The sequence below is a fragment of the Methylomonas aurea genome (genome assembly GCF_024505045.1).
Taxonomy (GTDB): domain Bacteria; phylum Pseudomonadota; class Gammaproteobacteria; order Methylococcales; family Methylomonadaceae; genus Methylomonas; species Methylomonas aurea.
In genome coordinates this window covers 1-115,343 of the sequence record NZ_JANIBM010000001.1, presented here as the reverse complement: position 1 = coordinate 115,343, position 115,343 = coordinate 1, and the positions used below count along the sequence as shown (strand labels likewise).

The window sequence follows — 115,343 nt, the reverse complement described above, 5'->3', positions numbered from 1 at the left end:
GGACACAAAAAAGGCCCGGATTCAACGGGCCTTTTTGTTCAATCGAGGGGTTTAGAGCTGTACTGATGAAGTAGAGCTGGAAACTTTTTGTTTTGACGCATCAGGATTGTCCATGCATCCGCTCAAGCCGGCAATCATCAGGGTCATAGCCAGTAATGACAGTACTTTTTTCATAATTCCTCCAAATCAAAAATTTTAATTTTACGTGCTCGGCAATCGAACACGGGAAGTTTTATAACACGGCTAAAAACCGATAGGCAAATTGAGGGTTATTATCAAATTGTCAAGCCCTTAAACGAATAAGGCCCGCATTAGCGGGCCTTACATCAGGAGTCTGAAATCCTGTAACGGCTACGATTATTTTACACCGCTGCCTTGTTGGTTGGTAGAGCCGAAACCTTTTGGTTTTGGGTTGCCTTGGTCTGGATCGTCCATGCAACCGGCCAAGCTCACCATAACCATAACCATAGCCAAAACAGAAAATACTTTTTTCATAACATCCTCCAGATTTAATGGGTTTTTATAATTTTGAGTGTACTTAAACGAAGCACGCAAAATTTATAGCATGACCAATCTGCGCATGCAACACCCTTTTTCATATTGTGTCGATGTCCATGGGCAGGCTGATTTTGATTTCCTTGCCGGCCCAGCGTGCCGAGCCTATCGTTTGCCAGCTACCTGATAAATTATTGTTTCGTAGATCTTTCTCCCAGGTAAACGGCGCCCTGGTTTTCTTCATTTTGATGATGAATTGGGTGTTTTCCAGGTCCAGGCTGCTCTTGATACCCCAAAATGCCGTGACTTTCATGATGAATTTTTTCAGGCGCAATTCGTCGATATTCGGTGTGACGGCGATGTTGGCCCACATCGAATGCACGCGTCCCCAGTTGGGAGCCAGCAGCCGGCCCTGCTGGTCGACGAACGGCAGCCAGCGTTCGATGCCGTCCGCATCGAGATAGGTAATTGCCAAAATATGGTCGTAGCCTGCGAAATGGTCGTGCAGATACAAAGCATGCGGCGTGATGCCGAGAAAGGTATGCGACATCATCAACAATGCGTTGCTCATGTTGTTCAGCATGCTGGTCAACGGCGTTTGCCGGGTATCGACGTGCAAACGGTAAATTAGGCCGTAATGGATGCTACTGTTGAGCTGGAACAGAATCAATACCAGTAATACTTTGCTGATTTTGTGAACGGAGCTTCTGGCAGGTGTCGCATGCTCAGCCTCGAATATTCGATGGTAAAGGCTGTTCTCGGCTGCGCCGGCCGCCGGCACAGCGCAGTTGGCGTCGCAGACCAAGCGTTGGCGATTGTCGGCTATAGCCCGGTAACGCTTGCATATCCATCCGTAGAGCAACGGCAAGCGCATCATCCAGCCGACCAGGGCGGGGTATCCCATCGCCACTAGAATTTGCGAATAAGTGTCGACACCGGCATAGACCCGGCCTTGGCCGTCTACAGCATAAAGGTCCGTCATCAGCTGTTGCTGCCCCAAATGGGACAGGGCCGGATAGTCGGCGGCGAAGACCTGCGCCGGCTTGAAATCTACCCGGCGCAACACGTCGAAGTGGTTCAAGGTCAACACCGTGCGATTGCAGAGCGGACATTGCTGGTCGTAAAACACGGTCAAAACCGCCTGCTTGGCGCGCAACCACGCTCCGAAGTGGCGGTACCAGCCAAACGGCATCACCAGTGCGTAAAAAATCAACATACCCATTCCGAACGGATAAATATTGAACGACAGCGTGATGCCCAGATGCAGCGACAATCCCAGCAGAAAACACAACCACCGGAAACGGCGACGGGAATAGAAAAACAAGAAACTGAATTGGAAAACGATGATGGTGTAACCGATGGTCTTTTGCAGGATCTCGATGTTCAGCAGCCAGGACATATCGAGCGCAGATATGTAATACGGCATGGAAGACGGCAACCAGGCGCCGAGGCCGTTGCGCCAATGCTCGGCAAACATTTTGTGAATCGCCGAATCGAAATATAAAAAGCCAAGGCAGACGATGACTGGTAAATGGTATACCAAGGCCGAGACGGTTGCCGGTCCGTAAGCCGAGTAATGGACGAACGGGTTGCACAACTTGCGGCGCAGGCCGTCAATGGCGAACGCGCGATCGAGCGGCATGAAAATCAGGAAGAAATTGGCCCCGGTCATGAACAAATCGAAACCGCCGTCGAAATCGCGCTGCATTGGCGTGAAATTGACGAATACCAGCCAAAACAGATAGTTGGCGATGCTGCTGGCCTGGCTCCGGTAACCCACGGCCAAGCAGAAAGCGACGGCCGCCCACAGCCAGAGAAAGAATGGGATCATCGGAAATTCGACATCCAGGAACGGAATAGGATCGAAAATCAGATGGTTGAAATACAGCAGAAAAAACACTTCCTGCAACGTCACCAAACCGAACAGTAGCCGGAACAAGCCGATACCGGTAGCCGGGACCCTTTCGGAATAAAGCCTATTGATTTTTAGAACTAACGTTTTGAACATGGCGAATCGGCAGGCCAAAAGGCTACCGATTATAAGGGATTTTGCCAAAAAGCCGGGAAACAGACCAAAAAAAAAGCGGCTACGGGATCTGTCCGTAGCCGCTTTCTTCCAGAAAAGCTTTGTAAGCGCGAGCAGGAAACGTTGCTTATTCTTCGTCTTTAGGCTCAGCAAAAACCCATTTTACGAAGAAATAGCCAGCAGCGATGATTACTACCGCGCCGATCATGCCAGATGGTTCTTTCAGCATTTCTGTTAAATCTAAGATCGCTCCCATGGGTGCCTCCTACCTTAAAGTTAGTTGTTATAAAATGTGCCATTTCGTTGGCGTTCGAAGTTCATATGTTACTTTAGCCACCTTCAAAGTCAAGCAATTCGTGGCTGTTCAGTAAAGATAGCGGCGCAATTGCTATCCGGACCGAATATGGTAGTATGCCGACTCAACCTGAATTTTTAGAACAATAAAAAAGTACAAGGGGAAAAATATGATCGGTGGCATTGTAATGGTTTTGACCGCTATCTGGGTTTACCAGAGCATGATGAAGGCTAAAAAACCGAACGTTTTGATGTGGGTGGCCGCTTGCGCCGCGGTGTTTTTCGCGGTGGAGTTCATCGCCCAGATTTTTTGCATCGAGATCATCGACGCACTGGGCGGCAAAGACATCGGTGACAGTTACGACCGCGATTTGGCCAGCGTCAGCGACAGAAGAACCCAGGAAAATGCCGGGGGATTTTTCGTCAACAGCCTTTGCGAATTGTTTCCGTCCGTCGCAGGCTTCCTGGCCGTTGCCGTAATCCGTACCTTGGTCATTTTGAAAGAAGCGTTGACACCTGCCAACCTGTTCAGCGGCGTCAAAGAAATGTTCATCAGCATCAAAGACAGCTTCAAAACCTCGTCCGGCAGTTAAGTCATTGGGCCTCGGTAAGCCCAGGACAACTTGGGCTTTTACCGAGGTGACACATCAACCGCCGATGACGGCAGATACGATAGTGGCTATCGTAAAAATAAACAGCACCGTCGCAATCAAGCCGACGAACACGTAGGCCGGCAACGAGCCATGCTGAAAATCAATCTCTCTGTTCTTGTTGCTTTGTACGCCAATGGCGGCTGCGATCACGCTTTTTACGACGTGCAACAGGCTGGGTTTAGACATGATTTCCCTCAAAATTGGTTTGCCAAAACTTCCGATTAGCCGCCGTTCCAACACTTTCGATGAATTTCCGCATGAATAGCTCTCAACGTTTACACCAGCTTCTGTCACAGCGAATTTTGTTTCTGGATGGCGCCATGGGCACCATGATACAGAGCTACAAGCTGGAGGAAAAGGACTATCGCGGCGAACGCTTTGCCGACTGGCCGGTCGATCTGAAAGGCAATAATGACCTGCTGTCGATCACCCAACCCGATGTAATCAGGGCCATTCATAAGGCTTATCTGGATGCCGGCACCGACATTCTGGAAACCAACACCTTCAATTCCACCAAGGTGGCGATGGCCGATTACCGGATGGAAGATCTGGCCTACGAAATCAACGTCGCCTCGGCTCGAGTCGCTAGACAAGCCGCCGATGCGGCAACCGCGCTGACACCGGACAAACCGCGTTTCGTCGCCGGCGTCTTGGGGCCAACCAACCGTACCTCGTCCATGTCGCCCGACGTCAACGATCCCGGCTTTCGCAACATCACCTTCGACGACTTGGTCGATGCTTACAGCGAAGCCACCCGTGGCTTGATCGACGGTGGTGCCGACATTATTCTGATCGAAACCGTATTCGACACTTTGAACGCCAAGGCGGCGATTTTTGCGGTCGAATCGGTGTTCGACCAAATCGGTTACAAACTGCCGGTGATGATCTCCGGCACCATCACCGACGCCTCCGGCCGCACTCTGTCCGGCCAAACCGCCGCCGCATTCTGGACTTCGCTAAAACACGTCAAACCCATTTCGATCGGCTTCAATTGCGCGCTCGGCGCCCAGGAACTGCGTCAGTACATCGAAGAATTATCCAACATCGCCGACACCTACGTCTCCGCCCACCCCAACGCCGGCCTGCCCAACGAGTTTGGTGAATACGACGAAACTCCGGAAATGATGGCCGCCGAACTGGCCGACTGGGCCGCCAACGGCTATCTGAATATCATAGGCGGCTGCTGCGGCACTTCCCCGGATACCATTCGAGCCATCGTCGCCGCGCTAAGCAAATATCCGCCGCGACAAATTCCGGAACTGGAAAAACGCTGCCACCTGGCCGGCCTGGAAGCGATGAGCATCGGCCCGGAAACCTTGTTCGTCAACGTCGGCGAGCGGACCAACGTCACCGGTTCGGCGATCTTCAAAAAAATGATCGTCGAAGAGCGCTACGAGGATGCACTGGAAGTGGCCCGGCAACAGGTCGAAAACGGCGCCCAGATCATCGACATCAACATGGACGAAGGCATGCTCGATTCCAAAGCGGCGATGGTGCGCTTTCTGAATCTGCTGGCGGCCGAGCCGGACATCGCCAAAGTGCCGGTGATGCTGGACTCGTCGAAATGGGAAATTCTGGAAGCCGGCCTGAAATGCATTCAGGGCAAGGGCATCGTTAACTCGATTTCGATCAAGGAAGGCGAAGCACTGTTCATCGAACACGCCAAACTGGTACGCCGTTACGGCGCGGCAGTGATCGTGATGGCCTTCGACGAAGTCGGCCAGGCCGACACGATGGCACGCAAGATCGAAATCTGCAGCCGCGCCTACAAGATTTTGACCGAGCAGGTCGGCTTTCCGCCGGAAGACATCATCTTCGACCCGAATATTTTCGCGGTCGCCACCGGTATCGAGGAGCACAACAATTACGGCGTCGATTTCATCGAAGCCACCCGCGCCATCAAGCAAAATTTGCCGCATGCCTTGATTTCCGGCGGCGTATCCAACGTGTCGTTCTCGTTCCGCGGCAACAATCCGGTGCGGGAAGCGATTCACGCGGTATTTCTGTACCACGCGGTGCATGCCGGCATGGATATGGGCATCGTCAACGCCGGCCAGCTGGCGATTTACGCCGACATTCCGGAAGAGTTGCGCAACGCAGTCGAGGACGTGATTCTGAACCGCACCCCGGACGGCACCGAAAGACTGCTGGACATCGCCGAAAAATATCGCGGTAGCGGCCAGGCGGCCAAGCAGGAAACCCTGGAATGGCGCGAATGGCCAGTTACTAAACGCCTGGAACATGCTTTGGTCAAAGGTATCGCCGACTTTATCGAGGAAGATACCGAAGCCGCCCGCTTGGAAGCGGAAAAGCCGTTGCACGTCATCGAAGGCCCACTGATGGATGGCATGAACGTGGTCGGCGACCTGTTCGGCGAAGGCAAGATGTTCCTGCCTCAAGTCGTGAAGTCGGCACGGGTCATGAAAAAGGCCGTAGCCTATCTGATGCCGTTCATGGACGCCGACAAGGACGGCGCCGCCCGCGAAACCAACGGCAAGGTGCTGATGGCCACCGTCAAGGGTGACGTGCATGACATCGGCAAAAACATCGTCACCGTGGTGTTGCAATGCAACAACTACGAAGTGATCGACATGGGTGTGATGGTGCCGGCGGAAAACATTTTGAAAGCCGCTCGCGAGGAAAAGGTGGACGTGATCGGCCTCAGCGGCTTGATCACGCCGTCGCTGGACGAAATGGTGCATGTCGCCAAGGAAATGCAGCGCCAGGGCTTTAAAATTCCGTTATTAATAGGCGGCGCAACGACGTCGCGCGCCCACACCGCGGTCAAGATCGAACCCAACTACGAGCATCCAACTGTTTATGTCACCGACGCCTCGCGCGCTGTGGGCGTGGTCAGTTCGCTGCTCAGCGAAGATTTGCAAGCCGATTTCGTCGCCAAAACCCGCGAGGAATACGCTCAGGTCCGCGAACGCCACAAAGGCCGCCAGGCCAAGAATCCGCAGCATCCGCTTGAAGCCGCGCGGCGTAACCGTTTCGACCATGCCGGGCACCAACCGGTTAAACCCAAGTTCCTCGGCACCCAGGTCTTCGACCATTTCCCGCTGGCGACACTGGCACAATACATCGACTGGACGCCTTTCTTCCTGACTTGGGAATTGTCCGGCAGCTACCCGGCGATCCTGCATGACGCGGTCGTCGGCAAGGAAGCCGGCAAATTATTCAAAGACGCGCAGGACATGCTGCAACGCATCGTCAGCGAAAATTGGTTGACCGCCAAAGCCGTGATCGGCTTTTTCCCGGCCAATAGCGACGGCGACGACATCATCGTTTACAGCGACGATAATCGCAGCGAACAGCTTGAAGTACTGCATCACTTGCGCCAGCAGAACGTCAAGGCACCGGGGCGGCCGAATTACTGCCTGTCGGACTTCATTGCGCCAGTTGAAAGCGGCATCGCCGATTATATCGGCGGATTTGCCGTCACCGCCGGCATCGGCATCGAATCCAAATTGGCCGAATTCGAACAGGACCACGACGATTACAGCGCCATCATGCTGAAGGCGCTGGCCGACCGTCTGGCCGAAGCCTTCGCCGAGTACATGCATTTGGCGGTGCGCAAGGACTACTGGGGCTATGCCGAGGATGAAAATTACGACAACGCGGCGCTGATCGAAGAAGCCTATCGCGGCATTCGACCGGCCCCCGGTTATCCGGCCTGCCCGGACCATACCGAAAAGGCCAAGTTGTTCGAATTGCTGAACGTCACCGCGACCACCTCGATTGCCTTGACCGAAAATTTTGCGATGTATCCGGCGGCGGCGGTTAGCGGTTGGTATTTCTCGCACCCCGAGTCGCAATATTTCAACGTCGGCAAAATCGATCGGGACCAATTGGAAGATTACGCGCGGCGCAAAGGCATAAAATTGGAAGTGGCGGAACGCTGGTTGGCGGCGCATCTGAACCACTGATCGCTCGGCCTTACGCTTAGATCAGGCTAATATCGATGGCGGATTTCATTTTGTACGGCACCGAAGGCTGCCATTTATGCGAGGAAGCCGAACAGATCGTGCATCTGGTCGGCCTCAGCTTCGACATTCGGGACATTATCGAAGACGAGAACTTGCAACAGCGTTATGGCCTAAAAATACCGGTGCTGGCGCACCCCGGCCGCGGGCTCGAACTGCACTGGCCGTTCGGTCCGGAACAGGTGCTCTGGCTTGCCGCCCAAGCCCGGACCTGATCCGGGCGGCGAACTGTCAATGCTTGGCGAAGATCAAATCCCAAACCCCGTGGCCTAAACCCAGGCCGCGGTTCTCGAATTTGGTCAACGGCCGGTAATCCGGGCGCGGGCAAAAATCTCCGCTCGGGCTGGTATTCTTCAATCCCTTACCTGCCGACAAAATACTCAACATATCCTTGGCGTAATGCTCCCAATCGGTCGCGGCATGAAAATAACCTTCGACCGCTAATTTCTTATCCAGTAATTCGACAAAGCTCGGACGGACGATGCGGCGCTTATGGTGGCGGCGTTTTTGCCACGGATCCGGAAAAAACAAATGAACGCCGGCCAGGCTGTGATCGGCGATTTTTCGTTCCAAGATTTCGATCGCATCGTGGTGGTAGATGCGAACATTGTTTATCCCAAACTGCTCCAGCAACATCATCAAGTGGCCGACGCCGGGCCTATGCACTTCGATACCCAGGTAATTCAAATGCGGATTGGCTGCCGCCATCGCCGCCAGACTGTCACCGTTACCGAAACCGATCTCGACAATCAGCGGCGCCTGCCGACCGAAGGCCTGTACCGGATCGAAGACCTGCTCGGGCGCCAGACAGTATTTCTGCCAATGGTGCTCAAGCGCGAACTTCTGGCCGGCGGTGGCGCGGCCTTGGCGGCGGATGAAACTGCGGATTTTGGAAGGGTCGATGCGTTGCGGTTCGGTCATTTAGAAAACAAAAGCTGATTGGATGCAAATAGCCGAAAGCCTTAACGCGATAACAAGCCGAGCCAATCCCCGCAGCCGGGTTGATAGCCCGACTCCGATCAGTCGTCCAGGTCCACTTTCGACATCGCGATAGCGCTTTCCATAACAATTTTAAGCGCAATGCACGGGTCGATCACGGATTTTCCGCTATGAATCGCCTCCTGGATGGCCAATCCGAGCAAAATTGGCCAATGCGCCTGAATCGGACACAGCAAGCGCATAGTCGGCATAAGATTAGGCCACAAGGCTTTCAAGTAGTTTAAAGGCCGATCGGCCGGCGATTGCCTTAGCGGCAGGCGCAGCAAGCCGAACTCGCTACTGCCCAGGCTTTTGATGCTATGGCGAAATATTTCGTTAACGTCCAGCAAGTCTTGGCAGCCGGATTTTTGCGCCGCCGCCGCCGCCAGCCCCCATACCGAATACTGCGATTCGGCCAGCGGAGCGTTTATCGCATCGCCGTAAAAATACTTGTTGCCGTCGGTAGCTTCAATGGTCGCCAAACCGGCATCTTCCGCCAGCCCTCGCGCCACGTTCCGTTGTCTGACGCTAACTTGACAGGCATAACCCGCCAGTGCACCCAGCGCACATAGCAGGGATTCGGCGTGCACGCCTTTATCGTTTTGCATTGCAGAAGTCAGCCGATGATATACCTCCTGTGCGGCGATCCTCGCGCCGGCCAAGGGATCCTCTTTACTGCGCTCGCGAACCGCGGCCACTAGCGAGTCGATAGCTGGCGGTTTACTCTTGGCATTTTGTGCGTGACGCCGCTGGATTTCCCGGAGAAACTCGGCAAACTCGCCTTCTGCCGCAAACCACGCGGAACTGACGCGGGATTCGCCGAAAGCCGAAGCCACGACCGCCACGCTATGATTCGACACTTCAAGCACACTGATCTGCTTGATGGCCGTGTAAGGCATACCGATAAACGTTAATGCCAAAGACGCCCTCGGTAACAAAGCTTCCTCCGCCCGCAATTCGATGAAAGACGGTTTGGCCAAAGCTCTGCCGACAAGCCATAGCGGCAAAATAGCCCATAAAGCGCTCGCGGCCGCCAACCAGCCGAGTAAATCGGCATAGTTTGGCAAAACGCCGCTGGCGGCCAGATAAGCCAAGCCGCCGGTTGGTGCGATCGCCAAAAACAGTAGCGATGCCACGAAGCGGGGTGGCAGCCGGTAGCGGTAGCGGATTACGCCGCACATGGCCCTAGCGGCGATGCTTGAGTGAAAGTCGGCTGCATGATCATTAACCCTCCGCAAGGCGTGGATGGCCGCGGGGGCTGCCTCGCCGCTAACTCACGCGTTATGTCGCCTGGTCGCGGCGCTTTCCGCTCCGCGAATCTTAAAACAATCGGATGTCTAATTCGGTAGGGTTGCCGATTGCTTCATTGGCAAACCTGCACCTCGAACACGGTGCCCTTGATCGCGACAACCTTGACCTTTGCGCCTAGCGGCGTGTCCGGGCCGTGAACCTTCCAAATGGTGTCGTCGACCTTGATTTTGCCTTGGCCGTTCTCGATGGGTGCGATCAAATTAAACGTCCGGCCAATGTATTGGGCGCCGCGCCGATTCAGCAAAGGATGATCGCTGACTTCCGTGGCTCGGGTGCGGGCGTATTTGCGCCAGGCCAGCACCGACGACACCGCCAATAACGAAAACAGCAAGACTTGGACGTTGAACGTGGTCGCTTCGATCAACAACACGACCGAGCCGACGATGAAGGCCGAAACCGCCAGCCACAGGAAGAAAAAGCCGCTGGCCAGGATTTCCAGAGCCAGAAAACCGACCGCCAGCACCCACCAGTACCAAAATACGATGTCTTGTTCCATCATGTTCAGCCCTTTTTCTGTAACGCTTCTTTGGCCAACTCGCCGATGCCGCCCAACGCGCCGATGACGCTGGAGGCCTCCAACGGCATCATGATCAATTTGCTGTTATCGGCTGAGGCGATCGCCTTGACCGACTCGATATATTTCTGGGCGACGAAATAGTTGATGGCCTGCACGTCGCCCTTGGAGATGGCCTCGGACACCATCAACGTGGCGCGGGCTTCGGCTTCGGCCAAGCGTTCGCGGGCCTCGGCTTCGCGGAATGCGGCCTCCTTGCGGCCCTCGGCTTCCAGAATCGCGCTTTGTTTCAAGCCTTCGGCTTTTAAAATTTCTGCTTGGCGCAAGCCTTCCGCTTCCAGAATTTGAGCGCGCTTTTCCCGTTCGGCTTTCATCTGCCGCGCCATCGAGTCGACCAAGTCTTTGGGCGGCGCGATGTCCTTGATCTCGATGCGGGTGACTTTAATCCCCCATGGCGAAGTGGCATCGTCGACGACGGTCAACAGGCGAGCGTTGATTTCGTCGCGGCGGGACAACAATTCGTCCAAATCCATCGAGCCCATCACGGTGCGGATGTTGGTCATCACCAGATTGATGATCGCCACATCCAGATAGTTCACTTCATAGGCGGCTTTGGCGGCATCAAGAATTTGGTAGAACACGACGCCATCGACCCTGACCATCGCGTTGTCCTTGGTGATGACTTCCTGCGACGGCACGTCCAACACTTGCTCCATCATGTTCAGCTTGCGGCCGATCTGGTCGATGATCGGCACGATAATATTCAGGCCGGGCGTCAAAGTCGCGGTATATTTACCGAAGCGTTCGACGGTGTATTCCATGCCCTGCGGCACGGATTTGACGCTCATAAAAACCATTAAAATGGCAAACACCAATAATACTGTTACAAATAAACCAAAGCCGCCCATAGCGCCTCCTCAAGGTGATGATTAATTTTGATTATTGCCAAGCGTAACGCGGCTAATAATAATGTATGTCTTATTAACTTGCTGGAAACAGGACCCGGTTACATGAATACCTTGATCTACTACAGTTTTAACGTAATGATTCTCGCCGCCGTGATTTTGCTCGTCGGGATGATCAAACCCAAGTGGATACTGTTGTGGATGGATAAGCCCGGCCGCTTGCCGATTATTGCGATCGCCGGCGCGATTTTCATGGCCGGAGCGGTAATGTTCGGCGAGGGTAACAAGCAATTACAAGCCGAAAAAGCCAAGCAAACTCAATCGCAGCCGCAGCAAAAAGCTAAGGAAGAAGTGCCGGATCTTCACTAGGTTCCCGCTCAAACCCGCAAGCCGCGAACCAGCGTTTTCAGGGTGCGCAAGTCGCCGGTCTCCGCGCCAGGTTCATAACGCAGGCGGATAAAAACCGCCGCAATCCGGTCTATAGCGTCGGCCAAGTCGGGCCGCACGGTCTTGGCGCGTTGCGCCAACGTCTGCGGGCCGTCGCCGGGACCGAAGTCGACGCCCGCTTTCCGCAGTTTGTCGCAAAACTGGCGGTAGGTCAGCAATACCGGGTCGCGCCGTCGCCGATTCGGCCGCAGCAAGCGCCAGGCCAGTAAGCCACTCAACCCGCCCACGCTGAGCAACAGCCAATAACCGAGCTTGACGAAGTCGTCGATACCCAGGCTTTGCAACAAAGCCTTTTGATTGTCGGTATCGTAATTGATAACCCAGCGCTGCCATTGGTAATCGACGTTCTGCCACAGTTGCCGGCCGCGTTGCAGCCAGGTCAAGGTCTTGGCATCCAGTTGAATCGGGCTGAAATTGGCTGCTCCGCTGGCGATCTGCAAATCAACGTTCACACTTTGTTCGATCCGTTCCGGCGCAATCGCGGCGGTGGGGTCGAAACGCACCCAGCCCTTACCGTCCAGCCAGACTTCAGCCCAAGCGTGCGCATCGGCCTGGCGGACCTCCAGAAAACCGCCCACCGTGTTAAATCGGCCGCCTTGGTAGCCGCCGACCACCCGCGCCGGAATTTCGGCGGCCCGCAGCAGATAAACGAAAGCCGTGGCGTAATGGCTGCAAAAACCGGCGCGGCGTTCGAACAGAAAAGTTTCGACCTGGCGTTCCGGCATCGGCTCCGGATTCAAGGTGTAACGAAAATTTTCGCGGTGGAAGTGCTGCAACAGATTGGCGATCAACACCTCCGGCGATGCCTCGGTGCCGCGTAACTGGGCGATCAGATTGCGTATGCGTTCGGAAGGTTTGCCCGGCAATTGCAGATTTTCCCGCCGTTCCGCCGGACTGATACCGCCGGTGTTGTAGGCCGGCGTCGATGAAATCCGATATTCGGCGCGGTCGCCGGGATTTTTGTTGGTGGTTAATTGGTACAACTCGTTGCGGCGCAGGCCGGCGGGAAATGCGCTGGGCAATTCCAGCGCAAACACCCAATTTTGTTTTTGCGGCTCCATCATCAGCGTGTAATCGTAAGCCCTGCCGCCGAACGCCGGCTGATCGGGATTGGCCGCACGGAACAAGGCCGGCGCCGCCTTCCAAGCCGAACCATCGAAAAGGCTATAAACCGGTCCACGCCAATAGCGCTGCGCCGGCGGCGGCAGATCGCCGTCGAACTTGACCCGAAATACCAATTCCGCCGACAAGCTCAATTCGGCGATCGAACCGGGCTCCAGCGTATCGCTCAAGCCGCTTTTGGCTTGATTGTCGGCATCCAGCCAACTCCAGCGTGGGGCTTCCAGCCTTGGGAACAGCACAAACAACACCATGGCAATCGGTAGAGCTTGTACGATCAGCGTCGCTGCGGTTTTCAGCGCCGGAACGGTTTGCGGCGAAACGCTGTTTTGGGTGACCAGCGTCGCTAACAGCACGGTACAAACCAGCAGAATGTAAAGTGCCATCAAAATGCTTTCTTCGTACAAAAACTGCGTTGCGGCGACGACGAAGGCCAGATAAACGATGACGTAGACGTCGCGTTTGCCGCGAATCTCCAGTAATTTCAATCCCAAAGCCACGACAAACAAACCGGTGCCGGCATCGCGGCCGAACACTCCCCGGTGTTGGCTGAAGGCCAGACCAATACCGGCTAGTGTCAACGCAAATAACCCCCACCGGTTCGGCAACCAGGCCGGCCGAGCTATCGCCAGCAGTCGCCATAGCCACATCAATCCGAAAAAGCCGATCAGCAGCGGCGGAACATGCCAGGCATGCGGCAGTGCGATCAGCCCTATCGATCCCGACATGAACCATAACAGGCGTGACGACGGCAGCGCATTCATGGTCAAAACAGCGCCAGTGCTTGCAGGCATTGCCGGTAATGGGTCGTCCCGGTATCCGGCGGAAGACGCAGATTGGGCAGCAGCAGGCCGTAACGCAATCCGGCTTTTTCCGCATCGACGACCCAGCGGCAAAGTTGGCTCAGGCGTTCCTCGCTGTTGTGCCCCGGTGCCTGTTGATAATCCAGCCACAGTTCGCTGGAGCCTGCGCCGGCGTATTGCTTACTGAATACGCCCTGGCCTTTGGCGAAGGTTTTCCAATGGATTTGGCGGATCGCATCGCCGCGTTGGTATGGGCGCAGGCCGTAAAACTCGTCACCCTGGCGCCGGCTCAGGCCCTCTGATAGCTGTCCATCACCGCTTTCCGGAAACGGCAATTGTCGCTTGGCCGGTTTGGGATAGACCAGTAACGGGCTGTCGAAACGCAGCGGTGCCCAGGCTCGAAACAACCCCAACGGATACAAGCTGGAAACGGTCAACGTCCGCGGTTGTAACCAGCCGCGCCGCTCGGTCGCCTGGTATAAGGTGGCGATTCGCGTTTCCGCCGGCGCCAAACTGATGGCCATCTCGCTTTGCAAGGCCAATTGGACGGCGTAACGCCCCTGTCGACCGGGATTGCCGATCTGAAAATTAAAGGCGCCGGCTTGCCCGGCGAACACGGCCGGTTGGCGACCGGCCCTGACGCTCAAGCCGGCCAAGGCTTTGAAGCTGTGCAAAATCGCGACAAAGAAAATGCTGGCCAATAAAAAACCCAATAAATAGGCCAAATTATTGCTGTAGACGAAGCCGACCAGTAATAGCAACACGATCAACAGTACGAATGCCAAGCCGCGTTGGGTCGGCAAGATGAAGATGCGGCGGTGGCCCAACACGATGGGTGCCGAGGTGGGTGCCTCGCCTCGAAAAAAGCGCGACAGCCGAAAGCGGTCTGTTAACGATAGCGGCGCCGAGTTCAATGGACCGATACTTGCGCCAGTATCGGCGCAACGATGCCGACCGAATCGCTGGAACCGGCATTCAAGCGGTGGCCGGCCACGGCCGGCAATACGGCTTGCAGATCTTCCGGCAACACCGCCTGGCGCTTGTCGATGAAGGCCCAGGCCTTGGCCGCAGCCAGTAAACCCAAACCGGCACGCGGCGACAGGCCGTTTACGAAATCCGGTGATTGCCGAGTGTAGGCCAATATGGCTTGCAGATAATCCAGCAAGGCGGGCGAGGCATAAACGCTGGCTGCCGCCTGTTGCAGCTCGACCAGTTGCGCCGGGCTCAAGGCTTCCGCCAGAGCGTTGATCAACAGATGGCGAGGTTGACCCGCTAATAACTCGCGTTCGGCCTGGCGGCTGGGGTAGCCCAGCTCTATCCGCATCAAAAAGCGGTCGACTTGCGATTCCGGCAGCGGAAAGGTACCGATTTGGTTGGTCGGATTTTGGGTAGCGATCACGAAAAACGGCTGCGGCAAAGCGTAGGTCTGGCCTTCCACGGTCACTTGCCGCTCCTCCATCGCTTCCAGTAGCGCGCTTTGCGCCTTAGGCGTGGCGCGGTTGATTTCGTCGGCCAAAATCATTTGTTTGAAGATCGGTCCGGGATGGAACTTGAATTGCTGCTTATGGGTATCGAACACTGTCGAGCCGACGATGTCGGCCGGCAGGATATCGCTGGTGAATTGGATGCGTTGGTATTCCATGCCGAACAAGCGCGCCAAGGTATGCGACAGCGTGGTTTTGCCGACGCCGGGAATGTCTTCGATCAGTAAATGGCCTTTGGCCAGTAGGCAGCAAACGGCAAGCTGAATTTGCCGTTCCTTGCCGAGAATGATCTGGTTGGCGGCGGCGATTAGCCGGTCGAGAGCAACGTCCATCGTGCGAAATACCGTAAGTAGCGATGGATCGAGTATAGACCAGCTTGGTTGCGCCGGCAGGAGCTTCGTTGTATAAACCGGAAGCGGCCGGAATGGGTCGGCCTATCGCCATGCAGCATGCTGCGGAGACTGAAATGAAAGAATATCAAGACGTGCGCGACCAACTGCTGAACATGCTGGAAGAACTCGACGACCGGCTGGGTAAGATAACTGCTGATGTAAAGCATGCCGACCATCCGCTGGACAAGGATTTCTCCGAACAAGCCGTCGAAACCGAAAACGACCAAGTGCTGGACGCCTTGGGGAATGCCGCCCGCGACGAAGTCGAAAAAATCAAGCAGGCCATTTTCAGAATCGATGCCGGCACTTACGGGGTATGCGCTACCTGCGGCGAGCCGATACGCAAGGAGCGGCTGGCGGCGCTGCCGTTCGCCAACCAGTGCCTGCGCTGTGCGGAACGGAGCCAAGGCCGATAAACGACCGTTCGTTTCAAGGTCGCCCCGATTTTAGGCGGGCTGGCCGAATCTACAGCCGTACATCGGCTCAGGGCAATCTTAAACTAGATCAGGGCGGCGTACCGGCGGTAAAAATCAGACTGCTGCTTCGGCTTCGGAAAACCCGAACCACTCGTCGAGTATCTGGTGCACGTCGTCGACTCCGACTTTGTCCAGGGCCGAAAACAATTGTAGGGTCACAACGATATCCACCCGGCTCAAGTCCCGTTGAACTTGCAATAACGTGGTTTTCGCCGCGCCGAATTTGAGCTTGTCGGCCTTGGTCAACAGAATGTGCAGCGGCAATTTGCGGTGCTCGCACCATTCGACCATCTGCCAGTCGAAGTCGGTCAGCGGGTGGCGGATATCCATCACCAACACGATGCCGCACAACGCCTGGCGCTGGTTCAGATAGGTTTCCATCATTTTTTGCCATTCCAGCTTCATCGCTTCCGGAACTTTGGCGTAGCCGTAGCCGGGCAAATCGACCAGTTTGCGCTCCGGATCGACTTGGAAGAAATTCAGCAATTGAGTGCGGCCGGGGGTTTTGCTGACCCGAGCCAACGCATTTTGTCTGACCAGCGTGTTGATTGCGCTGGATTTCCCGGCATTGGAGCGGCCGGCGAACGCAATTTCCTTTCCTTGATCAGGCGGCGCATCCTTCAGTTTAGGGGCGCTGCTGATGAATTTGGCCTGGTGGTAGATCGGATTCATCCAGTCTCGCTTACAGTCATTAAATCGGTTAGAATCCGGGCATTATAGCGCTTGGCGGCAGACGCCCGCGCGCTTTATATCGATCAACTTTTCCTGAACAGGGGCCCATAATGACAAGAAAATTGCTGACTGTTTCCATCTCCTTGGCGTTGGCATCCGCTAGCGGCTACGTCCATGCTCAAGGCAACGCCAGTGCCGGCAAGGCCAAAGCGGCTAGCTGCGCGGGCTGCCACGGTGAGGACGGTAACAGCACCATGCCCAGCTTCCCGAAGTTGGCCGGCCAACATCAAGGGTATCTGGCCAAGCAATTGCACGCTTTTAAAAACGGTTCCCGTAACTCGCCGATGATGGCGCCGTTGGCGGCCGGCCTAGACGACCAGGCCATTCAGGAAATCGCCGCCTACTATGCCGGCAACAAGATTTCTGCCAATCCGGCCCCAACACTGCCCGCCGGCGATGACGACGACGCTCCGGCCAAAACCGAGGAACAGAAAAAAGCCGAACTGGCGGCGTTGATTGCTCAGGGCAGCGACCTGTACCGCAACGGCAACCTGAGCCGCGAAGTCTCGGCCTGCGTCGCCTGCCACGGCCCTTATGCCGAAGGCAACAAGCCGGCCTCGTTCCCGTCGCTGCACTCGCAACATGCCGATTATCTGATCAAAACCCTGACCGATTTCAAAACCGGCGCTCGCAGCAACAACCGCGAAAACATGATGCACATGATCGCTACCAAAATGACCGACGAAGACATCAAGGCGGTGTCTTACTACATCTCGACGATGAAGTAAGCCCCCAGGCGCTGCTCTCCGGCCAGCGGTATAGTCCCTGGTGGAGGATGTAATGTAAAAAGCCGGTCGCGCTGGGCTCTGCGGCAAGTGCTGTTACAGGATGGTTATTCGGTTCCGGTCTACAGCGGCCGGATTTACAAGCCGATAGCCGCTTCGGCGCGGAGCCATCTTTGTCGGAATTACTTTTACGGAGAACTTTGATGTTAAAAATTATTGCGTTGCTCGGGCTGTTGGGATTATCCACGTTGGCGAATGCGGAGGGCGGCTACGATCCGGTCTCGCCGGCGCAACCGGTGCAAAATCCTGCTAAAGTCGAAGTGATCGAATTTTTTTGGTACGGCTGCCCGCATTGCTACAGCCTGGAGCCGGCAATGGTCGAATGGCTGAAAACCAAGCCGGCCAACGTAGAGTTCATCCGCCAACCGGCGGTATTCAGCGAGTTGTGGGGCAAGCACGCTAAAGCTTATTACACCGCAGAAGCCCTGGGTGTACTGGATAAGGTGCATGCCGACCTATTCAACACCATCCAAGAAGCTCTTCGAGACAAAAAGCCGGCTCTAACAGACGAAAGCGACTTGGCGAAGTTTTTTGCCGAACACGGCGTGAAGGACGAAGATTTCCGCGCGGCATATAACTCGTTCCTGGTCGACGCCAAATTGCGCCAAGCCGAATCGATCGGGCCGCGCTACGGCATTACCGGCGTACCTTCGCTGGTGGTCAACGGCAAATACAAAGTGACCGCACAATCGGCCAAATCGCAGGCCAACATGCTGAATGTGGTCAACCAGCTAATCGCGCAGGAAAGTCCCAAGAAATAATGCCCCAATTACCTCGCGCATCTCACAGGGATGTGGGCAATCGCGCCGGAATCGTAGGCTTCGCAATTTCGGCGATAGTCTATAATTCAACCGGTAAAAGTTTCGATATTGAGGCGTGATTCATGGTTTTTTTCAAGAACAAGGAAGAAGGGCCGGAAAAGTGGAAGGAGAAATATCTCCGGCTATTGGATGACCAGGAACAAAGCGAAAAGCAGTTCAAAGCCAACGAAGAATTGCTCTGCAAGACCATCGTTCGTTTCGCATTGGCGGTGAAAGGCCTTAACCGGCAACTGGACCCGCACTTGAATCGGATCCGTAACCTGCTGAAAGGCGGCCTGCAGAGCCAACAACTGCAAAAAGAACTGACCGCATTTTCCGCTGCGCTGGCGAAACTGGAAGACTCGGCGGAAACCAATCTCGCCGATGCCGCACTGCTATTCGAATTTCTGGGTAAGCAGTACCCGTTCCTGCAAGACCGTCTCGACGAAATCCGAGATGGCTACGAAAACCGCAAGTTTGCCAATAACCAAGGTTTATTTTTGGCGTTGCTGGAACTGATCGAAGCCGAAAGCAAACCGCAATTGCCGCAAACACTCGGCATCGAACTGGCGCCAGGCGATACCGACGTCAACGCCATTCACATTCAGCTGATCCGGTTGCTGGACAATGCCGAGATCCCGCAATTTTTTGCCGCCGACGCCGAGCAGTTGAAACAGCGGATCCAAAGCGAACGGCAACCGTTGAGCCGCGTGTTCGACGACACCATCAGTTTGCTGCTGTCGATAAAAAAGCATCTGGAAGCCGAACAACGCGAAATGGCGATGTTCCTGGCTGCATTGACCGAACAGTTGACCGAACTCGGCATCAAAGCCACCGGCGTCAACTCCGCCACCGAAAACAGCCTGAAAAAGCGTAACCTGCTGGACCGTTCGGTCTCCGAGCAGATCCAGGAATTGAAGGAAAGAACCGAAAGCGCCACCCAACTGGAGCCGCTGAAGCAAGTCGTCAGCAGTCGGCTTAGCGCCATCAGCGAACAAATTCAGCAACATAACCAACGTGAGCAGCAGGAACGCGATCGGGTCCGACAGGAGATGCGGGCCTTGACGGCCAAATTGAAGGAAATGGAATCCGAATCCGGCGAATTGCGCTCACGGCTGGACGCCGCGCAGCAGCGGGCGACCCGCGACCCCTTAACCGGCTTGCCGAATCGTTTGGCGCTCGAGGACCGGCTCGCCGACGAAATCGCGCGTTGCAAACGGTATAAATCGGCGTTAACCATGATCGTTTGGGACGTGGATTTGTTCAAGACCATCAACGACACTTACGGCCATAAATCAGGCGATAAGGCCTTAGCGATCATTGGCAAGTTACTGTCCGAGCATTGCCGACAGACCGACTTCGTCTCCCGCTTCGGCGGCGAGGAGTTCGTGATGCTGTTACCGGATACCGACGCCGCGGCCGGTTTACAAGTTGCGGAGAAACTGCGCGGCACGGTTGAAAACTGCAGTTTCAACGCCAACGGCAACAAAGTGAATATCACACTGTCCTGCGGCCTGAGCCAATACCGCGACGGCGACACTACCGAATCGTTATTCGAGCGCGCCGATGCTGGCTTGTACAAGGCCAAGCAATCCGGTCGCAATTGCTGCATCGTGGTTTAAGGCGCTAGCGCGATGGCAATCCATTCCCCCTATTCGGCTCCGGCCGATATCGAAAAATTCCTGTACAAACTGGTCATCCAGCTTTTGATATTCAGTCAAGGCAGCCACAAATTACTGGAACCGCACTTGGTGACGATAGGCGCCAAATTACGCGGCGGCGCAAACCTGCACGACTTGTTGCAGGAATTGCAGTCGGTCTCGAAAACGCTGTTGCAGATTTCCAAGCAAAGCAAGGAAGAGTACGAAGCAGACAGCACGGTTTCCGGCCATACCCAGCAAGAATATGTACTGCAGCGCCTGGACGAATTGTTGGCCGAAGCCGAGGTCCCGCTACGCTTCGAGCAGCAAACCACGATACTGAAACAGCGAATCCGCGCCCGGCAAACCGGACATGCCTACAAAAGAGTGATCGATTCGGCGATCGAATTGCTACTGAACATCAAAGACTACGGCGCGGCGGAACGAAAAGATCTCGACTTGTTTCTGACGGATTTGACCGGCCAGCTCAACGAAATCGAACAACACGCCGAAAGCGCAGGTGAGGCCAACAAACTGTCGATCGACAATCGGCATATGTTGAGCCACGAGATTTCCCGCCAGGTCGGCGATTTGAAGGATTCCGCGCAATCGGCGGAAGAACTGGCCGAATTGAAAACCCAGACTAGCGAGCATCTCGATCGCCTGCTGGAGCAATTGCTCGAACACAAACAAATGGAAGACGAGCGCCAACTCGAAGCGCAAAAGAAAATCGAGATGATGACGCAAAAACTCCAGGCCTTGGAAACCGAGACCGAAACTCTGCGCACCAAACTGAAAATCGAACACGACAAAGCCTTGTGCGATTCGCTGACCGGTCTGCCCAACCGCTTGGCCTACAACAACCGGGTGGAAATGGAGGCCAATCGCTGGAAACGCTACCAGGCGCCGCTGGCTTTGGTGATTTGGGATATCGACCACTTCAAGCAAATTAACGACAACTATGGCCATAAAGCCGGCGACAAAACCCTGGCATTGGTCGGCCAGTTGTTGTCGAGCAACTGCCGTGAAACCGATTTCGTTGCACGTTACGGCGGCGAAGAATTTGTGATGCTGATGCCGAATACTCGCGAAGATCAGGCCCTGGAAGTCGCGGAAACCATCCGCGACATCATCCAGCACTCAGGCTTTCATTCCAACGGCGAAGACATCAATCTGACGTTGAGTTGCGGCGTCAGCGGATTCAAGGAAGGCGATCTGCACGATGACGTATTCGTACGAGCAGATCAAGCGCTGTACCGCTCCAAACAACTGGGACGCAACCGTTGCACTTTATTTACCGACGACCTCGGCTAATACTGGGAAAGCGCTACCTGAGCTATCTAACGTAATTGCCGGGCGGCGAAATGGAGTTAATTGAAGAAGAAAGGATAGCGCGCGGAACGGTAAGGCCGGGTAGCAGCGAGGCAACGATCGAATACGGTAATGGCCTGGTCGCAGGAAATGACCTCTTGTTGGCTATCCAGAATGTAGTGCGCCAGATTCAGAATGCACTTCCAATGTCGGCGGTCGTCGATAAAGCGGAAAGCTTCGGCCAGCAAATCCTGCATTTTCTTCTCGCGTTCGGTACGGCAGGAAATGAAGCACTCCAAATAGCTCGAAGCTTTTTCCAGGTCGCTGTATCCCCCGTAGTTGTGCAAGGCATTGAAATTGACCAGATTGAGGTTGAAAACCTCATCGTCGCGTATCGCCACGTATTTGGCTTCGGCCAAGGGTCCGGCCAGCAGATTCACCACATCGGCTTCATAAGCCCGCTGGCAACTATGCTGTGGCTGCTCGGCAAACGTCGAAAAACTCTCGACTACGGCGATCGGCAAATTTTGGATCAGATTGCCGTCCACGACTTTGGCAAAAAATTGATGTCTATCATCGCCGGGCCGCCGGACATGGATTTCGAAAAATACCGGCGGTAATTGCTTTTGCCGGTTGCTGAGATAAATGGCCGCGGCGTGGCCGGCCTCGTGAAAAGCGGTGCGTAAATCCAATTCGGCTGGATGCACGAAAGTAGACAGCGAAGACTGGTAGTTTCTTTCCATAATGACGACCTCATCCAAAAAAAGATGCGGCGCAGAGGCCGCATTGAGGAAGGATATTAAAACTCTTTACCCTTTAGGAGAGGGAGCGCATACATAAGAGTTATACATAGTCTAATGGCCGGCTCGGCGTTTGAGAATGTGACAAATTGCCGCGCGGCAAACTGTCGCTTAACGCCGTCGGGTTTTGAAACGCCGCACTCCAGGGCGCATCGCCTTGCCAGGCAGAACACTAGCATTAAACATTAGCGTTCTTCGATTTTCCGATCCAAAATGGCAAAGACAACGCCGCCAGGTACGCCAACCATGTCACTAATTGCTGGTTATGAAAGGTATAACTCAGTGCGACCGGCAAACCTTCGGCAATACCGGGATGAGCCTGAATAAAATCCCGGCCAACCATAAATGCTAAACTCTCTCCGATCACCATGCCGACTATCGCGAAACTCAGCAGGTAAGCGAGTAGATAGTCGCGTTTGGAACTAAATTCCCAACCGATCAAGTCGTCGAACGCCAATAAGCCGCTGGTCGCTTTACCTAGATTTAGCCGCCGGCATGCAATCAGCGCGACCAAACCAATAACCGGAATCGAAAACTGCTCGATCGGGAAGCTCAAATAACGGCCATTGACCGCCAATCCGTAAGTTTTGTAGAGCGCCAAGCCGATAAAAATCAGATACGCAGAACGCAACGCCTTCGCCAGCGGCAGAGTGCCGGACTGTCCCCCCAGAATTTGCCGCGCCCGGCACAGCAATAAGCCGGCGATTAGCGCGTTAGCCACGACCATGAATGCGGTGTACAACCTTTGCCAATCGCTGTAGCTGGTATACCAAAGAAAATCGGCCAGCGTGACCAGACAGGCACTAAAAGTCTGAACCATCGCCAACACCAGCAATAATCTCGGCCAGGGCAAGGCCTGCAGATTTTTAAAATAAATGCCGACCACCGCCAGACCGAGCAAAATGGCCGCCGCCAAACGCCATGGCCAGTTCGGCGTTTCCAACACCGGCCCGGTCAACGGAAACACCGGTTTGCGGGAAGCGGAGAACAAGCCCCAGTTGGCGCCGACCACGCCTTCCAGTTCGCTTTTCCAGGGCTGGTTGAAGGCCTCGACGATGTTGTAATCGAAATTATGGCGCTTGGCGACCTGAATCATGCCGCGGATGAACTTGGCCTCGTTGACCACGCTCGGCACGGCCAAACCGCGTTGGCGGCCGGCACTGGGCCAACCGGACTCGCCGATCAGAATCGGTTTGCCGGGTGCGATGCCGCGCGCTTCGTCTTCGACTTGCTTGACGATTTTCTCCAAATGTTGCGTCGCATTTTCGACTGAAATCGGCTCGTCTTCCCAATAGGGCAGAATATGAATGGTGATGAAATCGACCTCATTAATCAGTTGCGGATGCTTCATGTACATCGACCAGACGTCGGCATAAGACACCGGCTGCTTGACTGCCTGCTTTACGGCGCGGATGTAACCGATCAGACGATCGACGTCCATTTCGCCGCGTAACAAGACTTCGTTACCGACGATGACCCGCTTCACCACATCCGGATTCGCATTCGCCGATTTGATCAACGCTTCCATTTCCCGTTGGTTGTCCAGATAAATCGCGTCGATCCAGCAGCCTTGAATCATCTGCAAACCGTATTTTCGCGCCAATTCAGGAGTGGGTTGCATGCCGCCCAGGCTGGAATAGGTGCGGATGGTTTCGGTTTTATCCGCCAGCAGGCGCAAATCTTCGTCGACGTGCTCGGGCAACGGAAATTTTTCCAGCAACGGACTAAAGCCTTCGCGGAACGGGGCAAACGACAGGCTCATCAGCTTGCCGGCGGGAACGTCGGTGCCGGCATCCTGCGGACGGTTGTCCAACCAGGCGTAGCCGGCGTGAACTGATAAAATTAAGATCAAACAAAGCAGGAATCGAATGCTGGGCATAATTTTCGCGGGCTGAATTAACTGACAAAAATGTTGTCCACCGATTAGCAAAAATCGCCGGATATGGAATTATAAAGTATTAGCCAACCGGTCCGGTTGCAACCTTGGTTCGGCTATGGCAGCCGGGCGAGGAGCCGGTAAATTTGTTAAATAATTTCTGTACTTTACCCATGGGTTCTGGTTACAGTATCGCGCTTTTTCTGATGTTCGGATGCCTTGTCGAGCTATCCGCTAATTTGTCTGTTTTATGAGGTTTTGTATGCATAAAAAGGTTATCCCCATGCTGTGTGGCGCCATGTTGCTGTCCGGTTCGCAGTGGGTTTTGGCGGCGGCGGACAAGCTACCGGCGAGCACTAACGTCAAATTGGGGGCAGCGGAAGAATTTTGTTCTGAATTTACCGATCCGAAGTGGCGCGAAGCGCAAGTGATCGACGGTGTGGACATTCAGGAATCGCGGATGTGCAATCCGGACAACCCTGCGGAAATCGCGGCGTTCGTCAAGGGCACCAACAATATTTCCATGGCGACGCTGATGGAGACCCAATTGGCTGCCGACGCCATCACCGTCAGTAACGACATGGACGGCGACGGCGATCCGGACCATTACATTATCAAATTGGAAATCGCCGAACTGAACGGCCATTCGCCGGACATGAAGGAGCCGACCACGACTTTCGACATTGCTCCCGGCATCCAGCCCACGTTCTGGGTTTATGCCCCCAAAACCCGCGACATGTCGACGCTGAGCCTGTACGAACCGGTGGCCAACCCACTGTTGCGGGCACCGTCGCCGGTGATCCGGGTCGAGCAAGGCGATATCGTCTGGATTGTGCTGGAAAACAGTCACTATTTCCCGCATTCGATTCACTTGCACGGTATTGACCATCCTTACATGGACCATAGCGGCGAAGGCAACGACGGCGTCGGCCAAACCGGGCAAATGGACGTGATGCCAGGCCAAAGCAAAACCTATGTGATCAAACCGCGCCAACCGGGCACGATGTACTACCATTGCCACGTACAGCCGCACACGCACATTCCGATGGGCCTGCAAGGTATATTTGTGGTTGAGGAAAACCGGCCCAATAACTGGGTCCAGGTGTTCAACGTCGGTGCCGGCCATGTCCGCCACCCGTCGGTAGCGGTCAAGGAAAAATACGCGGCCGAATATGACCTGCACTACCAATCTGCGGACAAGGAACTACACGAAATGGTGCGTTCCGCCAACGACCCGCGCATCATCGCCCGCCGCATGAATCAGGAATTCGATATTACCGAAGCCAAGCCGGATTACTTCATGCTGAACGGTCGTTCCTTCCCGTATACCTTGCGCGAGTCGTTGATCCTGATGGAAGAGAACAAGAAGGTCAAAATCCGCGTTCTGAACGGCCACGAGGAAGAGTTCGCGTTGCACATCCACGGCCATAAACCGATGGTGACGCATTACGACGGCGTCGATAACGGCCCTTCCTCTTACATCAAACGCGACGTGCACGGTATGGTGCCGGCACAGCGACTCGATCTGGAACTTAGCGGCGTCGACGATGGCTTGAACAGTTTCGGCCAAGGCGTCTGGATGTTTCACGACCACGTCGAAAAATCGTTCACCACCAACGGCGTTGGCGAAGGCGGCGACATCAGCTTGGTGGTTTACAAAGGCTACATGGATGAGCGCGGCATTCCCAAAGTCCACGGCATGAGTCTGGCGCCGTATTTCACCAAGGAATTCTGGCAAGGCAAATACCCGGCCTGGCAGGATTACGACGCTTGGAAAAGCCTGGGCTTGCCGGACATTTCCAACAAAAAACAAGCAGCGTTCGTGCCGCCGCCGCCCGCACCGGCTAAAGCCGATGCCGCAACCCAAACTGCCGCGGCCGAACAATCCTCATTCTTCGGGCAGTTGTTTAGCGGCCTGATTTTGGGCGGCTTGGCGTATGCCGGTTTTGCCAATCGGCAACGCATCATGGCGCTGTTCGGAAAAAAGTAAAGCGAACCAGCCGATAAAAACGCGCCGGTGTCAGGTCCGTCTCGGCACCGGCGTTTTGTTTTCAGCCGATATAGTATTGGCGCATCATGCCCAAATCCTCGTGCTCCAGATTGTGGCAGTGGTACAAGAACAACCCCTTGTAATCCTGGAACGGCTTGATGATGCTCACTTCCTCGCCCGGCATCACCAATACCGTGTCTTTCCAGCCCGAATCGATAAAACCGTCTTTCACCGTCGCATAATCTGCAGCTTTGGTGTTGGCGCCGTTGCGGGACAGGATCTGGTACTGTTGGCCATGCAGGTGTATCGGGTGGGCCATGTCCATCATCATGCCCCCCATTCCCTGACCGCCAGGCTCTTCCCCGTCGTGACTGCGGCCGCCGCGGCGCATGCCGCCCATCCTGCCCATGCCCATACCGCCGCCGTGTTCCCCTTCAGATCCGTCGTGGTCGTGGAAAATCCTGATTTTCTTGATCGAGCCGAGCGCCACCCTCTCGTAATCCATGACCCTATCCATCGAGAACGACAGGCCGTTCAATAGCGGCCGCATATGGCGAATGGACAAGGCAATCGGGATCGGGTTGTCCCGGTTGTCGACGTCAGCTTCGCTCAGGCGCTGAAACGGCACCAGGGTTTTCGGTAACTTCGGCGAGTCGGCAACTCTTTCGTTGACCTTGAAAACTGCGATCGGAAATTTCGCGCCTTGCGCCAACTTGCCATGCATCATGCCCATGCCGCCATGCATCCCCGGCAAGGCGCCGGAATAGGGCAAGCTGTATAAGGTCAAGCGCGAACCGACGGCTCTGCCGCTGAAATCCAGCCACAAATCGACTCGCTCGCCCGGCGCCAACATGATGTAAGGTCGAGTTTCCGGCTGTGCCAGCAATCCGGCATCGGTGCCGATCGCAGTCAATGGCGTGCCGTCGTCCCAGCCCAGTTTGTAGATCCTGGAATTGGATCCGTTAACGGCGCGAAACCGGTATGCACGGGATTTGACGTTGAATTCAGCCTGCGGCTTACCGTTGACCAATATCATGTCGCCTAGAAAGCCCATCATCCGCTCCGGCATCGCATGCAGATATTGCAATTGGTTGTGCTGGTCGAAACGCCGGTCTTGAATGACTAGCGGCAGATCGAATTCGCCGCGCGGCAAATCGAGTTTCGCTTCGTCGGCGTCGTTGACCACGATCAAGCCGGCCAAGCCGCGATAGACCTGTTCAGCCGTCAAGTCGTGGGCGTGTGAATGGTACAAACTGGTACCCGCCCGGTTAAGGACTTCGAATTCGTACACATATTGCTCGCCGGGCTGTATCGAATACATTGGGTGGCCGTCGCTGTGCTGCGGCACATGCAGGCCGTGCCAATGAATGATGGAGGGTTCCTGCAGGCGGTTGTTGAAAAATATCCGCACCTTCTGACCTTGCTGCAAATTCAGGATCGGACCGAGATAATTGTCCGGCAGTGCCCGCAATGTGCTGGTCGGCCCCTTCAATAGCGAGGCGCTGTAGGTTTGCACCCGGGTCGCCGGGCCACCTTCAAACACGCGTGCTTGCGACGCTTGTGCCGAAAACTCGATTTCGACATCGGCAACAAATCCCGGCGTGGCTTTACGCAGCAAACTGCTGCCGGTTGCCGCCGACAGCCGCGGCAATGCCGCGAGGGCGGCACCGGCTGCTGAAACTTGCAAAAATCGCCGTCTGTTGTAGTTGGTTTGATGCGACATAGCTACTCCCCTCCCCGTGTTGGCCCGTTAAATAAGCTCATTGTTATAGGGCTTCAACATACTCCAAATTCCAGTGCCCAACAACTTGCCTTTACTGGCGACCGGTGGCCCGAGCCAAGCCGATCACAATCCGGAATTGGGTGTTAGAATGCTCGGCGATCGATACGCAATCGCCCCAACCGGGCCAAATTCAATCCGGCCGGGGCCACGGCGGCCAATCGGAAACCCAAGAAAAGAGGACATTATGCGTAACTGGAAACTGTTGCCGGCGCTGATGGCGGCAACCCTGGTAGTAGCTGTCGTTTTGTACGTGGCATTCTACTTCGTGTTTCTCGATTTTTTCGTCGACTTGTGGTGGTTCCGCTCGTTGGAATTCGAAACTTACTTTTGGTTGAAACTGCTCTACCGCTTTATCTTCTCCGGCGCGGTTACCGCATTCTTCTTCGCGGTCTTCCTGTTCCATTTCTGGATTGCATCCCGTTACCTGGGCTTGAATCCCCCCGACGAAATCTTGATAGACGACGGCAAGCGCCGTAATTTCCAGCGTTTTGCCGACATATTCATGACCGGATCGGCGAGAATCTACACACCGATATCGCTGGTATTGGGCATCATCATCGCAATTCCGTTTTACCTGCAGTGGGAGCAGGCTCTATTGTTCTTCTTCGGCGAAGCCGCCGGGATCAGCGACCCGGTGTACGGCAACGATGTAAGTTTTTACATGTTTTCCTATCCGATTTACATGCTGATTCAAAAGGAATTGCTGACCACGGCCGCGCTGGTATTGTTGGCAACCGGCGTATTGTATTGGCTGGAGCATGTATTCGTTCCGAACCAGAGCAAGGAGTTTCCGGTTGGCGCCAAAATCCATCTGGCGGTTCTGTTCGGCTTTGTCGTGCTGTTCGTGATCTGGGGCTTTCTGCTCGAGCGGTTTTCGTTGCTATATTCCGACCAGAACGAACCGGTGTTTTTCGGCCCCGGTTTTGTCGAATTGCACTACCAGTTACCGTTGCTTTGGCTGCAAATATTTTTCATCGCCGCGATCGCGGTCTCGATCGTGTTTTACGCGTTCTCGGAACGGCACCGCAGCAAAACCCCGACTGTCGTCGCCGTGTTGGGATATCTGGCGGTCTGGGGGCTGAGCGGCTCGCATACCCTTCCGGAAATGATCGAAAAGTTTATCGTCAAGCCTAATTTCACCCGGACCGAAGGTGATTCGATGCTGCACAACATCGATGCGACGATGGCCGCTTACGACCTGAACAACATCAAAATCGTCGATTTCAAAGTCAATCTAGACGCGACCAAAGATATCGAAGCCTGGTCCAACGTCAAACATTTCGAAAACATTCCGGTCTGGGATCGCGAATTTTTGATCGACAGCTACATGCAATTGCAGGGCTTAAGACCTTACTATGTGTTTCCGACTGTCGACGAAGATCGCTATTTCATCAACGGCCACCACCAACAGGTCAATCTGGCGGCGCGGGAGGTCAACATCGAGCGCATGCCGAAGGAAGCCCAAAATTGGGAAAACGCCCATCTGCGCTTTACTCACGGTTACGGTGCGGTGGTTTCTCCCGCAGCGCAAGACGCCGGCATCCCGATCGTTTGGTATCTGCGCGATCTGAACATGACCTCCGATGTCGGCTTTTCGGTCAAATATCCTGATATCTACTACGGGCTGGAAAAATACCGCTATGCGATTGTGCCGAATAAATTGGCGGTATCCGACATATCCAGCTCAGCGCCGGACGAAGGCAAGGATTACCGCGGCAATACCGGCATCCCGATCCCATCGTTGTTTAGAAAACTGCTGTTTGCTTTTTACTTGAAAGACGAAAAAATCTTTTTCTCGCCCAATATTTCCAGCGACAGCAAGCTGTTGCTGCGCCGCAATATCGACGAACGGATCAGCGCGCTGACTCCGTTCCTGCACCTGGACAAAGATCCTTATTTGGTCATCGACAAAGACCGGTTTTACTGGATTCAGGATGCCTACACGCTATCGAAATACTATCCGGTCTCGAAACCGGCCGCCGACGATTATCTGGACGGCAGCCACGAGTTCAATTACATCCGCAACTCGGTCAAGGTCGTGGTCGATGCTTACGACGGCAGCGTGGACTATTACATCTCCAATCCGGACGATCCCATCATCAAAGCATACAGCAGAGCCTATCCCGGACTCTTAAAAGACCTGAAAGAGATGCCGGACCACCTGTTGCAACATTTGCGTTACCCGCGCGATTTGTACTTCATGCAGATGAAAATTTACGCCAAGTACCACCAAAACACGCCGGAATTGTTCTACGAACAGGCTGAGACTTGGCAATACGCCACGGTGGACGGCCAATCGGTTTTACCCTATTTCATTACGATGGATTTCGGCCGCTGCAACGACACCGAGGAATTCGTCATGATCAACCCGATGACGCCGATCCGCCGCGATAACCTGAGCATGGTCGGCCTGGCCGGTACCTTGGACGAAGCCAACTGCGGCCATAGTTACAAGCCCGGCATCACCATTTTCAAGTTCCCGAAAGACGTGCAGGTTAACGGCCCGTCGCAGGTCAATGCTTTGATCGATCAAAATCCGGAAATCGCCGCCCAATTCACGCTGTGGAACCAACAGGGCTCGGAAGTCAAAAAGGGGCGGATGGTGATTTTACCGATGGGTAATTCGATTTTATACGTGCAGCCGATTTACATGCTGGCGACCAAGACCAAAATGCCGGAGTTGGCCCGGGTGATCGTCTCGATCGGCAACCAAGTGGTGATGGATAAAACTTTGCAGGCGGCGTTCGATCACCTGAAGGCGCAGTTCATCAGGGGCGCTAACGGTCCGACCTCGGGCATTTCCGCCACCGAAAGCAAATAAGCCTGCGGTGGCCCGCCGTAACCGTCAATGCAACAGCATGGAGCAAAGCCGGTCTTCCAACTCCATGCGTTCGGCTAAGTGTTCGCCGAGTAGCGATAAATCCTGGGCTAAATTGTCGGTCCTGAATTTGCGCCGGCCTTCATCATAGGTATCGCTGAACGACACAGCCGACGCCGTGATCTTCGCGAATGCCGGATAGATCCGCTCGGCGTAGCTCAGCGCCGAAGATTGCTCCGGCCGATCGGTTAATAGATGCTCGTAGATACCGAAATGCCCGAGCGAAATGTAATCGATCAGCAACTGCGAGAATTCGGACAGTACCGAGCGCAGATTGCCGTCGCCGTTGAACGGCACCATGTTGCCGATCTTGCAGTATAAAGACCAAACTGCAGAACGTTCTTCCAATAAGGTTGCAACCCAATGCTGGGCGCTTGCGTTTTTCTCGCTATGGCAGATAGTAGACTCGATCACAACGGCTCTCCCTTTGAAAAAATGAGGTGGCCTAAATTTATGTCACTTCTCAAGAATATTCAACAAGGTATTAAAATTTAACAATTTTCGCTCAAAAAATGTGATCGATTTGGCACCTGTTAATTTCATATTCGTGGCGTTGCCGTGCGAAGCCGGGCCGCTGATCAAGGCGTGGAACCTTAAAAAAACAGCGCAAAAACAGGCGTTTGCAACTTACAGCAACGAACGCTTCGTGTTAACGGTCAGCGGTATCGGCAAAGTAGCGATGGCGGGGGCGGTAGCTTATACGCTGGCTCAATATCCCGCTATTGCAGAACCCGTCATGTTAAATATCGGCGTGGCCGGGCATAAACATCTGCCGGTGGGCAGTTGCTTGCTGGTCGATCGAATCGTCGACGTCGACAGCGGCCGGCGGTTTTATCCGCAATTACCATTCGCAACGCCTTGCCCGACAAACGGCTTAAGCACGTTGGCGAAAGCGGACTCGAGATACTGCGACGATTTTTTGCGGGATATGGAAGCATCGGCGTTCTATGAGACCGCCGTCAAATTCAGTTCCAGCGAATTGATCCATTGCGTAAAGGTCGTATCCGACAACGCCGAGTCGCCGTTGACCAACGTCACGGAAGATGCGGTGGCAGACTGGATCGGCGCGGGCCTTTCGGTGGTGGAAACCTTGTTGGCGCGATTGGCTGAATTGAAAAATGCGCAGCCCCAGCCCGACCAGCAAACGTATCGGGAAGCCTTGGACCGGTTTCATTTTACGGCCAGCAATGCCGCAAAATTACAAGTAGTATTAAACCGTTGGCACTTGGTGTACGGGCTGCCTGCCGATCTGAGCCGGATCGACGCGAAAAACGCAAAGGACCTGCTCACACAAATGGAAGCGTTATTGGCAGAAAAGCAGTTTTATTTGTAACGGGAAAGGGAGTCTGGAAACGGGCGATCGGGCGGGATAAAAAACAGGGCGCCGAGGCGCCCTGCCGCAAAGCAATTACAGCAATTTTTTCAAACCTTCGATACCAGCTTTTGCTTTTGCCAAATGCTCTTTGGACTCTTGCAAGTTAGCAGCTTTAGCAGAAGTGATGGCGGCTTTCAGGTGCGATCTGACTTTTGAATTCTCTCTGGCAACTTTGTCGTTGGCATTGATTTCTTCTGAAAAATCAGCGGCTTTTTTGATCAGAGCTGCAACTTCAGCGTCTTCAGCGCCGTTGTTAATCGCAGTTTCGGCAGCATTGATACGTTCCAGAACGCCATTGATCGCATCAATAGGTTTGTAACTGGTTCTGCCGGCTTCGGCAACCGCAGCAGTCGAAAAAGAACCCATAGCGGCAGCTAAAGAGAACGCGATAACAGCACTTTTTAAAATTTTCATGTATTGAACCTCACAGTTATTTTTATAAGAACATATAGCTGCTAACCCAACCGTTTTAGCCACCACATGTTGGGCCGGGATAATAGCATAGTTCATGCGCTTTGCTAGCGAGTTTATTGACCAAAATCAGGGTTTTTACGGCGCGTTTCGCCTCATTCGACACTGGCCAGCAACTTATCCATCCAGGCCGTCGGCAGCAGACGTTTCAGCCATGCGAATAGATGGGTCGGCACGGTCACCCGATAGCGTAATCCCGGCCGCGCCGACTCCAACGCCAACGCGACTTTTTCGGCCACCGCGCTGGCAGGCAAGGTAAACGGCGCCGCCGGGCCCTGTTTTTGCAAACGGGCTTCCATGGCCCGGTAGGTTTCTCGATGGACGCTATGTTCCGGGTCGATGTTTTGCTGGTACAGCTTAAACGCATTCTGCCGGAATCGGCTTTCGATCGGTCCAGGCTCTATCAATACTACGTAAACGCCGCTGCCGCGCAATTCCAGGCGCAAGGTGTCGACCAAGCCTTCCAGGGCGAATTTGCTGGCGTTATAGGCACCGCGGAATTTCATCGCCACAAAGCCGAGCACCGAGCTGTTGTAAATGATCCGGCCGTGGCCTTGTTCGCGCATTACCGGCAATAACAGATTGGTCAATTCGTGGACGCCGAACAAATTGGTTTCGAACTGGTTGCGCAGCACGTCCCGGCTCAGATCCTCCACAGCGCCGGGTTGGCCGAACGCGCCGTTATTGAATAACGCATCGAGCTTGCCGCCGGTCATCGCCAACAATTCGGCAACTGCGGCGCGAATGCTGTTGGAGTCGGCCAGATCCAGTTGCAGACATTCGTAACCCTCGCCACGCAGCCGTTCGACATCCTCCGCCTTACGTGCCGAGCAGATCACCCGGTGGCCGCGCAATTTCAGATACAGCGCGGTGCTGTAACCGATGCCCGACGAGCAACCGGTAATGAAAATGGTTTTGCCTCGGGTCATGGCTGGCTCAATTCGCTTTCGCTGAAGGTATAGGCTTTACCGCTGCTGCAGTTGATCGAGAACACCAACTGGTCCAATTTGCTTTTGCCGCTGAGCTCGTCGGCCTCGACCCGCTGGCACTCGCCGCCCGACAACGCCTTCTGCGCGGCCAATCGCCGAAACTTCTCAATGTCCGGCAATCGGGTTTCGAACGGCTTGATTTGCGCCGGCAATTTGTCCGGATCGTACGGTGGCACGGCAAAGGCGGAAAATTGCAAAGGATTCTGCTTGATCAAGTTTTGGGTTTGTTCGCTCTGGGCTCTAGCCGCCTGCTTGGTTTGGGCGATCAGATCCAACTTGGCCTGCTGTTCCGCGCGCTCCTGTTCGGATTGCATTTTCTTCAACTCGGCTTCCTCGGCCTGTTTCTTTTCCTGCGCAGTGATATCGACGCTGCTGCCGGTCTTGGGATTCATTTGCACCGCTTTATGTTGCTCGGTGCACGGTGACGACTGGTAGTTGGTGTGGCCGCTCGCATCGGTGCATTTATAAACGCCCGCCCAGCTGTCGCAAGACAAGCACAGGGCAAAAACAAAGAACAGATTTTTCATTGTATTCCTGTCGGTTAAACGCTACTGTAAAACTATCACTTAGCTTGCCGTTACTGTAAACAGATTTTTCAATCCGCCGATGTTCGTCCTGCACAGCTCCAACAAAACCGAAAACCTGCTGGAGCACTTGGTAACGGTCGTTACGGCCGCACCGCTATCGTCGCCGTTCGCCGCCGAATTATTTTTGATCCAAAGCCAGGGCATGGAACGCTGGTTGTCGCAGCAACTGGCAGTGCGGCTGAAAGTCTGGGGCCATTTCAGCTATCTGTTCCCGGCCAAATTCTTTGCCGAAATCGCCGCGGCGCTGCACGACGAACTCTACGACCCGGCCTTCGACCGCCATTGGATGCTATGGCGCTTCGAAGGCTTGTTGCGCGACCTCGACGGCGAAGTGTATCAGGCTTTGCGGCAATATCTAGTCGGCGAAAACGCCGAGCTTAAACGTTACCAATTGGCGCAACAATTGGCGCGGGTCTACGACCAATACCAGATGCTGCGGCCGGACCTACTCGAGGCCTGGCAAGCGCGGCGCCTGTTGTACGGTAGCCCGGCGGAAGCCTGGCAAGCCCAGTTGTGGCGCGCCGTAGTCGCCGAAATCGGCCAGCGCCACCGCGGCGCGCACTGGCTGCAAGCGATCGCCAAACTACAGCAAGCGGAACCCGGTGCGTTCGCCGGGCAATTGCCGGAACGGGTTTCGGTATTCGGCGTCAACAGCTTGCCGCCGCTGATGCTGACCTACCTGCAGGCCTTGTCCCGCCATTGCGACGTCCACCTGTATTTGCTGAATCCGGTCCAGGGCTACTGGGCCGACCTGCCGCCGAAGCGGCTGTTGGCCGAATTGCAACATTTCGACGGCCATCCCTTACTGGTCCGGCTTGGCCAGCAAGGCCGCGAATTCCAGCAGATGTTGCTGGAGCAGGCCGAATTCGCCTTCGAACCCAGCAGCTTCGAGCCCGCTGAGCCCGAGACCGTGCTGCAATGTCTGCAGAACGACGTCCTCGCCAACCGAGTACCGCAGCAAATCCGGCTGGCGGCCGACGCTTCGATCGGTATTCACGCCTGCCACTCGCGCCTGCGCGAAGTGCAAGTGTTGAAAGACCAGCTATTGCAAACCCTGGAACACAACCCCGATCTGGAACTACGCGACATTGTCGTGATGGCGCCGGACATCCAGGCCTACGCGCCGTTCATCAGCGCGGTATTCGACGACATCCAGCATGCCGTTGCCGACCGCAGCCTGAAAATCAGCGATCCGCTGCTGGACGCTTTCGTCCGTTTTCTGAAACTGTCGCAAAGTCGGCTGGGCTGGCGCGCGGTCATGGATTTACTCGAGCAACCGCTGATTCACACAAGCTTCGGTTTGGCGACCGCCGATCTGGAATTGATCGCCTATTGGCTGCAGGAACTTTACGTGCGCTGGGGGCGATCCGGCGAGGCCAAGCAGGCGCAGGGCCTGCCGCCGACGCCGCAGAATACCTGGCAGGCCGGCCTGGAGCGGCTGTTTATGGGTTATGCCTTGGCCGCGGACGAATTCGTCGACGACATTCTGCCTTACCCGGATATCGAAGGCTCCACGGCGCAGGCGCTGGGCGGCCTGAACGCCTTCCTGCAACTGCTGTTCCGGGCCGGCGACGAGTTGGCGACCGCGAAAACCTTGAGCGAATGGCAAACCTGCTTGAGCCGTTACGCCGACAGCCTGTTGGCCGGCGCCGACACGGCGCAACGCCAAGCGCTGAATGAGCTGCTGGCCGAAATGGCGGAGATGGCCGCGATTCACGACCGGCCGCTGGCTTTGGCCGTCATCGTCGCCTGGCTGCAAGGCCGGATGGACGAAACCAAATCCGGCGCCGGCTTTCTGCGCGGTCAATTGACTTTTTGCTCGATGCTGCCGATGCGGTCGATCCCGTTTCAGATCATCGCCTTGTTGGGTATGAACGACGGCGAATTCCCGAAAATCGAACGCCAGCCGACCTTCGACCTGCTGGCGGCGCATCCGCGCTTGGGCGACCGCTCGCGCCGCGCCGACGACCGCTACCAATTTCTGGAAATACTGCTGTCCGCCCGCCGGCAATTGATCGTTACCTATCTGGGCCAATCGCTGCGCGACAATAGCGAAATTCCGCCGTCGCCTATCGTCAGCGAATTGCTCGAGGTACTGCGCGACGGTTACGGCCTGGACGGCATCGTGGTTCGCCACCCGTTGCACCCGTTCAGCCAGCGTTATTTCCTAGGCCACGATCCCAACCTGTTCAGCTACGCCCGCCACGATTGCGACACCGCCCGCCGCCTGCGCGGCGAGAAACCGGCGCCGCAGCCCTGGTGGTCCGGCGCATTGCCGGCCGAAACCGACACCGTGATCGAAATCGACCGCTTACGCCAGTTTTTCCACCACCCGCAACGTTATTTTTTCCGCCACTGCCTGGAACTGCAGCTTCCCAGCTTAATAGTCGACGCCGAAGAGCGCGAACCGTTTGCCTTGAACAGCCTGGAAGATTATTTGTTAGCCCAGGAGTGGCTCGATGCCGAACTGCAGGGCAAAGTATTTTCGCTGGCAAAATTGCAAGCCCGCGGTTTGTGGCCGGCCGGCGCCGCCGGCGAAATTGCCTGGCGCCGCCGCCAGCCGGCGATCGCCGAATTCGCCGCGATTATCGCCGGCAAACAACTGGGGGAACCGCTACCGCCCGAGGCTATCGATCTGGCTATCGGCGATTATCGATTGGTCGGCAAACTGGGGCGTTTACACCAACACGGCGGACTGATTTACCGCTTCGGCAAACTGAAAGGCCGCGATTTTTTCGGCGCCTGGTTGCAGCATTTGATCGCCAACCGCATCGCGCCGCAAGCCACCCACTTGGTATGCGTCGATGCGGACTTACGTTTTCCGGCCAAAGCCGAACCCGACGACGCGTTGCCGCAATTACTGGCGATTTTCCGGAGCGGCCAAATCCGGCCCGACGCGTTTTTTACCGAAGCGGCGCTGGATTTCGTGCGTCATAACGACCCGGAAACGGCGCTGGCGACAGCGGCCAAACGCCTGGCCGACGCCATCGAACAGGGTTACGAAGCGGAAATTGGCCAACTGTTCGCCTACCGTGACTTGAGCGATTTGCTCGGCGATGCATTTAGCGGGTTCTGCCGGGATTGGCTGGAACCGGCCTGGAGGGCGGCGCATGCAGAGTAAGGCCTTCGACGCCACTCGCGGCGAGCTGGAAGCCGGCATCAATCTGATCGAAGCCAGTGCCGGTACCGGCAAGACTTACACCATTGCGATGCTGGTGCTGCGCTTTGTGGTCGAATGCCAGCTCGACATCAAGCAACTGCTGGTGGTGACCTTCACCAAAGCCGCCAGCGAAGAACTGAAGGACCGCATCCGCGCCCGCCTGAGCGAAGCCCGGCAAATTCTACTGAATCCGGCGCAGGGCGACGATCCGGCGATTACCGCTTGGCTGGCAGGTTTGACGCTGGATAGTGCCAGCATTCGCCAACGTTTGGAGCTGGCGCTGCTCGATATCGACCAGGCGGCGATCTTCACCATCCACGGTTTCTGCCAGCGGGTGCTGGCCGAACACGCGCTGGAAAGCGGCCAGTTGTTCGATTGCGAACTGAGCGGCGACGTTGCCGAATTGAAGTTGCAGTGTGCCGACGACTTCTGGCGCCGGCAAATCTACCAACGCCCGGCCTGGCAAGCCGCATTGCTGCTGCGCGCCCATCCCACCCCGGACGCCTTGCTGGCAAGCGTGCTGCGCATCGATCTGCAGCAAAACACCTACCCGCTGGATACCAACTTGGACGCCGATTTGGCGGCGCTGCCGGCCTTGCGCGCGGCCGCCGCTGCGCAATTGCCGACGGTAGCGGAAACCTTGATCGATGCGCTAGAAGCCGGCTACTTTAGCGCAAGCTTTGCCACCGGTTTGCCGCAACGGCTGCAAGCCCTGGCAGAGTGGTTGCAAGACCCGGAGCAGGATTTGCCGGATTTCGACTGTCTGAACCAGGCCACGCTGCTGGCCGGCCTGAACGGCATCAAATTCCGCAGCAGCAAGAACAAGCCGCTGCCGGCCGAGGAGCAGAAGCAGCAGTATTTGGCCAGTCTGGAGATCGATTGCGCGCCGTTCGAGGCTCTGGCCGATGCGGTGCGGCGGTTGCCGGTCGCATTTCGCGCCGCGTTGCTGGCCAGCTTGCGTTCGGAATTGGACCGGCGCCTGTTGCGGGAGAACGTGTTGTCCTTCGACGACCTGATCACCCGCTTGGCGGCGGCGCTGGACGGCGACAACGGCGCCTTGCTGGCGGCGGAATTGCGCGTGCGCTTCCGCGCGGCGTTGATCGACGAATTTCAGGACACCGACGCCAAGCAATGGCGGATCTTTTCCGGCGTATTCGCCAGCACGGAACATTATTTATATCTAATAGGCGATCCGAAGCAGGCGATTTACAAATTCCGCGGCGCCGATATTTTTTCCTACTTCGCCGCCCAACAACGCGCCGACCGGCATTACACGTTGCTGCACAATTGGCGCTCGCATCCGCATCTGGTACAGGCGGTGAACCGTTTGTTCCGTCGGCAAAAACCGTTTTTGTTCGATCAATTGGATTTCACGCCGGTCATGGCCGGGCGCCAGCCCGGCGACGGCAGTATCGCCGGCGCGCCGCTGGTCCTGTGGCAGCTCGATAAAAATCCCGGCAAGCAGGAGCATTGGACCGCGCGCAAAGGCAGTTCCGGCGAAGTCTCGGCGCTGATCGAGCACGCCGTCGTCGCCGAAATCAGCCGGCTACTGGCGGCCGGCCGCATCGCCGAAAAGCACGGTGCGGAACGGCCGGTGCAAGCCAGCGACATCGCGATTCTGGTGCGGAGTAATGCCGCTGCCGCCGCCTATCAACAGGCGTTGCTGGCAGCCGGCATACCGGCAGTATTGAACAGCAAGCAGTCGGTATTCGCCTCCGCCCAAGCTTGCGAGTTGTACCACGTGCTGCGGGCCGTAGCCGGCGCCGGCCAAATCGATCTGTTGAAGCAGGCTTTGGTCACGCCGTGGTTCGGATTGGACGGCCAGCAATTGTATCGGCTGAGCCAGGACGAGGCGGAGCTGGACGCTTGGGTGTCGCGCTTTCAGGACTATCTGCAATGCTGGCGCAACCAGGGCGTGCTGGCGACGCTGCAGCAACTGCTGCGGCGGGAACGGATCGAACAACACCTGTCGGCGCAACCTCAAGCCGAACGGGTGCTGACCAATATCCACCATTTAGCCGAGCGGCTGCAGCAAGCGGCGATCGACGAGCATCTGGCGATCAACAAGACGCTGGACTGGCTGCGGAGGGCGATTCAGCAAGCGGCGCAAGACAGTAGCGAAGACCGCCAATTGCGGCTGGAAAGCGACGAGGACGCGGTCAAGATCGTCACGCTGCACAGTTCCAAAGGCCTGGAGTACCCGCTGGTGTTCTGTCCCGATCTATGGCGGCGCAGCGACCGGCTGAAAACCGAAACCGCTTTGGTGCAATGCCACGAACAAGGGACGATGGTCGCCGACCTGGGTTCGGCACAATTCGCCGAACGCCGCGAACAAGCCTTGTTCGAAGAATTGGCCGAGGACCTGCGTTTGTTTTACGTCGCGTTGACTCGCGCCAAGTACCGTTGTTATCTGAATTGGGCCGACGTCCGCACCAAGGAGCGGGCCAACGATTCGGCGATGGCCTATTTATTCGAATTCGCCGACTGCGATTTCGCCGGCCAGCAGCAGGTGCTGCAACAGCTGGCAAGCGGCGAACCGGATTTATTCGAGTACCGCCTGCTACCGGCCGAAGCGGCCGGCGAGCTGGCTGAATTGCCAGCCGACCGTCGTGCTGCCGACCTGGCGTTGGCGCACCGCGTTAAAACCCGCAGTCTGCACAGCATCTGGCAAATGAGCAGCTACACCGCGTTGGCGGCGCTGAGCCTGGAGCAGACGCCGGAACTGCCGGCGGATAAAGCCGAAGAAAGCCACGGCCAACCGGCCGGCGATGAAGCCCTGCCGCGCGGCGCCCACACCGGCAACGTGATCCACAGCCTGCTGGAGACCGTGGCGTTTGCCGACTTGGCCGCGCGCTGCGACATCGGCCGCGCCAGCGCCCAAGCCTGCCTGCGCTACGGTCTGCAGTTGGCGCAACCGCAAATTTTGAGCGAGGTGCTGTACCGGGTAACGGCCACACCGCTCAGCGAAGATTCGGGGTTTTGCCTGAAAAATCTGGAGCCGGCGCAGTGCATCAAGGAAATGCCGTTTTACCTGTCGATGCCGGGCCGGGTGGATACCGCCCGCATCAACCGGATCCTGGCCGCCTGTCCGGCCTACCAGGCGCTGGACGCCAAACAAATCAGCGGCTATCTGACCGGCTTCATCGATCTGGTCTGTTGTTACGGCGGCCGCTACTTTGTGATGGATTACAAAACCAACGCCTTGGCGGACTATAGCCAGGCCAGCCTGCTGCAGGCCATGCGCGAACACAATTACGGCCTGCAATATTGGCTGTACAGTCTGGTATTGCACGCATACCTGAGCCAACGCCTGCCGGATTACGATTACGCCCGTCATTTCGGCGGCGTCAAATACTTGTTCGTACGCGGCATGGATCCCGAGCGGCCGGCAAGCGGCGTGTTCGCCGACCGCCCGGAACCAGACCGGCTCGCCGAGCTGGCCGAGGTCTTTTTTCGGGCCTAAATAGCCTGCTTCCTCTGCGAAGAGGGCGGCATCGCCGCCGTGCGGAGCCTGGCGGCCGCGTTAGCGTCTTCAGTTCCACCCGCCGTTAACCCGCCGCGAATGTCCCTCCGCGGTACGATCTCATGCCGCCGACCCGCTGCCGAAATATGTTAAATCGCCGAAGCCGATATCGGGATTTGCCGCCATCGAAAATAAAGTCGTTTTCTTACAATTACTTATCGGCAGCGATTTAGTTTGCAATTGGGTTATATCGCCGGTTTTGGATTCCCGCTTGTTTCCCGTGGCTGCCGCCGCGGCCTCCCGCCGCATCCGGCGACCGCCAACGCAACTCTCCATCCAACGCTTTGTTTGCCTATCTGCAACGCAATGCCGCTGGGCTTTGCAACGGCTCGGCGGCGGCAGCCGTGCGGTTTTCCGTCCCCTCTGTCCGGTCTGCATGCAACTGGCACGCAATCTGCACTTTCGACCGCAGTGACCGTAACGCATCCCGGCCGGCAATTGCGCCCGGATCGGCGCTTTAGCGGGCAGCACAGACAGGAAGGCATACGCCGCTCGGATTCGATCCGCTACGGCCTCAAGGAAGAGACGCTTCGCCACATCCGCCGCAAGACGGAGCCGGAAAGCCGCGGGTCTTGCTAGGCCGAGACAGCCGGGCCGCCTCTCGAACGGGAGCCATCGGCGGCTTGAATCCGCCAACTGTATCTTTCAATTTAAGGAAAAAATTATGCAACAGACTGGATCGAAATCGCTGCGGCTACGCTGCTTCCTGGCCGCCGGCGCGCTGGCATTGGCTAACGCCGCAAACGCCGGCAGCTTGCACGGCGGCGTGTTCAACATTTCCTTCGACCATCCGGACGATTTGTTGTCCGGCTTGACCTTGGGCGACGGCGCGCTCACCGGCTATTACGTTGCCAATTATTTCGACAAAGCGGTGGCGGACACCCTGAACACGTCGCAGATGATAGCCGTGCCGACCGGCAGCTACCCGGCACCGGCTACGCTGTCGTTCGAGGTCAACCCGTCCAGTTTGGCCGGCACCGGCATTCCGTTCGGTAGCGGCGGCCGTAACAATAAAGCCACCACGCTGGCCTGGGACAGCAGCCAGGATGCGTTGGCCAATGCCTCGAGCTTTACCGCCAGCGGCGTTGCCGGTTTGAACGGCGTAGTAATGACCCGCGGCAGCTTCACCGGTACCTTGCTGTCCGGCGATTACCAATTCGGCTACGTCGCGGCGCGCAACAACGGCGTCAACAGCGGCTGGGCTTTGACCAACAACGTCAGCTTCGCCTCCACCACTTTCGATACCCGCAACATCAGCGTCACGACCGCTGGCAACAAGCTGCTGTTTAGCGGCGAACTATGGTGGTCCGCCAGTACCAGTGCGTTCCTGTTCGGCGGCGACGGCGTCAGCCAAGCCGGTCGCGCCGGTAGCTTCAGCCTGGTTTCGCCGGCTCCGGCCGCGGTTCCGCTGCCGGCTGCGGTCTGGTTGTTCGGCAGCGGGCTGTTTGGCGTGATGGCATCTGTTAGGCGCAAACGTTCGGCCCTTTCCGCTTGAGCCGGTCGTCGCACCCGGGCTAATGCGGCCGGGTGCGTTTTTACCGCTTGGCCGCACCCCTTCGTAAGCTTATTCCACCCGCGAACATTATGAGCATTCAGTTAGTTAGATTATTGGCTTCCCGTTTCGGCACCGGCGCGCTGCTGGCGGCGGCAGTCTCGGCGCCGGCCGCAGCCGCCACGGTCTCCGGCGGCGCGATGACCGTAAATTTCGATCGCAACGCGCTGGCGGCAGCCATCGCGATCGACGAAACTCCGGCTCCGGCGATGTACCTGGAGGAGTTTTTCGACGCGCCGGCGTCGCGCAGCCGCAGCTATAACCAGATTCTGGAAGACCACTTGGTGCCGGGAAGCGGCGAAATCCCCGCGACCGGATTGGCTTTGGCCGTCAATCCCAGCCAAGTCGGCAATTTGACCGGCCGCCGCAGCAAACCGACCACTATCGATTTCGACCCGGCCAATTTCGCCGCCACCGTGAACGGCGCCATCGGCTTGGCCGGCGTGTTCCGCTTCCGCGTCGATACCGGTACCAACTTCAACCGCATCTTGTCCGGCGATTACACGCTGGAATACGATGCCGCCAATATCGACGCCGCCAGCGGCCGCTCGGGTTGGAGCCTGTACAACCATGTTTCCTTCCGCGCCGAATCCTTTAATTTGTTCAACGTCGTGATGGGGCTCGATTCGGACAGTTTTAGCCTTTCCGGCGATCTGGGGTTGGGCGAGGGCTACGACCATTTGAACGGCAGCCGCGGCGCTATCGTCGGCAACTTCAACCTGCAAACCGCGGTGGTACCGTTGCCGCCGGCATTCCTGCTGTTCGCGGCGGGCCTGGCCGGTCTCGGCATCGGTCGTAGCGGCGTAGGCCGCAACGCGTGAGCGGCGTTTGCTACCGCGACGGCCGGCATGACACGGAGCGTGCCGCCGCGCACCGCGCACTGGCCGCCGCGGTGCTGGCCGCTTGCTGGCCATGGGCTGCGGCCGCCGAGCAATATCGGCAGGGCGTTTACCTCAGCAACCAAGTCAATGTCGCTGCCGACGGCCGCAATATCGTCGGCGATGCGGCCAACGAACCCAGCCTGGCGCTGAATCCGCTGGACCCCGCCAATATCGTGGTGTCCTGGCGCCAATTCGATTCGGTGGCGTCGTCGTTTCGCCAAGGCGGATGGGCTTATACCGCCGACGCCGGCGGGCATTGGCATTTCGTCGGCACGATTACGCCGGGCGAGGGCCGCAGCAATCCGACGCTGGATGTCGACGCGCTGGGACATTTTTATTACCAGAGCCTGCATTTCGACCCGACCTACACCTTCGTGCAAGACATACAGGTCATCAAGTCGTTAGATGGCGGCCGCAGTTGGGAGGCGCCGGCGTTCGCGTACGGCCAGGGCGGCGACAAGGCGCAGATGGCCGTGGACCGCAGCGGAACCGCCAGCGACGGCCACGTCTATCTGGTTTGGCGCGATTGCCTGGCCGAAAAATGCTTCGTTCGCTCGACCGACCGCGGCGCCAGTTTCCAGCCGCCGCTGGCGATTCCGAGCACGCCGACCTTCGGCACGATGCGGGTCGGCAACGACGGCGAGTTGTATCTGGCCGGCCGGCTGGAGCCGCCCGAGTTCGATCCCGAACAACCGGACCGCAATCTGCATCGCCACGTGTTTTCCCGCTCGCTGAACGCCCGCGAGCCGGCGCAAATCCCGAGCTTCGACACCCGGGAAGTCGATTTGGGCGGCTTGGCGCCGCTGTTTTTGTTCAAACAAAACCCGAACCAGTACGGCCCTATCGGCGACGTCCAAGTCGGCGTGGACGCCTCTAGCGGCGCGATGCGCGGCCAGCTCTACCTGTTGGCGACGATCGATCCGCCCGGCGAGGACAATCTGGATATCAGCTTCGTCCGTAGTCTCGACGGCGGCGACAGCTGGAGCGCGCCGGTACGCATCAATGACGATGGCCGCAGCCAACATCACTGGAACTGGTTCGGCATGATGGGCGTGGCGCCGAATTCGCGCATCGACGCGGTGTGGTACGACACGCGCGACAGCGCCAGCTACAAAGTCTCTCGGCTGTATTACAGCTATTCCTGGGACGGCGGCCAAACCTGGAGCAAGAACGTGCCGGTCAGCCCGGCCTTCGATACCACGCTGGCCTATCCGCACGCATCGACCAAGATCGGCGATTATTCGACCCTGGTGTCCGACGCCAACGCCGCGCATATCGCCTACACCGCTACCTTCAACGGCGAGCAGGACGTGTATTACCTGCAGGTATTCCCCGATTGCAACCAAAACGGCCAATCCGATGTGGCCGACATCGCACAGCGCCGGGTCGGCGACACCAATGCCAACCATCTGCCCGACGTATGCGAAACGATACGGGTAGTGGGCGATATCGACGCCGACCGCGACGTCGACCAGGCCGACATCGATCGGGTCTTAGCCGGCCGCCGGGTCTTAGCCGGCCGCGGCCGCCGCGTCGCATCGGGCGATCCGCGCGACATCGACGGCAACGGCGCCATTAACCTGCTGGATGCCCGCAAGCTGGCGGCATCGTGCACCCGGCCGCGTTGCGCGAACGATTGACACGGTTTCCGGCACCGTTGCGCCATGTAAAAAAGGAGATTCGGTAAATGCACAAGCGCGTTAGCCTGGCCCTGATCGGGGCATGGTTGTTATCGACTTCGGCAGCGGCAGGCGCCGCCATCGGCTTGAACCTGGTGCCGATCGCTCAGAGCGCATCGGCACTGAGAGTCGCGATCTCGATATCGGGATTGGGCGTCGGCGCTGCGCCGTCGTTGGCGGCCTACGATTTGGACCTGTTGTTCGACGCCGGCCATTTGGCTTATGTCGGCACCGCATTCGGCGATCCGGCCTTGGCCAACCAACTGGACCCGTTCGACTTGGGCTCGAATCCGGCGACGGCGGCGCTGGCCGGTGCGGGCCGGCTGAATCTGTTCGAGTTATCGTTCGATACCACGGCGGATTTAGACGCGTTGCAGGCCGCCAGCTTCACGCTGGCCGTGGTCAATTTCGACGTGTTGGCCAACGGCAGCAGCGAATTGAGCTTGAACGTCAACGCGCTGGCCGACGCCAACGGCGACCCGCTGCCGGCGAACGTGGCGTCGGCCACGATTACATCGGTGCCGCTACCATCAAGCTTCGCGGCGATGGCGGCCGGCTTGGGTTTGTTGTTCCGCCGCCGCGCTTAACCTGGCGCCATCCATACTCCGCGCCCATATCTTCGGGCGGCAGTAATGGCCGCCAAGCCCGGGTGCCGGGGATGTTGGGCTCATTTGCATCCCTTCAGTCCGGATACCGGCAATCCATGCCGGTATTGCGACTTATCGGCATTAGAGCTACCGGCCCAAGCGGCGGCAATGGAATTAGTCGCCAAGCTTGACCCACGCCGTGCCGGCAAGCAGCCACAGCTAGGCTTCAAAAGCGCGAGCCATATCACACAAATTTTTCGTAAATCTTCTTTCTTAACATAGTTCAATTAATTTGATCCATTTAACCATTTGATAGTTAAAAGAATTTAATAAAGGCACACTAATTGTAAGAGTAATCCTGCCAATCTCCGTCATCGCGGACCTCGCTCGATGTCCGCCCGCAGCGGCGTTTCCGGGAAGATACGCGCCGATGCGGCAACACGGTAACCGGCTCAATTTTCCGTTTTACAAAGGATTAACCATGCATAACATCGATAAAAAAATTCCGCTTCTCCGCCAATCCTTACTGGCATTGGCGCTGTCGGCCGCCACTGTCTCCGGCGCACAGGCCGCCACCGTCAACGGCACCATTCACAAGGCAACCGATCCGGTGTTGGGCGCCGGCACGACCATCGACTATTGGGCGTTTACGCTGAGTGCGGCCGCCAACGTCATCATCGACGTCCGCGCCAACGAAGGCTACAGCAACGGCTGGGGTTCACATCCAGGCGCCTACGTCGACCTGAACGGCGACGGCGAAATCACGCTGGCCGACACCCAGTTCCGGCTCTATCAAGATTACGTTTCTCTGGATACCGAAGTCACCAGCGCCGACGACGGCAAGGCATACACTCCGCCCGGCAATAGCGACGGCTGGGCCGACGGCAGCCTGCTGTCCCGCGACTCCTACCTGTCGACCGCATTGGATGCCGGCCACTACGTGATTGCGTTCGGCGATTACAAACTGGACATCAACGACGCGGTTGCCGGCTTTAACACCGGCGACAACATCACTGCCGCCACCGGCACCAATCCTTTCACCGGCGCCAACGGCCAAGACCATTTCGACTACCAATTGACCTTTCTGGCTACCGACTACGACACCGGCGCCAATCTGACTCTCAATCCGATCCAAGTCACGGTCGGAGGCGAACCGGTGCAACCGGTACCGGTGCCGGGCGCGGTTTGGCTGTTCGGCAGCGCGCTGGCCGGCTTCCTGAGCCTGGGCAAACGCAAATCGGCTTGATCCGCCGGCCATTCGGACGGACCGGAGCCGGCTAATCGGCGACGGGCCTGACCTGCAAACGGATTTCCATCCCATTCGGAACCATTCCGGCGCCGCCGTACCGGCGCCCAATAAGGAGTATGTAACATGTCATTCAATAAAATTTTCAAAACCTCGATGTTGGCCTCGGCCTTGGCTCTGGCAGCCGCGCAACCGGCGGCCGCGGCTTGGACCGGCGGCGACAACAGCGTCGAGTTGGGCACCACGATCACCAACGCCGCATTCAACGGCAGCACGGTCGGCTTTTCCGGCAATCCGGCTCTGACTTACGATGCCTGGGGCATGCAAGGCGCGTTCACCAACTTCTATCTGCCGACTTCGGCGCAAAGCGTCACGATCGACGCCCGCTCTTCGGCCGGCAATTTCCCGGCGTTTTCCATTTTCAGAACCAACGTCGCTTACTCGGGCGATACCGTCGGCCAGGACACCCCGGCCGAGTTGACCGGACAAATCCATAAATTCAACTCGGTCGGCCAAGCCGGCGATCCGGGCATCATCTGGGCCACCGGCACCAACGGTATCGTTGAAACATTGGGTTACGCCAGCTCGTCGTCGAACAACTACGTCAACTCATACGGCGGCCAGGTCAATTCCGGCGCCCACGACATCAGTATCGACAACTTGTACGAAACCGGCGTCAGCGGCAGCATCGGCGTCACCGGCAATCCGGCCTTCGCCACCAGCAAACGCTTCGCTACCTTGACGCTGAACGACCTGCAAGCCGGCTGGTACGCCTTGTTCGTCGGCGGCGCGGACGCGGCCGGCACCGGCGGCGACATCACGGTCAAAGTCACCGCGTCGGCGCTGGCTTCGACCTACACTCCGCCGGCAGCCGTACCGGTACCGGGCGCGGTCTGGTTGTTCGGCAGCGCGCTGGCCGGCTTCCTGGGTATGAAACGCAAACCGTCCCTAGCCGCGTAACTCTTGGCGGAGAAGGCCTCGCCAAGCCGATTGGCGGGGCCGTCCGCGAATCGGACGCGCCGGCGGCCGCAACCCGGCCGCCTACCCCTGACAGCCAGTTCCATCCGTTTTTGCCATACCACCGAGTAACACCATGCCTAGATTCCAATTTCCCCGTTCTTTGCTGGTCGCTGCGCTGCTGTTTGCCGATGCAACGGCGTTTGCCGCCGAATTGCCGCTCGGGCCGATGCCGATCAGCCTGAAGTATTTGCCGGTGCCGCCGGTGCCGGGCCTGGTGGACGGCAGCGATCCCATCGTCGCCAATAAACAGGCGGCCATTGCTTTAGGTAAGGCCTTGTTCTGGGACAGCAACGTCGGCAGCGACGGTATGGCCTGCGCCTCGTGCCATTTTCAGGCCGGCGCTGACGGCCGCAGCAAAAACCAAATTTCCGCCGGCGGCCAGTCCAAACCGGTGGCCGAGCAAACTTTCGCCGACAGTATCGACGCTACCCCGCTGGGGCCGAACCGCACGCTGAGCCTGTCCGACTTCCCGCTGCACCAGCGCCTGGACCCGCTGGCCGATTCCGCGGTTATTTTCGACACCGACAACGTGGTCGGCTCGGCCGGGACTTTCGCCGGCGAATTCAAAGCGGTCAACCGCTTCACCAGCGGCACCGACATCTGCAACCGGACGGCGGACCCGGTATTTCGCGTCGGCGCCAACGGCACCCGCCGCGTCACGCCGCGCAATGCGCCGACCGTCATCAACGCCGTGTTCAACCACCGCAGTTTTTGGGACGGCCGCGCCAACAATGTTTTCAACGGCAGCAGCCCGTGGGGAGACCGGGATCCGGATGCCGGAGTCTGGGTCAAAACCGGTCCCAGAAGCCTGCAAAAGCAACGCCTGCATCTGATCAACTCGTCGCTGGCGTCGCTGGCTGTGGCGCCGCCGGCCAACCACACCGAAATGAGCTGTAGCAACCGCACGCTGTTGGACGTCGGCCGGAAACTGCTGTACCGCGCGCCGTTGCAAAACCAATTGGTGCACTACGCCGACAGCGTGCTCGGCCCTTACAGCAACAGCAACCCGGAAAAACTGAATCCGGGCCTGAGCCTGCCCTACGGCTCGCTGGTGCGGCAGGCATTCAACGCCAAGTATTGGGCGTATTCGGGCTCGGTGCCGCTTGCCGTGCCGGCCGGCCAAGCCCCTTACACGCAATTGGAGGCCAACTTCCCGATGTTTTTCGCCTTGGCGATCCAGTTGTACGAAAGCACGCTGATTTCCGACCAATCGCCGTTCGACAACAGCGCCCGCGACGCCAACCACCAGCCGGTCGATCTCAGCGCGGCCGAATTGAACGGCTTGAAGCAATTCCGCAAAAACCAGTGCGCGCTATGCCATCTGGGGCCCAATTTCAGCTCGGCCTCGATCGCCGCCAACGCCGCCATCGCCCAAAGCCATCCGGAAGCGTTCGGCGAGCCGACTTTCCGCATCAGCGCCAGCGCCAACGTGGTCAACCGGATTCCATTGCTGGTCGGCGGATTGCCGGTCACGGCGTTTTACGACACCGGCTTCTCGTCCAACGGCGCCAGCCGCGAAGCCAACGATATCGGTGCCGGCGGCGTCGACGATTTCGGCAATCCGCTTTCTTTCACCCAGCAATATCTGCAGTTGTTGGCCGGTAACGGCGCCGCGGTGCTGGACAACGAAGTCGGCGCCGTGCGCGCCTGCGATTTTCAGGACGCAATCGCAACCAACCTGAAATTGCCGTATTCGTTGCCCAACCTGTTCACTCAAATCGACGGGCTGATGCCGCAGCCGCAAGCCACCGCGAATTGCTTTCTGCCGCTGGTCAACGCCTTCCTGCCGACGCCGGCCGCGGCATTGGCCGAGCTGAACAAACCGGTGAACCGGAAAATGGTGGCCGCCGTTACGGCGACCTTCAAAACTCCGACGCTGCGGAACATAGAATTGACCGGCCCCTACATGCACAACGGCAGCATGGCCACCCTGGAGCAGGTGGTTGAGTTTTACAGCCGCGGCGGCAACTTCAAGAACGACAGCAAACACGTAACGCGGGTATTTCCGCAGCCGACCCTGCAAACCGATGCGCAAAACCGCGCCGACTTGGTGGCCTTTCTGAAAACGCTGACCGACGACCGGGTCCGCTACCAGCGCGCGCCGTTCGACCATCCGGAACTGAAGATCCCGCACGGGCACAGCGGCGATGAAGTCGCGACCGTCGCCGGCAATCCGCTGAACGCCAGCCTGTCCAAGGACGAGTATTTATGGGTGCCGGCCGTCGGCGCGGATGGCGCGGCCGAACCGCTGCCGGCGTTCGAACAGAGGCTAGCGCCCTGAGCCGGTCGATGCCGCATCCCCGGAACCGGCCGCGCCGTATCACTCCGGAATCGGAATCAACGGATACTCGGCGCCGCTGTGCGACCGGCGGTAGCGGCCGGGGCTGGTGCCTAGGCAGCGTTTGAAAGCGCGGCTGAACGACGATAGCGAGTCGTAGCCGCAGCGGCTGGCGACTTTCTCGACCGTCATGCCGCTTTCGCTGAGCCAGTCGGCGGCGATCTGCATCCGCCAGCGCGTCAGATACTCCATCGGCGGCAACTGGAAATGGCGGTCGAATTTTTGGATCAATGCGGTTTTCGACAAACCGACCTGCGCGCACAGCCCGTTCAAAGTCCAATCCCGCCACGGCTCCTGGTGAATCAGGGCCAAAGCCTTTTCCAGCCGGGCGTCCGCCATGGCGCCGAACACGCCGCCCTGAACCGAACCGGACTCGATGCAGTGGCGCACTGCCAACAGGAAAATGCCGTCGCACAGGCGTTCGATCACGGCAAAGCTGCCGAAGCGGCCGCTGCCGGATTCGGCCGTGATCAATTCGATCAATTGCGCCAGAATCGGCCCGGCCTGCCGCTGCCTGACCACGATCTCGGCCGGCAAGGTCCGCCAGACCGGCAACGGCGCAACCCCTGGTTCGATCAGGCCGCAGACCATGCCGCTGTCGCCTTGCGGCCAATGCGCGGTGCGGGCGCCGGGCAAATCCGGCCTCACGTCGCTCGGGCTGTAACTGAGATAGTGCTTGCGGGCGTGCGGCAAAAACAACACCAGATCGCCGGTTTCCAGCCGCAACGGCTCGGGCCAGGCCGGCGAGTGGACCCAGCCGCACCCTTTGGTCACCAAATGAAACCAGATCGCCTGTTCGGAATTATGGTCGACTACCCAAGGGCCGCACAGGCCGCCGGCAAATACCAGTCGCGCCCGCAGGCTCAGGCTGTGGAAAATTGCAGACAGGCCATCCATATCGTCAGCCTCGGTTAATCGGCCGGTCTCGGCAACGGCGCCGGCCTTTACGCCGCCGGCACATGATAGGACTGTTTCCGGACTGTGGGCAAAGGTTTGCCGGTGGGGTGCAATTCGGGTGGGATTGGAACCGAGGCGGAGAGGGATTTTGCGAAGGGCTGGGTTCTAGCGGATTTGGTTTAGGTAAAAATCTACACCGAGTATCGTTTGGAAGGCATCGTTGTGGGGAAGCCGGGGACCAATGCCGTTAAATTAAGGAATAGAACGGCTGGTTCACATCCTTTAGGAGCAGGCCATGCCTGCGACCGAAGGCTTATGATCGCGGGTAGGGCCCGCGGTTATGCATTGGCTGTTACTTGATTTCAGTTATCAACACTTGAGGATTTGCTGGGTCATAAAAGAAATAGGTGTAGAACTCTACTGGCTTTCCATTATCGAGTTTCGGTGAATACCCCTTATCAAGAATATATTTCTTGGCCGCATCTACATATTCTGGTGGAACAGACACATCAACCGGAGTTACGCCACCAGATATTGGATCAGTGACGCGGGCAACTCGCACTGAATGGACTGAACCATTGGCCTCCACCACTATACCGAAGATTACGCTATAGAGTTTCTTGGCTTTTCCCGTAACGTAACTCGGCGATATCGACGGCTCCGCAAGGGCGATCCCGGTCAGAAAGATCGCAACGATTCCCCAGAGTTTCATCCAATTCGTCGTATTTCGCGCCATTCGTGTCTCCTGTTGGCTGACTGCATAACGTGGAGGTCACCGGACGCTGCACGGCTTTATCGCGCAGCGTCCGGTGGACCGCAGGGTTAGGACTTTGCGTATGTGTCGGCATAACGTTCAATTTGTTCTTGCAGGAAATCTCGCGCGGCAATGTGAGCATTGCGAGCCGAGATATAGGACGGTTTATCGAAAACTTGCATTCCGAGAGGACGCTTGTCGTCCGGGTTGTGTAATTCGGCTGCCGCAAGACAAAGCTGTGAATATGACTCTATGTACTTCCCGGTTGACTCTCGAAGTCTCGGGAAGTAAATCATGGCCAGCAGATGCGCATGATTCCCAGATGCTTGATGCGTTAAAGCGAGAATGTCTTCGGTACTCTCCGCTGTCATTAAGGTATGTGGAAGTTTCATTGACTCAAGGAAATGAGCCCCAAGTTCTTCGTACTTGGTTCGCAAGAGCACATCGCGTTTGTGTTCGCGTTCTAGACGCGCTTGGATCATGGCTACGAGTTGCGAAACAAGGACGCCAAGCAATGCTAGAAACGCACCAACGACTAGATCTGGAAGTGGCGGCATTGCAAAGTCCTAACTAGTAATTAAAAAGTTCTGTATATCATCAATGATAGGCAGCGATGACTGGTAACGATTCAAACGCTGTCATTGAATCACGTTGGGCGATAGGCAGCAACGGGTCGATCCCCCTCATTCCCTCGCATTCCAAGCGCCATAGCTTTCCAATCCCATTCCTGCCGGCTTTGCCTTTGGTTTATTTCCGATCGATTTCAGGCCTGCATAAGGCATAGATCAAGTCAGTAAATTCGGACATAAAATGTGAAATAGCTAACATATTATTCGCTATTCCCGCGCGTTAGACTATCGCTGCCGTTTGGCCTTTACCTGCAACTTTCAGGAGGATTCCCAATGCGAAACCCTAGCGCTTATTCCCTGCTTTACGGCGGCTTGCTAGCCTGCTTCAGTTTATCCGCCCACGCCGTCTCCCAAATCGCGGCGGCCGGTTATACCGATTTGGACGGCAATTTCGTTCGCGAAAATGTGACCGCGGATGCCGAACCCAGTCCGCCCGGTACGCCGTTCGACCGGTCGGTCGTCGCGGTCCAGGCCGGCGATCCGAACGGCGCCTTCTATTACAGTGCCTCGGCCGATATCGGCCTGCTGGAGTTGAAGGTGTTCGGCCAAATCGACAATACCGCGCAAGACGCTAAAGCCAACGGTGAAATCGGCGTACTCAGCGCTCGCGCCGAATTGGACGACGTGATTTCCCTGCACTCCGACCTGGCTACGCCTTACGAGGTGACTTTCGAACTGCAAGTGGACGGCATCTTGAGCATCGTAGGCGGCAGCGCCAACGGCTTCGCTTCGATCAATTTCGGACCGACCAGCGGCGCCGATGCCTTCGACTCCAGCTTTTATAGTAGCGACGGCGCCTTCAGCGATACCTTGTCGGTGACCAAAACTTTTACCGGCAACGTCGACGCCGATATCGGCGCCTTGTTGAGCTTCACGATATTCGCGGTCGATCCGAACGCCATCATCACCGGCGCCTTGAACAACACCGCGACACTGAATCTGATTCTGCCGCAAGGGGTGGAGATCGCCGCCTCCGAGTCCGGCACGTTCGGCGTTCCGATTCAACCGGTGCCGTTGCCGGCGGTGTTGCCGTTGTTTTTGACCGGCGCAGCAGTAACATTGGCCGGCGGTTTCCGCCGAAAAAGCTTGGCGCCGACCAATCGGTCAGCCGCTTGAGGCCAAGGTATCGATGATCGGGCAATCCGGCATGGCATCGCCGCTACAGTTCTGAGTCAATTGCGCGAGGATATCGCGCATCTCGCTCAACTCGGCGATGCGGCGATTCAAGTCGGCGATGTGAGCCCGGGCGATCGCTTTGACGTCGGCGCTGGCCCGGGCCGGATCTTGCCACAGCGAGACCAATTCCCGAATCTGTTCCAGCGAGAAGCCCAAATGGCGGGCGCGTTTGATCATGCGTAACACCTGCAGGTCATCCTCCCGATAGATCCGGTAGCCGGAAACGCTGCGCGCGCTTTTTCTGATCAGGCCGATGCTTTCATAATGGCGGATCATTTTGGCCGAGACGCCGGTCAAACTTGCCGCTTGGCTAATGTTCATCGCTTGTTCCCCCAAAATCCAATGCCGTCAAATGCGGATCGGCGCGTTGCCGCAATACTCAGTGCCGGGGCATCGTTGATGCCGTCGCCGTCGCCGACGTCGCGGATGCCCAGGGCCTGGCCGACGGCTCTGGCGCTGCCGCGATTATCTCCGCTCAACAGCACCGCGTGCAGATTCAAAGCTTGCAACTGTTTGATTGCCGGATATGCATTCGGCCTGAGTTTGTCGCCGAACGCCATCATGCCCAGCACGATTGTCTGCGGCGCGGACGTCGCCAGCCAGGAAATACTGTAACCTTGATTTTCCAGATTTTTCGCATGCGCGGCCAGTCCCGCCAAGTCGGCGCCGAATTCGCTCACCCAGCGACTGCTGCCCAGCACCAGGTCAAGATTGTCGACGCGTCCGGACAGGCCGCGATCCGGGATGGCCTTGACCGCTAGCGCCGGCAGCGGGTCGATCTTCAGCCGGCCCGCCTTTTCGAGCACGGCTTTCGCCAACGGATGCACGCTGCCTTGCTGTAGCGAGGCGGCCAACTGCAATATCCGGTTCCGGTCGATACCGACGGCGACGGTTTCCACCAGATTGGCTTTGCCCTCGGTCAAGGTTCCGGTTTTATCGAAGATCACGGTGGAGATCCGGTGCGCAAGCGCCAATACCTCCGCATTTTTGATCAAAATCCCGTGGGGGGCGGCGATTCCGGTGCCGGCCATCAATGCTGCCGGACCGCAAGGCCTTCCAGCCCGACCGGTAAAACCCTCCACCCAAGCCGAATTGAACCGTGCTGGCAAAACACAGCTGTAGCCAGCCCGGCAGCATCGGATGCAAACCGAAGGGTTCCAACAGCATCGGCGGCGCCAATGGCAACGATAATACGGCCGACAACATTACTGATATGCCGGGTTGGCGTTCCGAATCGGACTTAGCTCGATACTGTCCGGGCAGGGCCCGATAACCGGCTTTGGCGACGGCTTGCTGCAACCGCTCGAGGTCCAGCGCATCGCCGCTGACGATGGCGATCTCGCCGGCCAGATTGACTCGGGCCTGGCGCACCCCGGCGACTTTAGCCAGGGCTTGTTCGACCCGCCCGGCACAGGAGGCGCAGGTCATGCCGGCTATCGCCAGCGTCAGCGTATGATCGGTAGGGTGTTCGGTATGGTGTTCGGTATGGGGTGTCGACATGATCGCTTCTCCAGTGTTGTTTGACTGTGCTGGCAGTGTTCGGCTTACCACCGTGGCAAGGTCAAACAATTTTTGCGGTGGCCTTTGCCGAACATCAGCGGATTGCGGGACCGTCCGGCAAGGCCCGTCGGCCTTGGGTTGGCGCCGAAGCGAAAAATCCGTCACACCCCAATCGGCGTCCCGCGCTAAAATCGCGATCCCGGCGCGGCATGTCGCCAAGCCGACCGTTTTTGCCACAACCATGCTCAATTTCAAAAACATCGCGATTCGCCGCGGCAGCCGCCAACTGTTCAGCGGGGCGTCTTTCACCATTCATAAAGGCCAGAAAATCGGCTTGACCGGCGCCAATGGTGCCGGCAAATCCAGCTTGTTCGCGCTGTTGCGCGGCGAGTTGCATGCCGACGAAGGCGAGTTCTCGCTGCCGCCGAATCTGGAAATCGCTCATGTCGCCCAGGAAACCCCGGCATTGCCGTGTTCGGCGATCGATTACGTGCTGGACGGCGATCAGGCCTTGCGCCGGCTGCAGGCCGAGTTGGCCGCGGCGGAGCAAGCGCACGACGGTTTGAAGCTGGCCGAATTGCATGCGGCACTGGAACACGCCGGTGGCTACACTGCCCAAGCACGCGCCTCGCGGCTGTTGAACGGCCTGGGTTTTACCAGCGAGCAGGAAGCCAGGCCGGTCAGTTCGTTTTCCGGCGGCTGGCGGATGCGGCTGAATCTGGCCCAGGCCCTGATGTGCCGCTCCGACGTGTTGTTGCTGGACGAACCCACCAACCACCTGGATCTGGACGCCGTGATTTATTTGCAGGACTGGCTGGTCAAATATCCCGGCACGCTGTTGCTGATTTCGCACGACCGCGACTTTCTGGATGCGATCACCGACCACATCGTTCATATCGAACAAGGCAAGGCCGAGATCTATACCGGCAACTATTCCGACTTCGAGCGGATGCGGGCCGAAAAACTGGCGCAGCAGCAATCCGCCTTCGAAAAGCAGCAGCGCGAGATTGCCCACATCCAGAGCTTCATCGACCGCTTCAAAGCCAAAGCCACCAAGGCCCGCCAGGCGCAAAGCCGGATCAAGGCGCTGGAGCGGATGGAAATCATCGCTCAGGCCCATGTCGATTCGCCCTTCGGATTCGCCTTTCCGCCGCCGAAACGGATGCCGAATCCGCTATTGAAGATCGAGGAAGCCGACATCGGTTACGCCGACAAGGTGGTGATCAAAAACGCCAGTCTGTCGATCTCGCCCGGCGACAGGATCGGCCTGCTCGGCCCCAACGGTGCCGGCAAATCCAGCCTGATCAAAGTATTGTCCGGGCAAATGCCGGCTTTGGCTGGTAAGCTGCAGACCGCCCAGGATTTGAACATCGGCTATTTCGCCCAGCACCAGCTCGAATTGCTGCGGCTGGAGGAAAGCCCGCTGTGGCATCTGCAGCAACTGGACAAACAGGCCACCGAGAAGGATTTGCGCAATTTCCTGGGCGGCTTCGATTTTCGCGGCGACAAGGTTAACGATCCGGTCGGGCCATTTTCCGGCGGCGAAAAAGCCCGGCTGGTGCTGGCGATGCTGGTCTATCAAAATCCGAATCTGCTGTTGCTGGACGAACCGACCAACCACCTGGATCTGGAAATGCGCCACGCCCTGAGTGTGGCCTTGCAGGAATACCAGGGGGCGCTGGTGGTGGTCTCCCACGACCGGCACTTGCTACGTTCGGTCACCGATCAATTGCTGTTGGTGGCCGGTTGCCGGCTGCAGCCTTTCGACGGAGATCTAGACGATTACAAGCAATGGCTGGCGGAGCAGAAGAAGGCTGCGGACGAACCTGCTGCCGGTAGCGAACCGGCCAGCAACGTATCGCGCAAAGACCAGCGCAAGCAGGATGCCGAGCGCCGGCAACGGCTGAAGCCGCTGCTGGATGCGGTCAAAAAAGCCGAAGCGGCGGTGGAAAAGTTTCACCAGCAACAACGGGATCTGGAGGAAATGCTGGCGGATCCGGCGATTTATGCCGACCAACACAAGGAACAATTAAAACAGCTGCTAAGCCGCAAAAGCCAGATCGACAGCGCGCTGGAACAAGCCGAGATGGATTGGCTGGCCGCGGAGGAAAACCTACAACAAGCGGAGTGACCATGTATCAACTGATCGTGTTGTTTTTCGAGATTACCATCCTGCGCAAAGGTCCGCAGGATGTACCGGCCGCGCCGGTGTTGTACCGGCTGGTATTCGTGCCCTATATCGGCGTGAATCTGTTGATTCTGCTGCTGGACGGTTCCTGGAGCAAAGCTATTGCCCAGATCGCGGTGGAAACGGCGTTGCTGGTCGGGTTTTGTTATCCGCTGCTGTATTTTGCCGGCAAAACCGCGCGGTTTCCGCAGACCTTTACCGCCTTGCTGGGTACCGACGCCGTGATCAGTCTATGTGCGATTCCGGCCGTGGCCAGCCTGCAGACCCAGATCGGCGACGTTGCTTTCATTGCCGTGATGGGCATGATGATCTGGCATTGGTTGGTCAACGGCCATATCTTCCGTAATGCGCTGGATCGGCCCTTGCTTTTCGGCTTGGCGTTGGCGTTTTTATATATACTGATTTCCTCGCAAGTAATGACCTTATTATTCGCCGGACCCGCCGCCGATTAACTCTGGAGCCCATATGACCTTGTACAAACACATCCTCCTGGCCGCCGATTTTTTCGAACACGGTCAGCAAGTCGCGGAAAAAGCCAAACGTCTCGCCGAGCAAAACCAGGCGCAACTCAGCCTGGTGCATGTGGTCGATAACCTACCGATTACCGATCCGGCCTACGGGCCGATGATTCCGTTCGACGTCGACTTGACCCAGGAACTGATCGAAGCCACGAAAAAACGGCTGGCCGAATTGGGCGAAAAATTGGGCGTACCCGCCGAGCGGCAATGGCTGGAGATGGGCAGCCCGAAACTGGAAATCGTTCGCGTCGCGGTGGAAAACCGAGTCGATTTGATCGTGGTCGGCTCGCACGGCCGCCACGGCCTGGCCCTGTTGTTGGGCTCCACTGCCAACGGCGTGTTGCACCACGCCAAATGCGACGTGCTGGCGGTACGCCTGGCCGATGATTGAATTGGTGCTGGGCGGCGCCCGTTCCGGCAAGAGCCGCTATGCCGAGCAGCAGGCCCTGGCCAGCGGTTTGCCGGTAGTTTATGTGGCGACGGCCGAAGCCGGCGACGCCGAAATGCGGGCGCGGATAGACCACCACCGGCAGCGGCGGCCGACCGATTGGACAACCGTCGAAGAACCGCTGGATTTGGCGCGCGTGGTTAGCGAAGCCGCCGGCCGCCGCCACTGCCTGCTGGTGGATTGCCTGACCTTGTGGCTGTGCAACGTGTTGTTCGACAAACAAGGCCATCTGCAGGCGGAGCGTTACCGCGACCATAGTGATGCGCTATGTAAGGCACTGAGCGCTGGCGGCCAGCGGGTGATTCTGGTCAGCAACGAAGTCGGCCTCGGCGTGGTCGCCGCCGATCCGATGACGCGCCGCTTCGTCGACGAAGCCGGCTTCCTCCACCAAAAACTGGCCCAAATTTGCGATCGTGTGGTACTGGTCACCGCCGGTTTGCCGCAAATTCTGAAACAGGTTTAATCCCGCCGATGAATTGGATCTACGAGCCGATCGCCGCGCCCGCGGCCGACTATTACCTGCAAGCCCAACAACGCCAGCAGCAATTGACCAAACCGCCCGGTTCGTTGGGCGTGTTGGAGGACTGCGCCGCCCGGTTGGCGGCGATGCAACGCCGCGCGGCGCCGAGCATAGACCGGATCCATATCAGCGTCTTCGCTGCCGACCACGGCGTCGCCGCCGAGGGCGTATCGGCCTTTCCCCAAGCGGTCACCGCGGAAATGGTGAAAAATTTCGCCGCCGGCGGCGCCGCGGTCAACGTGCTGGCGCGGCAAATCGGCGCTGATTTCGAAGTGGTCGATACCGGCTTACTGCAGCCGGTGGCGCTGCCGAACGTGATTGCCGACCGGGCCGGAGCCGGCACGGCCAATTTCGTCGATAGTCCGGCGATGACCGCTGCGCAACTGGAATTCGCCCTGGCGGCCGGCCGCCGTGCTTTGACGCGGGCACTGAACAATCGCGCGCAACTGTTCGTCGGCGGCGAAATGGGCATCGCCAATACCACCAGCGCCAGCGCTTTGGCCGCGGCCTGTTTGGGTTTGCCGGCCGCAGAGATTACCGGCGCCGGGACCGGTCTGCTGCCGGAACAAATCGACCGAAAGGCGGCGCTGATCGAGGCCGCGCTGCAACGCCACCGCCCGCTGTTGGACACGCCGCTTGCCATCCTGCAAACCTTGGGCGGATTCGAAATTGCCGCTTTGACCGGCGCTTATATTGCCGCCGCGCAGCAGGGATTGCCGGTTTTGGTCGACGGCTTCATCAGCAGTGTCGCCGCGTTGTTGGCCGCACAACTCAACTCCAACTGCTCGGCCTGGTTTTTCTTCGGCCATTGCTCGGCGGAAAAGGGCCATGCCCGGGTATTGCAGGCGCTGCAAGCCCGGCCGCTGTTGACGATGGACATGCGTCTGGGCGAAGGCAGCGGTGCGGCGTTGGCGGTACCGATCTTGCGGATGGCCTGCCGGCTGCATAACGAAATGGCGACTTTTGCCGAAGCCGGAGTGTCCGCAGGCTGAAATCCGCGGCGAGCGTTGCGGACGATGGCAGGCCATGGCGCTTTCCCGTATCATGGCCGGCGCTGCGCATACCCGCCCCGATTCCGGCGCGGCAGAATAATAAAAACAACTCAAACCAAACGCGGATTAGCCCATGCTAGGACATATCGAAAGCTACGATGAACGCTGCCAAACCGGCGTTATCAAATACCAAAACCAGTTTTACGAATTCCATATCGACCAATGGACCTCGCAAGAACCGCCCAAAGCCGGTGACGACGTTGATTTCGATCAGGACGACGGCAAAGTCACCGAAGTCAGTCCGGTCGGCGCTTATTTGATGGAAGCCAAACCGGTAAAGAGCCGGATGCTGGCGGCCTTGTTGGGTATTGCCTTCGGCGCCATCGGTCTGCACCGGATCTATCTCGGGTTTTATATGCTGGGCCTGTTGCAAACCCTGGTCACGTTGGGGACCGGCGGTTTCGGCGTGATGTGGGGCTTTATCGAAGGCGTGCTGATTTTTACCGGCCATATCGATAAAGACGCCAAGGGCAGGCATTTGAAATAACCGTGCAGGCATTCTGGCTGGCGTTACAGTTCTTAACCCGCATTCCGGTCGCGGACACCGGTCCGGCCGACCCGCGCCGGCTGGGCCAATCCGCACTGTATTATCCGGTGGTCGGCCTGCTGCTGGGCTTGCTGCTGGTTCTGTTGGCGGCGCTATTGGCCGGCGGTCCGCACTTGGCGAGCGCCGCTCTGGTGCTGGCCGCCTGGGTGTTGCTGACCGGCGGCCTGCATCTGGACGGTTTGGCCGATTGCGCCGATGCTTGGGTCGGCGGCTACGGCGACCGCGAGCGCAGCTTGCGGATTATGAAAGACCCCAGCTCCGGCCCGATTGCGGTGTGCGTCTTGCTACTGGTGTTGCTGCTGAAATTCGCGGCGATCGACGCGCTGCTGGACGAACAGTGCTATGCGGCGCTGGTGTTGGCGCCGGTATTGGGCCGGGCGGCGATTTTGCTGTTGATGTGCAACACTGCCTACGTCAATCCTCACGGCTTGGCAGCTAAACTGCTGGAACAGTTTCCGGCGGACGCGGCGCGCTGGCCGATCGCGACGAGCGCAGTATTGGGTTTGATGATTCTGGGCTGGCCGGCGCTATTGGCCGCGGGCCTGCTGCTGTTTTGGCTGCGCCGGGCCGCCATCGCCCGCTTGGGCGGCTGCACCGGCGACGTCTACGGTGCGGCGGTGGAGTTGGTCGAAACCGCAGTGATTGCCGCTGCCGCATTCCGATGACGCAGTCGCCTTATCGCTTTTCCGAGCCGGAATTGAACGGCGTTTACCGCGCTATCGCCGAACGCCGCGACATGCGCCATTTCCTGGATCTTCCGGTCGATCCGCAAATCCTGGCGCGCTTGCTGCAAGCCGCGCATCAGGCCGGCAGCGTCGGCCTAATGCAACCCTGGCGGTTTTTGCGCATCAGCGACCGCGAACTGCGCCGGCAAATCCATGAACTGGTTGAAGCCGAACGCCGCGCCACCGCTGAGGCGTTAGCCGAACGCCACGACGAATTCATGAAACTGAAAGTGGAAGGCATCCTCGATTGCGGCGAGCTGTTGGTTGTCGCGCTGCCGGACCGGCGCGAACGCCACATCTTCGGGCGGCGCACGCTGCCGGAAATGGATCTGGCTTCGGCGGCCTGCGCGATCCAGAACCTGTGGCTGGCGGCCCGCGCCGAAGGCTTGGGCTTGGGCTGGGTATCGTTGTTCGAGCCGCAGGCGCTGGCAACGTTATTGCACATGCCGGCCGGCAGCCGGCCGATTGCGATTCTGTGTCTGGGCCATGTCGCCGAGTTTTACCCGAAGCCGATGCTGGAATTGCAGAATTGGGCCGCGCCGCAGCCGTTGTCGGCATTCGTTTACGAAAATAGCTGGCCCGATGCAAGCTAACTCGCCGTTTCCGGCCTTGATGGTGCAGGGCACCACCTCCGATGCCGGCAAAAGTACGCTGGTCACGGCCTTATGCCGTCACTACCGGCGCCGGGGCGTCAGCGTAGCGCCATTCAAACCGCAAAACATGGCCTTGAACAGTGCCGTGACCATAGACGGCGGCGAGATCGGCCGGGCCCAGGCGGCACAGGCCGCCGCCTGCGGCTTGCCGCCGCATAGCGATATGAATCCGATATTGCTGAAGCCCAATTCCGATACCACGGCGCAAGTCATCATCCACGGCAAAGTATTGCAAAACCAGTCTGCGGCTCAGTACCACGACTATAAAAAAGTTGCGAAACAAGCCGTGCTGGAGTCGTGGCGGCGCCTGACCGAGCAATACGCGATGATCATCGTCGAAGGCGCCGGCAGCCCGGCAGAAATCAATTTGCGCGCCGGCGATATCGCCAACATGGGCTTCGCCGAAGCGGTGGATTGTCCGGTGATTTTGATCGCCGATATCGACCGCGGCGGCGTGTTCGCCCATCTGGTCGGTACGCTGGAATTGCTGTCAGACAGCGAGCGGCGGCGGGTAGTGGGATTCGTCATCAACCGCTTCCGCGGCGACATCGGTTTGTTGCAGCCCGGCCTGGACTGGCTGGAAACCAAAACCGGCAAGCCGGTGCTGGCCGTGTTGCCTTATCTGCACGACTTGTACCTCGAGGCGGAGGATGCGCTGTCCACCCGCCATGGCGCAGCCGGCGCCGGCGGTTTTCATGTCGTCGTGCCGCACCTGCCCAGTTTCAGCAACCATACCGACTTCGACCCGCTGCAATTGCATCCCGGCGTCAAAGTCAGCTTTGCCAAGCGGCCGGACCAGGTCGACGGCGCAGACTTGGTCGTGCTGCCGGGCAGCAAAGCGGTGCGTAGCGATCTGGCGCAATTGCGCGAGCGCGGCTGGGATGGCTTCATTCGCCGGCATTTGCGCTACGGCGGCAAGTTGCTGGGCATTTGCGGCGGTTTCCAGATGCTGGGCCAAACGATAGCCGATCCGCTTGGTCTGGAAGGCACCCCCGGCCAAGCCGAGGGGTTGGGATTGCTGGATATGGCGACCGAGTTGCTAGCGGAAAAATGCCTGAAACGCACCTCCGGGCGTTTTTTCGGCCGGAACACAGCCGTGGCCGGCTACGAAATCCATCTCGGTATCAGCAGCGGCCCGGCCTTGTCCCGCCCGTTGTTCGAGTTGGCTGACGGCCCGGACGGCGCGATTGCCGCCGACGGCCAAGTCGCCGGCAGCTATCTGCACGGTTTGTTCGATCTGCCGGAAGCCTGCGACGCGCTGTTGGCCTGGGCTGGTTACAGCGCCAACCAAGCCGTCGACTTCAATGCGCTGCGCGAGGCCGGCATTGAGCGTTTGGCCGACTGCCTGGCCGAGCACTGCGATTTCGCCAAGCTGGAAGCCGGCGTCCGCCGGTTCCGCTCAGAACAATAACTCGCAATGCTCCAGTAATTGGACGATCTCCAGATTCACTTCCAGTAGCTTTTTAAACTGCTCGGCGGCTTCCGCGCCGCGGCCCTCTTGCCGGCTGCGCCACATCAGTTGCGCCAGCCGGTGTTGCTGTTCCTGCGCGCGTTCCAGCCGCTCCAATAATTGCCGGTCGACGCTGCGTTCGCTTTTCTGCCGCTCCAGCCAGCGGCCCAGATGCGACTTTTTCGCCGTCGCGACCGGCCAGCGCGGTTGGGTTTTGTCCTCGCCGTGCAGACATTGCTCCAGGCGGCGCAGCCAGTATTGCTGTTGCAATTTCAGTAATTCCAACTGGCTGTGCCAGGCGCTGCGCTCGGTTTTGGCCTCGCGGCGCCAAGCCGGCGGATGGCGGTAATTGGCGACCCAGCCCGGCACCGCGTCGGCCGGCATCGGCCGGGCAATACCGTAACCCTGGGCGATACAGCAGCCCAAATCGATCAGAAACACGCCATGTTCCAGGTCCTCGACGCCCTCGGCCACCGCCTCGCGTTTGAAGGCTTTGGCGAGTGCGATCACACTCTCGACGATGGCCATGTCGTCCGGATCGTCGATCATGTCGCGGACGAAACTTTGGTCGATTTTGACGGTGTTGATGGTCAGGTGGCGCAGATGGGCCAGCGACGAGTAACCGGTGCCGAAATCGTCCAGCGCGCACGGCACGCCCAATTCGTGGTAGCACTGCTTCAACACCTCGCCGACCGAAATCAAATCCTCCAACACGCTGCTTTCCAGCACTTCCAGTTCCAGTTGCCGGGACGACAGCTGCGGGAACTCGGCCAGCAGCGTTTCCAGGGTCTTGATGAAATCCGGCCACTGCAAATGCCGCGGCGAAATATTGACGCTGACTTGCTGGTTCAACCCCTGATCCCGCCAAGTTTGCAATTGGATAAAGGCCTGGCGCAACACCCAGTTAGCGACGTCGATTTCCAGTGGCGTGTTTTCGATGATCGGCAGGAATTCGGCCGGCGGCAACAGGCCGCGCTCGGGGTGGCGCCAGCGGATCAGCGCTTCCATGCCGACGATCTCGCCCGATTTCAAATTGACCTTGGGTTGGTAATACAAGCGGAACTGGTTTTGCGCCAAGGCTTGGCCCACTTCGGCCAACGCTTGCTCCAGCCGGCTCGGGCGCTGGCTGTAGCTGCTGCTGGGTTGTGCCAGATGTTCGTACAGTTTGAAGCGGTTGCGGCCGTCGAGCTTGGCCTGGTACATGGCCTGGTCGGCGTGGCGCAGCAGAATGTCCGGGTCTTCCCGGTCCAGCGGGTAAATCGTCACGCCGCTGCTGGCGGCGATGCGGACATGGCGTTCCGCTAACTCGAACGGCTCGGCCAAAGCCTGGTGAATTCGGCTCAGCGTGTCTTCGCATTGCTGGATCGACTGCAGATTCTCGAACAGCAACGCGAATTCGTCGCCGCCCAGCCGGCATACCGTGTCGCCCTCGCGCAGATTCATCTTGATGCGTTTGGCCACTTCGACCAATAACTGGTCGCCGGTTTCGTGGCCGAAATGGTCGTTGACCTGTTTGAAGCCGTCCAGATCCAGATAACACAGCGCCAACAGCGACTCGGCGCGCTTGCTGTGGGCGATGGCCTGGGCGAAACGGTCGGCAAACAAGGCCCGATTCGGCAACTGGGTCAGCGGATCGAAATGCGCCAGCACCTCGAGTTCCTGTTGCTGCTTTTTGGTTTCGGTGATGTCGGAAAACAAGCCGATGTAGTTGATGACGGCGCCGGATTCGTCGCGCAGCGCCGAGATGGTCAACAGCTCGGCGTACAATTCGCCGCTTTTGCGCCGGTTCCAGATTTCGCCGCGCCAATGTCCGCTTTGGCTCAGGATTTGCCACATCTGTTCATAAAACTCGTTGGACTGGCGGCCGGATTTGAGAAACCGCGGATTCTGGCCGATCGCTTCGTCGCGGCTGTAGCCGGTGATTTCGCTGAATGCGGTATTGACGTCGATAATCAACGCGTCGACGCCGGTAATCATGATGCCTTCGTGGGCGTCGGAGAAGACCCGCGCCGACAGCCGCAGTTTTTCTTCGGCTTTTTTGCGCTCGCTGATATCGTGGACGATGCCGCGCATCCGCAGCGGCTTGCCGGACGCGTCGCGCTCGGCCTGGCCTACCGAGCGCATCCAGCGCCGCTCGCCGCTGGTGCTTTGCATCCGGTATTCAACCTCGTATTTGGTGCCGGTTTCGATATGGCGCCGCGTCGCCTCCAATAGTAAATGCCGGTCTTCCGGGCAAACCACGGCCAGAAAATCGGCCCAGGTAAGGATGTCTTTGGCTGGAAAACCCAATTCGGACGTGACGATCTCGGACCAGAATTGGCGGTTGGTTTGCAAATCCGACTCCCAGATGCCGATACCGCCGTAAATCTGGCTGATACGGAACCGCTCTTCGCTTTGCTTCAGTGCCAGTTCGGTCTGTTTGCGTTCGGTAATGTCCTGTACCAGCACGACGAAACGGTCGTGGCCGGCTTTGTAGCTATCGATCGCATACCAACGGTCGATTTGCGCCACATGGTTTTCGAAATGTTTCGGTTCGCCGCTGGTGTCGAGGCCGTCGAAACTGCTGATCCAGGCCGCCTCGGTCTGCGGCAACACTTGTTTGACGGTCTTGCCGATCCAGTTTTCCCGGCCAAGCCCGGTCATTTTTTCGAAAGCCGGATTGATGTCCAGATAACGGTAGTCGACGATTTTTCCGCCCGGGTCGCGGATCACCTGGTGCAGCGCAAAACCCAACGACATGTTGGTGTACAAGCGCGCCAGATCGGCTTCGCTGGATTTGCGGGCCCGAATCTCGCGGCGTAACCGGTAAACCCAGTAAACGCATAACACCAAGGCCAGCAGCAAGGCTAGCGCCGGCCTGGCCAAGGCTTTGACGTCGATACCGGCGTCGACTTGCAAACCCATCCAGCGGTTGATAATCGCGTCGCGTTGGGCCGGGTCTATCGCCGCCAATGCTTTTTCCAATATGCTCAGCAATTCGGGATGGGCTTTGGCCACCGCTATCCGGCTCTCGCTGATATAACCGGTCTGGCCGACGATACGCAGATTCGACAAACCCAGCTGTTTGATCGCGTAACTGGCGGAGGCCGCATCGCCGACGTAAGCGTCGACTTTGCCTTCGGCCAGCAATCGCAAACAATCCTGTACCGATAATGTAACCGCCAACTGCAATTGAGGGTAATCGCGGCGCAACAGTTCGTGTACGAAATAGCCTTGTTCCACGGCCACCCGCCGCCCGGCCAGCATTTGCAGAGAATTGATATAAGTGCTGGATTTATTGCCGATAATGACCGCCGGCATCGAGACCACCGGCTCGGTGAAATTCAAGTATTGTTCGCGGTCCGGCGTTTTTACCGCAGCGCCGATCATGTCCAGTTCGCCGCGCTTGGCCATATCCAGCACTTCCTGCCAGGATTTGTTTGGCACTGGGACGAATTTGACACCCAATCGCGCTTCCAGCAGTTTCAGAAAATCGGGAATCGCGCCGATGTAGTGGCCTTCGGCATCCAGCTTTTCGTAAGGCATAAAGTTCCGGTCCACGCCAAGCCGGATCGTCGGATGGGCTTTCAGCCATTGCCGCTCGGCCTCGGTTATCGGGATACCGTTCAAGCGGCCGCCGCTCTGGATGAATCCGTCCAAATCCCTGGGTTTTAGCGCACGGATCAGTTTCAGGCCGGCGTAAATTTCCGCGACCCTGTACAACCGGCCGGCCTCGATTTGGCCGAGCGGAATGGTGTCGGCCTGAATCCGCTTGCGGGTCTCCTCAGCTTCGAACCGCAATTGTTCCCGGCTGAGTTTGCTGTGGTATTTGCTGCGGATCAGCTCGATCAGCGCCTCGGGATGCTCCAGCGCATATTGCCAACCCTTCAGACTGGCGCGGCGAAACGCCTCACTGCGTCCGGGATGGTTTTCCTGCTCGGCGTTGGTGGTAAACAGGATGTCGCCGTAAAAATCGATGCCGTAATTTTGCGGAGAAATCAGATTGAATTTGACGCCTTTCTGCCGTAGCAGGAAGGGCTGGTCGGTCACGTATCCGGCCATCACGTCGACTTTGTTGCGGATCAAGTCGTCGTTGGAAAAGCTTTGCGCCACCTTCTGAAAACGGCTGTCGTCGAGATTGGCCTCGGCCAGTAGGGCGCGGACTTGGGCATTGTTTTCGCCGGCAAGATCGAACATGATGCGCTTGCCCGCCATTTCGTAGGGGCTGAGAATGCCGGAAGATTGCTTGCTGAACAACGCCAACGCGTCGTGCTGGAAGATGGCGGCCAAGGCCACGATAGGCTTGCCGTTGGCATAATGCACTATCAGGCCGGAATCGCCGATCCCGTATTCGGCCTGGCCGGAAACGACTTGGTCGACGAAATCCTGCTTAGGATCGCGTTCGCGGATCTCGACCTGCAGACCTTCTTCGGCGTAGTAACCTTGTTCGAGGGCGGCGTAGTAACCGGCGAATTGGAATTGGTGAAACCATTTCAATTGCAACACTACCGGCTCCGGCGTTGGCCCGGCATCGAAGGCGACGGCATTGAACGACACGGCAAAAACCGTTGCCAGCCGAATAAAGCTTTTTCTCATGGGGCAGCACGCCGGAACGAAAGTAGGGTTATTCTACATCCAAAAATCAAATGCCCCAGCCGGATTTAGTCGGCGCTGTAGGTTGCGGTAGTAAAGATCGCTTGAAACTTGTTCTTGCCGGTATTGGACTTACGTTGCTGGGTGCTGGCCAGGGCTAGTTTGGCCTCGTTTTGCAATTGGCTGTCGGCAAAATGCTGGTTTTTGCGTAACGGCGCCTGCGCCGCTTTGCGCAAATACTCTTCGGCTTCGGCGCTACGGTCTTGCTGCAACAAATAATCGGCGTAAAAGTAATTGGCGTCGATGCCGTCCGGGTTGATTTTCAGGCTGGTTTGCAGCATTTGCTCGGCCAATCGGTTATCGCCGAAAGAAATCGGCCAACCGGGCGCCATGTAATACAAGGTTCCCAGCGTCACGTACGCGGCTCCCTCCAGGGCGTCCGGCTGCAAGGCGATGGCTTGTTCGAGCAAGCCTTTGGCCGTCTTTAGGCTGGACAGCGCTTCCAGCGAGGACTGAAACGCGGCATTGGTGGCAATGATGGTTGCCTGCCAGATTTTCGGTTCGGCCGCACGCGGGAAACGCTTGCCCAACTCGGCGGCCTTGTCGATCAAGCCCGGATAGGCCTTCCGCTGCAGGCTCTCGTCGCTTTGGTAATAAACCTGGGCCCATTCGCTTTCCAGGCTATCGATAGCCGCGGCCAGCTCCGAAGCGAAACTCCGTGCCGAGAAAAGTATCAAAAAAACAACAACAGTGGCTCTACTCATACAGAAAATATAGAGCATTGCACTCCGCTTTTCAATACTTCTCGTAAATTATTGTTATTTATCCCAATCCTTGAAAGGATTTTTTGCCAAGTTATTGTTGTAATAGCGCAAATCATCGGTGACTTCTTGCCCCAGCCAGGCCGGTTTTGCGAAAGATTCGCCAATTTGCGACAACTCGATCTCGGCCACGATCAAGCCTTGGTTGTCGCCGAGGAATTCGTCGATCTCCCATAGATGCGGTTCGCGGCGCACGAAATGGCGGACTTTTTCGATTACCGGTTTATGGCAAAGTTCGGCCAGCAATTGCTCGGCATCGGCCAACGGAATCTCGTATTCGAATTCCAGTCGATGGCTGCCGATCGTCGCGCTTTTTATATTCAACCAGGCCTGGCTGTCGGAAATCCGTACCCGGATCGAACTGAGCGGACTACCGCTCAGATAGCCTTGTTTGTATAAGACCGAATCCTCGACTTCGTCACGCCAGGCATCGTTAGCCAATAAAAATTTGTGTTCCACTTCGAGCGCCATACTGTGTTTCCTCGCGGCAAAAGCGACATGATAATGGCTGGGAACGGACTTTTCAGGACTTCGGAGGTTGAGTCGGGCGCAGACGCCGACTCAGGGGCAGCGGATGCGGCAGGAGGGCGCGCCGCCGCATTGCCGGGCGGCGCCGATGGAACTGTTGCGGATTATGCCGGCGTATCGCCGCTACTGCGGCCGACGCCGAAGCTTTCCAGCAACATCAGGCCGACGCCGATGCAAATCGCCGAATCGGCGATATTGAACGCCGGCCAATGCCAGTTTTGGTAATAAACGTCGAGAAAATCGATCACGTAGCCGTAGGCCACCCGGTCGATCAGATTGCCGATCGCGCCGCCCAACACCAGCGACAAGGCCCAGGCCATCAGGGTTTCATGCGGTTTCAGTCGGTACAACCAGACGCCGATGATGCCGCTCATCACCACCGCCAGCCCGGCAAACAACCAACGCTGCCAGCCGCCGGCGTTGGCCAGAAAGCTGAAGGCGGCACCGGTGTTATGGGCGTAAGTCAGATTGAAATACGGCAGTAGCGGGATAGACTGGTAAAGTTGCATCGTCGCGTCGACCGCGAGTTTGCTGGCTTGGTCCAATACCAACACCAGCGCGGACAGCCATAACCACTTAAGCATACAAACGGCTCTCGCCGGCGCCGGCCACATTTTCGACGCAACGGCCGCACAACTCCGGATGCTCCGGCTGCTCGCCGATGTCGTAGCGCTGGTGCCAGCAACGCACGCATTTGGCATGTTCCGACACTCGAACTTTAAGCTTCACGCCATCCAAATCGGTCGTAACCGCATCTTCCGGGCAGAATTGCATATCGGACACCCCGGCGTTGGAAGTGATGAACACAAAATGCAGCTCTTTGCCCAGTTTGTTCAATTCGGCGGCGTAAACTTCGTCGCAATATAAATCGACTTCGGCATTCAACGACGCGCCGATCGCGCCGTCTTTACGCAAGGCTTCCAACTCCTTCGACACCGCGGCCCGTACCGCCATGACTTTGTCCCAGGTGTCGCGGTTGATCTCGGCGTCGGACTCCAGCGGGAACAGGCCTTGGTACCAGGTTTCCAGGAATACCGACTCGCTACGATTTCCGGGAATGAATTGCCAGATTTCGTCGGCGGTATAGCTGGTGATCGGAGCCAGCCAGCGCACCAGCGCTTCGACGACATGGTACATCGCGGTCTGGCCGGAGCGGCGCGCCAGGCAATCTTCCTTGGCGGTGTATTGGCGGTCCTTGACGATGTCCAGGTAAAAGCCGCCCAAGTCGATGCTGCAGAAATTCAGCACTTTTTGGTAAATCACCTGGAATTGGTACTCGTCGTAGGCAGTCTTGATTTCTTCCTGCAACTGCCAGGCCTTATCGACCACCCAACGGTCCAAAGCCAGCAGGTTGTGCTTGCCGACCAAATGTTGCGCTGGATCGAAGCCGTCCAGATTCGCCAACAAAAAGCGCGCGGTATTGCGCAGACGGCGGTAGGCGTCGGAGGTGCGTTTCAAAATTTCGTCGGATACCGACATTTCGTAGCGATAGTCGGTGCTGGCCACCCACAGCCGCAACACGTCTGCACCCAGCGATTTCATCACCGTCTGCGGCAGTACCACGTTGCCTTTGGATTTGGACATTTTCTTGCCTTCGGCATCGACGGTGAAGCCGTGGGTCAACACTTCCTTATAAGGCGCGACGTCGTTCATCGCCACCGAGGCCATCAACGACGACTGGAACCATCCGCGATGCTGGTCGGAACCTTCCAGATACAAATCGGCCGGGAAGCGCAGTTGCTCGCGCCGCTCCAGCACGGCGGCATGAGTCACGCCTGAGTCGAACCAAACGTCCAGCGTATCGGCGACTTTCTCGTAGTGCTCGGCATCGCTACCCAGCAATTCGGCCGCATCCAGCTCGAACCAGGCGTCTATGCCTTGTTGTTCGATGCGTTGCGCCACTTGCTCGATCAATTCGGCGCTGCGCGGATGCAGTTCGCCGCTTTCCTTGTGTACGAAAAACGCGATCGGCACACCCCAGGTGCGCTGGCGCGAGATGCACCAGTCCGGGCGGTTGGAAATCATCGCCTCGATCCGCGCCTGGCCCCAATCCGGCACCCAGTCGACGCGTTTGACTTCATTCAAGGCGGTGTCACGCAAACCGTTTTTTTCCATCGAAATAAACCACTGCGGCGTGGCGCGGAAAATGATCGGGGTTTTGTGGCGCCAGCAATGCGGATAACTGTGCAGCAAGGCGTGGTGGTGCAGCAATTTGCCGCGCTCGCGCAATACGTCCAGTACCTTGTCGTTGGCGCTGAATACGTGCAGACCGGCGAATAATTCGGTGCCGGGCAGGAACACGCCATTGCTGCCGACCGGGTTGTCGACCGGCAGGTCGTATTTCATCCCCACTACATAGTCTTCCTGGCCGTGGCCGGGAGCGGTATGCACGGCGCCGGTACCGGCGTCGGTGGTAACATGGTCGCCGAGGATGATCGGTACCTGGCGGTCGTAAAACGGATGTTGCAACAGGAGTCCTTCCAGCGCGTTGCCCCTGCAATAGCCGACGATATGGTGCTCGCCGATGCCGTAACGTAATACCGCATCTTTTAATAATGCTTCAGCCAGCAGCAGGCGTTCGGTCTGGCCGTCGATTTCGCATTGCACCACCGCATATTCCAGTTCCGGATTCAATGCCACCGCTTGGTTGGCCGGCAAAGTCCAGGGCGTGGTGGTCCAGATCATGACCGACAGCGGGCCTTTGCCTTCGCGGTCGCCGGCATGATGGCACTTTTCCATAAAGGCATGCTCGTCGACGACGGCAAAGCGCACGTCGATCGCCGGCGAATGCTTGTCTTCGTATTCGACTTCGGCTTCCGCGAGTGCCGAGCCGCAATCGGTACACCAATGTACCGGCTTAAAGCCCTTGCTGAGATGGCCCTTGGCGGCGATGCGGCCCAGGGCGCGGACGATGTCGGCTTCGAACGCAAAATCCATCGTCAAATAGGGATTGTCCCAATCGCCCAACACGCCGAGACGGATGAATTCTTCTTTTTGAATGCCGACCTGTTTCTTGGCGTAGGCGCGGCATTCCTTGCGGAATTCGGCCGGCGAGACCTTGACGCCGGCCTTGCCGACCGACTTTTCCACCATCAATTCGATCGGCAAGCCGTGGCAGTCCCAGCCCGGCACGTAGGGTGCATCGAAACCGGCCAGGGTTTTCGATTTGACGATGATGTCTTTCAGGACTTTATTGACGGCATGGCCGATATGAATCGCGCCGTTCGCATACGGCGGGCCGTCGTGCAGGACGAATTTGGGCCGGCCGGCGCAAACCTCGCGAATCTTTTGATATAGTTGGTTTTCGTTCCACTGTTTCAACATCTCCGGTTCGCGCTGGGCCAGATTGGCCTTCATCGCAAATTCGGTCTTGGGCAGGTTCAGAGTCTGTTTATAATCGATGGTCATGGTGTTTTCTGCGTAGCATTCCGGCGCGGGCTCGCCGGCACCGGCCGCTGAAGCCCAACGCTTGCGCCGATTTGCCGAACGGTTCAATAATAGTGAACGCGCGATTCTAGCATCAACCGGCAAGCGCTATAAAGCGCAGGCTGCGCAAAGCAGGAAACCGTAACGAAGCGGGAATCGCTTTGCAACTCCGCCGGATCGACTTTTTCGGCGGAGGATGAAGGTCGCACTCAAACGCGGTTACGCAACCAATACAGACCGTATACCGCGCCAATGAGGACGCTAACGGCACACGCCACTAGCGGATGGTCGTACACCGAAACGCTATCGGCGGAGACTGTCTCTAAAACCAGAAGATTTACCGCCCAAGAACGAGCGGGAGCGGTTGCAGCGGCCATAGTGCAAATGCTAAACAACCACCACAGGCTTTTTTTGGCATGATAAAGCTCCGACTCGAGTTATCGATATGGTTTTGACTCGCTATCATGTTAGCGCCAAAACCGGAGTGCGCAAACCTTTTTTCATTCCCAATGTAGGGTGATCTTTATGCAGAGAAAACCAGCCCAAACCTCGGTGGAAATTAGCGGCTTGATTGCCGAACGCTGGAGCCCGCGCGCGTTTGTCGCCGACAAACCGGTCAGCCGGCACGATCTGACCGCGTTGCTGGAGGCGGCGCGTTGGGCGCCCTCGTGTTTCAACGACCAACCCTGGCGATTTATCGTTTGCGATAAATTCAGCGACGGCGAGGCTTGGCAAATCGCTCTGAACGTCGTCGTCGAAAAGAACCGGTTGTGGGCGCACAATGCGCCGGTGTTGTTGCTGGCCGTAGCGATGAATAATTTCAACCACAACGACAAGCCGAACCGTTGGGCGCCTTACGATACCGGCGCCGCCGCGCTGAGCCTCTGTCTCCAGGCCGCCGCGTTGGGTTTGGCGGCCCACCAAATGGGCGGTTTCGATGCCGATTTGGCCCGGCAATGTTTCGGCCTGCCGGAAAACTGCACGCCAATGGCAATGATTGCAGTTGGCTACCCGGCGGACGCCTCGATATTGCCTGAGGACTTTCAGGCCGGTGAACGCGGCGAACGCAGTCGAGCCGCTTTGGAGCAGCGCTTCTATTGCGGACACTGGGGCAAAGCCTTCGAATAATCTTTATTCTTAACATCCAATCCGGCGGTTCGGCATGTTGGCGAAATCTGCAAAAACATCGTATGCGCGGAGCCTGATCGAGGCCAGCCTCGATCCGTTGGTGACGATCAGCGCCGACGGCAAAATCATGGACGTCAACAGCGCCACCGAAAAAGTCACCGGCGTGCCGCGCAAGGAACTGATCGGCAGCGATTTCTCCAATTATTTCACCGATCCGCAAAAAGCCCGCGACGGCTACCGCCTGGCATTTTCGCAAGGCAAGGTCACCGATTATCCGCTGGCGATCTGCCACGTCTCCGGTAAGATCACCGAAGTTCTTTACAACGCCACGGTCTATCGCGACGAAGACGGCAATATTGCCGGCATATTCGCGGCGGCTCGCGATGTCACGGCCTTGAAAAAAGCCCAGCGCGAATTGGAAGCGGCGATCCTGCACATGCAATTGATCCGGGAAATGACCGATCTGCTGCAAAGTTGCCAGAAAATGGACGAAGCCTATCCGATCATGAAGGCAGCTTTCGTCCGCCTGTTTCCGGAATCCAACGGCGGCCTATACATGCTGGACGCGGACGGCAACTCGTTGGTGCTAGAAGATTCCTGGGGTAACATCCAGTTGGAAGCGGTTTTCAACCCGGACGAATGCTGGGGCATGCGCCGCGGCCGCATCCATCTCGCCGGTTGCGGCAAGTCGATCAACCCGGTCTGCGGCCATATGCGCGCCGATGTCGGCCCCTATTTGTGCATTCCGTTGTTGGCTCACGCCCGCGGTCTGGGATTGATCTGTATCGAACCCCACTTCGCCGACCCGAACGCCGACGGCATCGAGCGCACGTTGTCGATCGCCGAAGCGGCGGCCGACAGCGCCCGCCTGGCGCTGGCCAACCTGACTTTACGCGAAGAGCTGCACGAATTGTCGATTCGCGATCCGTTGACCGGCTTGTTCAATCGCCGCTTTCTGGAGGAAGTGCTGGACCGGGAACTGCTGCGGATGCGGCGGAGCGAGCAAATGCTGGCCGTGGCGATGATCGATATCGACCATTTCAAGATATTCAACGATAACTACGGCCACGATGCCGGCGACGAGGTGTTGAAGAAAACCGGCCATTTGCTGAACGGTTTTCGCGAGGGCAGCGATATCGTCTGCCGCTACGGCGGCGAAGAATTCGTCGTAGTAACGACCGAAGTCGATCCGCAGAAAATTTTACGCCGCCTGGAGGGGCTGCGGCTGGAAGTGGAGCATCTGAGCGTCAAGTTCGGTAATCAGCAGTTACCCAACCTGAGCGTGTCGATCGGCGTAGCGATTTTTCCGGAACACGGCAGCAACCGGGTCGAGTTGCTGAACCGGGCCGATCAGGCTCTGTACGTTGCCAAGGAAGCCGGCCGCAACCGGTTGGTCGTTGCCGGCTAGGCCGGTTAAGGTTTAGGCCGGTAGGCGAAGGGTTTGGCCAACGGTTCGCCGACGAAAATGCCCTGTCCCGGCTGCTGCACGCTTTTCCAATACGCTTCGATCAAACTGCTCCCGCGCAGGTAGAAATACAGCACCACGCCCGGATTCGGAAACTTGGCCGGAAAATTACACGGCTCCACCACCGCGCCGTAGCTGGCGGTGGCCCCGGCGCGCAGCCATTCGGTGATGCTCATTTGGCCGCCGCCTGACAGTACGCCGCCGGCCGATGTCAAATGGTCGGCAATCGCCCCCGGCAGATAACGGTTTTCGTCCAGATGCGGCACATGGGTCAGGCCGGTGAAATAAAACATCACGTCCTGGCGGCCGCTGATGTAGTCCTGCTCCAGATAGTGCACCGGCCAAAAATTCTGCAGCGCCTCGGCCACTTTCGGAAAATTCTGGGCGCGGGAACTGCGCGCCTTGTCCGAGGTTTTCAGCAAATATGCCGCACCTTGCGGATGAGAATAATCGGCAGCGACGCCGGTATCGATCAATTTCTTGGCCTCTTCGAAGGTTTTGCCGGCCACAGCCATGGTCGGCCGCCAGGCGTGCGCCTTAAACGGTTTATCGGTTTCTGAGGTGAAATAGGGGCTGTTGCGCGTAGTCTGGCAGCCTTTGGCGCAAAAAGCAGGGTCGTAACCGGCCGCGAATGCCGTCGTGATCGACATGCAATCCACCCGAAACGGCAGCAGCCAGGTCAGAGCATACGCCTGCACGTGAGCGGGGGTTTGTTGGTCGACCTGCCGTTTCAGCGCCTCGAAAGTGCGTTGCGACATCACCGCCTGCCGCGGCGGAAACTGCAGATGGATGATTTGCTCGGCCGGAATTTGTCGCTGCTGGCTGTAATATTCCCCGATCTGCCGGCTCAACGGATCGGCGTCGTTGACGATCACGGCCAGATCCTGCCCGCTCAGGGCCGGCGCGGGACGGTACAACGGCGAAATCGCCTCGGCCTGCACGCTGTTGCCAGGCAAGCAGGCCAAGGCCAATATCAGCCGCAATAATTGAAACGGTTTGGCGTTGAACACTCGATTCTCCTCCAGAAAGGGCCGGCCCGGTCCGATGAGCCGGCGGCCGGCAAAACCGCGAGCATAGCCGACGCGGCTTCGATTTCAAACCTGGGTGCGGCCAATTGTCGACCCAATCGCCAATATTGCCTACGCCGCCGTTCCGGCTAGCGACAGGCAGTTATTTTTGCCGACCGGCAGCGTCGCGGTTTCAAGTACAATCCGGGCTTCATTGCCGCGGCCGCTTGTGTGCCGCATCGTTCGCAATCGGGAACGACCGCCGCCTGACGCCATAGGCGCAACGGCGATTGCCCGCCAAGCCGAGAGCCATTATGACCACGATCCGCCAAGCCGATTTCATCCAAAGCATCGCCGACGCGTTGCAGTTCATTTCCTATTACCACCCGAAGGATTTCATCGACGCCTTATACGCCGCGTATCAAAAGGAACAAAGCCCGGCGGCGAAGGATGCGATGGCGCAGATACTGATCAACTCCAGGATGTGCGCTGAAGGCCGGCGGCCGATTTGCCAGGACACCGGCATCGTCACGGTGTTTTTAAAGATTGGCATGGACCTACGCTGGGATGCCGAATTGAGCGTGACCGAAATGGTCAACGCGGGCGTGCGCCAGGCCTATCAGCATCCGGACAACGTGCTGCGCGCGTCGATTCTGGCGGATCCGGCCGGCAAGCGTATAAATACGAAGGACAACACGCCGGCGGTGGTGCATATGGAACTGGTGCCGGGCGACAAGGTAGAGGTGGAAGTCGCGGCAAAAGGCGGTGGCTCGGAAGCCAAGTCCAAATTCGTCATGTTGAACCCGGCCGACAACATCGTCGATTGGGTGTTGAAAACCGTGCCGACCATGGGCGCCGGCTGGTGTCCGCCCGGCATCCTTGGCATCGGCATCGGCGGCACTGCCGAGAAAGCGATGATTTTGGCCAAGCAGGCCTGCATGGGCTCGATCGACATACAAGATCTGATCGCGCGCGGGCCGTGCAATGCCATCGAAGAACTACGGCTGGAGCTGTACGACAAGGTCAACGCGCTGGGCATCGGCGCCCAAGGCCTGGGCGGCCTGACCACGGTGCTGGATGTCAAAATCCTCGATTACCCAACCCACGCCGCCAACAAGCCGGTGGCGATGATCCCCAACTGCGCCGCGACCCGCCACGCCCATTTCGAGCTGGACGGTTCCGGGCCGGCCATCTTGACACCGCCGAAACTATCGGACTGGCCGGCCATCACCCAATCGGCCAGCACGGCTCGCCGGGTCAATATCGACGGCCTGAGCAAGCAAGATGTTGCTGACTGGAAACCGGGCGAAACCCTGCTGCTTAGCGGCACTTTGTTGACCGGCCGCGATGCCGCGCATAAACGCATCGTCGATTTGCTGAACAAAGGCGAAGCGTTGCCGGACGGGGTCGATTTAAAGGACAAATTCATTTACTACGTCGGCCCGGTCGATCCGGTGCGCGACGAAGTGGTCGGCCCGGCCGGCCCGACCACCGCGACGCGGATGGACAGTTTTACCGACACGGTGCTGGCAAAGACCGGCCTGCTGGGCATGATCGGTAAATCCGAACGCGGCCCGCAAGCCATCGAGGCCATCGCCAGACACAAAGCGGTGTATTTGATTGCAGTCGGCGGCGCGGCCTATTTGGTATCCAAAGCCATCAAGCAAGCGCGGGTCGTCGCGTTCCCGGAATTGGGCATGGAAGCGATCCACGAATTCGTGGTCGAGGACATGCCGGTCACGGTCGCGGTAGACAGCCGCGGCGAGTCTATTCACAGCAGCGCGCCTAAGCTGTGGCAAGCGAAAATCGGCAAAATCAAGGTGGTCGCGGAGTAGGCGTGTTGCGCGCAAGCGCTTGATTTTACAAGCAGGGCTCTGAAGCCGAGGCCGGCCTGTGCTCCCTCCATAATCGGCACAAATACGGCATATGCCCTATTTTTTTGCAAGCCGGTGGGGATTTTGGATTGTGAAACGTCTTAACTGAAGAGGCCCTGCAGGCGAAGGGCCGCCTCACCGTCCAAAACCGTTCATTCATCGACGCATGCCCTTACCCCGCAAACCGGCCTCGACTTTAACGCTCTGCGCTTGGCTGGTTGCGGCGGCGTGCGCTTGCCAGCCGCTACCGCCTCGCGATCCGCAGGATCTCGCCTTCGCGACGCCGCCGCGATGGTCGGAACAGCCGACGCCGCCGGAGCAGTCGGTCACGGCGTGGCTGGATCGCTTTACCGACGCGCAATTGACGGCGTTAGTGGCCGATGGCCTGGCCGGCAATTTCGATTTGAAGGCCGCCGCGGCCCGCATCGATGTCGCTCGCGAACAAGCCGTGGTGGCTGGTGCCGGGCGTTGGCCGCAGACTTATTTCAGTCCCGGTTACCAGCGTAGCCGCGAACTCGGCAGCGAATCCGGCCGGTTTGCCGCGCTGTTTAATTTGAGTTGGGAACTGGATGTCTGGGGCCGGATCAAGGCCGGGCAACAGGCCGCGACCCTTAACGCCGAGGCGGTGACCGACGATTATCGGGCGGCCAGGCTCTCGCTGGCGGCGCGGATTGCCCAAGCTTATTTTGCCTTGGCCGAAGCCCGCTTGCAGGCACAAGTTGCGGCGCAATCGGTGCATGACCGCGGCGTGATCGTCGACCTGGTGCGTGGCCGTTTTAATAGGGGTCTGACCCGCGGCCTGGATTTGCGCCTGGCATTGACCGATCTGGCCAATGCCCAAGCCCAACTGGCGCAAGCCGACAACGATGTGCAATTGTTGGCGCGGCTACTGCAAACCCTGCTCGGCCGTTATCCGGACGGCCGGGTAGCCCAATCCGATGTAAGCAGCACATCCGCTTCCGCTCCGAACAGCTTGCCGGAGCCGCCGCCCGGCCTGGCCGCCGGCCTGCCGGCGGAACTGCTGCAGCGCCGCCCCGACATTACCGCCGCCTTCCAACGCTTGCAAGCCGCCGACTCCGGCCTGGAAAGCGCCGAAAAAGCACTATTGCCGCGGCTGACGTTGACGGCTGCCGGCGGCAGCGCCAGCCCGGCCTTGGCCGAAATTATCGATCCGCGCGCAGCGGCCTGGAATTTGGCGGCCGGCCTGGCTCAACCCTTGTTTACCGGCGACCGTTTGCAAGCCGAGATTCGCTTGAATCAGGCCCGAGTTCGCGAGGCCTACCAACAATACCAGAGCGTGGCGTTGAACGCGTTCCGCGAAGTCGAACAAGCCCTGGCCGCCGAAACCCGCTTGCGGGAGCAGGAACAGGCGCTACGCGAGGCCGTCGAGCAAACCGAAGCCAGCCGCAAGCTGGCGGTGTATTCCTACCAGCAGGGCCTGATCGAAATTCTGACCCTGCTGGACAGCTACCGCAGCACCCTGAACGCGCAAAGCGCGCATCTGGCGGTGCGGCGGCAATTACTAGCCAATCGCATCAACTTGTACTTAGCCTTGGGCGGCCCGGTGTGAACGAAAAATCCCGTTGGTTACAATTGATCTTGCCGGCTGCGGTGTTGAGCGCGGCCGTTGGTGCGGCCTGGGCCATGATCGCCTTGCGGCCGAGCAGTTTTCCGGCGCCGGCCGAGCCGCCGGTACCTCAGGTCGAAGTGGTCGAGGTGCAGCCGCAAACCTTGCAAATGAACGTGCATTCGCAAGGCGTGGTTGCCCCGCGCGAAGCGATCGACCTGATCGCCCAAGTCTCCGGCAAAGTCGAGCAGATGCACCCGGCGCTGGTGTCCGGCGGTTTTTTCAAGGCCGACGAACTGTTGGCGACGATAGACCCGCGCGACTACGATTACGCCATCGTCGCCACCCAGGCCAAGATTGCCGAAGCCAAGCGGGTGCTGATCAACGAACGCGCCCAGGCCGAACAGGCGCTGAGCGAATGGCAGGCACTGGGCCAGGGCGAAGCCAGCGATCTGGCCTTGCGCAAACCGCAACTGGCCGAAGCCGAAGCCAAATTGCAGGCCGCCGCAGCCGATCTGGCCAAAGCCAAACTCGACCGCAGCCGCTGCGAGATCCGGGCGCCGTTTTCCGGCCGGGTGTTGAGCAAGCAAGTCGGCCGCGGCCAGTTTTTGCAGGCCGGCGCGACGATTGCAAGGATTTACGCCAACGACATCGCCGAGATTCGGTTGCCGGTCGGTATCAACGAACTGGCCTTTCTGGATTTGCCGCTGGGCCAAGCCGGCCGCGCGGCGCATTGGCCGGCGGTGACCTTGAGCGCGGAGGTGGCCGGCCAGCCGCAAACCTGGCGCGGGCGCATCGTCCGCAGCGAGGCCGAGCTGGACAGCAGCAGCGGCCAGTTGTTTCTGGTCGCCCAAGTCGAGCAACCCGATCACAGCCGGGACGGCGCCGCGCCGCTGTTGAGCGGCCTGTTCGTCCAAGCCGAAATCGAGGGCGTGGCCCGCGCCGGACTGTATGCCTTGCCGCGTAGCGCGTTGAACAATCTGCAGCAGGTTAAGTTGATCGATGCCGAACAGCGCCTGATGTTCCGCGACGTCGAGATCCTGCGCAGCGAGCCGGGTCGGGTCGTCGTCAAGTCCGGCTTGCAGACCGGCGACCGGGTGGTGGTTTCGGAAATGCCGCTGCCGGTGGCCGGCATGCGGGTCGAAGCGGCGCCAAGCCAACCATGAGCGGCTCGAACGGCGCGGCCCGCCTGGGTGGGGTCTTGGCCTGGTTTGCCGGCAATCCGGTCGCGGCCAATTTATTGATGTTGCTGATCCTGGCTGGCGGCTTGATCGGCATGTTGGACGTCGACAAGGAAGTGTTTCCGCGCTTCAGTCCGCATCAGATCGAAATTACCGCCGTCTTCCCCGGCGCCGGGCCGTCCGAAGTCGAGGAAGCGGTGTGCATCCCAATCGAAGAAGCGGTGCACGACCTGCCCGGCATCAAGCATTTGCACGGCGAAATTCAGGGCGACACCTGCACCTTGGCGGTCGAGATGATGCCCGACCGTGACCGCGAGCAAATGATGGCCTTGCTGCGCGCCAGGGTGCAAGCCATTCCGCGCCTGCCCAGGCAACTGGAAAAAATCGACGTATTGCCGGCCGACCGCAAGGACGACGACGGCGTGATCTGGGTGGCGCTGCACGGCGCTACCGATGCCTTTAAGCTGCAGCAGTTCGGCGATCGGATTCAACAGCAATTGTCGACGATACCGGGCGTCAGCCGGGTGCGCAATTATGGCGAACGCAATTACGAGATCGGCATCGAAGTCGCGCCGGAGCAAATGCGCAAATACCAATTGACGCTGGACGATGTCACCCGGGCTGTGCGCGCGGCGTCGGTCGATCTCCCGGGCGGCTTGGTGCGCAATCCGGACGGCGAATTGTTGCTACGGGTGGCCGGCCGGGCCAAGGATGCCGACGCGGTCGGCGCGTTGATCGTCAAGACTTTGCCGGACGGCAATCGGCTGCAGCTGGACCAAATCGCCACGATCCACGACGGCCTGGAAGAACGCTTGTACGACTGGCGCCACAACGGCGAAACCGCGCAAGGTTGGGAGGTGCATACCGAACGCGACAGCGTGGCAGTGGCGCGCAAAGTCAAATCGGAAATCGCGGCCATGCGCGCCGGCCTGCCGGAAGGTTTGCGTTTGATTACCTGGTGGGACGATTCCCAGGCCTATGACGAACGCATCGGCACTTTGCTCGAAGACGGTTTGAGCGGCTTTTTGCTGGTGTGTTTGGTTTTGACGCTGTTCCTGCGAGTGCGGGTGGCACTATGGGCCGGCGTCGGCATTTTCACCTCGGTGTTGGGCGCATTCTGGCTGATGCCGGCGTTGGATGTTTCGCTGAACATGCTGTCCTTGTTCGGCTTTTTACTGGCGATGGGCGTGCTGGTGGACGATGCGATCATCATCGGCGAAAGCGTGCACAGCCGCCAGCTCGAAGGCGGCGAAACCCCTCTGCAAGCCGCAGTCAACGGCGTGCGCGCGGTGGCCTTGCCGGTCACGCTGTCGGTGTTGATCGTGTTGGTCGCGTTTCTGCCGGGCTTGTATTTACCGGGCTGGGCCGGGCAAATGATGCGGCCGATCTGTCTGATCATGATCCTGACGCTGGTGTTCTCGCTGGTCGAGGCCCTGTTGATCCTGCCCTCGCATCTGGTCGCGCCGGTACCGGCGCCGACCGCCGCCAACGGCTTGCACCGGTTGCGCGCCCGGCTGAACGGCGGCCTGGACAGTTTCGTCGAGCAAGTGTACCGGCCGCTGCTGGCGGGCGCGTTGCGCTGGCGCTATCTGACCGTCGCGCTGTTCGCCGCCTTGTTGATTATTTGTTGGGGGCTGGTCGCCAGCGACCGGGTGCGCCAATCGATCAATCCGGACGTGTCCAAGGACAGCTTCTGGGTGTCGATCCGGCTGCCGCAAAGCGCGCCGTACAGCGAAACCCAAGCCTTGGCCAACCGGGTCGAAAACGCCTTGTTTGAATTACGCGACGAACTGGACGGCGTGCCGCCCGGCGCCGGCAAGCGCGGCCAACACCCCGAGCACAGTGTCATCGTCGGCGTCGAAACCATCGTCTGGGAACACGGCGCCGGCCTGTGGCTGGAATTGTCGGCGGCCGGCCGCCAGCGCATCAAGGTCGAGGACTTCATCCGCGACTGGCGCCAGCGCATCGGCGACATTCAAATCGGCCAGGTCGATTTCATTTTCAAGGAAGGCGACCAACCCTACGACCTGGAACTGACGGTCGGCGCCGACAATCCGGCCCAACTCGGCCCAGCGGTCGAACAGCTCAAGCAACAGATCAAGGGCTTTCGCGGCGCCTACGACGTGATCGATTCCGGCGAACCCGGCAAGCCGGAGATTCACTTAACGCTGAAGCCCGAAGCCGAACGGCTGGGCATGCGCCTGGAACAACTGGCCGAGCAGGTCCGCAACGGCTATTACGGCGAGGAAGTGCATCGCTTCATGCGCGGCCGCAAGGAAGTCAAGGTAATGGTGCGTTTTCCGCTGCGCGAGCGCCGTTCGCTGGAGCAACTCAAGGCCCAGCCGGTGCGCCTGCCCAACGGCGCCAGCGCGCCGCTGTCTAGCTTGGCCGCCGTCGAAGTGCTGCAAGGTTACGCCCGCATCGTGCGCGAAGACCGGCAACGGGTCTTGAAAGTCCAGGCCAGGGTCGATCCGACCGTGGCCGACGCCAACGAAGTCTACGCGGTGCTGGAGCGCGACGTGTTCCCGCTACTGGAAAGCCGTTTTCCCGGCCTGAACGTCAAAATCGGCCAACAGCGCCAGGAACAGAAACAACTGCTGGCCGCATTCGGTAAAAACACGTTGATCGCGCTGTTGGTGATCTACGCGCTGATGGCAGTGCCGTTCCGCTCCTACGCCAAACCGCTAATCTTTCTGCTGGCTGCGCCGGTGGCCTGGTGCGGTGCGGTGCTGGCCCACTGGGCGGCCGGCCTGCCGTTGTCGATGGAATCCCTGGTCGGCATGATCGCCGCCAGCGGCGTCGTCGTCAACGACAGCCTGGTGTTGCTGGACTATCTGCGCCAGCACGACGGCGACGACCGCCCGGTGGACGAGCTGATCGCCGAAGCCTGCTGCTCCCGCTTTCGGCCCATCCTGCTGGCCTTCCTGACCAACTTCGCCGGCTTCCTGCCCACCCTGCTGGAAACCAGCCCGCAAGCCCAATTCCTGATCCCGATGACCTTATCGCTGTCCGCCGGCCTGCTGATCGGCATGGCGGCCAGCTTGATTTTGACCCCGGCGTGTTACGCGCTGTTGGGCGAGAAATGAGCCGAGCGGCGGGGTTAGGGAAAAGTTGCAGTTGCCGGCGAGCGCCAATTTGGCCGACCATCGCTAGGTAACCGTATTCGTCGATGCATGGCGATTCTCAAGTGGAGTGCGGTCTGGAATAGACCAATATGCCGTCTCCCCAAAATCCAGGTGCGCTTAGTGCAACGCTGTCCGTCGAGCGTTGCCGGTAACGGCGTGCTGGTTGTTCGTCAGATGTGCGTCTTAGTCTGCGGCTGCTATATTGACCGTTTTTCAAATCCAGCAAGCAGGAGCAGTAACGCATGAAGCCATTGTTCGAACCTATCCGTATCGGCGAGCTCGAATTGCCCAACCGCATCGTCATGGCGCCGTTGACCCGCTGCCGCGCCAGCGCCGGCCGCGTCCCCAATGCGTTGATGGCGGAGTACTACGCGCAGCGGGCCAGTGCCGGTCTGATTATCAGCGAAGCCACCTGCGTCAGCCCGCAGGGCGTTGGTTATCCGGACACGCCGGGGATCTGGTCGCAAGCGCAAATCGACGGCTGGCGCGGCGTCACCGCGGCCGTCCACGCCGCCGGCGGCCGTATGTTGTTGCAATTGTGGCATGTCGGCCGGATTTCCGACCCCTACTATCTGGATGGGGAATTGCCGGTCGCACCGAGTGCGATTGCCGCCCAAGGCCACGTCAGCCTGTTACGGCCGATGCGCGATTTCGTTACGCCGCGCGCGCTGGCACTGGACGAAATTCCCGCCATCGTCGAAGCCTTTCGCCAAGGTGCGGCCAACGCCAAACTGGCCGGCTTCGACGGCGTCGAAATTCACGCCGCCAACGGCTATTTGCTCGACCAGTTCTTGCAAGACAGTACTAACCGCCGCGACGACGTCTACGGCGGCCCGGTGGCAAACCGCGCCCGCTTGTTGCTGGAAGTGACCGATGCCGCGATTTCGGTCTGGGGCGCCGGTCGCGTCGGCGTGCATCTGTCGCCGCGCTGCGACATGCATAGCATGGGCGACTCCGACCCGCTGGCGACATTCGGTTACGTCGCCGAGCAACTGGGCCGACGCCAGGTCGCCTTTATCTTCACCCGCGAAGCGCAAGGCGCCGACGCGATCAGCCCGGCCTTGAAATGCCGTTTCGGCGGCGTGTTGATCGCCAATGAAAACTTCACGGCGGAGAGTGCGGCACAAGCTGTCGCCGATGGCGAGGCGGACGCGGTGTCGTTCGGCAAACATTTCATCGCCAACCCCGATCTGCCGCGTCGCCTACAAATCGGCGCACCGTTGACGCCGTTCGACGCTGCGACGTTTTATCTCTACGGCGAAGCAGGGCCGAGCAAGGGATATACCGATTATCCGTTTTTAGCCGAGTGAAAGTGGGAAGCCGGCGATCGGCCGGTCCGCCGACCTGCCACACGATAATAAATTGGTTTCGAGCGGAAGCCGAGGGCAATGCAGGCGAGTTTGCCTAGAGAATATCGTCGAATACTTGGCTACCGAGACCGGCCAATCCATCGGAAAGCTTGGCCGTCGCCTGGAATTGGAAATAAAAACGGCCCGTCGCGGCGGGCCGTTCAAGAATCAGTTGAGTGAGAGGTTTAAGCTTCGGTTCTGCGGCGCTGCCAGCCCAAAAAACCAACCAAGCCGCTCAGGAACATCCAGGCGCTTGCCGGCAGCGGCACACCGCTGATGGTTTCGGTTGGAATTCGGTTATTGATAAACGAATCGCTCGCTCCCGCTACACCGATCGATCTGACGTGTAAACCGATGCGTAAATCGCCGCTGGCCAGCGCGGAGCTGATATCGTCGAAGCCGTAGCCGTTATTCAACGACACCAGGATGCCTAACAGGTCGGAGCCGGTATTAACGCCTAGGCTCGGATTACCCGGGTCGACGTTCGCACCGAAATACGGGGTAGGTTGGAAATCCGGGTCTGCGTTATTACCGCCCGGCAACACCACGTTTTTCAAAGTACCGTTGGGTTTGGTCCAGCTCACCGGGCTGAAAGAAGTAAAGCCCTCCAAGCTGTTCAAGATCGCGGTTTGCGAAGCCAGAAAGCCGTTATCGTCGAAGTAAACTTCGGCAATATTGGCGGCGGTCTGGGCGCTGTTAGCAAAGGTAAACAGGACTTGGTTGGTCAGGGTTTGATTCAGAAACGCCGAAGCATCGGCATTGTTGTAGACATCCATTTGCAATTGGCTGCCGACGTCTTCGGCCGCATTGCTGGTGATGCGGGTGAAATTAAAGCTGGTCGGTGCGGCCGAGGCTGAAGCGGCCGATAGCATCAGAACGCCGGCCATCGCCGCGGTTTTGTAAGTAACTGTCCAATTCATTTGCGGTCTCGCTTTTAAAATAGATGGTAGCGATTTTAGCGGCCCGAAACTTAAATGAGACTGAACCAAAGGACAATCGGCTTCACTCCTGGCTGCCCTGCAAGCGCGTCACCCAGGAATCTTTGGCGTAAGGATCGATATGGAACGCCAATGCGGCCGGTTTATGCAGCAAGCCTTCTTCGCCGGACGCATTCGGGTTGAGTTGGCGCTTTTCGACGAAATCGATCAAGCGGCGCAAGTGGTAAATCGCCAGCACCCGATTGGTTTCGGCGCCTTTGTAAACCAGATAACCCACGTTGTCTTCGCCGCTTTCGCTATTGCGCGCCAGCAAGGCGGCCAAGCGCTGCTCGTCGGTACCGGCCAGACTTTTCAAGGCCGAATCGGGATGCGAGCGGATCAGGCCGAGCAAATATTCCGCCAGATTGCCGCTCAGTTGTTGCTGTTGCAAGTCTTCCAATTCGCCATCATCCATCAGAAAGCTTTCAGCCACCAGATAGTGGCGGTCGCGCTCGCCGTCGTTGGCGAACAGCGCTATTTTCGACACGGCTGCATCCTCCAGCGCATGCAAAAATTCCTGCGGCGAGCGTATGTGTTTGTCGATGGTCACCACCCACGGCAACGCCCGGCCGCTGGCCTGAAACCGGGCTTTGACACTGCCGACCACGCCGGAGCGCGACAGCTCCAACTCCCGGCCGGCCGGTTTCACCAAAAATGCATCGACGGCGGTAATCCGGGTACGGAAACCAGCGGCGCGGAATTGTTTGATGATGGCCGAGTAGCGCGGATGGTAAGGAATGCCGGTGCCGTCGTACAAAATGTTGATGCGTTGTTCGCAAGCCCGTTGCGCCACCAAGTCGCGCAGGCGGTTGGCGAAGGGTTCGATGTAGATGTAGTCGTCGCTGTGGTGGTTGGCGGCGGTCAACAAGCGGTACAAGTCGCTGAGCTTGCGGAATTCGTCCAGCGAGGCGATCACGAAATTATCGCCGCAGATCGCGCCGGCAATTTCCTCGACCGCAGTTTTACCGGCCCCGGCTCCGCCCATACTCATTAAAAATTGCGGCTCGGCCACCGCGGTTTTGCCGGCAAAAATCGCGTCGCAGGCAGCCATCAACATCGCGTTGATTTTTCCGAGCCGGGCGTAGGCGATCTCGACGGTACGCCGCAGCCGCGTCTCGCGCTGGGCGGCGGCAAGCATCTTGTCTCTGAGCGATGCGTTGTCCGCCAGCCAGAACAGATTGGCCTGCTCCCCGGCGCACTGCTTCAATAAGTCGATCAACTCGGCCTGGCTCGGCGAGCGCAAACCGGTCAGCATATTCACGTCGAGACAGAATAACGGCGCAACGCCGTCGGCGCGGATCGGAATTGCGTCGATCTCGGTCTTGCCCGGAGCTCGCAAGTCCTCGGTGCCGGGCAGATAGCCGATCACGTGTTCCGATACGCTGAGCGGATTGTCTGCAAAATGTTGGCCGGCGATCAATTGCTCGGCGGCAATGCTCGATAACGGCACCAAGCCGCCGGTCACGGTGAGCAGGCACTCGATACCGTCCGGCGTGGTGTGCGACAGAAACGGAATACCGAGTAAAAACCGTTTGTTCTCCGGCCATTTGCCGTAGCGGTTGGCCTGATTGCGCAAATATTTGCTACGGCTGCAATCGAGCGCATGTTGAAAGGCCCGGCTTAAAGCCCGGTGCTGGCTGGCATGGTCGTGCAACACTCGGGCGTCTTCGACGGTCAGCCGGCGAAAGTCGATACCCTGGTCGTAAACCGCCTTGAAGGCCGGCAGGTTGCCCAGAGCGGAGATAAAGAAATCCAGCGTAATCCGATTGCCGTAAGCGAATGGCCTGATTATGCGTAGCGAGTGGTAAAAACTGGCCAGTCTTTCCGCCATGTCGTCGCTGAAGATCACGAAGCCGTTATTGTCGAAAATCGCGCTATCGCGGTTGCTGTCGCCGTCGAGCACCAAGCGTTCGATGGCGATCCGGAATTGCTTGCGTTTGTCGGCATCCGGCATCGTGCCGGGGCGATGGGGGACGGTGGGCTGATCCTTCCAGTCGCCGAACATCTCGCGGTGGATCCGCGAATATAAACCGGTCATGTAAGTGACCCGTTTAGTCTGATCATGGGAAACCGTGGTTTCCAATTCATTTAACAGCGTGGATAACAGGCTGGTGCCCTGAGCTATCGCCAACGCGGTGCGCAAACGTTTTAACGGGCGGTAACCCGGCAGGTTCCGGCAGGGGTTTGACATGTTCTACCCTCTTTTTATTTTTCGATTGGGAGGCGGCCGTTGCCGGAGCTGAAAATTACGTGGTTTGCCGGCAGAAATCAATCGCTCGCAAACAATCGTTCCGCCCTTTGGGGGCGCCCTTCCAGTAGGGCAGAACTTGCCACGAGCGGCTGCCAACCGGGCGAGGCCAACGCGCCTGAGCTTGCAGGTTTTCTCCCGCGCCGGTCCATACCTAAAATCCGTTTAAATTTTATGCGATTAGATTGCGGACATTAATAACCTGGTTAGCATCTAACTTTGTCCGCCGAAAACACTATCCCAATAATCATTGCCTATACTTTGCCGAAATTAATCAAACAGGTTTAGTTATGGATTTTTTGATCGCTCCGGCCGTCGCTTTGATGAATAGACTAAGTTATCCGGCCAAATTCTTTTTGTTGTTCGTCATAGTCCTGATTCCGATGCTGGGAATGGGTACTATCCTGGTCAAGCAGTTCGTCGGCGAAGTCAATTACCTGGAAGGCGAGCGGCTCGGCTTGGATTACATCAAGTTGCTGCGGCTACCGATCGAGCACATTCAACAGCATCGCGGCATGACCAACGCCTATCGCAACGGCGCAGAACAATTCAAGGAACGCATCATCGGCAAACGTCAGGAGATCGATACCGATTTTGCGGAGTTGGCGCGGCTCGATCAAACGGCAACCATCCTTTTAAAAACGGCCGAGCCGCTGGCCAGACTCCGACAGCAATGGACTTCGGTACAATCCAATGCGATGGAGCAGGAACTAGGCGCGGTGATCGCCGCCCACAATGCCTTGATCGCCGATGGCCTGGATTTGATTACGCATATCGCCAATACCTCCGGCATCGTCCTCGATCCGAAGTTGGACAGTTTTCATCTGGGTTTCGCGTTGACCGTGGATTTGCCGCAACTGATCGAATTCATGGGCCAAACCCGGGCGCTGGCATCCGGAGCCGCCGCGAAAGGCCAACTCAGCCCGGAAACGAAAAACAAACTGTTGCTGCTGATGGCCAACATCGACACTTATGCCCGAAAATTGGATCGAGGGTTACGAGTAGCCGCCGCCGAAAATCCCGAGGTCGGCTCTAAACTTCAGGTTGCTATCCAGAACCACAGCCAGGCCTTGCAGGCGATGCAGGATTTGATCCGGCGCGAATTGCTGGAAAGCGATACTGTTCGCGTTGGTAGCGACAGCGTGTTCCAGATGTCCACCGACGCCATCACCCAGTCTTACCGACTCTACAACGGTCTGATTCAAGAACTGAGCGGCCTGTTCGCGGCCCGCGCCGACGCGGCGAACCAGTCTTTGCAACTGACTGTGGCCGGTTTGGCCGGGATATTGATCGCCGTGGTGCTACTGCTGGCCGGACTGACCCGCTCGGTAAACCGGAATATCACGTTGATCAATAGCGCCACCCAACGCATTGCCAGAAACGACTTGACTGTAAGGCTGCATATCGAATCCGAGGACGAAATGCGCGAAATCGGCAAGAATTTCAATGCGATGGTCGAAACCAGCTCGGCGCTGCTGCGCCAGATCATGCATACCAGCAGTGAGCTGCATGTGTCTTCGGAACAGGTCTATAACGTCGCCAGCCAGAGCGCCGCCCATATTGACCGCCAACGCCAAGAGACCGCGTCGGTGGCAACCGCGGTTACCGAGATGAGCGCAACGATCCACGATGTGGCGGCCACCACCAGTAACGCGGCGCAGGCCGCCAGCAGTGCCAACGAGCAGGCCAAAAACGGTAAAAACGTGGTCCAGAGTACCACCCAGGCCATCAGCCAGTTGGCGCGCGACGTCGAAGCGGCCGCTAACGTGATTCGAAATCTGGAAAAGAGCAGCGAATCGATCGGCGCGTTGTTGGATGTGATCAAAAGCATCGCCGAACAGACCAATCTGCTGGCGCTGAACGCTGCGATCGAAGCGGCCAGAGCCGGCGAGCACGGCCGCGGTTTCGCGGTCGTAGCCGACGAGGTGCGCAGCCTGGCCAGCCGGACCCAAGAATCCACTGCAACGATAGAAAACATGATCGCCCAATTGCAAAGCGGTACGCGCGAGGCGGTCAGGGTGATGCAACAGAGCTGTAGCCAAGCCCAGATCGGCGTCGAGCGTTCGCAAGACGCTATGGCGATGTTGGAATCGATCGGCCGTTCGGTGGCGACGATAGACGCGATGAATTTGCAGATCGCCAGCGCCGCCGAGCAGCAAAGCGCCGTGACCGAAGAAATCAACCGCAACATCATCCACATCACTAGCCTGTCCGAGCAAACCGCGACCGGTGCAGAACAAACCACGCAAGCCGCCAGCCATCTGAACCGGCTGGCGGAAAATCTGAACGGCTTGATTAACCAGTTCAAGATCGGCGCTTGACTTGCCGCGCAGCCCGGTAAACTGGCCTGCCTGGTTACAAGCGGAGAACGACTATGAAAACCTTGATGATATTGCTGAGTATCTGCGGCGTCGCGCTGCCGGCGTTCGGCGCCGAAACCTGCGCGGACCTGCTGAACTTTAAAATGGCCCGGTTGCGATCCACCGAACAAATCGACTTTTGCCAAGCCTTCCGGGGTAAACTGGTTCTGGCGGTCAACACCGCCAGTAATTGCGGCTACACCCCGCAATTCAAAGGTCTGGAAGCGCTATATCAAAAATACAAGGATCGCGGGTTGGCAGTGGTGGGCTTTCCGTCCAACGACTTCAATCAGGAATTCGACGAGGCCGAAAAAACCGCGAAAGTGTGTTACATCAATTACGGCGTGACCTTCCCGATGCTGGAGAAAAGCGCGGTGACCGGCGCCAATGCCAACCCATTCTTCCGGAAACTGGCCGAGGCCAGCGGCCAGGCGCCGCAATGGAACTTTCATAAATATCTAATCGGCCGTAATGGCGAGTTAATCTCGGCTTTCCCCAGTAACACTACGCCGGAGCAATTGGACGCTAAAATCGGCGAATTGCTGTCAGGGCGTTGATTCCGTGCGGGTCGGGAAAATTTCGTGCTGCGCTAGTCGCCGTTCTTGAAGTTTTTCCCGATTCGGCCGGTTCTTGGCTTCCGCGTAGAAATTTTCAGCAAGCGTAAAAACTTCGGGCACTCGAAATGGCTGGCCGCGTTGCAGTCGGCGGCATGAAGCAGGCCGTCGCGCATCAAGGCCAATTCCTGGATTCTGCGATCCAGCTCCAGAGCCTGCGCGCGCAACAAATCGCGGTCGATGTTCATCCCGTCGGCCGAGAACATCGTGGCAATCTGGTCCAGCGACAACCCGGCACGCCGGCCCAAAGCGATCAGCCCCAGCCTTTGCAACGTCGCAGTATCGAATTGCCGCCGCAGGCCGACCCGGCCGCTGGAGCGGATCAGGCCTTTTTCCTCGTAATACCGCAACGTCGACGCCGGCAATCCGGAAATCCGTGCGACTTCGGCAATATCCATTAGCTTTCCTTTCAAAATTAATACTTGACTTAAAGTCGACTTGAATTCGTATTCTGAGCCGGAACCCCATTCCCCGCAATGCCCGATGCAACGCGGCGGCATGGCATCGAACCCGAATCCGTGAGGAGAAAATATGGATGCAAATTTTTGGCACCAAAAATGGGAACGCCGCGAAATCGGCTTTCATCAGCAACAGGCCAACCCGTTATTGGTGGCCCATTTCGATAAATTGAAGCTGGCAGCCGGCAGCCGGGTAATGTTGCCCTTGTGCGGCAAAACCCGCGACATCGCCTGGTTGCTGGCATCCGGTTTCCGCGTCGCCGGCGCGGAACTGAGCAAGATCGCGGTCGAGGAGTTGTTCGACGAACTGGAACTGGAGCCGCAAATTCAATCAGCCGGCCCGCTATGGCACTACCGGGCGGATAACATCGACCTGTTCGTCGGCGATATTTTCGAGCTGTCGGCCGACCTGCTCGGTCCGGTGGACGCGGTATACGACCGTGCCGCTTTAGTCGCATTGCCCGCCGAAATCCGACAAAAATACGCAGCCCATCTGACCGGTTTGACAGCCGTCGCTCCGCAGTTGCTGGTGGCATACGAATACGACCAACTGTTGGCGGAAGGCCCGCCGTTTTCGGTGGCAACAGACGAAGTATGCGACCTTTACTCTGGCAACTACCGCTTGACGCTGCTGGCGCGCACCGAGGTCGAAGGCGGCTTGAAAGGCATCGTGGCGGCGGTCGAGGCGACTTGGTTGATGGAAAAAACGGGCTGAAAGCTGCGGCCGCTAGGTTGTAACGGCTACTATACTGGCGGCCCCTCCCCTCTTGGCGTTATATCAGCCAGAAAATACCATTCTGCAACACGCAAAGTTTGCGAACTCCATTTGGCAGGATGTAGCCAAATCAATGCGACTTGGACAGAGAGACACAGTCGACCGCCTGCTAATGCAGCGCAAAAATAGCATGTCTGATCTGCCGGTCTTTGTTAAAATAATTCAGAGTTACGGAGTGTAGCTCAGCTTGGTAGAGCACTGCCTTCGGGAGGCAGGGGCCGGAGGTTCGAATCCTCTCACTCCGACCAACAAATCCTTTCAAGTCAAAGAATTATCTTGTTCCGCTTTTTTGCTGGCGATATTTTGACGACTCCGCGCGACGTATCAGCGTCAACTCTGGCTTACTCGTCCCGTTCACAATAGCTCGCGCAGTCTATGAGATTGGCTATTTCCACCTTGCTGTAGTGGGTGATCTAGGCTTTTTTGTTTTACCCTTTCGGGCACAAGGGCTGTTGCCGTGATCGAGTTGCGGCGCTGCGGTTACGAAAAATGATCCTGCATTTTCCGCACTTCCGGCTTCCCTGTAGGTCGGCGTACGGACTGGCGCATTGACGAAGATGCCAAGCCAAGCGGTCGGCCAAGGGCGAGTGGTAGGCTTCTACTCCCGGTGCATGAGGATTCGTAAGGAGATAGCGCTTGGCCCGATCTGGCTAGCCCATCGGAAAAGAGCCGGGCGCGACTGACTACTCCTGGACGGTCTGTGTCTTTGAGGGAGCTGTTTGTAATTTGAATGCCTGCTGGTATCTGTTGGAAGATGCCTACAATGCCCCTGGTAGCGTTGAATTCCGATAGCAATCAAAACCAAGCGCCAATAATCAGTAACCCAGCAAGAAAATGCGGACGTGATCGGCGAAGACTAAGCCCAGCGGTTGGTAAGCCATGCGCAAGCATTTTGCTGGCTGGGTTTACATACCCAACGCCCACGCCAATAAGTTGGACGCAAGAAATGCTGAAACCAGGAAAAAGCAGGCCGCAGGCGCGCGGATTGTGGACTTGGTCATCGACTACCGCATAAGCGATAGATAATCAGGAATATTTGCAGTGGGGTGCGAGAGCAGCGCGATTAATACGCCGAGCTGTCTGGTAGAGGCGAGGGTTTAATTACGAGCCGGCAAAGAGAGTTGATCGATACTCCAAAAATTGACGAAATTTGCCTACAAAGTGCCTAAACAAAACCATCAGTCGATAAAAAAGGCCTAGGTCGTTAAACCTAAGCCTTTGATTTGTCTGGTAGCGGGGGCAGGATTTGAACCTACGACCTTCGGGTTATGAGCCCGACGAGCTACCAAGCTGCTCCACCCCGCGATTAATGTTTCACATTATACAGCCGCCCCCAAAAAAAGCAAGCTGTAAGCCTTGTCCAATGGTAAAGGAGTCTAAACGAGGAGCTGTATTTCTACTGTAAAGCGAACCCGGGAGCATAATCGCAACCTTACAGCCTTAAGGATTAAAAACGCTGCAGCAGGTGCTCGTCTTCGTTCCCAGCAACGCTGCCAATCGCAACTTGGTACGGACGCATAGTATGGCGATACAGTGCCAAGTCTTGCGAGAGCGGGTATTCGAACCGAAGCCGGACTGATCATATAGGGCTAAAAAGGCCTAGGCTTTCACAATAACTGTTGCACACGGGAGATATACGGCACGGATTTTATATTTGGCTACTGGTCTGCCGTCAAAAACTCACCCCGCCCTGTCAATCATTCCCTCAACCTGCTTGGCAAACGCTTTCAAGTCGCCTTTCTTGACCGTGGCGCGCGGAATCACGATGGCCGCATCGATATCGACGTAGATGTAGACGTAATCCTTATGCTTTTCGACCCGCAGCATGTCTTTCCACGGGGTTTTGCTTTTGCCGCCTGGAGCCCGTTCCTGCAGGAATTCCGGTTCGATCGTCAAATGGTGCATGCCGAACAGCGCTTTCTTTTCCGCTTCGGTGTATTTGTTGAAAAACTGCCGGCGCATGTCGATCTTCATGATGAACGGCGAGGCAATTGCCCAGGCCAGCGCCAACACAGTGATGTAGGCGGTGGTTTTCATATCCACGTAATACACGTAGTAAAACAGCGCAATCGCCATCATTACGCCCGGTGCGAAGATGCGGTTCTGGCGAATTTTTTTCTGCATTTCCGGGTCGCTTTTCAGGCGCAGTTCGTTGAAATGAACCAGATCTTCTTCGCGGAATTCGTATTCGATATCTAACATGGATAAGCTCGGTTAAGGGATTAATGCATTTTCATTTTGGCGTGGGTACTGCGCCGGAACAGGTTCGACAAGGTCAGCATTGCGGTGCGGAAATAGCCGTGGATCGCTACTTGGTGCATTTTGTACAACGACAAATACACCATGTAGGCGATGAAGCCGCCGACGCTGACGGTGCCCATCAAACTGCCCATCAGGCTGCCGACGGTGCTGAATTTGCCCAACGACACCAGCGAGCCGTAGTCGCGGTAGACGAATTTGACGCCCGGTTTGCCTTTCAGGCGATTGACGATGCTCTTGGCGACGGCCGATGCCATTTGATGGGCGGATTGGGCACGCGGCGGCACATTGCCGCCATGGCCGACCCATTCGCAGGCGGCGCAATCGCCGATTGCAAAGATATCCGGATCGCTGGTCTGCAAGGTTTGATCAACCACCAATTGGTTGATGTGGTTGGTTTCCAAGCCGTCCAGGTTTTTCATCCAGTCCGGCGCCTTGATGCCGGCCGCCCAGACTTTCAGGTCGGCGTCGAACACTTCGCCGTCGTGGGTATGCACCGCGGTTTCGGTGACTTCGGTGACGCGCCGGCCCAGTTTCAGGCTGATGCCCAGTTTGACCAGTTGCTCCATCGTCGCTTGCGACAGTTTGGCCGGCAATGCCGGCAACAACTGGGTCGCGGCTTCGATGATGGTGATGTTGACGGCAATCGAGCCTTCCAAACCGTAGGTGGCCAGCAATTTGGTCACTTCGTGCAATTCGGCCGACAGTTCAACCCCAGTGGCGCCGGCGCCGACGATGACGATGGACAGCGGCTTGTCGCGCTGCTGGTTTTGATTGGCGTAGGATTGCAGGTAATAGGTTTCCACCAGTTGCTTCTGGAAGCGAAAGGCTTCCTTGGTGGTATCGATGAAGCGGCAGTATTTGTCGACGCCTTTGATGCCGAAGGTGTTGCTGACGCTACCGACCGCCATCACCAACGTGTCGTATTTGAAACGGCGTTGCGGGATCAATTCGGCGCCTTGCTTGTTGGTAATCGGCGCGACGATGATTTCCTTGTTGGCGCGGTCCAGGCCTTCCATTTTGCCGAACAGAAAACGGAAATGGTTGCGGTGGGCCTGCGACAGGTACTCGATTTCTTCGGCCTCGGCCAGCGTGCCGGAGGCCACTTCGTGCAACAACGGTTTCCAGATATGGGTGGAGGCGGCGTCCAGCAGCGTGATTTCCGCCTTGCCGGCTTTGCCGAGTTTTTGTCCCAGTTCGGTCGCCAACTCCAGGCCGGCCGCACCGCCGCCGACGATCAATATCTTGTGTTTTTCCGCCATGCTGTTCCCCCCTCGAGTGATGCCAGGCCTTAGCCAAGCCCAGAAAGCGCCGTCCCTGCATTGTTTTGAATTCCCTCGCTCGCGGCATTATAACCAATCGCATCCCGGCTGGCCGATTTTGACGGGCTGCGCCTCGCGCCGATGCCAGAGTAGCGCGTCTACGAATGCCGACGGCACGAGTTTTTAATAAACCGTTAAGTTTGGCAAAGGACCATGCCGCCGAGTCCGCTGGAAAAGGACCGACTATGTTCAACCACTTAAATTACGACATGGCTTCGAAATATTTGCCGCTGAGGCTACTGGCTTCGATAGTGTTACTGGCCGGATGCGCCTCCGAGCCGCCGCTGCCGCCTTCGGATTCGCAGGCGCAAATGCCGTCTTACCGCGACCAGGCACTTTATAACCAGCCCTACACGGTGAAAGGCAAAACCTATTTTCCGTTATTGAGCCGGGACGGTTACCGGGAAGTCGGGCTGGCGTCCTGGTACGGCGCCGAATCCGGCGAGCGCACCGCCAACGGCAACCGTTTCAAACCCAACGGCCTGACCGCCGCCCACAAGACGCTGCCGATACCGTCCAAAGTCAGGGTCACCAATCTGGCAAACGGCCGCCATATCGATGTCACGGTCAACGACCGCGGCCCGTTCGTCGCCGATCGCTTGATCGACTTATCGCACGGCGCCGCCAAACGCATCGGCGTTAACGGCTTGGCGCAAGTGTCGGTGGAAATTCTGGATGCCTCGCCCGGCTCGCGCTGAGCGGGCGAAGCCGAAATCTAACCGTTCTGTAGCGCTTAACCAAGGCGGCTAGCGGAAAGCTCGCCGCCGGGCTGCGACAAAACCGGCAAGCGCCGAGCCGAATAGCCAGACCGCTCCTGGCAGCGGTACGACCTGTACCGCGGCATTCACGCTATCAGGCGCGAAATCGGAAATCTGGCCGAATCCTGCCGGTTGCAAACCGTCGCGCGGCCACAGGTTCCAAGTATATTGGGACTTGCTGAAGCCGGCCGACGGCAGCCAACTGCCCAAAATATCCAGACTCAATTTAGCACCGTCGATTACGGCCGTACCTGCTGCGAACGGCGTCGAAACAACCGGTTGCGGCACTAACAGATTCACCGCGCCGCTGCCGTTGGCATTGATCACGACTACCGAGTCGAACAATACGTTCGGCAGACCGTTCGCCGCAAAGCGGCCGGTGCCGGCACCGCGGTCGAAACCCAGCACGTACAAGCCGCCGGGGGAGGTGCCGATTGCGGCGGCAAAGGTGCTTTCGAAATGAAATATATCGGTTAGCGGATTGTAAGCGACCGATGCGCTTACCACATCCAAATCGCCGGCGGTACTGCCGGCATATCCGGCCACATAATCGGCGGTGGCGTCGTTCACCAGGCCGACCTGAGCCTGTGCCGCGGCGCTTAGTATTGCCGCCGCCAGTAGTTGCTTCGCAATTTTTAATCTCATACGTCCATCCTCTGTTGTCATGATCGATCGGATACGGCAAACCGCCGGCAAAACCGGGATTCGTCGATAACGGGTGATGCGGGTTACATGGGTTTGGCATGTATCCACGTCGGGCTTGAACGAGCCGGCCTGGGTTTAACAAGGGGGACGAGAAGCAAACCGGACAGCGCTCGACAGTTAATCCCGAGACGGCTACCGCAGGTTCAACGCTGCGAAAAAATCGCTAAGGATTCCGTTCCGCCAAGCCAATAAACCGGATTTAGAGAGCCGGGATTTTCAGTTTCGATTCAGCTAGCTTGGTTACAGTGCGCGCCGGCATTCAGTTTCGGCCCGCCCGAGCTTGAATGCGGTGCTATCCAAAATCGAATCGAACTGAATCATATGCCCAAACACTACGGATTATTGCCGTTTTTGCTGGCCGGCTTTATGGCCCACAGCGTGGCGGCCGCCGAAGCCGAAACCCATTTCCCACCAACTGAGAACGCCGCCGACACACTGTCCAGCGTCGAAGTCGAGGAAAGCTTCGAAAAGGCGGCGACTTTTTCCGGTTCGACGGCGGTGATCAGTAAAGACACCTTGGAAAGGGATCAAGTGTTCACCGTCAACGAAGCCTTGCGCAAGGCGCCGGGCGTCTACGTCCGAGATGAAGAGGGCTTCGGTTTGCGGCCGAATATCGCCTTTCGCGGCCAGAACCCGTTCCGTTCCACCAAGGTGTTGTTCCTGGAAGACGGCATTCCGTTCAACTTCGCGCCCTACGGCGACAACGACATTTACTACCATCCGCCGATCGAACGTTACGACGGCATCGAGATTTACAAAGGCGCCGACCTCACCCAATTCGGCCCGCAAACCATCAATGGTGCGGTCAATTATCTGACACCGAAAGTACCTAATACTCCCGGCGGTTTCGTCAGTTTTACCGGCGGCAACCGCGACTATCTGAACGGCCACGCCCGCTACGGCAGCATGGTCAACAACGTCCGGGGGCTCGACGCGGTGGGCGGCGTAATCGATTACATACACAAGGAAGGTATGGCAAACCGCGACAACACCTTTGCGGTGGTCGATGACGTCAATCTGAAAAGTATCGTCGACTTCGATGCCCGCAATCGTCTGACTTTACGCGGTGACTTTTACCATCAGGACGAACCTGGCGCGGCCTTCGGTTTGACCGACGCCGAATACCGCAAGCTGGGTGCCCGTTATAACCCGGACAAAAACGCCAGTTTCACCAACGACCGTTGGTCGACTTCCGCGACTTACGAACACAGCTTCAACAGTGACGTGACCCTGGAAACCAGTTTTTATTGGTCGGCCTACGAACGTAACTGGTGGCGGCAGCAGAACGAATTTCCGACCGAAAGCCAATGCTCGGCAAGTTATCCGGCTTACGTTGCCAGCCGCCAAAACGGAATACCGATCGATATGGATTTGTGCAATTACACGGTTGGCCGCAAGCGCAATTACCAAACCTGGGGCGTGGCGCCGACCTTGCACGCCAAACACGATTTGTTCGGGATCGAAAGTCGGTTGGACGCCGGTTTCCGCGGCCACTTCGAAAGCCAGGACCGGGAAATGATCCGGGGAAATACGCCGAACGCTCGCGCAGGCCAGCTATTGGAGAAAAACGAACGTTTCGCTGATGCCTATTCCGGATTTGTCCAAAACAAATTCATTTGGGGCGACTGGACGGTTACTCCGGGCGTGCGCGTCGAATCGGTCGGCTACCGCCGCAGCAACTTGCTGAATGGCGCCCAAGGCCAGCACAGCTTGACCGAAATTCTGCCTTCGTTTGCGCTGACCTATTCGCCTGTCGATCGGGCCGACCTGTTCTTCGGGATTCACCGCGGTTTTGCGCCGCCGCGGGTTGAAGACGCGGTTTACAACGATACCGGCGGTTCGGCCGAGATCGGCGCGGAGATCAGTTGGAACACCGAATTCGGTATCCGCGCTCGGCCGCTGCGCGGCGTCAAAGCCGAGTTGACTTACTTTCACAACGACTTCGAGGCGTTGACCGTGTTAGGTACGGTCGGCGGCGGCACCGTGCCGGTGGCGCAGGGCAAGGCTTTGTACGAAGGGATTGAGCTGATGGCGCGGGCCGATTTCGGTGACGTATTCGATTCGGCGCATAACCCCTACGCCCAAATCGCCTATATGTGGTTGCCGACCGCAGAAACCAACGAGGCCTTCCGTTGTGTGCCGTTATCCAGCGGGGTTCTGCCCGCAAGCTGTCCGGACGGTTATGTCCGCGGTTCCGCCGCAGGCAAGCGCGCACCGTACGCGCCGGAAAGCCTGTTGACCGCAACCCTGGGCTACTCGCATGTAAACGGCTTCGACGCCCATTTGGAAGCGGCCTTCGTCAGCGAACAATATGCCGATTTCCTGAATCTGGACAGCGGCGCCGACCACCCGGATGGGCCCACCAGCAACGCGGCATTGGGCGGCAGCTACGGCAAAATCAACGACTACGTGGTCGTCAACTTCGCCAGCTCCTACAAAGTGCAGAAGGATTTGACCCTGTTCGTGGCGATGAAAAATCTGCTGGACAACACTTATATCACCGACCGGGTGCGAGGTATCCAGTCCGGCATGCCGCGTCTGGTCCAGGCCGGGTTCAAGTACGAGTTCTGACTCGGTTTTGTCGGGATTGCGTCTGTTCCGCGGAAAAGGGCGTTTTAATGGCGGAACCCCGCCCTGAATGTTCGCTTTGGCGTAACGCGGCGGCCCGGTCAACAGCCTGTCATGTTGCTCTGGCAAGATTCCGCTGATTGGCGCGGGCATGCGGTCAATATGAAATATTATTAAAACTTCATATTTTTGCTAAGATAGCCCTCGTTTGCGTGGTGCCGGCGCTGACGCCCTCCAAAGTCGGGCTGGTGCCGCCAAACCATCATTTCGGAGTGGCGCGCCGTTCGAACCAGGTTCAGTGTCCACCATAACCTTTTGCAGGCAGAGGTCACTATGAGCAAGTCTTTCAAGCGTTTTTTGTTAACGATATTAATGTTTTCGGCCGGTTCGATGCCGGCCTATGCCCATCCTTTCCATGAGGCCGGCGAAGCGATCGGTTTCGGTAGCGGATTGCTGCATCCTTTTTCCAGTTCGGACCATATCTTGACGATGCTCGCGGTCGGCTTTTGGCTCTGCCGCAGCGGCCATGTTCGAGCCGTCGTCTCGCTGGCGCTGTCATTCCTGGCGTTGCTGTTGGTGGGCGGCGCAATGGCTTTGGTTCCGCTGGAGATTGCCCATCCCGAAACGCTGATGTACGCCGGCATTTTGGTGCTGGGCTTACTGCTGGCGTCGGGACGCCAATTGCATTGGGCTTTGTCGTTATCGGTGATTGCCGGCGTCGCGGTATGCCATGGATACGCCCATGCTTACGATATTTGGCTGGATAGCGACGCGCTCGGTTATACCGCAGGTTTTACCTTAGCGACTTTGAGTCAACTAGCGCTCGGCGTTGCCGCAAATCGGGCCATCCCGGCATTGCTGGCCGCGCCAGCCCGCTGGGGCGCAGCCCGAATAAATTAAGCAATAATTTCAACCAAAGGAGTTCCGTTCAGCCAAGTTCAATCGCAAACCAGGAAATTTCGCTTTACCCCCATCGTTCAATTTAATTATCGAGAGTAAACATGTCATTCAAAAAAGTTTTAATCGCGTTCACCCTGTTTTTTTCAATGCTGGGCTTTTCCGGCGCGACCTTGGCCAAAGAAGCCAAAAAGAGCGTGCCTGAGGTATTGAAAGAAGTGGATGCCAAGGTGCAAGCCGCTTTGGACGCGATTCCTTCTGCCGATTCGACCAAAGTCGCGAGTTTGATCAAGGAAATTTCAGAGAACGCCAGCGAACTGAGCGCCAACTACAAATTCGAATTCGAGCGCGACAAAGTGGTTTTGAAACTGAAAAAAGCCAGAGAGTTGGCTAAAAAATCCGATTTCGCCGGCGCGGAGCAAGAACTGAAAGAAGCTCGCGAAGGCTTTGCCGGGCTGACCAAATTCCAATAACAGGAAGTCAGTTACAGCTGTTTCTATTTCATGTATCGACTAGGGGCGGCCTGAGCCGCCCTTTTTTTTGCGCGGCAGAACCGCCTCAGAAGTTGACGTTGATGTTGGTAAACCAGACATGGTTGACCAAATCCGGCGCGCCGTAGTTATGCACGTATTGTAATTGGTAGCCGGTATCGACATTCAGTTGCGGTGTCAGTTTATAACCTACGCCGACATAACTGCGGTTCTGGTTGATGCCGGTTTGCACCGAACGTGCCAGACGGCCGTCGTCGAACGAATTGAAATAGACGAAGAGCTCGTCGATGCCGATCAGATAGGCTTTGGTGTCGGGTATCGAGTACACCAAACGAAAGCGGTGGCGCATGCGGTGGGCGACGTTGTCTTCCTCGGAGAAAAAGCGTTGCTCCAACCGGAAACGGTACTGAAAATTCCACTCCGGCGACCAGTTGTCTACCCATTGCAACTGTTGCATCGCATCGTTGGTGGCCAATTCGAAATCGGTCTGTTCGCTGTATTCGCCTTGCCAGGTGTAGCCGGCCCAGAGTTGCAACTTTTTTGTGAGCTTGTAACCGACCAGCGGCCGGACGATGATTTGGGCGAATTGGTCGTTGTCGGTCTTGGTTCTGGGCGCCAGTTCCAAAAAAGCCAGATAGGGGCTGCCGCCAAAGTCGGTTTGGTAAGTATTGCTGATCCAGACGCCGAAATCGTCGCGCACCGGTCCGGCCGCCGCGGCGAATGTTGCCGGCAACAGCAGGCAGGCTGCCGTCCGGCGTGGTAAAAATTTGCGCATAGTGTTCGCTTGCTGAGAATGGATAAATTACCGCAACTGCAACGCCGGGCCGCGGCAACCGCCCCTGCTAAACGAACGAAGCCGTCGCTCAGAACGCCTGGTTGGCGAACGGGTTGAAGCTGGGTCGCACCACGACGTTGAAACCGAATTCGGTGGCTTGGTGGCAGGCGTTGCAGGCAGCGGTAAGCTTATCGTAATTCGCGATAAATGCCTGTTGATTTTTGGCTGTGACGGCTTGATCCAGCTCGGCCAAGGGTTGGTCCAGATACAGCGCCAACAGATCGGGAATCGGTTGGCGAATCTGTTTGTGGGTCGGGTGATATTTGCCGGCATCTTCGATGCCTTCGTGCAGTTCGTCGACTTCGTAAGCAGCCAGATCCCAATTTTGCGCCTGTCCGGCAAACCATAACTTGGCATGGCGAGTGGCGGTTTGGGCCATGATTTCGCCCAGGCCGGGTACGAAACCGGCGATCTCCTGCCCATGCCGTTCCGGATGGGCGCAGGCGCCAAGCAGGGCGGCCAGGATTAAAGCCGTAAACGGTTTTGGTAATGTCGCTCTCATAAATGTTTCCTGGTAGTAATGGTGACCGGATCGAGCCACGCTAATCGCGCAGCATCGGCGACAGGTTACGACGGGCTGCCGTCGGTGCGCGGCTTTAGCAGCCGCGGGATATAGTAGGCGGCCAACGCCAGGCAAAGGCCCAGCACGCCGAACACCACGCCCAACCCTTTGGCGCTGCCGGCATTGGCTGCCGACGGCGCCACGGCCATAGCGACCGTCAACGGCATGTGCAAGGCGCTGGTTTCCGGCGGCGTGTGCAAATCGGAGTCCTCCACCGACAGCACCGCTTGGTATTTGCCGGCGGTTTTGAAATCCACGCTGGCCGTCAATACGCCTTGCTTGACCACGGCCATCGGCACTTCGGCGATCACTTGACCATCCTCGCGCAAAATCTTCAGGCCGACCGGTTTTTTCCGCACGTCCAGGTCCAGCAGGTCCACGGCGATTTGGGTTTTGCCGACCCGCGGCAGATCGACGCATTCGGCTTGGAGTATGGATTTATCGTCCTTGGCCTGGTTCGGGTCGAGCTGGTAGGCGGAAAAATTGACCACGTAATAGTCGTTGGTCAGCATGCAACCGTAGAGGTCGTAATTGCCGTCGGCGCCTTTGCGGTTGCCGCCCAGCGGTACCGACGCCTGCGCTTGGCCGAGGGCGGTAGCGGCCAGGATCATAGCCGGTAATATTTTCATGGCTTGGCCTCCGTACTCGCTGCTGCGGCGACGACGGTAAACTTGGAGATGCCGCTGACCACCAGCCCGTCCTCGGTAATCACCCGATAGCGGACGGCGTAAGGGCCGGGCGGCAGGGCTTGGGTGGTTGCGGCTAGTCGGTGGCGTTCGCCCAACACCAGACGGGTGTCGCCGTTGTCGACCCGTTTGCCGTGGGCATCGACCACGACGACCGACGGCGAGCGTTCGCCGACATTGCCGCTGAACCAGAATTTGACGGTGCCGTCGAAATTGCTCACTTCGGCGTTGTTTTTCGGCTCCGATTTCAACAATACGCCTTCGGCCAGGCCGGCTGGGCTGGTCAAGGCCAGCAATATGGGGACGAGTAGATTCAAAAACTTGGGCATGGTTTTCCTCAGGGCAAGCCAAAAAAACCGGCGATTAACAGTACCAGCGGGTCTGACAACGGGTGGAAAAAACCCAGCGTAATAACGATCAGGCTGATGACGAAAATCCGGGTCCAGATCGCCAAGTCCAGGTCCTGTTTGCGCCACATCAGGTGGAATGCCAACCAACTCAACAGCCAGACGCCGATGGCCAGCGTTTCCTTGCCGGTGTAAGAGCCGATGCTGCCGTCCGGCCCCTTGCCTTGCGAGCCGGGAATCCAGTAACCGTAGCTATGCACCAGCTTGTCCAGGCCGGGCGAAAGCCGGGAAATATGGTGGCTGACCATCAACGTCAAAAACGCCAGCAGTAACGCCAGGCTGGCCGCCACGACCGGGCCGGAGCGTAGCGCTTGAATATTCGATTCGGATTGTTGTTGCATCAGGCGTTCCTGGTTCAAACGAAGCGCAGTTTGGCCAGCACCAGGCCGACCACGAAACCGAGCATCAGAAAACTCCACGACACCAGGATCGTGATGCCGACGAAGCGGCACAGGTCACGTCGGGTCTGCATCGGCAAGCCGTAGTAATACAACAGCGCGGTGGCCGACAGCATCAATGGGAACGGAAACAACGAGACGAACTCTTTGAACTCCATCAGCACGTTGTGAATTGCGGGTACCCGCTCCAAAATCCAGTCGCGGGGACCGTCCTGGCCGCGGTAACGCATGTAGATCCAGTTGCCGCTGATCGCGCCGGCCAAGTTCAGCAGGGTGGCTACCAGTAGCCAGCGGCGCAGCGACTCCAGATTGACGTGCATGCCTTTGATCAACGGCAAGGCCCTATGCGTCAAATAAGTACCGACGACCAACGCCAGAATGGCGCTGAGGCCGTGGATGCCGGCCTTGAGGCTGTAGGCGCTGGGAAACCAGAAATTGGCGAGCGGTAAACAGAGTAATAGGGCCAGTGCAATCCCCACTTGCGCGCGAATCACGATTTTGCCGAAATTGTCATGTGTGTAATGTCCTGTGGACATTCAGCCTCTCCCTAAGAATCGCGGCCGGTAACCCCGGCTCTTTTCATAAATAACCCGCTTTGCCGCTGGCGCGGTGCGGGTTCCGCTTGCGTTATAATCGCCGGCTCCTATAACGACTATAAGAACAGGAGCTTGCTGTGGAACGTTTTACTATCTCTCTCAGCGACGAGCTGGCGGCGGAGTTCGACCAATGGATCGCCGCCCGCGGCTATTCCAACCGCTCCGAAGCCGTCCGCGACCTGTTGCGCAAGGAAATCGAGACCAAACGGCTGAAACAGGATCAAGCCATTTACAGCATCGCCACGCTGTCCTATGTCTACAACCACCACGAACGCAACCTGGCGGAGCGCCTGACCGGCCACCAGCACGACGCCCACGATCTGGTGGTATCGTCGATGCACGTGCATCTGGATCACGACGACTGCCTGGAAACCTTGTTTCTACGCGGATTGACCGCGCGCATCCGGGCGTTCGCCGACAAGCTGTCCGCCGAAACCGGCGTCCGCCACGCCTCGCTCAATCTGGTACCGGTCAAAATGGCGACCGGTACTCACCAGCACGATCACCACGGCCATAGCCATTCGCATATACATCCGCATAGCTGAGTCGGGTAGGAAGCCCGATGCGGCGCATGATAAGACATTTTATTTATTATTCATAATTTTTAAAAATGTGCTATGTGTCGTATGATTCGTTGCCCATTCGTCTTAACGGGCATTTGAATTGACTGCAAAAGGCTTTTTTCGTCGCTAAACCATGAAGTTGCGCCGCTCCCAAACCCCATTCCACAAGTTGCCCGTTTGGCTGCGGCCGTTGGGTTTCGGCTTGCTGCTCCTTGCATTCGCGGCGTTGGTGGGTGCGCAATTTATCGGTTTGGATGCGCTGGGCTGGAATAACGGATTTAACCATCCGCTGGCCGGGTGGGACCATTTGCTGGCGATGTTGGCGGTCGGGATTTGGGCCGCTCAGCTGCGCGGCCAAGCGATCTGGATGCTGCCCTTGGCCTTCGTCGGCGTGATGAGTCTGGGCGGATTGGCCGGCGCTGCCGGGATCACGATACCCAGCGTCGAAGGCATCGTTCTGTTGTCATGTGCGGTATTCGCGCTGCTGATCACGCGCAAGGTCCGCTTCAGCAGCAAGGTCAATGTCTTGATCGTCGCCTTTTTCGCCTTTTTTCACGGTTTTGCCCACGGCCAGGAAATTTCCGCCTCAGCCAGCCTGATCTCTTATACCCTGGGCTTTATGCTGGCGACTTTGCTGCTGCATGGCGCCGGCATCGTGGTCGCCAAGTTGGTGGTGCTGGCCGCGACTTTTCTTTTGACCGCGATGTTTTCGCAGGCGGTATGGGCCAAAGCCGGCCCGGCCGAAGCCGCCGGACCTGCCGCTTCGAAACATTTGCACGCGGATGCGGCGTTTTACTCCGGCAATTTGGCGGGCTACCCCGGCGGCGGGCTGGAGCGAGTTTCCGGCGCGGTCGCGGTAACTGCGACCTGCCATAGCGCGGCGGCGAACAGTAGCGCCAAAGCCGCTCTAGCCAAACCGCCCGCCGGGCATGCGGTCGCTGGCTCCGAATCGGTTGCGGCGTGCGCGTTGCCTGTGCTTGATTTCTGCGCGATGGCGCTGGCCGATATGGCCCGCAATTGCCTGAGCGGTTTCAAACAGCGCTTTCCGGATATCAACCAGACACCGGGCACCCAACTGCTCAGCAGCGGTGTCGGCCGCACTTCGCCGCCGCTTTCCGTTTCCGCAAGCCCCGCCCCGATTTCTTTAGCGTTTCGCTCCACCCCTTCCGTATCGGCTGAAACCATTCAGCAAATCCGCGCCGAATCTTTTGGCGTCGCTCCCGACACCCGAATTTTTTACCGCCTGCATGCGGCCGCCTTTCGCGCCGCCGGCAACGGCTTGGCTCGACGTTGCCTTAGCGCCGGCCGTTCCCGCACGTTTGCCGCGAGCAAAACCGCTTTCCACATCCAATCCGGCTCGAGACCGGTGTTCATAACAACAACCACCGCAACGATATTCGCACTATGAGGAAGAATATGTACCCACTTCGCCTGACCCGGCGCGCCGCGCTGTTTCCCAAAACACTAATGGCCGTTGGCCTGGAAATCGCCCTCGGTTTGGCCGGGGCCGAAGTGTTGGCCGAGCCGGCGCCGGATATGGTTGCCGTCGCCGCTGCAGAAGAGGATAAGCCGGCGGTCAAAACCGCCAACAAAGCCAAAAAAGCGGAAAAGTCGGAAGAACTGGAAGCGGTGCAAGTCGAGGAAGACGGCCGCGGCAAAAATCTGATCGGTATCGCGCCGTCGGCCTCGCAAGGTGAAGTCAGCCAGAAGCAATTCGAGCACCGGCCGTTCTCGCGTAACGGTGAGCTGGTCGAAGTCGTGCCCGGCGCCATCGCCACCCAGCACAGCGGCTCCGGCAAGGCTAACCAATACTTCCTGCGCGGTTTCAATTTGGATCACGGCACCGACTTCACCACCTTCGTCGATGGCATCCCGATGAACATGACCACCCACGCCCACGGTCAGGGTTACATGGACATCAATAGCATCATTCCGGAACTGGTCAAGAAAGTCGAATACGGCAAAGGCCCGTATTACGCCGAGGTCGGCGATTTTTCCGCGGCCGGTTACGCCAAGATGTTCACGATGGACAAACTGGACCAGGGCATTTTGAAATTCACCGCCGGCTCGTTCGATTATTACCGGACTTTGGTCGCCAACTCGATGAAAGTCGGCGACGGCGATTTGCTCTATGCCGGCGAATTCAATCTTTACGACGGTGTCTGGCAAGTGCCGGAAGACTCGAAGAAATTCAACGGCCAGTTGCGTTACACCTTGGGGGGCGACGATTGGGGGCTATCGATCAACGGTAAGGCCTATACCAACAGTTGGACCGCGACCAACCAGATTCCGCAGGCGGCGATCGACAACGGCAGTCTCGGGCTATACGGCTCTATGGACCCGACCGACGGCGGCAAGACCAACCGCTACAGTCTGTCCAGCAGCTTCTGGAATCAGGGCGACAATTGGAAAAACGACGCCAATATCTATGCTGTGTATACCGACCTGGACTTGTATTCCAACTTCAGCGGCTTCACCCGCGGTGCCGGCGGCGACCAGATTCTGCAAACCGAACAACGGGTACAAACCGGCGGCCATTTCGAGCATACCCGTTACAACAAATTGTTCGGCTTCGAAATGGATAACAGTGTCGGCCTGCAATTCCGTAACGACCAGATCATGGGCCTGGGCCTATACGAAACCGAAGCGCGCCGGATCATGAACACGGTCAGCCGCAGCAACGTCGGCGTCACCACGGTCGGCACCTACTTCAAAAACACCACCCATTGGCACGATAAGGTCCGTACCATCGCCGGCCTGCGCGGCGATTTCATCAATAACGACGTCGAGGTGCTGGACAATCGCAACCAGGATCCGGCGATCAACGCCGCCAACTCCGGTAGCCGCGGCAAGGTTATGGTCAGTCCGAAAATCAGCTTGGTATTGGGGCCCTGGTACGACACCGAATTTTTCTTTAACGCCGGTTACGGTTACCACTCCAATGATGCCCGCGGCACCACGTTGCAACGCAATCCCAACGACGGTTCGCCGGCGGTGGACGACGCCGGACTGTCGATTGCCCGCATTCGCCCCGCCGCCTGGTCGCGCGGCGGCGAGGCCGGTATCCGTACCAATTATGTACCGGGCCTGAACAGTACCTTCGCCCTGTGGTGGCTGGAGTCGAGCCAGGAATTGGTATTCGTCGGCGACGCCGGTACCACGGAAGCAACCGGCAAATCGCACCGTTACGGTATCGAACTGACCAACTACTACAAACCGTTCGATTGGTTGACGCTGGATGCCGACTTTGCGCTGACCACCGCCAAATACGCCGACAACAATCTTTACGTTCCGAATTCGGTCGGCCGGGTGGTTTCCACCGGCGCTACGATCGAAGCGCCGAACGGCCTATTCGGCGCCATTCGCTTGCGGCATTTCGGCCGGGTCTACCTAGACCGCGATCCGGATACCAATGTCGATTATTGGTCCGGTGATACCAACATCGTCAACCTCAGCGCCGGTTACAAACATAAGCAATACAAGTTCGAGATCGACGTGTTCAACATCCTCGGCTCGCAAAGCAACGACATTGCCTATGCCTACGAGTACGCCTACCCGAACGGTTCGCCCAACCAGTTCGGCATCTTGAAGCATCCGGTCGAACCGCGCATGTTCCGCGGCACCATTTCGATCAATTTCTGAGGTAAGCGGTATGGCAATTCGCATTCCGGCTTCCCGGCTGCCGCTGATAGTGTTGGCTTTGATGGCCGGTCGGGCCTCCGCCCATGCGCCCGGACTCAGCTCGCTGGATCTGGCGCTGAAACCGGACCACATCGAGGCCACCGCAACCTTTGCGTTGCAGGATATCGAAGCCTTCGTGGCGATGGATAGCGATCTCGACGCCGAGGTCAGCGACGCCGAGCGCGAAGCGGCCAAGCCCGCCATCGCCAAACTGCTGGCGGAACAATTGCGTATCGCGGTTGACGGCGTCGACGCGCAGAGCCAGCCCGGCCCGGTCAGTTACGACGGCAAGAACAATGCCCAGGTCGAGTTGCAGTATCCGCTGGTGGCGCAGCGCCAGTTGCGGCTGCAATCCGGATTTCTGGCATTGCTGCCGGACGGCCACCAGCAATATTTGACGGTACGCGATGCCGCCGGAAAATCGCTGGCCGAAAAGATGCTGGGCCGCAGCGATGACCAGTTGGATTTGACTCTCGCCGCCGCCGCGGACTCGGCAGCCCCCCAAGCTGCGTTCGCGGCGTTCGGCGACTTTTTTAAGTTGGGTATCGAACACATCCTGACCGGCTACGACCACCTGCTGTTCCTGTTCGCATTATTGGCGGTGACACATAGTTTGTGGCCGGCGTTGAAGATCATCACCTTCTTTACCATCGCCCATTCCATCACCCTGGCCTGCGCCGGATTGCGGCTAGTCGAATTGCCGGCCAGTTTCGTCGAACCCTTCATCGCCGCGACGATTATCTACGTCGGCATCGAGAACATTGTCCGTGGCGACAAGCCCAAGGGCCGGCACTGGCTGACCTTCGGTTTCGGGCTGATCCACGGCTTCGGCTTTGCCGGGGTGTTGCAGGAAATGAACATCTCGGCGGCCGACACCGGGATTTTGTTGCCGCTGCTGGCGTTCAACTTAGGCATAGAAAGCGGACAGATTGCCGTCGCGGCGCTGGTGCTGCCGTTGATCTGGTGGCTGAACAATCAGGTCGCAACGGCCAGCCGGTTTTTGAAGGGCGGCTCGGTCGCGGTCAGTGTGATGGGCGCCTTCTGGCTGGTGGAGCGGACCATGTTGTAACCGGCTGCGACCGGCGGCGCGGTTTACGTCAGCCGATAGTTTTGCAACCCGGCCCCTCGCGGCCGGGACCGATTTCCAAACCGAAAAAAAACGGCTGTTTCCAGCCAGGGCCGGCTATTGCCCGCCGTTTGGCCATGGCTCCGGTCTGGAGGTTGGTAAACGATTGAATACAAATATTTTTTATTAAAACAACTACAAAAATGCTTGAGGAGGAAGGCCGTGGAACTGACCCACTTATTAGAAACCATTCTGTACCGGATTTCGTCGTCGTTATACCTGCCGGTATTGCTGATCGTTACGTTGTTGGCAGCCTATTCGGTCTATGCCTGCGGCCGATTGTTGCAGGAATGGCTGGACCGGCGCAAAGCCGGCTCGCGTAGCGTGCGCCTTTTCAATCTCGATCTGGCCGTCGCGCTGGGTAAAAACCGGCGCTCCGAAGCGCCGCTCGATGTGGAATTGGAGCTGCTGTTGCAAAACCACGAGCACCGGCAATTGGTCAAACTCGACCAAATCCGTTTCGTGATCAAACTCGGCCCGGCACTGGGTTTGATGGGCACCTTGATTCCGATGGGCATTTCGCTGGCTGCCTTGGCCCAAGGCAATATCCCGAGCATGGCCGGCAGCATGGTCACCGCGTTCACTGCTACCGTGACCGGCCTCGGTTGCGGCGTGGTGGCTTATTTGATCGCGCTGGTGCGCGAACAATGGCTGCGCGCCGATTTTGCGGCGATGCGGCACCAGGCCGAGCTGGCCGCCAGCCGGATGTTGGACGTGCCGGACGCGAGCATAGAGGAGGATGGCCATGCGCTATCTGAGACGCTCTAACCTGCACCGCAACAGCGAGCCGTTGGAAGATCCGATCGCCGGCGTCGCCAACCTGTTCGACGCCAGCGTGGTATTCATCGTCAGCATGATGGTGGCCTTGTTCATGGCCTACAACATGCTGGACCTGATGAATCCCGAATCGACCGTGACGATGACCAAGCAAAACGCCGACGGCACGATGGAAATCGTCAGCAAAAAAGGCTCGCAAATCAAGGTATCCAAGGTCACCGACCGCAAACTCAGCGGTTCCGGCGAGCGTTTGGGCACCGCATACCGGTTGAACGACGGCAAGGTGGTTTATGTACCCGAATAAACTTTTTGGCTGGCTGTTATGTATTTTGCTATGGGTGTTTAACTCTATGGCATTTGCAGAACAAGCTCAGGTTAACCTGAGCCTGATTTTGGGCGACCTGGATTCGCAAACCGCCGTCGAAGCCGCGCGCAAATTGCAAAACGATCCGCTACTGCAAGGCGTGAAACTGCGGGTTTATTCCAGCTCGAAACTGGCGCAAGCCGAGCAGGCCGAATTGCAGCAATCCAACTTGGTACTGGCGCAAATCACCGGGCGCGGCATTTTGCGCGAAGGCGGCGCGGTGTTCAAACAAATCGCCGCGCGCGGCGGCAAGTTGTATGCGGTGGGTTTGAGTTACGACGCCGATTTCGCCGATTACGGCTTGCAACTGGATAAAGACCTGCAAGCCTATATGTCGGCCGGCGGCGCCGACAACGCCGCCAACATGATCCGGCTGGCCCTGGCCAAATTCAAACATGTCCAAGCCGAAATCGCGCCGCCGCAAGCCCAACCGGAGATCGGCGCCTTCGATGTGCGCAGCAAACGATTGTTTGCCGATTTCGACAGCTATCAAAAGGCTTATGCCGGCTATCAGGCTGCCCGGCCCTGGATCGCGATCCTGTTCTACCGCTCGTCGGCGCTGTCCGGCCAGACCGACACCGTCAAAGCGTTGGCCGAACAATTGGAAGCCAAGGGCTACAACGTGCTGCCGGTATTCGGCTATCCCTACGACAAGACGCTGGAAAAAATGCTGGTCGACGGCAACGGCAAATCCCGTGTCGCAGCCATCGCCGCGCTGGCGTTGAAGATCGGCGCCAGCCCGGACAAGACCGTACCGACGCTGACGCGTTTGGGCGTGCCGGTGTTGAATGGCATCGCCTTGAACAGCCAGAGCCAAACGCAGTGGACCGAATCGGCGACCGGTCTTGACGTGATGGAGCGGGCTTGGCAAGTGGCGTTGCCGGAATTCGCCGGCGAAATTGCGCCGACCGTGGTGGCAAGTAAAGAAAGCGTGCACGACCAGGCCACCGGCCAGGATTTCGTCCGCGAAGCGCCGATTCCGGAACGCGTCGCCCGCTACGCCGACCGCCTCGACAAATGGGCGAAACTGCGCCGCACCGCCAACGCCGACAAAAAAGTCGCATTGCTGTACTACAACTACCCGCCCGGCAAGGAAAACATCGGCGCCTCGTATCTGAATGTGTTGCCGGAATCGTTGCTGTTGATCATGGAGCGGCTGCGCAAGGAAGGTTACCGATTGGGTAACGCACCGACCGATGGCGAAGCCTTGAAAGCCGCCGTCAAAAACCACGGCATCAACCTCGGCAACTGGGAACCGGGCGCGATTGCCGAGGCCGCCGCCAGCGGCCGCGCGGTGTTGTTGCCGATCGCCGAGTATCAGCAGTGGTTCGAGGCGCTGCCGGAAACCTTCAAGGCCGCGATGCTGAAGTCTTGGGGCAAGCCGGAAGACAGCAAAATCGGCGCCTGGACCGACAGCAAAGGCCAACGCTTTCTGATCCTGCCGGCACTGCAATACGGCAACTTGTTGTTGGCGCCGCAACCGTCGCGCGGCTCGGAGCAGGACGTCAAAAAACTGTACCACGACGTAACGATGCCGCCGCATCATCAATACGTGGCGTTCTATTTGTGGCTACAAAAAGGCTACCACGCCGACGCGATGATCCATCTCGGTACGCATGCCACCCACGAATGGCTCTCCGGAAAGGAAGTCGGTTTCACCGCCGCCGATCCCGGTGAGATTCTGATGGCCGATGTGCCGCAGATTTACCCCTACATCATGGACGATGTGGGCGAAGCCTTGCAGGCCAAGCGGCGGGCGATGGCGACGATCATCTCGCATATGACACCGCCGCTCGATAAAGCCGATCTGAATCCGGAACTGGCCAAACTGGCGGGTTTGTTGGACGACTACAACGTCGCCGCCCAGAAAAGCGAGCAATTGGCGAAGATTCGCTTGGACGAGATCAACCAAATCGCCAGCAAGGCCGGGCTGTTGAAAGACTTGAAAATGCAACGGGCCGAAACGGCCGACCAGTTGGAAGAACTGGAGCATTATCTGAAGGAAATCCGCGAGAAAAAAGTGCCAATGGGCTTGCATACCTTCGGCAAGGCGCCGGATGAAGCAACCCGATTGCGTTTCGCCGAAGCCGTCGTCGCCCGCGATCCGACGCTGAAAGGCGCTGCGTTGAAACAAAAAGTCCAGGCCACGGCCAAATTGATTGCCGAGAGCGCCAACGCGGAAATGGATGCGTTGCTCGATGCCCTGGCCGGCCGCTACATCCCGGCCGGCAGCGGCGGCGATCCGTTACGCAACCCGGACGCACTGCCGACGGGCAAGGATTTGTACGGCTTCGATCCGTCGCGGATACCCAGCGAAGCGGTTTACAACGAAGGCGCGCGCTTGGCTGAGCAAGTGGTCAAAGACTTCAAAAAGCAGCACGGCCACTATCCGGAACGGTTGGTGTTCAATTTATGGGGCGTGGAAAGCTCGCGCCACGAAGGCGTGATGGAAGCCGAGATCATGCATCTGCTCGGCGTCAAACCGCATTGGGACGAACGCGGCCGCACCCAGGGCGTGGACGTGATTGCCCGCGACACGTTGGGACGGCCGCGCGTCGACGTCACCATTATTCCGTCCGGCTTATACCGCGACTTGTTCGCTTCGGTCATTAAACTGCTGGATCAGGCCGAAACCAAGGCCCAGGAACAAGACGAGCCCGACAACCCGCTGCGTCGACATATCAAAGAAACCCAGGCCGAATTGGTCAAGCGCGGCTTGAAGCCGGAGGAAGCGCTGGATATGGCTTCGGCCCGCTTGTTCAGCGTGCCGTCCGGCGCTTACGGTACCAATCTGGATCGGGCGATTCCGCTGTCCAACACCTGGACGGACGAAAAACAACTGGCCGACGTGTTCTTCAATCGCATGCACCACGTTTACGGCCGCGGCCATTGGGGCGAAGCGGCCAGCAAGGATGCGACGCTGGCGGTGGACTTGTTCAAGTTGTCGTTGAAAGACACCGACGCGGTCATCCACAGTCGCTCCAGCAACGTCTACGCCTCGTTGGACGGCGACGACTTCTTCCAATACCTGGGCGGTACGGCAATGGCCGCAAGGCAAGTCAACGGCAAGACCCCGGACGTGCTGGTCGCCGATCTGGCCGACCCGACCGCCGCCAAGACCATGAGTCTGGAACGTTACCAGGGCCGGGAAATGCAAAGTCGTTACCTGAACCCGAAATGGATAGAGTCGATGTTGAAGGAAGGCTACGCCGGTGCCCGCTTCATCAATATGGTCGCGGAAAACCTGTGGGGCTGGCAGGTGACGGTGCCGGAAGCAGTCGGCGCCGAGAAATGGCAAGCCATGTACGAAACCTATGTCGAGGACAAATACCAGCTCGATATTCAGAAGAAGTTCGAACAAGCCGACAACCTGCTGGCCTATCAGGCCATGGTGGACCGGATGCTGGTGGCGATCAACAAGGGTTACTGGCAGGCCGACCCGGCGGTGAAAGCCAAGCTGGAACAGGTCAACAAGGAAGTCATCGCCAAAGCCGGTGTGGCCTGCAATAAAGACACGTGCAGCAGTCCGGAAATCAGCAAACTGGCCGAGCAGCAGGACGCGGCCAAGGCTGCAAAAGCCGCGGCGCAGGGGGCGCAAGCGCAACCTCCGGCGCCCGCAGCAGCGGCTCAGTCACAACCGCAGCCAACACAGGCTCAGCAACCGCCTTCTCAACAACCTCCCGCTCAAGCGCAAGCCGCGCCGAATGCCGCCCAACCCTTGGAAGGCTACGAGATGGAAGAGAAGAAAGCGGCCAACGACAGCGGCGAGCAGCAACAGGCGTTGAGCCCGGAGCAAAGTTGGTGGCTGTTGTTCAGCGTACTGGCTTTGTTCGCGGCCGGTTACTGGCGCGGCTATCGCGAGCGCAAGCAAGCCGAAGCGAAAGATCGCGAGTAATGCCGGCTTAGGCGCGGCAGCGGCAAATCCCGCCG

At 58.0% G+C, this 115,343-nt stretch carries 96 protein-coding genes, 2 tRNA genes and 1 riboswitch; of the genes, 53 read left to right on the top strand and 45 right to left on the bottom strand.

Annotated elements, in window-relative coordinates:
• Window positions 1–51: 51 nt before the first annotated feature.
• The 4 genes from NP603_RS00490 to NP603_RS00475 form a co-directional block, all read right to left on the bottom strand.
• Window positions 52–174, bottom strand: a complete 123-nt coding sequence (locus NP603_RS00490; protein WP_256608954.1) for a hypothetical protein — start codon at window positions 172–174, stop codon at window positions 52–54.
• Window positions 175–357: 183 nt separating this feature from the next.
• The gene (locus tag NP603_RS00485; protein WP_256608953.1) at window positions 358–495 is read right to left on the bottom strand and encodes a hypothetical protein; all 138 of its coding nucleotides are present in this window, start codon (window positions 493–495) and stop codon (window positions 358–360) included.
• 100 nt (window positions 496–595) lie between these two features.
• Window positions 596–2,503: a DCC1-like thiol-disulfide oxidoreductase family protein gene (locus NP603_RS00480; RefSeq protein WP_256608952.1), complete on the bottom strand. Its 1,908-nt coding sequence runs from the start codon at window positions 2,501–2,503 to the stop codon at window positions 596–598.
• Window positions 2,504–2,648: 145 nt separating this feature from the next.
• Window positions 2,649–2,777: a hypothetical protein gene (locus NP603_RS00475; RefSeq protein ID WP_255189959.1), complete on the bottom strand. Its 129-nt coding sequence runs from the start codon at window positions 2,775–2,777 to the stop codon at window positions 2,649–2,651.
• A 208-nt stretch (window positions 2,778–2,985) separates the two neighbouring features.
• On the opposite strand from NP603_RS00475, the gene NP603_RS00470 reads away from it, so the two are divergent.
• Window positions 2,986–3,408 (top strand): hypothetical protein, encoded by a 423-nt coding sequence (locus NP603_RS00470; RefSeq protein ID WP_256608951.1) that lies wholly within the window; start codon window positions 2,986–2,988, stop codon window positions 3,406–3,408.
• 54 nt (window positions 3,409–3,462) lie between these two features.
• Here NP603_RS00470 and NP603_RS00465 read toward each other — a convergent pair whose 3' ends face one another.
• Complete coding sequence (locus tag NP603_RS00465; protein ID WP_256608950.1) at window positions 3,463–3,654, bottom strand: DUF2970 domain-containing protein; 192 nt, start codon at window positions 3,652–3,654, stop codon at window positions 3,463–3,465.
• Between the two features lie 71 nt (window positions 3,655–3,725).
• Between NP603_RS00465 and metH the strand changes: the two genes are divergently transcribed.
• Window positions 3,726–7,397, top strand: a complete 3,672-nt coding sequence (gene metH / locus NP603_RS00460; RefSeq protein WP_256608949.1) for a methionine synthase — start codon at window positions 3,726–3,728, stop codon at window positions 7,395–7,397.
• A 35-nt stretch (window positions 7,398–7,432) separates the two neighbouring features.
• Window positions 7,433–7,669 (top strand): glutaredoxin family protein, encoded by a 237-nt coding sequence (locus NP603_RS00455; RefSeq protein WP_256608948.1) that lies wholly within the window; start codon window positions 7,433–7,435, stop codon window positions 7,667–7,669.
• 16 nt (window positions 7,670–7,685) lie between these two features.
• Here NP603_RS00455 and trmB read toward each other — a convergent pair whose 3' ends face one another.
• The 4 genes from trmB to NP603_RS00435 all read right to left on the bottom strand — a co-directional run bounded on the left by trmB (window position 7,686) and on the right by NP603_RS00435 (window position 11,165).
• The gene (gene trmB, locus NP603_RS00450) at window positions 7,686–8,375 is read right to left on the bottom strand and encodes a tRNA (guanosine(46)-N7)-methyltransferase TrmB (protein ID WP_256608947.1); all 690 of its coding nucleotides are present in this window, start codon (window positions 8,373–8,375) and stop codon (window positions 7,686–7,688) included.
• A 98-nt stretch (window positions 8,376–8,473) separates the two neighbouring features.
• A complete protein-coding gene (locus NP603_RS00445) occupies window positions 8,474–9,613 on the bottom strand; it encodes a hypothetical protein (protein ID WP_256608946.1) in 1,140 nt (379 codons plus the stop codon).
• 182 nt (window positions 9,614–9,795) lie between these two features.
• Window positions 9,796–10,242, bottom strand: a complete 447-nt coding sequence (locus NP603_RS00440) for an NfeD family protein (protein ID WP_256608945.1) — start codon at window positions 10,240–10,242, stop codon at window positions 9,796–9,798.
• 2 nt (window positions 10,243–10,244) lie between these two features.
• Window positions 10,245–11,165, bottom strand: coding sequence for an SPFH domain-containing protein (locus tag NP603_RS00435; RefSeq protein ID WP_256608944.1), 921 nt, complete (start codon window positions 11,163–11,165; stop codon window positions 10,245–10,247).
• Window positions 11,166–11,267: 102 nt separating this feature from the next.
• On the opposite strand from NP603_RS00435, the gene NP603_RS00430 reads away from it, so the two are divergent.
• On the top strand, window positions 11,268–11,531 hold the full coding sequence (locus tag NP603_RS00430; protein ID WP_256608943.1) for a hypothetical protein: 264 nt from the start codon (window positions 11,268–11,270) through the stop codon (window positions 11,529–11,531).
• Between the two features lie 8 nt (window positions 11,532–11,539).
• Here NP603_RS00430 and NP603_RS00425 read toward each other — a convergent pair whose 3' ends face one another.
• The 3 genes from NP603_RS00425 to NP603_RS00415 form a co-directional block, all read right to left on the bottom strand.
• Entirely contained in the window at window positions 11,540–13,522 is a 1,983-nt protein-coding gene (locus NP603_RS00425) for a transglutaminase TgpA family protein (protein ID WP_256608942.1), read from the bottom strand.
• A complete protein-coding gene (locus tag NP603_RS00420; RefSeq protein ID WP_256608941.1) occupies window positions 13,495–14,361 on the bottom strand; it encodes a DUF58 domain-containing protein in 867 nt (288 codons plus the stop codon). The genes NP603_RS00425 and NP603_RS00420 overlap by 28 nt, the downstream gene beginning before the upstream one ends.
• Window positions 14,362–14,441: 80 nt before the next feature.
• Window positions 14,442–15,347 (bottom strand): AAA family ATPase, encoded by a 906-nt coding sequence (locus NP603_RS00415; protein WP_256608940.1) that lies wholly within the window; start codon window positions 15,345–15,347, stop codon window positions 14,442–14,444.
• A gap of 134 nt (window positions 15,348–15,481) precedes the next feature.
• Between NP603_RS00415 and NP603_RS00410 the strand changes: the two genes are divergently transcribed.
• On the top strand, window positions 15,482–15,823 hold the full coding sequence (locus tag NP603_RS00410) for a TraR/DksA family transcriptional regulator (protein WP_256608939.1): 342 nt from the start codon (window positions 15,482–15,484) through the stop codon (window positions 15,821–15,823).
• 114 nt (window positions 15,824–15,937) lie between these two features.
• Here the strand turns inward: NP603_RS00410 and yihA are convergent, their stop codons facing one another.
• Window positions 15,938–16,555 carry a ribosome biogenesis GTP-binding protein YihA/YsxC gene (gene yihA, locus NP603_RS00405; RefSeq protein WP_256608938.1) on the bottom strand — a complete coding sequence of 206 codons (618 nt, stop codon included), beginning with the start codon at window positions 16,553–16,555 and terminating at the stop codon, window positions 15,938–15,940.
• 110 nt (window positions 16,556–16,665) lie between these two features.
• On the opposite strand from yihA, the gene NP603_RS00400 reads away from it, so the two are divergent.
• The 4 genes from NP603_RS00400 to NP603_RS00385 all read left to right on the top strand — a co-directional run bounded on the left by NP603_RS00400 (window position 16,666) and on the right by NP603_RS00385 (window position 21,154).
• Window positions 16,666–17,343 carry a c-type cytochrome gene (locus NP603_RS00400; protein ID WP_256608937.1) on the top strand — a complete coding sequence of 226 codons (678 nt, stop codon included), beginning with the start codon at window positions 16,666–16,668 and terminating at the stop codon, window positions 17,341–17,343.
• A gap of 200 nt (window positions 17,344–17,543) precedes the next feature.
• Window positions 17,544–18,161, top strand: a complete 618-nt coding sequence (locus tag NP603_RS00395; RefSeq protein WP_256608936.1) for a thiol:disulfide interchange protein DsbA/DsbL — start codon at window positions 17,544–17,546, stop codon at window positions 18,159–18,161.
• Between the two features lie 122 nt (window positions 18,162–18,283).
• Window positions 18,284–19,822 (top strand): GGDEF domain-containing protein, encoded by a 1,539-nt coding sequence (locus NP603_RS00390; RefSeq protein WP_256608935.1) that lies wholly within the window; start codon window positions 18,284–18,286, stop codon window positions 19,820–19,822.
• Between the two features lie 12 nt (window positions 19,823–19,834).
• Window positions 19,835–21,154 carry a GGDEF domain-containing protein gene (locus NP603_RS00385; protein ID WP_256608934.1) on the top strand — a complete coding sequence of 440 codons (1,320 nt, stop codon included), beginning with the start codon at window positions 19,835–19,837 and terminating at the stop codon, window positions 21,152–21,154.
• Between the two features lie 56 nt (window positions 21,155–21,210).
• Here NP603_RS00385 and NP603_RS00380 read toward each other — a convergent pair whose 3' ends face one another.
• Both NP603_RS00380 and NP603_RS00375 read right to left on the bottom strand, forming a co-directional pair.
• The gene (locus NP603_RS00380; protein WP_256608933.1) at window positions 21,211–21,894 is read right to left on the bottom strand and encodes a hypothetical protein; all 684 of its coding nucleotides are present in this window, start codon (window positions 21,892–21,894) and stop codon (window positions 21,211–21,213) included.
• Window positions 21,895–22,129: 235 nt separating this feature from the next.
• Entirely contained in the window at window positions 22,130–23,830 is a 1,701-nt protein-coding gene (locus tag NP603_RS00375; RefSeq protein WP_256608932.1) for a glycoside hydrolase family 17 protein, read from the bottom strand.
• A 259-nt stretch (window positions 23,831–24,089) separates the two neighbouring features.
• Here NP603_RS00375 and NP603_RS00370 point away from each other — a divergent pair, with 259 nt between their 5' ends.
• Entirely contained in the window at window positions 24,090–25,817 is a 1,728-nt protein-coding gene (locus tag NP603_RS00370) for a multicopper oxidase domain-containing protein (RefSeq protein ID WP_256608931.1), read from the top strand.
• A 61-nt stretch (window positions 25,818–25,878) separates the two neighbouring features.
• On the opposite strand, the gene NP603_RS00365 is transcribed toward NP603_RS00370, so the two are convergent.
• Complete coding sequence (locus NP603_RS00365) at window positions 25,879–27,540, bottom strand: multicopper oxidase family protein (protein ID WP_256608930.1); 1,662 nt, start codon at window positions 27,538–27,540, stop codon at window positions 25,879–25,881.
• Between the two features lie 244 nt (window positions 27,541–27,784).
• On the opposite strand from NP603_RS00365, the gene NP603_RS00360 reads away from it, so the two are divergent.
• Window positions 27,785–30,421: a UPF0182 family protein gene (locus tag NP603_RS00360; protein WP_256608929.1), complete on the top strand. Its 2,637-nt coding sequence runs from the start codon at window positions 27,785–27,787 to the stop codon at window positions 30,419–30,421.
• 24 nt (window positions 30,422–30,445) lie between these two features.
• Here NP603_RS00360 and NP603_RS00355 read toward each other — a convergent pair whose 3' ends face one another.
• Window positions 30,446–30,892 carry an Rsd/AlgQ family anti-sigma factor gene (locus tag NP603_RS00355; protein ID WP_256608928.1) on the bottom strand — a complete coding sequence of 149 codons (447 nt, stop codon included), beginning with the start codon at window positions 30,890–30,892 and terminating at the stop codon, window positions 30,446–30,448.
• A gap of 109 nt (window positions 30,893–31,001) precedes the next feature.
• Here NP603_RS00355 and NP603_RS00350 point away from each other — a divergent pair, with 109 nt between their 5' ends.
• The gene (locus NP603_RS00350) at window positions 31,002–31,811 is read left to right on the top strand and encodes a 5'-methylthioadenosine/S-adenosylhomocysteine nucleosidase family protein (RefSeq protein WP_256608927.1); all 810 of its coding nucleotides are present in this window, start codon (window positions 31,002–31,004) and stop codon (window positions 31,809–31,811) included.
• A gap of 75 nt (window positions 31,812–31,886) precedes the next feature.
• Here the strand turns inward: NP603_RS00350 and NP603_RS00345 are convergent, their stop codons facing one another.
• Genes NP603_RS00345 through NP603_RS00335 form a run of 3 tightly spaced genes read right to left on the bottom strand, consistent with a single transcriptional unit; the run spans window position 31,887 to window position 33,840 of the window.
• Window positions 31,887–32,363: a hypothetical protein gene (locus tag NP603_RS00345; protein ID WP_256608926.1), complete on the bottom strand. Its 477-nt coding sequence runs from the start codon at window positions 32,361–32,363 to the stop codon at window positions 31,887–31,889.
• A 56-nt stretch (window positions 32,364–32,419) separates the two neighbouring features.
• Entirely contained in the window at window positions 32,420–33,253 is an 834-nt protein-coding gene (locus NP603_RS00340) for an SDR family oxidoreductase (RefSeq protein WP_256608925.1), read from the bottom strand.
• Window positions 33,250–33,840 (bottom strand): DUF4124 domain-containing protein, encoded by a 591-nt coding sequence (locus NP603_RS00335; protein ID WP_256608924.1) that lies wholly within the window; start codon window positions 33,838–33,840, stop codon window positions 33,250–33,252. Before NP603_RS00335 ends, NP603_RS00340 begins: the two co-directional genes overlap by 4 nt.
• A gap of 79 nt (window positions 33,841–33,919) precedes the next feature.
• On the opposite strand from NP603_RS00335, the gene recC reads away from it, so the two are divergent.
• The 9 genes from recC (at window position 33,920) to NP603_RS21855 (ending at window position 49,829) form a co-directional block, all read left to right on the top strand.
• Window positions 33,920–37,021 (top strand): exodeoxyribonuclease V subunit gamma, encoded by a 3,102-nt coding sequence (gene recC / locus NP603_RS00330; protein WP_256608923.1) that lies wholly within the window; start codon window positions 33,920–33,922, stop codon window positions 37,019–37,021.
• Window positions 37,011–40,523, top strand: a complete 3,513-nt coding sequence (recB, locus tag NP603_RS00325; RefSeq protein WP_256608922.1) for an exodeoxyribonuclease V subunit beta — start codon at window positions 37,011–37,013, stop codon at window positions 40,521–40,523. The genes recC and recB overlap by 11 nt, the downstream gene beginning before the upstream one ends.
• Window positions 40,524–41,105: 582 nt before the next feature.
• A riboswitch (cyclic di-GMP riboswitch) is annotated at window positions 41,106–41,185 on the top strand.
• 62 nt (window positions 41,186–41,247) lie between these two features.
• Complete coding sequence (locus NP603_RS00320; protein WP_256608921.1) at window positions 41,248–42,078, top strand: hypothetical protein; 831 nt, start codon at window positions 41,248–41,250, stop codon at window positions 42,076–42,078.
• 89 nt (window positions 42,079–42,167) lie between these two features.
• Window positions 42,168–42,956 (top strand): hypothetical protein, encoded by a 789-nt coding sequence (locus NP603_RS00315; RefSeq protein ID WP_256608920.1) that lies wholly within the window; start codon window positions 42,168–42,170, stop codon window positions 42,954–42,956.
• Entirely contained in the window at window positions 42,953–44,656 is a 1,704-nt protein-coding gene (locus tag NP603_RS00310; RefSeq protein ID WP_256608919.1) for a hypothetical protein, read from the top strand. The genes NP603_RS00315 and NP603_RS00310 overlap by 4 nt, the downstream gene beginning before the upstream one ends.
• A 47-nt stretch (window positions 44,657–44,703) precedes the next feature.
• Window positions 44,704–45,282: a hypothetical protein gene (locus NP603_RS00305; RefSeq protein WP_256608918.1), complete on the top strand. Its 579-nt coding sequence runs from the start codon at window positions 44,704–44,706 to the stop codon at window positions 45,280–45,282.
• Window positions 45,283–45,763: 481 nt separating this feature from the next.
• Window positions 45,764–46,528 carry a hypothetical protein gene (locus NP603_RS00300; RefSeq protein WP_256608917.1) on the top strand — a complete coding sequence of 255 codons (765 nt, stop codon included), beginning with the start codon at window positions 45,764–45,766 and terminating at the stop codon, window positions 46,526–46,528.
• A gap of 126 nt (window positions 46,529–46,654) precedes the next feature.
• Window positions 46,655–47,488: a hypothetical protein gene (locus NP603_RS00295; protein WP_256608916.1), complete on the top strand. Its 834-nt coding sequence runs from the start codon at window positions 46,655–46,657 to the stop codon at window positions 47,486–47,488.
• Window positions 47,489–47,621: 133 nt separating this feature from the next.
• Complete coding sequence (locus NP603_RS21855) at window positions 47,622–49,829, top strand: cytochrome-c peroxidase (protein WP_305891283.1); 2,208 nt, start codon at window positions 47,622–47,624, stop codon at window positions 49,827–49,829.
• Window positions 49,830–49,868: 39 nt separating this feature from the next.
• Here NP603_RS21855 and NP603_RS00285 read toward each other — a convergent pair whose 3' ends face one another.
• From NP603_RS00285 to NP603_RS00275, 3 genes are all read right to left on the bottom strand, one after another.
• Window positions 49,869–50,783 carry an AraC family transcriptional regulator gene (locus NP603_RS00285; protein WP_256608915.1) on the bottom strand — a complete coding sequence of 305 codons (915 nt, stop codon included), beginning with the start codon at window positions 50,781–50,783 and terminating at the stop codon, window positions 49,869–49,871.
• 352 nt (window positions 50,784–51,135) lie between these two features.
• A complete protein-coding gene (locus tag NP603_RS00280; protein ID WP_256608914.1) occupies window positions 51,136–51,519 on the bottom strand; it encodes a hypothetical protein in 384 nt (127 codons plus the stop codon).
• 86 nt (window positions 51,520–51,605) lie between these two features.
• A complete protein-coding gene (locus tag NP603_RS00275; protein ID WP_256608913.1) occupies window positions 51,606–52,094 on the bottom strand; it encodes a hypothetical protein in 489 nt (162 codons plus the stop codon).
• A gap of 345 nt (window positions 52,095–52,439) precedes the next feature.
• Here NP603_RS00275 and NP603_RS00270 point away from each other — a divergent pair, with 345 nt between their 5' ends.
• Window positions 52,440–53,282: a hypothetical protein gene (locus NP603_RS00270; RefSeq protein WP_256608912.1), complete on the top strand. Its 843-nt coding sequence runs from the start codon at window positions 52,440–52,442 to the stop codon at window positions 53,280–53,282.
• On the opposite strand, the gene cueR is transcribed toward NP603_RS00270, so the two are convergent.
• From cueR to NP603_RS00255, 3 genes are read right to left on the bottom strand one after another with little or no spacing between them, the layout of a single operon-like run.
• The gene (gene cueR, locus NP603_RS00265; RefSeq protein ID WP_256608911.1) at window positions 53,271–53,663 is read right to left on the bottom strand and encodes a Cu(I)-responsive transcriptional regulator; all 393 of its coding nucleotides are present in this window, start codon (window positions 53,661–53,663) and stop codon (window positions 53,271–53,273) included. The two genes, NP603_RS00270 and cueR, sit on opposite strands and share 12 nt — an antisense overlap.
• Window positions 53,660–54,289: an HAD family hydrolase gene (locus tag NP603_RS00260; protein WP_256608910.1), complete on the bottom strand. Its 630-nt coding sequence runs from the start codon at window positions 54,287–54,289 to the stop codon at window positions 53,660–53,662. The genes cueR and NP603_RS00260 overlap by 4 nt, the downstream gene beginning before the upstream one ends.
• Window positions 54,276–54,842, bottom strand: a complete 567-nt coding sequence (locus NP603_RS00255) for a cation transporter (RefSeq protein WP_256608909.1) — start codon at window positions 54,840–54,842, stop codon at window positions 54,276–54,278. The genes NP603_RS00260 and NP603_RS00255 overlap by 14 nt, the downstream gene beginning before the upstream one ends.
• 241 nt (window positions 54,843–55,083) lie before the next feature.
• On the opposite strand from NP603_RS00255, the gene NP603_RS00250 reads away from it, so the two are divergent.
• From NP603_RS00250 to NP603_RS00210, 9 genes are all read left to right on the top strand, one after another.
• A complete protein-coding gene (locus NP603_RS00250; protein ID WP_256608908.1) occupies window positions 55,084–56,973 on the top strand; it encodes an ATP-binding cassette domain-containing protein in 1,890 nt (629 codons plus the stop codon).
• Window positions 56,974–56,975: 2 nt separating this feature from the next.
• On the top strand, window positions 56,976–57,482 hold the full coding sequence (locus tag NP603_RS00245) for a hypothetical protein (RefSeq protein WP_256608907.1): 507 nt from the start codon (window positions 56,976–56,978) through the stop codon (window positions 57,480–57,482).
• 13 nt (window positions 57,483–57,495) lie between these two features.
• The gene (locus tag NP603_RS00240; protein ID WP_256608906.1) at window positions 57,496–57,939 is read left to right on the top strand and encodes a universal stress protein; all 444 of its coding nucleotides are present in this window, start codon (window positions 57,496–57,498) and stop codon (window positions 57,937–57,939) included.
• Window positions 57,932–58,459 carry a bifunctional adenosylcobinamide kinase/adenosylcobinamide-phosphate guanylyltransferase gene (cobU, locus tag NP603_RS00235; protein WP_256608905.1) on the top strand — a complete coding sequence of 176 codons (528 nt, stop codon included), beginning with the start codon at window positions 57,932–57,934 and terminating at the stop codon, window positions 58,457–58,459. The genes NP603_RS00240 and cobU overlap by 8 nt, the downstream gene beginning before the upstream one ends.
• An 8-nt stretch (window positions 58,460–58,467) precedes the next feature.
• Window positions 58,468–59,508 (top strand): nicotinate-nucleotide--dimethylbenzimidazole phosphoribosyltransferase, encoded by a 1,041-nt coding sequence (cobT, locus tag NP603_RS00230; RefSeq protein ID WP_256608904.1) that lies wholly within the window; start codon window positions 58,468–58,470, stop codon window positions 59,506–59,508.
• Between the two features lie 133 nt (window positions 59,509–59,641).
• A complete protein-coding gene (locus tag NP603_RS00225) occupies window positions 59,642–60,055 on the top strand; it encodes a TM2 domain-containing protein (RefSeq protein WP_256608903.1) in 414 nt (137 codons plus the stop codon).
• A gap of 2 nt (window positions 60,056–60,057) precedes the next feature.
• Entirely contained in the window at window positions 60,058–60,780 is a 723-nt protein-coding gene (locus NP603_RS00220; RefSeq protein ID WP_256608902.1) for an adenosylcobinamide-GDP ribazoletransferase, read from the top strand.
• The gene (gene bluB / locus NP603_RS00215) at window positions 60,777–61,433 is read left to right on the top strand and encodes a 5,6-dimethylbenzimidazole synthase (RefSeq protein WP_256608901.1); all 657 of its coding nucleotides are present in this window, start codon (window positions 60,777–60,779) and stop codon (window positions 61,431–61,433) included. Before NP603_RS00220 ends, bluB begins: the two co-directional genes overlap by 4 nt.
• A complete protein-coding gene (locus NP603_RS00210; protein ID WP_256608900.1) occupies window positions 61,423–62,904 on the top strand; it encodes a cobyric acid synthase in 1,482 nt (493 codons plus the stop codon). The genes bluB and NP603_RS00210 overlap by 11 nt, the downstream gene beginning before the upstream one ends.
• Here NP603_RS00210 and NP603_RS00205 read toward each other — a convergent pair.
• The 5 genes from NP603_RS00205 to ileS form a co-directional block, all read right to left on the bottom strand.
• Window positions 62,893–67,518, bottom strand: a complete 4,626-nt coding sequence (locus NP603_RS00205; RefSeq protein WP_256608899.1) for an EAL domain-containing protein — start codon at window positions 67,516–67,518, stop codon at window positions 62,893–62,895. The genes NP603_RS00210 and NP603_RS00205 overlap by 12 nt on opposite strands.
• A gap of 65 nt (window positions 67,519–67,583) precedes the next feature.
• Complete coding sequence (locus NP603_RS00200; protein WP_256608898.1) at window positions 67,584–68,279, bottom strand: tetratricopeptide repeat protein; 696 nt, start codon at window positions 68,277–68,279, stop codon at window positions 67,584–67,586.
• Between the two features lie 54 nt (window positions 68,280–68,333).
• Window positions 68,334–68,807 carry a CYTH domain-containing protein gene (locus tag NP603_RS00195; RefSeq protein ID WP_256608897.1) on the bottom strand — a complete coding sequence of 158 codons (474 nt, stop codon included), beginning with the start codon at window positions 68,805–68,807 and terminating at the stop codon, window positions 68,334–68,336.
• 161 nt (window positions 68,808–68,968) lie between these two features.
• Window positions 68,969–69,448 carry a signal peptidase II gene (gene lspA / locus NP603_RS00190; RefSeq protein ID WP_256608896.1) on the bottom strand — a complete coding sequence of 160 codons (480 nt, stop codon included), beginning with the start codon at window positions 69,446–69,448 and terminating at the stop codon, window positions 68,969–68,971.
• Window positions 69,441–72,272: an isoleucine--tRNA ligase gene (ileS, locus tag NP603_RS00185; protein WP_256608895.1), complete on the bottom strand. Its 2,832-nt coding sequence runs from the start codon at window positions 72,270–72,272 to the stop codon at window positions 69,441–69,443. The genes lspA and ileS overlap by 8 nt, the downstream gene beginning before the upstream one ends.
• Before the next feature lie 543 nt (window positions 72,273–72,815).
• Here ileS and NP603_RS00180 point away from each other — a divergent pair.
• Window positions 72,816–73,418 (top strand): nitroreductase family protein, encoded by a 603-nt coding sequence (locus NP603_RS00180; RefSeq protein WP_256608894.1) that lies wholly within the window; start codon window positions 72,816–72,818, stop codon window positions 73,416–73,418.
• A gap of 34 nt (window positions 73,419–73,452) precedes the next feature.
• A complete protein-coding gene (locus tag NP603_RS00175) occupies window positions 73,453–74,826 on the top strand; it encodes a sensor domain-containing diguanylate cyclase (protein ID WP_256608892.1) in 1,374 nt (457 codons plus the stop codon).
• A gap of 5 nt (window positions 74,827–74,831) precedes the next feature.
• Here NP603_RS00175 and NP603_RS00170 read toward each other — a convergent pair whose 3' ends face one another.
• Entirely contained in the window at window positions 74,832–75,893 is a 1,062-nt protein-coding gene (locus tag NP603_RS00170) for a TIGR03790 family protein (protein ID WP_256608891.1), read from the bottom strand.
• A 311-nt stretch (window positions 75,894–76,204) separates the two neighbouring features.
• Here NP603_RS00170 and NP603_RS00165 point away from each other — a divergent pair, with 311 nt between their 5' ends.
• The 5 genes from NP603_RS00165 (at window position 76,205) to NP603_RS00145 (ending at window position 84,947) form a co-directional block, all read left to right on the top strand.
• Window positions 76,205–77,725: a fumarate hydratase gene (locus NP603_RS00165; protein ID WP_305891281.1), complete on the top strand. Its 1,521-nt coding sequence runs from the start codon at window positions 76,205–76,207 to the stop codon at window positions 77,723–77,725.
• A 205-nt stretch (window positions 77,726–77,930) separates the two neighbouring features.
• Entirely contained in the window at window positions 77,931–79,334 is a 1,404-nt protein-coding gene (locus tag NP603_RS00160; RefSeq protein ID WP_256608890.1) for an efflux transporter outer membrane subunit, read from the top strand.
• Window positions 79,331–80,497, top strand: a complete 1,167-nt coding sequence (locus NP603_RS00155) for an efflux RND transporter periplasmic adaptor subunit (RefSeq protein WP_256608889.1) — start codon at window positions 79,331–79,333, stop codon at window positions 80,495–80,497. Before NP603_RS00160 ends, NP603_RS00155 begins: the two co-directional genes overlap by 4 nt.
• Window positions 80,494–83,598 (top strand): efflux RND transporter permease subunit, encoded by a 3,105-nt coding sequence (locus tag NP603_RS00150; protein ID WP_256608888.1) that lies wholly within the window; start codon window positions 80,494–80,496, stop codon window positions 83,596–83,598. Before NP603_RS00155 ends, NP603_RS00150 begins: the two co-directional genes overlap by 4 nt.
• A 281-nt stretch (window positions 83,599–83,879) precedes the next feature.
• Window positions 83,880–84,947, top strand: coding sequence for an alkene reductase (locus NP603_RS00145; protein WP_256608887.1), 1,068 nt, complete (start codon window positions 83,880–83,882; stop codon window positions 84,945–84,947).
• A 224-nt stretch (window positions 84,948–85,171) separates the two neighbouring features.
• Here the strand turns inward: NP603_RS00145 and NP603_RS00140 are convergent, their stop codons facing one another.
• A complete protein-coding gene (locus tag NP603_RS00140) occupies window positions 85,172–85,906 on the bottom strand; it encodes a VPLPA-CTERM sorting domain-containing protein (protein WP_256608886.1) in 735 nt (244 codons plus the stop codon).
• Between the two features lie 82 nt (window positions 85,907–85,988).
• Window positions 85,989–88,154, bottom strand: coding sequence for a zeta toxin family protein (locus NP603_RS00135; protein WP_256608885.1), 2,166 nt, complete (start codon window positions 88,152–88,154; stop codon window positions 85,989–85,991).
• A 380-nt stretch (window positions 88,155–88,534) separates the two neighbouring features.
• Between NP603_RS00135 and NP603_RS00130 the strand changes: the two genes are divergently transcribed.
• Both NP603_RS00130 and NP603_RS00125 read left to right on the top strand, forming a co-directional pair.
• Window positions 88,535–90,532, top strand: coding sequence for a methyl-accepting chemotaxis protein (locus NP603_RS00130; RefSeq protein WP_256608884.1), 1,998 nt, complete (start codon window positions 88,535–88,537; stop codon window positions 90,530–90,532).
• Window positions 90,533–90,585: 53 nt separating this feature from the next.
• Window positions 90,586–91,128, top strand: a complete 543-nt coding sequence (locus NP603_RS00125) for a glutathione peroxidase (protein ID WP_256608883.1) — start codon at window positions 90,586–90,588, stop codon at window positions 91,126–91,128.
• A 32-nt stretch (window positions 91,129–91,160) separates the two neighbouring features.
• Here NP603_RS00125 and NP603_RS00120 read toward each other — a convergent pair whose 3' ends face one another.
• Window positions 91,161–91,583: a helix-turn-helix domain-containing protein gene (locus NP603_RS00120; protein WP_256608882.1), complete on the bottom strand. Its 423-nt coding sequence runs from the start codon at window positions 91,581–91,583 to the stop codon at window positions 91,161–91,163.
• Between the two features lie 133 nt (window positions 91,584–91,716).
• Between NP603_RS00120 and tmpT the strand changes: the two genes are divergently transcribed.
• Both tmpT and NP603_RS00110 read left to right on the top strand, forming a co-directional pair.
• Window positions 91,717–92,358: a thiopurine S-methyltransferase gene (gene tmpT / locus NP603_RS00115; protein WP_256608881.1), complete on the top strand. Its 642-nt coding sequence runs from the start codon at window positions 91,717–91,719 to the stop codon at window positions 92,356–92,358.
• A gap of 231 nt (window positions 92,359–92,589) precedes the next feature.
• Window positions 92,590–92,666, top strand: a tRNA-Pro gene (locus NP603_RS00110).
• Window positions 92,667–93,646: 980 nt separating this feature from the next.
• On the opposite strand, the gene NP603_RS00105 is transcribed toward NP603_RS00110, so the two are convergent.
• The 3 genes from NP603_RS00105 to NP603_RS00095 form a co-directional block, all read right to left on the bottom strand.
• A tRNA-Met gene (locus NP603_RS00105) sits at window positions 93,647–93,723 on the bottom strand.
• A gap of 375 nt (window positions 93,724–94,098) precedes the next feature.
• On the bottom strand, window positions 94,099–94,620 hold the full coding sequence (locus tag NP603_RS00100) for a YcxB family protein (protein ID WP_256608880.1): 522 nt from the start codon (window positions 94,618–94,620) through the stop codon (window positions 94,099–94,101).
• A 20-nt stretch (window positions 94,621–94,640) separates the two neighbouring features.
• Window positions 94,641–95,939 (bottom strand): NAD(P)/FAD-dependent oxidoreductase, encoded by a 1,299-nt coding sequence (locus NP603_RS00095; protein WP_256608879.1) that lies wholly within the window; start codon window positions 95,937–95,939, stop codon window positions 94,641–94,643.
• A 245-nt stretch (window positions 95,940–96,184) separates the two neighbouring features.
• On the opposite strand from NP603_RS00095, the gene NP603_RS00090 reads away from it, so the two are divergent.
• Window positions 96,185–96,697 (top strand): septal ring lytic transglycosylase RlpA family protein, encoded by a 513-nt coding sequence (locus NP603_RS00090; RefSeq protein ID WP_256608878.1) that lies wholly within the window; start codon window positions 96,185–96,187, stop codon window positions 96,695–96,697.
• Window positions 96,698–96,745: 48 nt separating this feature from the next.
• Here the strand turns inward: NP603_RS00090 and NP603_RS00085 are convergent, their stop codons facing one another.
• Entirely contained in the window at window positions 96,746–97,402 is a 657-nt protein-coding gene (locus NP603_RS00085) for a PEP-CTERM sorting domain-containing protein (protein ID WP_256608877.1), read from the bottom strand.
• 381 nt (window positions 97,403–97,783) lie between these two features.
• On the opposite strand from NP603_RS00085, the gene NP603_RS00080 reads away from it, so the two are divergent.
• The 3 genes from NP603_RS00080 (at window position 97,784) to NP603_RS00070 (ending at window position 101,400) form a co-directional block, all read left to right on the top strand.
• On the top strand, window positions 97,784–100,033 hold the full coding sequence (locus NP603_RS00080; protein WP_256608876.1) for a TonB-dependent receptor family protein: 2,250 nt from the start codon (window positions 97,784–97,786) through the stop codon (window positions 100,031–100,033).
• Window positions 100,034–100,363: 330 nt separating this feature from the next.
• The gene (locus NP603_RS00075) at window positions 100,364–100,930 is read left to right on the top strand and encodes a HupE/UreJ family protein (protein ID WP_256608875.1); all 567 of its coding nucleotides are present in this window, start codon (window positions 100,364–100,366) and stop codon (window positions 100,928–100,930) included.
• Window positions 100,931–101,031: 101 nt separating this feature from the next.
• Entirely contained in the window at window positions 101,032–101,400 is a 369-nt protein-coding gene (locus NP603_RS00070; RefSeq protein WP_256608874.1) for a hypothetical protein, read from the top strand.
• An 85-nt stretch (window positions 101,401–101,485) separates the two neighbouring features.
• Here NP603_RS00070 and NP603_RS00065 read toward each other — a convergent pair whose 3' ends face one another.
• The 6 genes from NP603_RS00065 to NP603_RS00040 form a co-directional block, all read right to left on the bottom strand.
• The gene (locus NP603_RS00065) at window positions 101,486–102,193 is read right to left on the bottom strand and encodes a DUF2490 domain-containing protein (RefSeq protein ID WP_256608873.1); all 708 of its coding nucleotides are present in this window, start codon (window positions 102,191–102,193) and stop codon (window positions 101,486–101,488) included.
• Between the two features lie 88 nt (window positions 102,194–102,281).
• A complete protein-coding gene (locus tag NP603_RS00060) occupies window positions 102,282–102,755 on the bottom strand; it encodes a hypothetical protein (RefSeq protein WP_256608872.1) in 474 nt (157 codons plus the stop codon).
• Between the two features lie 65 nt (window positions 102,756–102,820).
• Complete coding sequence (locus tag NP603_RS00055) at window positions 102,821–103,444, bottom strand: hypothetical protein (protein ID WP_256608871.1); 624 nt, start codon at window positions 103,442–103,444, stop codon at window positions 102,821–102,823.
• The gene (locus tag NP603_RS00050) at window positions 103,441–103,830 is read right to left on the bottom strand and encodes a copper resistance CopC family protein (RefSeq protein WP_256608870.1); all 390 of its coding nucleotides are present in this window, start codon (window positions 103,828–103,830) and stop codon (window positions 103,441–103,443) included. Before NP603_RS00050 ends, NP603_RS00055 begins: the two co-directional genes overlap by 4 nt.
• An 8-nt stretch (window positions 103,831–103,838) precedes the next feature.
• Window positions 103,839–104,249, bottom strand: coding sequence for a hypothetical protein (locus NP603_RS00045; RefSeq protein ID WP_256608869.1), 411 nt, complete (start codon window positions 104,247–104,249; stop codon window positions 103,839–103,841).
• Window positions 104,250–104,263: 14 nt separating this feature from the next.
• Window positions 104,264–104,842, bottom strand: a complete 579-nt coding sequence (locus NP603_RS00040; protein WP_256608868.1) for a hypothetical protein — start codon at window positions 104,840–104,842, stop codon at window positions 104,264–104,266.
• Window positions 104,843–104,979: 137 nt separating this feature from the next.
• On the opposite strand from NP603_RS00040, the gene nikR reads away from it, so the two are divergent.
• The 7 genes from nikR (at window position 104,980) to NP603_RS00005 (ending at window position 115,308) form a co-directional block, all read left to right on the top strand.
• A complete protein-coding gene (gene nikR, locus NP603_RS00035; protein ID WP_256608867.1) occupies window positions 104,980–105,447 on the top strand; it encodes a nickel-responsive transcriptional regulator NikR in 468 nt (155 codons plus the stop codon).
• A gap of 151 nt (window positions 105,448–105,598) precedes the next feature.
• Window positions 105,599–106,873 (top strand): HupE/UreJ family protein, encoded by a 1,275-nt coding sequence (locus tag NP603_RS00030; RefSeq protein ID WP_256608866.1) that lies wholly within the window; start codon window positions 105,599–105,601, stop codon window positions 106,871–106,873.
• 8 nt (window positions 106,874–106,881) lie between these two features.
• Window positions 106,882–109,107 (top strand): TonB-dependent receptor, encoded by a 2,226-nt coding sequence (locus NP603_RS00025; protein WP_256608865.1) that lies wholly within the window; start codon window positions 106,882–106,884, stop codon window positions 109,105–109,107.
• Window positions 109,108–109,117: 10 nt separating this feature from the next.
• On the top strand, window positions 109,118–110,215 hold the full coding sequence (locus NP603_RS00020; protein ID WP_256608864.1) for a HupE/UreJ family protein: 1,098 nt from the start codon (window positions 109,118–109,120) through the stop codon (window positions 110,213–110,215).
• A gap of 219 nt (window positions 110,216–110,434) precedes the next feature.
• Complete coding sequence (locus NP603_RS00015; RefSeq protein ID WP_256608863.1) at window positions 110,435–111,040, top strand: MotA/TolQ/ExbB proton channel family protein; 606 nt, start codon at window positions 110,435–110,437, stop codon at window positions 111,038–111,040.
• Window positions 111,018–111,353, top strand: coding sequence for a DUF2149 domain-containing protein (locus NP603_RS00010; protein ID WP_256608862.1), 336 nt, complete (start codon window positions 111,018–111,020; stop codon window positions 111,351–111,353). The genes NP603_RS00015 and NP603_RS00010 overlap by 23 nt, the downstream gene beginning before the upstream one ends.
• A gap of 46 nt (window positions 111,354–111,399) precedes the next feature.
• Window positions 111,400–115,308 carry a cobaltochelatase subunit CobN gene (locus tag NP603_RS00005; protein WP_256608861.1) on the top strand — a complete coding sequence of 1,303 codons (3,909 nt, stop codon included), beginning with the start codon at window positions 111,400–111,402 and terminating at the stop codon, window positions 115,306–115,308.
• The last annotated feature ends 35 nt before the right edge of the window (window positions 115,309–115,343 follow it).

Bases quoted from the DNA above. Each gene is read 5' to 3' on its own strand.
- NP603_RS00380 (WP_256608933.1), bottom strand. From the start codon at position 21,894: ATGGAAAGAAACTACCAGTCTTCGCTGTCTACTTTCGTGCATCCAGCC.
- NP603_RS00315 (WP_256608920.1), top strand. From the start codon at position 42,168: ATGAGCATTCAGTTAGTTAGATTATTGGCTTCCCGTTTCGGCACCGGC.
- NP603_RS00135 (WP_256608885.1), bottom strand. From the start codon at position 88,154: ATGTCAAACCCCTGCCGGAACCTGCCGGGTTACCGCCCGTTAAAACGT.
- NP603_RS00320 (WP_256608921.1), top strand. From the start codon at position 41,248: ATGCAACAGACTGGATCGAAATCGCTGCGGCTACGCTGCTTCCTGGCC.
- cobU (WP_256608905.1), top strand. From the start codon at position 57,932: ATGATTGAATTGGTGCTGGGCGGCGCCCGTTCCGGCAAGAGCCGCTAT.
- NP603_RS00480 (WP_256608952.1), bottom strand. From the start codon at position 2,503: ATGTTCAAAACGTTAGTTCTAAAAATCAATAGGCTTTATTCCGAAAGG.
- NP603_RS00140 (WP_256608886.1), bottom strand. From the start codon at position 85,906: ATGAATTGGACAGTTACTTACAAAACCGCGGCGATGGCCGGCGTTCTG.
- NP603_RS00045 (WP_256608869.1), bottom strand. From the start codon at position 104,249: ATGCAACAACAATCCGAATCGAATATTCAAGCGCTACGCTCCGGCCCG.
- tmpT (WP_256608881.1), top strand. From the start codon at position 91,717: ATGGATGCAAATTTTTGGCACCAAAAATGGGAACGCCGCGAAATCGGC.
- NP603_RS00065 (WP_256608873.1), bottom strand. From the start codon at position 102,193: ATGCGCAAATTTTTACCACGCCGGACGGCAGCCTGCCTGCTGTTGCCG.
- NP603_RS00150 (WP_256608888.1), top strand. From the start codon at position 80,494: ATGAGCGGCTCGAACGGCGCGGCCCGCCTGGGTGGGGTCTTGGCCTGG.
- cobT (WP_256608904.1), top strand. From the start codon at position 58,468: ATGAATTGGATCTACGAGCCGATCGCCGCGCCCGCGGCCGACTATTAC.
- NP603_RS00250 (WP_256608908.1), top strand. From the start codon at position 55,084: ATGCTCAATTTCAAAAACATCGCGATTCGCCGCGGCAGCCGCCAACTG.
- NP603_RS00165 (WP_305891281.1), top strand. From the start codon at position 76,205: ATGACCACGATCCGCCAAGCCGATTTCATCCAAAGCATCGCCGACGCG.
- NP603_RS00020 (WP_256608864.1), top strand. From the start codon at position 109,118: ATGGCAATTCGCATTCCGGCTTCCCGGCTGCCGCTGATAGTGTTGGCT.
- NP603_RS00090 (WP_256608878.1), top strand. From the start codon at position 96,185: ATGTTCAACCACTTAAATTACGACATGGCTTCGAAATATTTGCCGCTG.
- NP603_RS00455 (WP_256608948.1), top strand. From the start codon at position 7,433: ATGGCGGATTTCATTTTGTACGGCACCGAAGGCTGCCATTTATGCGAG.
- NP603_RS00145 (WP_256608887.1), top strand. From the start codon at position 83,880: ATGAAGCCATTGTTCGAACCTATCCGTATCGGCGAGCTCGAATTGCCC.
- recB (WP_256608922.1), top strand. From the start codon at position 37,011: ATGCAGAGTAAGGCCTTCGACGCCACTCGCGGCGAGCTGGAAGCCGGC.
- trmB (WP_256608947.1), bottom strand. From the start codon at position 8,375: ATGACCGAACCGCAACGCATCGACCCTTCCAAAATCCGCAGTTTCATC.
- NP603_RS00485 (WP_256608953.1), bottom strand. From the start codon at position 495: ATGAAAAAAGTATTTTCTGTTTTGGCTATGGTTATGGTTATGGTGAGC.
- NP603_RS00345 (WP_256608926.1), bottom strand. From the start codon at position 32,363: ATGAACTATGCTATTATCCCGGCCCAACATGTGGTGGCTAAAACGGTT.
- NP603_RS00360 (WP_256608929.1), top strand. From the start codon at position 27,785: ATGCGTAACTGGAAACTGTTGCCGGCGCTGATGGCGGCAACCCTGGTA.
- NP603_RS00365 (WP_256608930.1), bottom strand. From the start codon at position 27,540: ATGTCGCATCAAACCAACTACAACAGACGGCGATTTTTGCAAGTTTCA.
- NP603_RS00275 (WP_256608913.1), bottom strand. From the start codon at position 52,094: ATGCCGCCACTTCCAGATCTAGTCGTTGGTGCGTTTCTAGCATTGCTT.
- NP603_RS00415 (WP_256608940.1), bottom strand. From the start codon at position 15,347: ATGGACGTTGCTCTCGACCGGCTAATCGCCGCCGCCAACCAGATCATT.
- NP603_RS00490 (WP_256608954.1), bottom strand. From the start codon at position 174: ATGAAAAAAGTACTGTCATTACTGGCTATGACCCTGATGATTGCCGGC.
- NP603_RS00340 (WP_256608925.1), bottom strand. From the start codon at position 33,253: ATGACCCGAGGCAAAACCATTTTCATTACCGGTTGCTCGTCGGGCATC.
- yihA (WP_256608938.1), bottom strand. From the start codon at position 16,555: ATGAATCCGATCTACCACCAGGCCAAATTCATCAGCAGCGCCCCTAAA.
- NP603_RS00270 (WP_256608912.1), top strand. From the start codon at position 52,440: ATGCGAAACCCTAGCGCTTATTCCCTGCTTTACGGCGGCTTGCTAGCC.
- NP603_RS00070 (WP_256608874.1), top strand. From the start codon at position 101,032: ATGTCATTCAAAAAAGTTTTAATCGCGTTCACCCTGTTTTTTTCAATG.
- NP603_RS00075 (WP_256608875.1), top strand. From the start codon at position 100,364: ATGAGCAAGTCTTTCAAGCGTTTTTTGTTAACGATATTAATGTTTTCG.
- NP603_RS00375 (WP_256608932.1), bottom strand. From the start codon at position 23,830: ATGCCCAGCATTCGATTCCTGCTTTGTTTGATCTTAATTTTATCAGTT.
- NP603_RS00095 (WP_256608879.1), bottom strand. From the start codon at position 95,939: ATGGCGGAAAAACACAAGATATTGATCGTCGGCGGCGGTGCGGCCGGC.
- NP603_RS00390 (WP_256608935.1), top strand. From the start codon at position 18,284: ATGGTTTTTTTCAAGAACAAGGAAGAAGGGCCGGAAAAGTGGAAGGAG.
- NP603_RS00160 (WP_256608890.1), top strand. From the start codon at position 77,931: ATGCCCTTACCCCGCAAACCGGCCTCGACTTTAACGCTCTGCGCTTGG.
- NP603_RS00295 (WP_256608916.1), top strand. From the start codon at position 46,655: ATGTCATTCAATAAAATTTTCAAAACCTCGATGTTGGCCTCGGCCTTG.
- NP603_RS00400 (WP_256608937.1), top strand. From the start codon at position 16,666: ATGACAAGAAAATTGCTGACTGTTTCCATCTCCTTGGCGTTGGCATCC.
- NP603_RS00430 (WP_256608943.1), top strand. From the start codon at position 11,268: ATGAATACCTTGATCTACTACAGTTTTAACGTAATGATTCTCGCCGCC.
- NP603_RS00005 (WP_256608861.1), top strand. From the start codon at position 111,400: ATGGCATTTGCAGAACAAGCTCAGGTTAACCTGAGCCTGATTTTGGGC.
- NP603_RS00395 (WP_256608936.1), top strand. From the start codon at position 17,544: ATGTTAAAAATTATTGCGTTGCTCGGGCTGTTGGGATTATCCACGTTG.
- NP603_RS00195 (WP_256608897.1), bottom strand. From the start codon at position 68,807: ATGGCGCTCGAAGTGGAACACAAATTTTTATTGGCTAACGATGCCTGG.
- NP603_RS21855 (WP_305891283.1), top strand. From the start codon at position 47,622: ATGCCTAGATTCCAATTTCCCCGTTCTTTGCTGGTCGCTGCGCTGCTG.
- NP603_RS00440 (WP_256608945.1), bottom strand. From the start codon at position 10,242: ATGATGGAACAAGACATCGTATTTTGGTACTGGTGGGTGCTGGCGGTC.
- NP603_RS00180 (WP_256608894.1), top strand. From the start codon at position 72,816: ATGCAGAGAAAACCAGCCCAAACCTCGGTGGAAATTAGCGGCTTGATT.
- NP603_RS00240 (WP_256608906.1), top strand. From the start codon at position 57,496: ATGACCTTGTACAAACACATCCTCCTGGCCGCCGATTTTTTCGAACAC.
- NP603_RS00410 (WP_256608939.1), top strand. From the start codon at position 15,482: ATGAAAGAATATCAAGACGTGCGCGACCAACTGCTGAACATGCTGGAA.
- NP603_RS00120 (WP_256608882.1), bottom strand. From the start codon at position 91,583: ATGGATATTGCCGAAGTCGCACGGATTTCCGGATTGCCGGCGTCGACG.
- NP603_RS00175 (WP_256608892.1), top strand. From the start codon at position 73,453: ATGTTGGCGAAATCTGCAAAAACATCGTATGCGCGGAGCCTGATCGAG.
- NP603_RS00335 (WP_256608924.1), bottom strand. From the start codon at position 33,840: ATGAAAAATCTGTTCTTTGTTTTTGCCCTGTGCTTGTCTTGCGACAGC.
- NP603_RS00470 (WP_256608951.1), top strand. From the start codon at position 2,986: ATGATCGGTGGCATTGTAATGGTTTTGACCGCTATCTGGGTTTACCAG.
- NP603_RS00040 (WP_256608868.1), bottom strand. From the start codon at position 104,842: ATGTCCACAGGACATTACACACATGACAATTTCGGCAAAATCGTGATT.
- NP603_RS00255 (WP_256608909.1), bottom strand. From the start codon at position 54,842: ATGTCGACACCCCATACCGAACACCATACCGAACACCCTACCGATCAT.
- NP603_RS00445 (WP_256608946.1), bottom strand. From the start codon at position 9,613: ATGTGCGGCGTAATCCGCTACCGCTACCGGCTGCCACCCCGCTTCGTG.
- NP603_RS00025 (WP_256608865.1), top strand. From the start codon at position 106,882: ATGTACCCACTTCGCCTGACCCGGCGCGCCGCGCTGTTTCCCAAAACA.
- NP603_RS00030 (WP_256608866.1), top strand. From the start codon at position 105,599: ATGAAGTTGCGCCGCTCCCAAACCCCATTCCACAAGTTGCCCGTTTGG.
- NP603_RS00085 (WP_256608877.1), bottom strand. From the start codon at position 97,402: ATGAGATTAAAAATTGCGAAGCAACTACTGGCGGCGGCAATACTAAGC.
- NP603_RS00370 (WP_256608931.1), top strand. From the start codon at position 24,090: ATGCATAAAAAGGTTATCCCCATGCTGTGTGGCGCCATGTTGCTGTCC.
- lspA (WP_256608896.1), bottom strand. From the start codon at position 69,448: ATGCTTAAGTGGTTATGGCTGTCCGCGCTGGTGTTGGTATTGGACCAA.
- NP603_RS00465 (WP_256608950.1), bottom strand. From the start codon at position 3,654: ATGTCTAAACCCAGCCTGTTGCACGTCGTAAAAAGCGTGATCGCAGCC.
- NP603_RS00300 (WP_256608917.1), top strand. From the start codon at position 45,764: ATGCATAACATCGATAAAAAAATTCCGCTTCTCCGCCAATCCTTACTG.
- NP603_RS00010 (WP_256608862.1), top strand. From the start codon at position 111,018: ATGCGCTATCTGAGACGCTCTAACCTGCACCGCAACAGCGAGCCGTTG.
- NP603_RS00305 (WP_256608918.1), top strand. From the start codon at position 44,704: ATGCACAAGCGCGTTAGCCTGGCCCTGATCGGGGCATGGTTGTTATCG.
- NP603_RS00385 (WP_256608934.1), top strand. From the start codon at position 19,835: ATGGCAATCCATTCCCCCTATTCGGCTCCGGCCGATATCGAAAAATTC.
- NP603_RS00435 (WP_256608944.1), bottom strand. From the start codon at position 11,165: ATGGGCGGCTTTGGTTTATTTGTAACAGTATTATTGGTGTTTGCCATT.
- NP603_RS00080 (WP_256608876.1), top strand. From the start codon at position 97,784: ATGCCCAAACACTACGGATTATTGCCGTTTTTGCTGGCCGGCTTTATG.
- NP603_RS00050 (WP_256608870.1), bottom strand. From the start codon at position 103,830: ATGCCCAAGTTTTTGAATCTACTCGTCCCCATATTGCTGGCCTTGACC.
- recC (WP_256608923.1), top strand. From the start codon at position 33,920: ATGTTCGTCCTGCACAGCTCCAACAAAACCGAAAACCTGCTGGAGCAC.
- NP603_RS00100 (WP_256608880.1), bottom strand. From the start codon at position 94,620: ATGTTAGATATCGAATACGAATTCCGCGAAGAAGATCTGGTTCATTTC.
- bluB (WP_256608901.1), top strand. From the start codon at position 60,777: ATGACGCAGTCGCCTTATCGCTTTTCCGAGCCGGAATTGAACGGCGTT.
- NP603_RS00225 (WP_256608903.1), top strand. From the start codon at position 59,642: ATGCTAGGACATATCGAAAGCTACGATGAACGCTGCCAAACCGGCGTT.
- NP603_RS00055 (WP_256608871.1), bottom strand. From the start codon at position 103,444: ATGAAAATATTACCGGCTATGATCCTGGCCGCTACCGCCCTCGGCCAA.
- NP603_RS00200 (WP_256608898.1), bottom strand. From the start codon at position 68,279: ATGAGTAGAGCCACTGTTGTTGTTTTTTTGATACTTTTCTCGGCACGG.
- NP603_RS00475 (WP_255189959.1), bottom strand. From the start codon at position 2,777: ATGGGAGCGATCTTAGATTTAACAGAAATGCTGAAAGAACCATCTGGC.
- NP603_RS00425 (WP_256608942.1), bottom strand. From the start codon at position 13,522: ATGCCTGCAAGCACTGGCGCTGTTTTGACCATGAATGCGCTGCCGTCG.
- NP603_RS00280 (WP_256608914.1), bottom strand. From the start codon at position 51,519: ATGGCGCGAAATACGACGAATTGGATGAAACTCTGGGGAATCGTTGCG.
- NP603_RS00060 (WP_256608872.1), bottom strand. From the start codon at position 102,755: ATGAGAGCGACATTACCAAAACCGTTTACGGCTTTAATCCTGGCCGCC.
- NP603_RS00205 (WP_256608899.1), bottom strand. From the start codon at position 67,518: ATGAGAAAAAGCTTTATTCGGCTGGCAACGGTTTTTGCCGTGTCGTTC.
- NP603_RS00245 (WP_256608907.1), top strand. From the start codon at position 56,976: ATGTATCAACTGATCGTGTTGTTTTTCGAGATTACCATCCTGCGCAAA.
- metH (WP_256608949.1), top strand. From the start codon at position 3,726: ATGAATAGCTCTCAACGTTTACACCAGCTTCTGTCACAGCGAATTTTG.
- NP603_RS00210 (WP_256608900.1), top strand. From the start codon at position 61,423: ATGCAAGCTAACTCGCCGTTTCCGGCCTTGATGGTGCAGGGCACCACC.
- NP603_RS00125 (WP_256608883.1), top strand. From the start codon at position 90,586: ATGAAAACCTTGATGATATTGCTGAGTATCTGCGGCGTCGCGCTGCCG.
- cueR (WP_256608911.1), bottom strand. From the start codon at position 53,663: ATGAACATTAGCCAAGCGGCAAGTTTGACCGGCGTCTCGGCCAAAATG.
- ileS (WP_256608895.1), bottom strand. From the start codon at position 72,272: ATGACCATCGATTATAAACAGACTCTGAACCTGCCCAAGACCGAATTT.
- NP603_RS00285 (WP_256608915.1), bottom strand. From the start codon at position 50,783: ATGGATGGCCTGTCTGCAATTTTCCACAGCCTGAGCCTGCGGGCGCGA.
- NP603_RS00130 (WP_256608884.1), top strand. From the start codon at position 88,535: ATGAATAGACTAAGTTATCCGGCCAAATTCTTTTTGTTGTTCGTCATA.